General features: G+C 67.2%; 97 protein-coding genes, 1 tRNA gene and 3 pseudogenes. 44 read left to right on the top strand and 57 right to left on the bottom strand.

Features of this window, described 5'->3' with window-relative positions; genetic code table 11:
* The 12 genes and pseudogenes from ACFRAH_RS17540 to ACFRAH_RS17485 all read right to left on the bottom strand — a co-directional run.
* Positions 1 to 209: pseudogene (locus ACFRAH_RS17540) on the bottom strand (UDP-glucose 6-dehydrogenase); the annotation flags it as partial.
* A complete protein-coding gene (locus tag ACFRAH_RS17535) occupies positions 206 to 1378 on the bottom strand; it encodes a phosphotransferase (RefSeq protein WP_377992174.1) in 1173 nt (390 codons plus the stop codon). The pseudogene ACFRAH_RS17540 and the gene ACFRAH_RS17535, both read right to left, overlap by 4 nt.
* On the bottom strand, positions 1375 to 2625 hold the full coding sequence (locus tag ACFRAH_RS17530; RefSeq protein ID WP_377992173.1) for a phosphotransferase family protein: 1251 nt from the start codon (positions 2623 to 2625) through the stop codon (positions 1375 to 1377). The genes ACFRAH_RS17535 and ACFRAH_RS17530 overlap by 4 nt, the downstream gene beginning before the upstream one ends.
* Entirely contained in the window at positions 2622 to 4505 is a 1884-nt protein-coding gene (locus tag ACFRAH_RS17525; RefSeq protein WP_377992180.1) for an ABC transporter ATP-binding protein, read from the bottom strand. Before ACFRAH_RS17525 ends, ACFRAH_RS17530 begins: the two co-directional genes overlap by 4 nt.
* Complete coding sequence (locus ACFRAH_RS17520) at positions 4505 to 5698, bottom strand: glycosyltransferase family 4 protein (RefSeq protein ID WP_377992172.1); 1194 nt, start codon at positions 5696 to 5698, stop codon at positions 4505 to 4507. The genes ACFRAH_RS17525 and ACFRAH_RS17520 overlap by 1 nt, the downstream gene beginning before the upstream one ends.
* On the bottom strand, positions 5698 to 6915 hold the full coding sequence (locus ACFRAH_RS17515; protein ID WP_377992171.1) for a glycosyltransferase family 4 protein: 1218 nt from the start codon (positions 6913 to 6915) through the stop codon (positions 5698 to 5700). Before ACFRAH_RS17515 ends, ACFRAH_RS17520 begins: the two co-directional genes overlap by 1 nt.
* The gene (locus ACFRAH_RS17510; RefSeq protein ID WP_377992170.1) at positions 6902 to 8113 is read right to left on the bottom strand and encodes a glycosyltransferase family protein; all 1212 of its coding nucleotides are present in this window, start codon (positions 8111 to 8113) and stop codon (positions 6902 to 6904) included. Before ACFRAH_RS17510 ends, ACFRAH_RS17515 begins: the two co-directional genes overlap by 14 nt.
* A gap of 396 nt (positions 8114 to 8509) precedes the next feature.
* Positions 8510 to 9439, bottom strand: a complete 930-nt coding sequence (locus tag ACFRAH_RS17505) for an SRPBCC family protein (RefSeq protein WP_377992169.1) — start codon at positions 9437 to 9439, stop codon at positions 8510 to 8512.
* Positions 9440 to 9710: 271 nt separating this feature from the next.
* Positions 9711 to 10292, bottom strand: coding sequence for a thymidylate kinase (locus ACFRAH_RS17500; RefSeq protein WP_377992168.1), 582 nt, complete (start codon positions 10290 to 10292; stop codon positions 9711 to 9713).
* A gap of 409 nt (positions 10293 to 10701) precedes the next feature.
* Positions 10702 to 11546, bottom strand: a pseudogene (locus tag ACFRAH_RS17495) (PhzF family phenazine biosynthesis protein).
* Complete coding sequence (locus ACFRAH_RS17490) at positions 11546 to 12088, bottom strand: YbaK/EbsC family protein (protein WP_377992167.1); 543 nt, start codon at positions 12086 to 12088, stop codon at positions 11546 to 11548. The pseudogene ACFRAH_RS17495 and the gene ACFRAH_RS17490 overlap by 1 nt, the downstream one beginning before the upstream one ends.
* 27 nt (positions 12089 to 12115) lie before the next feature.
* Positions 12116 to 12592, bottom strand: coding sequence for a hypothetical protein (locus tag ACFRAH_RS17485; RefSeq protein WP_377992166.1), 477 nt, complete (start codon positions 12590 to 12592; stop codon positions 12116 to 12118).
* A gap of 147 nt (positions 12593 to 12739) precedes the next feature.
* Between ACFRAH_RS17485 and ACFRAH_RS17480 the strand changes: the two genes are divergently transcribed.
* The 3 genes from ACFRAH_RS17480 to ACFRAH_RS17470 all read left to right on the top strand — a co-directional run bounded on the left by ACFRAH_RS17480 (position 12740) and on the right by ACFRAH_RS17470 (position 16996).
* Positions 12740 to 14488: an ABC transporter ATP-binding protein gene (locus ACFRAH_RS17480; protein WP_377992165.1), complete on the top strand. Its 1749-nt coding sequence runs from the start codon at positions 12740 to 12742 to the stop codon at positions 14486 to 14488.
* A complete protein-coding gene (locus ACFRAH_RS17475) occupies positions 14485 to 16515 on the top strand; it encodes an ABC transporter ATP-binding protein (RefSeq protein ID WP_377992164.1) in 2031 nt (676 codons plus the stop codon). The genes ACFRAH_RS17480 and ACFRAH_RS17475 overlap by 4 nt, the downstream gene beginning before the upstream one ends.
* Before the next feature lie 94 nt (positions 16516 to 16609).
* Positions 16610 to 16996: a DUF4333 domain-containing protein gene (locus tag ACFRAH_RS17470; protein ID WP_377992163.1), complete on the top strand. Its 387-nt coding sequence runs from the start codon at positions 16610 to 16612 to the stop codon at positions 16994 to 16996.
* A 21-nt stretch (positions 16997 to 17017) separates the two neighbouring features.
* Here the strand turns inward: ACFRAH_RS17470 and ACFRAH_RS17465 are convergent, their stop codons facing one another.
* Together ACFRAH_RS17465 and ACFRAH_RS17460 are read right to left on the bottom strand one after the other, a co-directional pair.
* Positions 17018 to 17167, bottom strand: a complete 150-nt coding sequence (locus ACFRAH_RS17465) for a lmo0937 family membrane protein (RefSeq protein ID WP_307105367.1) — start codon at positions 17165 to 17167, stop codon at positions 17018 to 17020.
* A gap of 100 nt (positions 17168 to 17267) precedes the next feature.
* On the bottom strand, positions 17268 to 18191 hold the full coding sequence (locus ACFRAH_RS17460) for a LysR family transcriptional regulator (protein ID WP_377992162.1): 924 nt from the start codon (positions 18189 to 18191) through the stop codon (positions 17268 to 17270).
* A 254-nt stretch (positions 18192 to 18445) separates the two neighbouring features.
* Here ACFRAH_RS17460 and ACFRAH_RS17455 point away from each other — a divergent pair, with 254 nt between their 5' ends.
* Positions 18446 to 18844, top strand: coding sequence for a hypothetical protein (locus tag ACFRAH_RS17455; RefSeq protein WP_377992161.1), 399 nt, complete (start codon positions 18446 to 18448; stop codon positions 18842 to 18844).
* A 51-nt stretch (positions 18845 to 18895) separates the two neighbouring features.
* Here ACFRAH_RS17455 and ACFRAH_RS17450 read toward each other — a convergent pair.
* From ACFRAH_RS17450 to ACFRAH_RS17415, 8 genes and pseudogenes are all read right to left on the bottom strand, one after another.
* Positions 18896 to 19851, bottom strand: a pseudogene (locus ACFRAH_RS17450) (hypothetical protein).
* A gap of 41 nt (positions 19852 to 19892) precedes the next feature.
* On the bottom strand, positions 19893 to 20960 hold the full coding sequence (locus ACFRAH_RS17445; protein ID WP_377992160.1) for an LLM class flavin-dependent oxidoreductase: 1068 nt from the start codon (positions 20958 to 20960) through the stop codon (positions 19893 to 19895).
* Positions 20961 to 20977: 17 nt separating this feature from the next.
* Positions 20978 to 21181 (bottom strand): 4-oxalocrotonate tautomerase family protein, encoded by a 204-nt coding sequence (locus ACFRAH_RS17440; protein ID WP_377992159.1) that lies wholly within the window; start codon positions 21179 to 21181, stop codon positions 20978 to 20980.
* 3 nt (positions 21182 to 21184) lie between these two features.
* On the bottom strand, positions 21185 to 22672 hold the full coding sequence (locus ACFRAH_RS17435) for an aldehyde dehydrogenase (protein WP_377992158.1): 1488 nt from the start codon (positions 22670 to 22672) through the stop codon (positions 21185 to 21187).
* Positions 22662 to 23399: an alpha/beta fold hydrolase gene (locus ACFRAH_RS17430; RefSeq protein ID WP_377992157.1), complete on the bottom strand. Its 738-nt coding sequence runs from the start codon at positions 23397 to 23399 to the stop codon at positions 22662 to 22664. Before ACFRAH_RS17430 ends, ACFRAH_RS17435 begins: the two co-directional genes overlap by 11 nt.
* 12 nt (positions 23400 to 23411) lie before the next feature.
* Positions 23412 to 23966: an amino acid synthesis family protein gene (locus tag ACFRAH_RS17425; RefSeq protein ID WP_377952307.1), complete on the bottom strand. Its 555-nt coding sequence runs from the start codon at positions 23964 to 23966 to the stop codon at positions 23412 to 23414.
* Positions 23963 to 24574: an amino acid synthesis family protein gene (locus tag ACFRAH_RS17420; RefSeq protein WP_377992156.1), complete on the bottom strand. Its 612-nt coding sequence runs from the start codon at positions 24572 to 24574 to the stop codon at positions 23963 to 23965. The genes ACFRAH_RS17425 and ACFRAH_RS17420 overlap by 4 nt, the downstream gene beginning before the upstream one ends.
* A 54-nt stretch (positions 24575 to 24628) precedes the next feature.
* Entirely contained in the window at positions 24629 to 25309 is a 681-nt protein-coding gene (locus ACFRAH_RS17415) for a GntR family transcriptional regulator (RefSeq protein ID WP_377992155.1), read from the bottom strand.
* Between the two features lie 141 nt (positions 25310 to 25450).
* Here ACFRAH_RS17415 and ACFRAH_RS17410 point away from each other — a divergent pair, with 141 nt between their 5' ends.
* The 5 genes from ACFRAH_RS17410 (at position 25451) to ACFRAH_RS17390 (ending at position 30350) form a co-directional block, all read left to right on the top strand.
* Complete coding sequence (locus ACFRAH_RS17410; RefSeq protein ID WP_377992154.1) at positions 25451 to 26389, top strand: flavin reductase; 939 nt, start codon at positions 25451 to 25453, stop codon at positions 26387 to 26389.
* Positions 26390 to 26491: 102 nt separating this feature from the next.
* A complete protein-coding gene (locus ACFRAH_RS17405) occupies positions 26492 to 27922 on the top strand; it encodes a purine-cytosine permease family protein (protein ID WP_377992153.1) in 1431 nt (476 codons plus the stop codon).
* 11 nt (positions 27923 to 27933) lie between these two features.
* Positions 27934 to 28527 (top strand): cysteine hydrolase family protein, encoded by a 594-nt coding sequence (locus ACFRAH_RS17400; RefSeq protein ID WP_377992152.1) that lies wholly within the window; start codon positions 27934 to 27936, stop codon positions 28525 to 28527.
* 121 nt (positions 28528 to 28648) lie between these two features.
* Complete coding sequence (locus ACFRAH_RS17395) at positions 28649 to 28846, top strand: hypothetical protein (RefSeq protein ID WP_377992151.1); 198 nt, start codon at positions 28649 to 28651, stop codon at positions 28844 to 28846.
* Between the two features lie 13 nt (positions 28847 to 28859).
* Entirely contained in the window at positions 28860 to 30350 is a 1491-nt protein-coding gene (locus ACFRAH_RS17390; RefSeq protein ID WP_377992150.1) for an NAD-dependent succinate-semialdehyde dehydrogenase, read from the top strand.
* Positions 30351 to 30370: 20 nt separating this feature from the next.
* Here the strand turns inward: ACFRAH_RS17390 and ACFRAH_RS17385 are convergent, their stop codons facing one another.
* The 3 genes from ACFRAH_RS17385 to hisC all read right to left on the bottom strand — a co-directional run bounded on the left by ACFRAH_RS17385 (position 30371) and on the right by hisC (position 33793).
* Positions 30371 to 30850 (bottom strand): Lrp/AsnC family transcriptional regulator, encoded by a 480-nt coding sequence (locus ACFRAH_RS17385; RefSeq protein WP_377992149.1) that lies wholly within the window; start codon positions 30848 to 30850, stop codon positions 30371 to 30373.
* Positions 30851 to 30933: 83 nt separating this feature from the next.
* Entirely contained in the window at positions 30934 to 32664 is a 1731-nt protein-coding gene (locus ACFRAH_RS17380) for a thiamine pyrophosphate-binding protein (RefSeq protein WP_377992148.1), read from the bottom strand.
* 37 nt (positions 32665 to 32701) lie between these two features.
* Positions 32702 to 33793, bottom strand: coding sequence for a histidinol-phosphate transaminase (gene hisC, locus ACFRAH_RS17375; protein WP_377992147.1), 1092 nt, complete (start codon positions 33791 to 33793; stop codon positions 32702 to 32704).
* Positions 33794 to 34226: 433 nt separating this feature from the next.
* Between hisC and ACFRAH_RS17370 the strand changes: the two genes are divergently transcribed.
* Positions 34227 to 35528, top strand: coding sequence for an amino acid permease (locus ACFRAH_RS17370; protein WP_377992179.1), 1302 nt, complete (start codon positions 34227 to 34229; stop codon positions 35526 to 35528).
* Between the two features lie 9 nt (positions 35529 to 35537).
* Here ACFRAH_RS17370 and ACFRAH_RS17365 read toward each other — a convergent pair whose 3' ends face one another.
* The gene (locus tag ACFRAH_RS17365) at positions 35538 to 36239 is read right to left on the bottom strand and encodes an SCO1664 family protein (RefSeq protein ID WP_377992178.1); all 702 of its coding nucleotides are present in this window, start codon (positions 36237 to 36239) and stop codon (positions 35538 to 35540) included.
* A gap of 28 nt (positions 36240 to 36267) precedes the next feature.
* A complete protein-coding gene (locus ACFRAH_RS17360; protein WP_377992146.1) occupies positions 36268 to 36915 on the bottom strand; it encodes an MSMEG_4193 family putative phosphomutase in 648 nt (215 codons plus the stop codon).
* A gap of 57 nt (positions 36916 to 36972) precedes the next feature.
* On the opposite strand from ACFRAH_RS17360, the gene ACFRAH_RS17355 reads away from it, so the two are divergent.
* Positions 36973 to 38361, top strand: coding sequence for a sigma 54-interacting transcriptional regulator (locus tag ACFRAH_RS17355; RefSeq protein WP_377992145.1), 1389 nt, complete (start codon positions 36973 to 36975; stop codon positions 38359 to 38361).
* Positions 38362 to 38404: 43 nt separating this feature from the next.
* Positions 38405 to 40411, top strand: coding sequence for a VWA domain-containing protein (locus ACFRAH_RS17350; protein WP_377992177.1), 2007 nt, complete (start codon positions 38405 to 38407; stop codon positions 40409 to 40411).
* 4 nt (positions 40412 to 40415) lie between these two features.
* Here the strand turns inward: ACFRAH_RS17350 and ACFRAH_RS17345 are convergent, their stop codons facing one another.
* Positions 40416 to 40760 (bottom strand): hypothetical protein, encoded by a 345-nt coding sequence (locus ACFRAH_RS17345; protein WP_377992144.1) that lies wholly within the window; start codon positions 40758 to 40760, stop codon positions 40416 to 40418.
* Between the two features lie 144 nt (positions 40761 to 40904).
* Between ACFRAH_RS17345 and ACFRAH_RS17340 the strand changes: the two genes are divergently transcribed.
* On the top strand, positions 40905 to 41768 hold the full coding sequence (locus tag ACFRAH_RS17340; protein ID WP_377992143.1) for a helix-turn-helix transcriptional regulator: 864 nt from the start codon (positions 40905 to 40907) through the stop codon (positions 41766 to 41768).
* A 36-nt stretch (positions 41769 to 41804) separates the two neighbouring features.
* Here ACFRAH_RS17340 and ACFRAH_RS17335 read toward each other — a convergent pair whose 3' ends face one another.
* The 10 genes from ACFRAH_RS17335 to ACFRAH_RS17290 all read right to left on the bottom strand — a co-directional run bounded on the left by ACFRAH_RS17335 (position 41805) and on the right by ACFRAH_RS17290 (position 50332).
* Positions 41805 to 42149 carry a hypothetical protein gene (locus tag ACFRAH_RS17335; RefSeq protein ID WP_377992142.1) on the bottom strand — a complete coding sequence of 115 codons (345 nt, stop codon included), beginning with the start codon at positions 42147 to 42149 and terminating at the stop codon, positions 41805 to 41807.
* Positions 42150 to 42258: 109 nt separating this feature from the next.
* A complete protein-coding gene (locus ACFRAH_RS17330; RefSeq protein WP_377992141.1) occupies positions 42259 to 43032 on the bottom strand; it encodes an NYN domain-containing protein in 774 nt (257 codons plus the stop codon).
* A gap of 71 nt (positions 43033 to 43103) precedes the next feature.
* On the bottom strand, positions 43104 to 44093 hold the full coding sequence (locus ACFRAH_RS17325) for a cyclase family protein (RefSeq protein ID WP_377992140.1): 990 nt from the start codon (positions 44091 to 44093) through the stop codon (positions 43104 to 43106).
* Entirely contained in the window at positions 44090 to 44347 is a 258-nt protein-coding gene (locus ACFRAH_RS17320) for a hypothetical protein (protein WP_377992139.1), read from the bottom strand. The genes ACFRAH_RS17325 and ACFRAH_RS17320 overlap by 4 nt, the downstream gene beginning before the upstream one ends.
* An 11-nt stretch (positions 44348 to 44358) precedes the next feature.
* On the bottom strand, positions 44359 to 45705 hold the full coding sequence (locus ACFRAH_RS17315; RefSeq protein WP_377992138.1) for a TRAP transporter large permease subunit: 1347 nt from the start codon (positions 45703 to 45705) through the stop codon (positions 44359 to 44361).
* 79 nt (positions 45706 to 45784) lie between these two features.
* Positions 45785 to 46570: a DUF1932 domain-containing protein gene (locus tag ACFRAH_RS17310; RefSeq protein WP_377992137.1), complete on the bottom strand. Its 786-nt coding sequence runs from the start codon at positions 46568 to 46570 to the stop codon at positions 45785 to 45787.
* Between the two features lie 10 nt (positions 46571 to 46580).
* A complete protein-coding gene (locus ACFRAH_RS17305; protein ID WP_377992136.1) occupies positions 46581 to 47210 on the bottom strand; it encodes a methyltransferase in 630 nt (209 codons plus the stop codon).
* A gap of 54 nt (positions 47211 to 47264) precedes the next feature.
* On the bottom strand, positions 47265 to 48266 hold the full coding sequence (locus tag ACFRAH_RS17300) for a tripartite tricarboxylate transporter substrate binding protein (RefSeq protein WP_377992135.1): 1002 nt from the start codon (positions 48264 to 48266) through the stop codon (positions 47265 to 47267).
* A 57-nt stretch (positions 48267 to 48323) separates the two neighbouring features.
* Positions 48324 to 49826 (bottom strand): tripartite tricarboxylate transporter permease, encoded by a 1503-nt coding sequence (locus tag ACFRAH_RS17295; protein ID WP_377992134.1) that lies wholly within the window; start codon positions 49824 to 49826, stop codon positions 48324 to 48326.
* 2 nt (positions 49827 to 49828) lie between these two features.
* Positions 49829 to 50332 (bottom strand): tripartite tricarboxylate transporter TctB family protein, encoded by a 504-nt coding sequence (locus ACFRAH_RS17290; protein ID WP_377992133.1) that lies wholly within the window; start codon positions 50330 to 50332, stop codon positions 49829 to 49831.
* 122 nt (positions 50333 to 50454) lie between these two features.
* Between ACFRAH_RS17290 and ACFRAH_RS17285 the strand changes: the two genes are divergently transcribed.
* Entirely contained in the window at positions 50455 to 51252 is a 798-nt protein-coding gene (locus ACFRAH_RS17285) for an IclR family transcriptional regulator (protein ID WP_377992132.1), read from the top strand.
* Positions 51253 to 51320: 68 nt separating this feature from the next.
* On the opposite strand, the gene ACFRAH_RS17280 is transcribed toward ACFRAH_RS17285, so the two are convergent.
* The 3 genes from ACFRAH_RS17280 to ACFRAH_RS17270 all read right to left on the bottom strand — a co-directional run bounded on the left by ACFRAH_RS17280 (position 51321) and on the right by ACFRAH_RS17270 (position 54937).
* Entirely contained in the window at positions 51321 to 52673 is a 1353-nt protein-coding gene (locus ACFRAH_RS17280) for an adenylosuccinate lyase family protein (RefSeq protein ID WP_377992131.1), read from the bottom strand.
* Positions 52674 to 52684: 11 nt separating this feature from the next.
* Entirely contained in the window at positions 52685 to 54106 is a 1422-nt protein-coding gene (locus ACFRAH_RS17275; RefSeq protein WP_377992130.1) for a cation:dicarboxylate symporter family transporter, read from the bottom strand.
* 108 nt (positions 54107 to 54214) lie between these two features.
* Complete coding sequence (locus ACFRAH_RS17270; RefSeq protein ID WP_377992129.1) at positions 54215 to 54937, bottom strand: GntR family transcriptional regulator; 723 nt, start codon at positions 54935 to 54937, stop codon at positions 54215 to 54217.
* Between the two features lie 93 nt (positions 54938 to 55030).
* Between ACFRAH_RS17270 and ACFRAH_RS17265 the strand changes: the two genes are divergently transcribed.
* Together ACFRAH_RS17265 and ACFRAH_RS17260 are read left to right on the top strand one after the other, a co-directional pair.
* On the top strand, positions 55031 to 55915 hold the full coding sequence (locus ACFRAH_RS17265; protein ID WP_377992128.1) for an aminoglycoside phosphotransferase family protein: 885 nt from the start codon (positions 55031 to 55033) through the stop codon (positions 55913 to 55915).
* Positions 55916 to 55961: 46 nt separating this feature from the next.
* On the top strand, positions 55962 to 56357 hold the full coding sequence (locus tag ACFRAH_RS17260) for a VOC family protein (RefSeq protein WP_377992127.1): 396 nt from the start codon (positions 55962 to 55964) through the stop codon (positions 56355 to 56357).
* A gap of 1 nt (position 56358) precedes the next feature.
* Here the strand turns inward: ACFRAH_RS17260 and ACFRAH_RS17255 are convergent, their stop codons facing one another.
* On the bottom strand, positions 56359 to 57423 hold the full coding sequence (locus ACFRAH_RS17255; protein WP_377992126.1) for a glycerophosphodiester phosphodiesterase: 1065 nt from the start codon (positions 57421 to 57423) through the stop codon (positions 56359 to 56361).
* Positions 57424 to 57543: 120 nt separating this feature from the next.
* On the bottom strand, positions 57544 to 58545 hold the full coding sequence (locus tag ACFRAH_RS17250) for a LacI family DNA-binding transcriptional regulator (protein ID WP_377992125.1): 1002 nt from the start codon (positions 58543 to 58545) through the stop codon (positions 57544 to 57546).
* Positions 58546 to 58805: 260 nt separating this feature from the next.
* On the opposite strand from ACFRAH_RS17250, the gene ACFRAH_RS17245 reads away from it, so the two are divergent.
* From ACFRAH_RS17245 to ACFRAH_RS17220, 6 genes are all read left to right on the top strand, one after another.
* The gene (locus tag ACFRAH_RS17245) at positions 58806 to 60062 is read left to right on the top strand and encodes an ABC transporter substrate-binding protein (protein WP_377992124.1); all 1257 of its coding nucleotides are present in this window, start codon (positions 58806 to 58808) and stop codon (positions 60060 to 60062) included.
* Positions 60063 to 60073: 11 nt separating this feature from the next.
* Positions 60074 to 61042, top strand: coding sequence for a carbohydrate ABC transporter permease (locus tag ACFRAH_RS17240; RefSeq protein WP_377992123.1), 969 nt, complete (start codon positions 60074 to 60076; stop codon positions 61040 to 61042).
* Positions 61042 to 61926 carry a carbohydrate ABC transporter permease gene (locus ACFRAH_RS17235; RefSeq protein WP_377992122.1) on the top strand — a complete coding sequence of 295 codons (885 nt, stop codon included), beginning with the start codon at positions 61042 to 61044 and terminating at the stop codon, positions 61924 to 61926. The genes ACFRAH_RS17240 and ACFRAH_RS17235 overlap by 1 nt, the downstream gene beginning before the upstream one ends.
* 55 nt (positions 61927 to 61981) lie before the next feature.
* Positions 61982 to 63736, top strand: a complete 1755-nt coding sequence (locus tag ACFRAH_RS17230) for a DUF5605 domain-containing protein (protein WP_377992121.1) — start codon at positions 61982 to 61984, stop codon at positions 63734 to 63736.
* A gap of 71 nt (positions 63737 to 63807) precedes the next feature.
* Positions 63808 to 65547, top strand: a complete 1740-nt coding sequence (locus ACFRAH_RS17225; protein WP_377992120.1) for a hypothetical protein — start codon at positions 63808 to 63810, stop codon at positions 65545 to 65547.
* Positions 65548 to 65592: 45 nt separating this feature from the next.
* Positions 65593 to 66348, top strand: coding sequence for an SDR family NAD(P)-dependent oxidoreductase (locus ACFRAH_RS17220; protein ID WP_377992119.1), 756 nt, complete (start codon positions 65593 to 65595; stop codon positions 66346 to 66348).
* On the opposite strand, the gene ACFRAH_RS17215 is transcribed toward ACFRAH_RS17220, so the two are convergent.
* A complete protein-coding gene (locus tag ACFRAH_RS17215) occupies positions 66317 to 67255 on the bottom strand; it encodes an alpha/beta fold hydrolase (RefSeq protein WP_377992118.1) in 939 nt (312 codons plus the stop codon). The genes ACFRAH_RS17220 and ACFRAH_RS17215 overlap by 32 nt on opposite strands.
* Positions 67256 to 67327: 72 nt before the next feature.
* Entirely contained in the window at positions 67328 to 67561 is a 234-nt protein-coding gene (locus tag ACFRAH_RS17210; protein ID WP_377992117.1) for a hypothetical protein, read from the bottom strand.
* On the opposite strand from ACFRAH_RS17210, the gene ACFRAH_RS17205 reads away from it, so the two are divergent.
* Entirely contained in the window at positions 67560 to 67715 is a 156-nt protein-coding gene (locus ACFRAH_RS17205; protein ID WP_377992116.1) for a hypothetical protein, read from the top strand. The two genes, ACFRAH_RS17210 and ACFRAH_RS17205, sit on opposite strands and share 2 nt — an antisense overlap.
* A 22-nt stretch (positions 67716 to 67737) precedes the next feature.
* Here the strand turns inward: ACFRAH_RS17205 and ACFRAH_RS17200 are convergent, their stop codons facing one another.
* Positions 67738 to 68649 (bottom strand): SDR family oxidoreductase, encoded by a 912-nt coding sequence (locus ACFRAH_RS17200; protein WP_377992115.1) that lies wholly within the window; start codon positions 68647 to 68649, stop codon positions 67738 to 67740.
* Between the two features lie 171 nt (positions 68650 to 68820).
* Between ACFRAH_RS17200 and ACFRAH_RS17195 the strand changes: the two genes are divergently transcribed.
* The 9 genes from ACFRAH_RS17195 (at position 68821) to ACFRAH_RS17155 (ending at position 78566) form a co-directional block, all read left to right on the top strand.
* Positions 68821 to 70005, top strand: coding sequence for a DUF5074 domain-containing protein (locus tag ACFRAH_RS17195; protein ID WP_377992114.1), 1185 nt, complete (start codon positions 68821 to 68823; stop codon positions 70003 to 70005).
* Positions 70006 to 70047: 42 nt separating this feature from the next.
* On the top strand, positions 70048 to 71049 hold the full coding sequence (locus ACFRAH_RS17190) for a LacI family DNA-binding transcriptional regulator (protein WP_377992113.1): 1002 nt from the start codon (positions 70048 to 70050) through the stop codon (positions 71047 to 71049).
* A 182-nt stretch (positions 71050 to 71231) separates the two neighbouring features.
* Positions 71232 to 72581: an extracellular solute-binding protein gene (locus ACFRAH_RS17185; protein WP_377992112.1), complete on the top strand. Its 1350-nt coding sequence runs from the start codon at positions 71232 to 71234 to the stop codon at positions 72579 to 72581.
* 40 nt (positions 72582 to 72621) lie between these two features.
* Positions 72622 to 73617, top strand: a complete 996-nt coding sequence (locus tag ACFRAH_RS17180) for a carbohydrate ABC transporter permease (RefSeq protein ID WP_377992111.1) — start codon at positions 72622 to 72624, stop codon at positions 73615 to 73617.
* A 2-nt stretch (positions 73618 to 73619) separates the two neighbouring features.
* Positions 73620 to 74516 carry a carbohydrate ABC transporter permease gene (locus tag ACFRAH_RS17175; RefSeq protein WP_377992110.1) on the top strand — a complete coding sequence of 299 codons (897 nt, stop codon included), beginning with the start codon at positions 73620 to 73622 and terminating at the stop codon, positions 74514 to 74516.
* Positions 74517 to 74580: 64 nt separating this feature from the next.
* The gene (locus tag ACFRAH_RS17170; RefSeq protein ID WP_377992109.1) at positions 74581 to 76119 is read left to right on the top strand and encodes an alpha-N-arabinofuranosidase; all 1539 of its coding nucleotides are present in this window, start codon (positions 74581 to 74583) and stop codon (positions 76117 to 76119) included.
* A gap of 118 nt (positions 76120 to 76237) precedes the next feature.
* Positions 76238 to 76783, top strand: coding sequence for a sugar O-acetyltransferase (locus tag ACFRAH_RS17165; protein WP_377992176.1), 546 nt, complete (start codon positions 76238 to 76240; stop codon positions 76781 to 76783).
* Positions 76780 to 77325: a TetR/AcrR family transcriptional regulator gene (locus tag ACFRAH_RS17160; RefSeq protein ID WP_377992108.1), complete on the top strand. Its 546-nt coding sequence runs from the start codon at positions 76780 to 76782 to the stop codon at positions 77323 to 77325. The genes ACFRAH_RS17165 and ACFRAH_RS17160 overlap by 4 nt, the downstream gene beginning before the upstream one ends.
* On the top strand, positions 77322 to 78566 hold the full coding sequence (locus ACFRAH_RS17155) for an MFS transporter (protein ID WP_377992107.1): 1245 nt from the start codon (positions 77322 to 77324) through the stop codon (positions 78564 to 78566). The genes ACFRAH_RS17160 and ACFRAH_RS17155 overlap by 4 nt, the downstream gene beginning before the upstream one ends.
* Positions 78567 to 78579: 13 nt before the next feature.
* Here the strand turns inward: ACFRAH_RS17155 and ACFRAH_RS17150 are convergent, their stop codons facing one another.
* From ACFRAH_RS17150 to ACFRAH_RS17130, 5 genes are all read right to left on the bottom strand, one after another.
* Entirely contained in the window at positions 78580 to 79629 is a 1050-nt protein-coding gene (locus ACFRAH_RS17150) for a sulfate/molybdate ABC transporter ATP-binding protein (protein ID WP_377992106.1), read from the bottom strand.
* Positions 79626 to 80495 carry an ABC transporter permease gene (locus ACFRAH_RS17145; protein WP_377992105.1) on the bottom strand — a complete coding sequence of 290 codons (870 nt, stop codon included), beginning with the start codon at positions 80493 to 80495 and terminating at the stop codon, positions 79626 to 79628. Before ACFRAH_RS17145 ends, ACFRAH_RS17150 begins: the two co-directional genes overlap by 4 nt.
* The gene (modA, locus tag ACFRAH_RS17140; protein WP_377992104.1) at positions 80470 to 81285 is read right to left on the bottom strand and encodes a molybdate ABC transporter substrate-binding protein; all 816 of its coding nucleotides are present in this window, start codon (positions 81283 to 81285) and stop codon (positions 80470 to 80472) included. The genes ACFRAH_RS17145 and modA overlap by 26 nt, the downstream gene beginning before the upstream one ends.
* Positions 81282 to 81692 carry a molybdopterin-binding protein gene (locus tag ACFRAH_RS17135; RefSeq protein WP_377992103.1) on the bottom strand — a complete coding sequence of 137 codons (411 nt, stop codon included), beginning with the start codon at positions 81690 to 81692 and terminating at the stop codon, positions 81282 to 81284. The genes modA and ACFRAH_RS17135 overlap by 4 nt, the downstream gene beginning before the upstream one ends.
* Before the next feature lie 131 nt (positions 81693 to 81823).
* Positions 81824 to 81894: transfer RNA gene (locus ACFRAH_RS17130), tRNA-Cys, on the bottom strand.
* A gap of 214 nt (positions 81895 to 82108) precedes the next feature.
* On the opposite strand from ACFRAH_RS17130, the gene ACFRAH_RS17125 reads away from it, so the two are divergent.
* Positions 82109 to 82624, top strand: a complete 516-nt coding sequence (locus ACFRAH_RS17125; RefSeq protein WP_377992102.1) for a flavin reductase family protein — start codon at positions 82109 to 82111, stop codon at positions 82622 to 82624.
* 13 nt (positions 82625 to 82637) lie between these two features.
* Here ACFRAH_RS17125 and ACFRAH_RS17120 read toward each other — a convergent pair whose 3' ends face one another.
* Positions 82638 to 84815 carry a glycogen debranching N-terminal domain-containing protein gene (locus tag ACFRAH_RS17120; RefSeq protein ID WP_377992101.1) on the bottom strand — a complete coding sequence of 726 codons (2178 nt, stop codon included), beginning with the start codon at positions 84813 to 84815 and terminating at the stop codon, positions 82638 to 82640.
* 127 nt (positions 84816 to 84942) lie between these two features.
* Positions 84943 to 85464 carry a hypothetical protein gene (locus ACFRAH_RS17115; RefSeq protein ID WP_377992175.1) on the bottom strand — a complete coding sequence of 174 codons (522 nt, stop codon included), beginning with the start codon at positions 85462 to 85464 and terminating at the stop codon, positions 84943 to 84945.
* Between the two features lie 259 nt (positions 85465 to 85723).
* Between ACFRAH_RS17115 and ACFRAH_RS17110 the strand changes: the two genes are divergently transcribed.
* Together ACFRAH_RS17110 and ACFRAH_RS17105 are read left to right on the top strand one after the other, a co-directional pair.
* On the top strand, positions 85724 to 86932 hold the full coding sequence (locus tag ACFRAH_RS17110; RefSeq protein WP_377992100.1) for an aspartate transaminase: 1209 nt from the start codon (positions 85724 to 85726) through the stop codon (positions 86930 to 86932).
* Positions 86933 to 86958: 26 nt separating this feature from the next.
* On the top strand, positions 86959 to 87636 hold the full coding sequence (locus tag ACFRAH_RS17105) for a 4-carboxy-4-hydroxy-2-oxoadipate aldolase/oxaloacetate decarboxylase (protein ID WP_377964993.1): 678 nt from the start codon (positions 86959 to 86961) through the stop codon (positions 87634 to 87636).
* A gap of 70 nt (positions 87637 to 87706) precedes the next feature.
* On the opposite strand, the gene ACFRAH_RS17100 is transcribed toward ACFRAH_RS17105, so the two are convergent.
* From ACFRAH_RS17100 to nac, 3 genes are all read right to left on the bottom strand, one after another.
* Positions 87707 to 89527 carry an HNH endonuclease gene (locus ACFRAH_RS17100; protein ID WP_377992099.1) on the bottom strand — a complete coding sequence of 607 codons (1821 nt, stop codon included), beginning with the start codon at positions 89525 to 89527 and terminating at the stop codon, positions 87707 to 87709.
* Between the two features lie 227 nt (positions 89528 to 89754).
* On the bottom strand, positions 89755 to 89988 hold the full coding sequence (locus ACFRAH_RS17095) for a hypothetical protein (RefSeq protein ID WP_377992098.1): 234 nt from the start codon (positions 89986 to 89988) through the stop codon (positions 89755 to 89757).
* Between the two features lie 135 nt (positions 89989 to 90123).
* Positions 90124 to 91044 carry a nitrogen assimilation transcriptional regulator NAC gene (gene nac, locus ACFRAH_RS17090; protein ID WP_377992097.1) on the bottom strand — a complete coding sequence of 307 codons (921 nt, stop codon included), beginning with the start codon at positions 91042 to 91044 and terminating at the stop codon, positions 90124 to 90126.
* Positions 91045 to 91590: 546 nt separating this feature from the next.
* On the opposite strand from nac, the gene ACFRAH_RS17085 reads away from it, so the two are divergent.
* The 9 genes from ACFRAH_RS17085 to ACFRAH_RS17045 all read left to right on the top strand — a co-directional run bounded on the left by ACFRAH_RS17085 (position 91591) and on the right by ACFRAH_RS17045 (position 99746).
* Entirely contained in the window at positions 91591 to 92379 is a 789-nt protein-coding gene (locus ACFRAH_RS17085) for a LamB/YcsF family protein (protein ID WP_377992096.1), read from the top strand.
* Between the two features lies 1 nt (position 92380).
* Complete coding sequence (locus tag ACFRAH_RS17080) at positions 92381 to 93106, top strand: allophanate hydrolase subunit 1 (RefSeq protein ID WP_377992095.1); 726 nt, start codon at positions 92381 to 92383, stop codon at positions 93104 to 93106.
* On the top strand, positions 93103 to 94116 hold the full coding sequence (locus ACFRAH_RS17075; RefSeq protein ID WP_377992094.1) for a biotin-dependent carboxyltransferase family protein: 1014 nt from the start codon (positions 93103 to 93105) through the stop codon (positions 94114 to 94116). Before ACFRAH_RS17080 ends, ACFRAH_RS17075 begins: the two co-directional genes overlap by 4 nt.
* 48 nt (positions 94117 to 94164) lie before the next feature.
* Entirely contained in the window at positions 94165 to 95505 is a 1341-nt protein-coding gene (locus tag ACFRAH_RS17070) for an MFS transporter (RefSeq protein ID WP_377992093.1), read from the top strand.
* A gap of 31 nt (positions 95506 to 95536) precedes the next feature.
* Complete coding sequence (locus tag ACFRAH_RS17065) at positions 95537 to 96286, top strand: SDR family oxidoreductase (RefSeq protein WP_377992092.1); 750 nt, start codon at positions 95537 to 95539, stop codon at positions 96284 to 96286.
* A gap of 75 nt (positions 96287 to 96361) precedes the next feature.
* On the top strand, positions 96362 to 97303 hold the full coding sequence (locus tag ACFRAH_RS17060) for a 2-hydroxyacid dehydrogenase (RefSeq protein ID WP_377992091.1): 942 nt from the start codon (positions 96362 to 96364) through the stop codon (positions 97301 to 97303).
* An 81-nt stretch (positions 97304 to 97384) separates the two neighbouring features.
* A complete protein-coding gene (locus ACFRAH_RS17055) occupies positions 97385 to 98155 on the top strand; it encodes an SDR family oxidoreductase (RefSeq protein WP_377992090.1) in 771 nt (256 codons plus the stop codon).
* Positions 98155 to 99246, top strand: a complete 1092-nt coding sequence (locus ACFRAH_RS17050; RefSeq protein ID WP_377992089.1) for an L-idonate 5-dehydrogenase — start codon at positions 98155 to 98157, stop codon at positions 99244 to 99246. The genes ACFRAH_RS17055 and ACFRAH_RS17050 overlap by 1 nt, the downstream gene beginning before the upstream one ends.
* Positions 99243 to 99746, top strand: a complete 504-nt coding sequence (locus ACFRAH_RS17045) for a gluconokinase (RefSeq protein ID WP_377992088.1) — start codon at positions 99243 to 99245, stop codon at positions 99744 to 99746. Before ACFRAH_RS17050 ends, ACFRAH_RS17045 begins: the two co-directional genes overlap by 4 nt.
* Positions 99747 to 99755: 9 nt before the next feature.
* On the opposite strand, the gene ACFRAH_RS17040 is transcribed toward ACFRAH_RS17045, so the two are convergent.
* Complete coding sequence (locus tag ACFRAH_RS17040; RefSeq protein WP_377992087.1) at positions 99756 to 100208, bottom strand: hypothetical protein; 453 nt, start codon at positions 100206 to 100208, stop codon at positions 99756 to 99758.
* Between the last annotated feature and the right edge of the window lie 152 nt (positions 100209 to 100360).

Below are 100360 nucleotides of genomic sequence, written 5' to 3'. Positions count from 1 at the left end.
TCCAGCATCCGGCGGAGGAGTTCGTCGAGTCCGGGTTCGTAGAACGGCAGGGTGCCGGCGGAGAGTGAGCGGATCTTGCCGGCGTCGACGTCGATCCCCACCACGCGGTGGCCCAGCAGCGCCATGCAGACGGCATGCGACGTGCCAAGATAGCCGGTCCCGATCACGGAAAGCGAAAGGCCCGCGAGGCCTGTTGGGGACCTGCTCATGTCAGGCTCGGTTCTGGCCGCACCAGCGGGACAGTCGCGCCGGCTTCGGATGGCCGCCGCAGACCAGGCGAAACCAGGTCCATTGACGTCAGGTACCGCACCGCCCAGGATCCCCAGGGCGGGCGGAAGGAATACATGCAGGCCAGCCGGAGCCGGGCGGAGGCGGCATAGGCCTCGAACCGTTCCGGGCTGACGTGCAGGCGGGTGGCCGCGGACACGATGCACGCGTGGGCGATGGCAAACCGCCGCCCGCTCAGGAGGTTCTGCCGCCGTCGCAGTTCCAGATGCACGGCCAGGTTGGCCAGGTCCAGGGCGGCCTCGGCCCGGCACGCCTCATCGAAATCCAGCAGTCCCGGTGCGCCGGTGTTGTCGGTGCCCGGTATATGATCGCCGCCCAGTATCTGCTTGTCGTGCAGGTCCCCGTGCGCCCAGCCGAGGGGATCGTGGGGCAGGGCCAGAAGGCGGGCCGTGACGGCGTCGGCCTGTGCAAGGAGGGCAGCGCGTCCCCGCTCAGCCTCGGGGATCCCTTCGCTGTGGAGAAGCCAGTGGTCGATCCAGCGCTGCACCCTGACCAGTTCCTCCTCGGCATCGTGCAGCGGAAGCTGCTCCACGGTGGCGCGGGAAACCGGGCCGCTGGCGCGCACTACAGTCTCCGCCCACGCCCGGGACCAGTGAGCCCACATGCCGGCAAAGACGTCGTCCGGGACGGTGCTCCGGTCCTGGCCGAGCTCATAGTACGGCCGCCCGGCCACGCGGCTGAAGACCAGGACATCCGGCCGGGCCGCGGTCATCACCGGTGTCCTGAAGGGGCCGCCGGCCAGGACCGCGGTGGCCAGCACGTGGTTTGTGGCCGCTGCAGGCGCCTGTTCAGGCCGGAACACTTTGATGTAGGTGCCGCCGGCGCGCAGGACTGCCCGCTTGTGGGCGCGGTGGACCACTGTTTCGCCCTTGGGTGACTCGAGGGCGAGTGCGGGCAGCTTGGAGTCGTCCGCGTATACCGGGACAAACCGGCCGTCGCGGAAGATCCCGCCCAGCACGCCGGGATGGCCGGGCGACTGCACCTCCAGGACATACCGGCCCGCCGAGGTGCCGGGCCATGCCCGCTGGACGGACCACACGGATCCTGCGGGGTCGGTCACGCGGCGGGGGACAGGCGGGTGCCAGGTCATGGGATCAGCTCCTTGGCCCGGCGCAGATGCCAGGCCGTGTCCTCGGCCCAGTCCGGCGACCGGTCACGGAAGGGGTCAACGCTGCCGTTGAAGAGCCGGAACGCCGCCCAGGCATCCACCCCGGACTGTGTGAACCGCCCGCCGGCCCGGCGGTAGCCTTCAGTGAGCCCGACCGTTTTGGGGCCGCCGGCAGATGGGCCGCCGGAAGCCCGCAGCACCGTCTCTTCAGCCGCCGCGAACGATCCCAGATCGGCCTCGGCACTCCCGGCGCGCGCCCGGTCGAAGTCGATCAGACGCACCTCCGAGTCTCCCACCAGCACCTGGTCCGGGGAGAAGTCGCCGTGCACCAGGACCGGACCGGACCCTGAACCATCCGGCAGGAGGGAACCGAGTTCGGCCTCGATACGCCTGGCAGTGTCCTCCAATGCAGGCAGCAGGGAGGAGACCATATTGCGGGTGGCCTGCAGCTGGGCGGTGACGCCCGCAGCATGCCAGTCCGGCGCCGGAACGCCGTGCAGCCGGGCCAGGGCTTCCCCGGCAGTGAAGGCGCTGGAATCGTCGTCGAGACCTGCCAGGTCGCCGCCGCCCCAGGCGATGCAGGCGCTGATGCCGTGCTCCAGGCATTCGGCGTCGCCCAGCTGGGGGAGAAGCGGCACGCCGTGGCGCTGAAGCCGCTCCAGGAAGTGGGTCTGCTGCCCGGTACCGGCGGGCTTGGCGGCGGTTTTGATCACGACGGCGGTGCTCGCCTGGTGCGCCAAGAGGACCAGGCGCCGCTCGGGTTTGTAGCGCAGCACGCTGCTGCCGGCGAGCAGGCTGGCGGCCGCCCTGGGTTTGAGCCCCAGCCGTTCGGCGCCGTGCTCGCGCAGCCACACGAGGTTCGGGTGCAGGGCCCAGTCGTCCTCGACGCCGCCCACCGCCACCAGCATGTCTGCGTGCAGGGGATCTGGCCGGAGGACGCGCATGTTTCCGCCGCGGGACCGTGATTTGCTCTCTCGCCGGAGCAGCTTGGCGGCAGGTTCGGCCAGGGTATAGGCCCAGCCGTATTCAAAGTTTCCGTTGCGCAGGCGGCGGAAGGCCACCAGAAGCGAGGTGCCTGGCTTGTAGCGGACGCGGGTGACGCGGACGGTTTCGCCGAGCAGTTCGGACAGGCGGGCGTTGTCCAGCAGCCAGGGCAGGCCCGGCAGCGCGGCGTCGCGGCTGGCCAGCGAACGGTCCGGGTTGCTGAACCCGGATGGTGGGGCGTTCACGGCACCACCTGCTTCACGTCGCCGCTTTGGTCCTGTGCGCCGCGCGGTTCGTCCACGCCAAGGTCCTGGTCCTTCATCCATCCGGCGAACCGGGACCGGGGATCAAGGAGCAGTTCCTCCGGCCGCCCTGCTTCGACGATGCGGCCGCGCTCCAGCCAGACGATGCGGTCGCAGGAGCGGGCGGAGCGGACGTCGTGGGTGATCGTGATGGAGGTCCGCTCGCGGGTCAGGGCGGCAAGTGCCTGCAGGACGGAGTTCCGGGACACCGGGTCCAGCCCTGCGGTGGCTTCGTCGAGGATGACGATCGGTGCCCGCCGGAGGATGGCGCGGGCGATGGCGATCCGCTGGCGCTGGCCGCCGGAGAGGTCCTTGGCTGCTTCGCCGAGGACGGTGTCGTAGCCGTGGGGCAGTGCGCGGATGAAGCCGTCGGCCTGGGCCAGGGCGGCGGCCTCCTCGATCTCCCGGTCCGTGGCGTCGAGCCGGCCGAACCGGATGTTGTCCCGGACGCTGGTGCCGAAGAGGACGGAGTCCTGGAGCAGGATGGTCACGTGCGAGCGCACTGAGGCGATGGTGAGGTCGCGCAGGTCCTCGCCTCCCACCCGGACGGTTCCGGTGCTGGGGTCGACCATGCGCAGGATCAGGCCGGCGAGGGTGGATTTGCCGGCGCCGGAGGGGCCGAGGACGGCGAGGTGTTCACCGGCCGGGATGGTGAGGCTGATCCCGTGCAGCACGGTGCCCTCGCCGTGACCGGCTGAAACGTTGTCCACGACGATGTCCGGGGCGCTGGAACGGAGTGGCCGGGCGTGGGGCTTCTCGGGCAGGTCGGTCTGGGCTTCGAGGAGGTCCGCGACGCGTTCGCCGGAGGCGGTGGCCCGGGCGATCCGGCCAATCTGTTTCGCCACGTCCTTCAGCGGTTTCATGCCCGTTTTGAGGTACATCAGGAATATCACCAGGTCGCCGGGCGTGATGGCGTGTTCCAGGACGCGCCAGCCGCCGCCGGCCAGGACCACCGCCGTCGCGACGCCGATCAGCACGTCGGTGCGCCGCTCCAGGCCGGCGGCCAGCCGCAGCGCCGCAACGCCCGTTCCCAATGTTGCCTGGTTGCTGCTGCGGAAGCCGGAGCTGATGGTGTCCTCCAGCCCGTAGGCCTGGACCTCGCGGATGGCACCCAGAGTCTGCGCCGCCGTCGTTGCAAGGTACCCCTCCCCCTTGCGGGAGTTTCCGGCCGCCGCCGAGATGGGACCTGAGCTGGCGCGGGACAGCAGGACGAAGGCGCCGCCGGCCAGAACGACTACCAGCGAGAGCAGGGGGTCCAGCCAAAGCAGGATGCCGACCATTGCCACGAGGGTGGCCATGTTGCCCATGAGGGGCAGCCCGGCAGTGATGGCCGCGTCCTGCATGCGGGAGACGTCGCCCACCAGCCGCTGGACGGTGTCGCCGGTGGAGGCGCGCGTGTGGTGGCGCATGGACAGGCCCTGGACGTGCCGGAAGGCACTGGCCCGCAGGTCTGCGGCCACCCTCGAACCGATGAGGGCGAAGCAGACGGCGGACCAGTAGTTGGAGATGGCGCGCCCGATGCTGATGGCCACCACCGCCGCCCCGCACAGGATGAGCGTCTGCACACTGGCGTCCATGGTGGGGCCGGGCTTGCGGAGCGTCGCACCCAAAGCCCGGGAGACGGCGTCGACCACCAGCTTGAGGGGCCACGGTTCCACGAGCCGGAAAGCCACATCGAACACCAGCCCGACGAATCCGCCCGCCATGAGGAGGCGGTGGCCCTGGAGATGCGGGCGCACACACCGCAGCGTCCGGCGCAGCCCGGACTCCTGCTGTGGCGGCCGGGCAGGGTGGGCCGCGGAGTGGGCGGGGCGTGCGATCATCACGCCACCTCCTGGCGGAGCGGCAGCGCCGCAGTGATGCGGGACAGGACGCCGTCCCAGCTGTAGAGCCCGACGGCGGCCGCCCTCGCCAGCGTGCCCAGCCGCTCACGCAGCGCCGCGTCCGCACCGAGGCGCCGAAGAGCGGCGGCGAAGGCGGACGCGTCACCCGGCGGGACGAGCAGTCCGGTGCGTCCGTCCTCCACGATGGACGGTATCTGGCCTACCGCCGTGGCCACGACCGGCATGCCCGCGGCCAGGTACTCGTAGACCTTCAGCGGCGAAAAGTAGTTGTCCCGGCCGGGCACAGGTTGCGGGTACGGAGCGGCAGCGGCATCGCATCCGTGCAGCAGGCCGGGCACGGCGTCCGGGGGCACGGCGCCGGTGAACTCGGCCTCCACGCCGAGCCCGGCTGCCGCCCGCTCCAGGTCCTTCCTGCCGGGGCCGTCGCCAATGATCCTCACGGTCCAGGCTTCACCGGCACCGGCACCGGCACCGGTTTCGGCGTTGGCCAGGGCCACCGCCGTGAGCAGGGCGGGGACGCCGTGCCAGGGCTTCAACGTGCCCACGAAAGCCACCGTGAGCCGGTGCGCGTGGCGGCGGCTGCGTGGGCGGGGACCAATCCGCTCGGTGTTTACGCCGTTCGGGGCCAGGAGCGTCTTGGCCCCGGGCGCCCGGTGCTCCACCCACCGCACCACGGGGTCCGAGACAGCGGCCACGGCGTCCGCGGCCAGGGCGTTGCGGCGCAGCACAGCCTCGGCCAGGGAGACGTCGAACAGCTGCCGGTACCGCTGCTGCTCCTCGATCAGCGGCGCGTTGACCTCCAGCGCAGACGGGACCCGAAGGCGTTCAACGGCCACAGCAAGGGCATCGCTGAAGAGCGAGTAGCGCTCGTACACCACGTCGCAGCCGTCGCGGACCACCGCTTCGGCCAGGGCCGCGGCTGCCTCGCCGATGGCGCGCTCCCGCGCAACCCCGGAACCGGGCTTCTCCAGGTCAACAGGGCGGGGCGGAAGTTCGACGATGGCGAGATCCGCCAGGTCTGCCGGCCGCTCGGCACCGGCGCGGGTGCAGTAGACAGTGACGTAGGCCCCGGCCCGCCGCCAGGCGCGCACGATCTCCTGCACATGGACCGAGGAACCCTTGGTGCCGAAAACAGGGACGCCGGGGTCGGCGCAGACATAGGCGACGCGCATCAGGCAACCCTTCTTTCTCCCAGTGACAGGGCCCGGAGCGCCTCCGCCTGCCGACGCACGTCGTAGTCCTTCTCGATGAGGGCTCGGGCGTTGCGGGCCAGCGCCACCCGGTCCGTGGCGGGAGAGCTGATGCGCCGGATCGCCTGGGCCAGCAGATGGGGCTGGCCGGGCTTGGTCAGGATTCCCGTGTGCCCGTTCCGCACCGCCTCCGGTATGCCGGTGACGTAGGTGGAGATGCACGGAACACCGGCGGCCATGGCCTCCAGCAGGACCGTGGGCATGCCGTCGGCGTTGCCGTCCGAGGCCACGACGCAGGGTGCAATGAAGGCATCGGCCGAATCCAGCAGCTCGTGGACCTGGTCCTGGGTCTGCGGGCCGAGGAGCCGCACGTGCCGGTTCAGCCCGAGCTGTTCGATCGAGTCCTGCAGCTGCCCGGCCAGCACACCCGTGCCGGCGATCCTCAGGTCCAGCGGGAAACCCTCTGCCACCAACTCCGCAGCGGCCGGCAACAGGTGCTGGAACCCCTTCTTTTCCACCAGGCGCCCCACCGCGGCCACGCGCACGGTGGAGGCCACCGGACGGGGGTCCCGGTATGGGAAGCGGTCCAGCTCAAGGCCGTTCCGCACCAGATGGAGCCGGGACGTGACGTCCGGGAAGCGGCGCTGCAGGAAGCGCAGGTTGTACTCGCTGATGGTCACGGCGTGGTGGGCCTGGGCGAACTTGGTCCGGAGGTCGTCGTCGACCGTCTCGACGAAGATATCCACCGCGTGCGCGGTGAACGAATAGGGGATGCCGGTGATGGCCGAGGCCAGCCTCGCCACGCTGGTGGGCGTGGACGCGAAGTGGACGTGCAGATGCCGGATGTTGCGGTTCTGCAGGGCGACGGCGAGGTTGATGGCCTGAAGCGCATCGTTCGGGTCCGTTGTGGCCAGTTCCGCGAAAACCCGGGACACCGCCGGGGCGAGCCCGGCGGCTTCCGCTGCGCGGAAGGTCTCCCAGACGCGCTCAGCGCTTTTAGGGCGGCCGATAAGGGTTACGGGTGCTTGGACGCGCGCCAGCCCGGGATGGAACCGCTGGTCGGTGCAGGGGCGCAGGGAGAAGATTTCGATCCGGTCCCCGGCGGCCTCGCGCGCCAGGATTTCGGACACGATGAAGGTCTCGGAGAACCGCGGGTACATCTTCAGCACGTAGCCGGTGGCCGGTTCAGACTGCAGCATGTGCGGCACCTTCCCGTTCGCTGCCGGTCGCCGTGGAGGCTGCGGGCACCAGGGGCTGCAGCAGCTCCGCCGCGAGCTGCGGCACGCGGACCAGCCCGTCGAGCCGTGCCTTCCGCCGGTCCACCCTGGTGCCCAGCCGCGTGGCCAGCCAGCCGGAGAGAATGGCAGGGGTAAGCGTGCCGATCTCGTGGTACTCGAGGTACCCCGCGGAGGCCAGGGAAGCGGCCCTGATCCGCTGCTCGGACCGTGACTGTGTGCGCGGCACGATGAGGGCGGGGACGTGGGTGCTCATGATCTCGCAGACAGTGTTGTAGCCGCCCATCGACACAATGGCCCGCGCGGCGCGCAGGTGGAGCACCATGTCCTCGAGCCGCCCGACGATCCTGGCTCCCGGGACCGCGCTCCGCCGCAGGTCCGCGAGCTGGTCGGCAGGCATCTGGGGTCCGGCGACCACCAGGTGCCCCACGCCCGGCGGCAGTTCCGCAGCCGAGGCCAGGGCTGCCAGCGCGTGGCCGTCGGCGCCGCCGCCAACCGTCGTCAGGAAGTAGGGGGCGGGCATGGTGGGGTGTCCCGGTCCCGCCGGCCTGCCGGCCGCGAGGTACCCGGTGTAACGGACCAGCTTCTGCATGGCAGGGGGGATCTCGCCGGAGGCAACGGGGTCATGCACGGCAGGGTCGCCGTAGACCCAGATCGCGTCGAACAGGTCGTTGACCAGCGGCGCGCCGCCTTCCCGCTCCCACTCGGCGATGGCTGCCTCCGGCGCATCCAGGATTTCGCGCAGTCCCAGCACCGTGCGGACGGGTCCGGCGGCGCGGACGCGGCGCAGGGCCGTCTCGAGTTCGTGGTGGATTCCGGTGGCGTGGCGGTCCACCACCACCAGGTCGGGAAGGAATCCGCCCAGCACCGATTCGAGCAGGCCGGCCCGCAGCGACACGAGGTCCTGCATCGGAACCGTCAGGTTGCGGGGCTGGTAGCCGGCGGAACTCTTTTCCACTCCGGGGAGGATGAGCCAGTCCCAGCCGGCCGGAACATCAAAACCGGGGGCCAAAGCGGTACCGGAAATGAGGATGCCGGTTACGTCGCGGCCTGTCAGGTAGGGCAGCTGGTTGCTGAGGGCATGGGCCAGCGCCAGATTGCGCCGCACGTGACCGAGACCCAGCGAGTCGTGTGAATAAAGAACAATTCTTAAGTGGTCCATGTGGGCCCCCATAGCCTGCCGGTTCGCGGTGGGAATTTGTTTCGGCAAGCCTCAAATGAAGACTGAGTCGGAAATGGGGTTTATTAAGAAACTCTCATTATGTCCGGGCACGCGGCATTGCTGCCGCGGCTGTTGGGAAATTGAGTTGTGGTGGCGGGCGCAGGTGCCGGGCCAGATGATGTTCGCGCGTGCCCCCGACGCTGGGGGAATGAAGGTGAATCCCACGTTGCCACCGCGCACCGTGCAGGTCAATCCTCAAAATTAACCGGATAATTCCCCGGCTTTTACGGCACCACCAAATGGACAAAAACGACGGCGGGTTGTCCCGCCGTCGTTTTGCGTTTCTGCCGGGAGCCGCCGTCAAAATAACGGACGACGGCGGCCCTGGAGTTTGGACTAATGCTGGCCGCTGGTGCCGCCCAGGGGCGGGAGGGTGCCGGGACCGCGGTCCGTGCTTCCGGCCCGGTCCGCGGCGCTGCGCGTGTCGCTCGCCGCCGTCTCATCCGAGTCGCCTTCGTCGTCCACCAGTCCGTTGGTCTGGTCGAAGGGGTGGGCGATGCTCTCGTCCGTCAGTGCCGAGCCCGTGCCCGCCGAGCCCGTGCCCGCCGAGCCCGTGCCCGCCGTGCCGGTAACAGTCGTGTCGGCAACAACGGTCGCTTCGGTGTACTCCGGCACTACCGGGGTGACGGTCTCGTCCACAACGTATTCGGTGTCCGTATCCCTGTCCTTGCTCCCCGCGGCAACGGCCGCTGCGGCGCCTGCTGCCGCAGCCACTCCGGCCGCAGCGGCAGCCTTGCCGGAGATGCCTGCCTTGCCGCTGTCGCCGAGCGATCCGGCGGCATGCTCAACGCCCGGCGTGCCCACCGAGCCGCCATCGTTGACCGAACCGCGCCAGGCGCCGCTCGCGTAGCCTTCGTCCTCGATGAATTCCTTGAACCTCTTGAGGTCGGCCTCGGCCTGGTGCTCCACGACATGGAGCTTGTCGCCGATCTTCTCCACAAGTCCTTCGGGTTCGTAGTCGATGAACAACCTGATGGAGGTCTGGCCGCCGCCCACGTCTTCAAACTCCACGGACCCGGCGTTGGTGGCCCCCTCCGTCGCCGCCCAGGCAACCTTCTGGTCCGGCTTCTGTTCGAGGATCCGCGCCTCCCACTTGCGCTTCACTCCCGCGATCTCGGCCACCCATTCGAGGCGGTCGTCGCTGAGCTGGGTCACTTTCCTGACGCCGCCCATGAAGTGCGGAAATTCTTCGAACTGGGTCCACTGGTTGTATGCCGTGCTGACCGGCACGTTCACCAGAATGCGCTTCTCAATCCTCGTGCTCATAGTGTCTCCTTCGTCGAAGTGAACAGGTGATGGTCCGGCGGGCCGAAGTCATCAGCATGCTTACTATATCGTCAGCGGCGGGGCGTGGCCAGAGCGGGCAGTGCCGGACCATGGTGTTGGGGCGGGAACGTGAAGCCTCCGCGCGAATCAAAGGACTCAAGCGCGGAGGCTTCCAGCACTCCATTTTTGGGGGGAAAGAGGAGAGCTGGCACTAATGTACAGCCGGCGGGGGATCAGTAAAGCCGTATCGGGCCATTTCGGCAATTCTTGACTAAACCTTGAGTTGCCGGCGGGAATCGACGGCGTCAACCAGCCTGTCGAGCACCTCGGCCGGCGGGCCGCCGGCGTCGATCTTCACCATCTGCGCGTATTCGGGCAGCGCCCGGTAGGCGTTCCGCAGCGCGGTCAGGTCGGCCACGGATTCCTCGTCCGTGCCGCGCGCCAGGATCCGCCGGTGCGCGGTCTCAGGCGTTACGTCCAGGTGGAGGACCAGGTCCGGGGCGGGCAGGGCGCCAAGCAGCCAGGGAAGAAGCCGTCCCCGGCGCAGGCCCCGGGCCCCGCGCAGCGCCAGCTGGCAGTGGAGGTGCCGGTCCATGACAACAAGGCCCGGGAACCGGGACGCCCGGAAAGAGGACACCAGTACGTTGAACACCCGCAGGGTGGTTTCCGCGGCGTCGGCCAGGCGGGGTGGCAGCCCGACGCCGAATCTGGCGGCGAGCAGGGACATCCGCCGCCGGCCAGCGTAGTTGCTCAGTACAAGTGCGCTGCTGCCCGCGGCGCGGGCGCCGGCAACCAGGGAACGGCCCGCCGTCGTTTTTCCCGAACCGTCGATTCCTGTCAGGACAATAAGCATGTGGCCTCCTTCTGTCCCCTGTCCAAGGTCCTCTCGTCCAATGTCCTCCTGTCCGATGTCCTCCTGTCCAACGGCCGGGGGGCCGGGCAACGTTGCCGCTTTGAGGCGCACGTCACGTTTATCCGGCCCGCACACACCCCCAACGGTCGACGGCGACCCGCCGGATCCTGCAGCGATCTTTCCGTAAAGTTGCGCCATTCTTGAGCCGTGCGCGGGACAGTAGTGCGCAGGGGCCGTGCAGAAGCGCTGCGGCCCCGCAAGAGACTCATCAACGAAGTTCACCGACGCAGATCACCCTCACGGATCGCCCAGCAAGACCATGGACTGGGACGGGCAGGCGCAATGGGGCACCGGCCCGTCCCCGGCACGTCCGCCGGGCTGAGGGGCGGACGCCCGCCGCGGGGCCCGGTTACAGGAAGACGCTGCCCCGGATGACTGTGCGGCTGGTGCCGCCCACCCAGATGCTGTCCCCTTCGCTCGTGATGGTCAGCCGGCCGCCGCGGCCCAGGGCAGTGCCCTGGCTGACAGTGTAGTTTCCCTCCGCCACGCCCGAGCCGATGAGCCATTGGGCGAGGCCGGCGTTAAGGCTGCCGGTGACCGGGTCCTCGGGAATGTCGAGGCCGGGAACGAAGCCGCGCACCTCAAAGTCCGCGGGGCGCCGTCCCCGTAGGCGCCGATGACGCCCACGTTCAGCTGTCCCATGGCCACGAAGTCCGGCGTAAGGTCCAGCACCTGACGGGCCGAGGCCAGCCTGATTCCAAGCCAGCCCGGGCCGTTGTCCACCCAGTTGCTGTCCAGCACCTGCTCGGGCGTGATGCCCAGGCTCGCGATGGCCTGCTCCAGAACCTCAGGTTCCACGGGACCGGAACGGCGCAGCGGCGGGGCCTCGAAGAACTGTTCACCGGCGGTCTGGCTGATTTTGACGAGGCCCACCTCGCATTCCTGCACGAGTTCGCCCGGCCGCTGCGGCCGGCCGCCGTTCTCCAGCCACGCGTGCGCGGACCCCAGGGTGGGGTGGCCCGCGAAGGGAAGCTCGGACGCCGGAGTGAAGATCCGCAGCCGGTAGTCCGCCTCCGGCTGTGTTGGCTTCAGCAGGAACGTGGTTTCGGAGAGGTTGGTCCAGTTGGCAAAGCTCTGCATCTGCCCGGCCGAAAGGCCGTCGGCGTCATGGACGACGGCCACCGGGTTGCCGGGCTTGGGCCCCGGGGCGAACACATCGACCTGCGAAAACGGGTATTCGTTCACGGTGGCCATTATGCCTCCGCCGGTTCGCGCGGTTCGGATTCACGCAGTTCGGATTGGTTGGGAAGCGTGGCGAGCCCGTCCACCACTTCGACTCCCGGGAGTTTGAGGAGTTCGGCAGGGTCCAGGACGATCTTGCTGGACCTGTTGCCGCCGCCCATGACCACGCGGGCCACCCCCAGCACGGCCCGGTCCACGTACACGGGGAGACCGTCGATGCCGGGCACGGTGACGCCGCCCACCAGCATGCCGGTCAGCGCGGTGGTGGTCTCGGCGTCGGCAAAGGAGGCACGCTTGACGTCGAGCAGGGCCCGGACCGTACGGTTCACGTCCAGGCGGGTGGTGCCCAGGACCACGCACACCGCATACCGGGGCGGCTCCACCTTCTTGGAGGCGACCAGGATGGTGTTGGCTGCCTGCTCAATGGTGAAGCCGTAATGGGCGCAGAATTCCGCCGTGTCCGCCAGTTCCGGCAGGCATTCGAGGACCTCGTGTGCCACGCCATGGGCGGCCAGGGCCTCCGCGACGGCGGGCAGGAGGAGCGTGTCAGTCACAGGAGTTCTCCTTTAAGGGTGGCGTCTTTAAGGGCGGTTAAGGGTGGCGTCTTTAAGGGCGGTGTCCGCGCCGGAAGCTGCCGGCACGGGATAGGCGGGTGCGCCGCGGCGCAGCAGGAAGAACCGGTTGGACGCGGGAAGCCACATGAGCGTGGCCCCGGCCAGCGTAAGGACCAGGCCGGCAAGGATCAGGGCAGTCATGTCCACGGGTGCCCCGAGGGCCGACAGGGCCGCGGCGACAGTAAGGAGGATGCGGGCCCAGCGTGCGCCGTGCAGCAGATGCTGGGCGGCCAGTACCTGCAGGGCGGTCAGCGGAACGGCGAACGCCACCAGATAGGGCACGGCCCAGCCGGGGATCGACTGGCCGAAGTCGATTCCCGAGACCTCCAGGATGACAGGCATCATGCCCGCCACCACGGCGCTGGCCACCCAGCAGGCCGCCGAGAGCCGGACAGCGTGCGGTATGTTTCCGGGCTCGCCAAAGCCCAACTGCTGATCGCTCAATGAAGTCCCCATTCTTCAATTTGCGGTGCTTAAATTTGCCGTTTCCGGATTTTCCGGCGACGGCCCCAGCCTACAGGCTCTCATCAGCCGCCGGACGTACACTGGCCTTCCCATCACTTCGAGGACCTGCTGCGAGGTTGGACCTGCATGCTCTGGAAGCTTCTTGTCCGGTACCTGCGGCCGCAACGGCGGCTGCTGATCGCCGTCGTCGTTTTTCAGCTGGCGCAGTCCATTGCTTCCCTCTATCTCCCCACCCTGAACGCGGACATCATCGACCTGGGTGTGGCGAGGGGGGACACCGGCTACATCCTGCGCGTCGGCAGCCTGATGCTGTTCATCACCCTGCTGCAGATCGCCTGCGCGGTGACCGCGGTGTACTTCGGGGCCAAGGCGGCGATGGGGATGGGCCGGGACCTGCGCGGTGCGATCTTCACGCGGGTGGGCGGATTCTCCGAGCAGGAGGTCACCCGGTTCGGCCCGGCCAGCCTGATCACCCGGTCCACGAACGACGTCCAGCAGGTGCAGCAGCTGGTGCTGATGTCCGCCACCCTCATGGTGGCCGCGCCCATGCTCAGCATCGGCGGCGTGGTGATGGCGGTCAGGCAGGATGCCCAGCTGTCGTGGCTGATCGCGGTGAGCGTGCCGGTGCTGCTGGCCGGCGTCGGGGTGATCATCAGCCGGATGGTGCCGCTGTTCCGCCTGATGCAGCTGCGGATCGACGCCGTCAACAGGGTGCTCCGCGAGCAGCTGGCCGGTATCCGGGTTGTGCGGGCGTTCGTGCGCGAGGACCTGGAAACGGAGCGGTTCGCGGGCGCCAATGAGGACGTGACGGACACGGCGTTGCGGGCGGGGCGGCTGATGGCGCTCGCCTTTCCCGTGGTGATGCTGGTGCTCAACGTCTCCAGCGTGGCGGTGATCTGGTTCGGTTCGTTCCGGATCGAGGACGGCTCCATGCAGGTGGGCACGCTGGTGGCGTTCCTCAGCTACCTGCTGCAGATCCTGATGTCGGTCATGATGGCCACCTTCATGGCTGTGATGATCCCGCGCGCCGCGGTCTCTGCGGACCGGATCGGTGAGGTGCTGGAGACGGAGTCCTCGGTGCGGCCGCCGGCGCGTCCGGTGTATTTTGGCGATTCGTCCGGCGGCCCGGCCCGCGGCGAGCTGGAAATGCGTGACGTCGGGTTCGCCTACCCGGGTGCCGAGCGGCCGGTCCTCAGTGGCGTCAGCTTCACCGCCGCCGCGGGCAGGACGACGGCGGTCATCGGCAGCACGGGCTCGGGGAAAACCACCCTGGTGAACCTCATGCCGCGGCTCTTCGACGCCACCTCCGGGGCCGTGCTGATGGGCGGCGTGGACGTGCGGGAACTGCACCCGGACCTGCTGTGGGGGCACATCGGCCTGGTGCCGCAGCGGCCGTACCTGTTCTCCGGGACCGTGCGGAGCAACCTGCTCTACGGCAAGCCGGACGCCACCGAGGAGGAGCTGTGGCACGCGCTGGCCACGGCCCAGGCGGAGGACTTCGTGCGCGAGATGGAGGGCGGGCTGGACGCGCCCGTCTCGCAGGGCGGCACAAACGTCTCCGGCGGCCAGCGGCAGCGGCTGGCGATCGCCAGGGCGCTGGTGAAGCGGCCGGAGCTGTACATCTTTGACGACTCGTTTTCCTCGCTGGACACCGCCACGGATGCCCGGCTCCGGCAGGCGCTGCGCCGGGACACCGCCGGGGCCACGCTGGTGATCATCGCCCAGCGCGTCTCCAGCATCGTGGACGCGGACCAGATCCTGGTGCTCGACGGGGGCAGGATCGTCGGGCGCGGAACGCACAGTGAGCTTTTGGAGACCTCGGAGACGTACCGCGAGATCGTGTCCTCGCAGCTGGCGGCGGAGGAGGCGGCATGAGCACGGCCCGCGGCACCCAGCCCGCCCCCGGAACCGGAACGCCCGGAACCGGTGCTGCCTCCGGAACCCGGCAGGCCGACGTCGTCCGCATTCCCCGGCCCGCCGGCGGACCGGGGCGCGGCGGACCGTTTGCCGGGATGAATGTCCCGGCGGAGAAGGCGCTGAACTTCGGGGAGTCAGCCCGGCGGCTGCTGGGGGAGCTGCGCCCCGAGCGGGCCTGGCTGGCGCTGGTACTGGCGCTCGCCGTCGTCGGCGTCGCGTTCTCGGTGACCGGGCCGCGGCTGCTGGGCGAGGGCACCAACCTCATCTTCTCCGGCGTCGTGTCCAAAAACCTGCCGGCCGGGGCGAGCAAGGAGCAGGTGATTGCCGGGCTGCGGGCGGCCGGGCAGGACGCGCAGGCGGACATGCTGGGGGCCATGACGCTGACGCCGGGCGCGGGCATCGACTTCTCGGCGCTGGCAAACGTGCTGCTGTGGGCGCTGGCGCTGTATGTGCTGGCGTCGGCGTTCGGCTGGATCCAGGCGTACGTGCTCAACGGCGTGGTGCAGCGGACCGTGTACCGGCTGCGGGAACGGATCGAGGCGAAGATCCACCGGCTGCCGCTTCGGTACTTCGACTCCATCCAGCGCGGCGAGCTGCTCAGCCGGGTCACGAACGATGTGGACAACATCTCGCAGAGCCTGCAGCAGTCGATCAGCCAGGCGGTGACGTCGCTGCTCACGGTGCTGGGCGTGCTGGTGATGATGTTCCTGCTCTCGCCGGTGCTGGCGCTGATTGCGCTGGTGACGGTGCCGCTGACGCTGGTGACGACGGCGCTGATCGCCAAGCGCTCGCAGAAGCTGTTCGTGGCGCAGTGGAAGCACACGGGGGAGCTGAACGGGCAGATCGAAGAAACGTATACCGGGCACGCGCTGGTGAAGGTGTTCGGCCGGCAGCGGGAGGTGGAGGAGCTGTTCCGGGAGAAGAACGCGGAGCTGTTCGAGGCGAGCTTCGGGGCGCAGTTTATTTCCGGCCTCATCATGCCGGCGCTGACGTTCATCGGGAACCTGGTCTACGTGGGGATCGCAGTGGTGGGCGGCCTGCAGGTGGCGTCCGGGGCCATGCAGCTGGGCGACGTGCAGGCGTTCATCCAGTACTCACGGCAGTTCACCCAGCCGCTGGCGCAGCTGGGGTCGATGGCCAACCTGCTGCAGTCCGGGGTGGCGTCGGCGGAGCGGGTGTTCGAACTGCTGGACGAGGAGGAGCAGTCTTCGGATGCTGCCGGTGCCGCCGCTTCCGCGGGGCGTGGCCGGCTGGTGTTCGAAAACGTGTCGTTCTCCTACTCGCCGGACAAACCGCTGATCACTTCGCTTTCCCTGGTCGCGGAGCCGGGGCAGACGGTGGCGATCGTGGGCCCCACCGGGGCCGGGAAGACCACCCTGGTGAACCTGATGATGCGGTTCTACGAGCTGGATGCCGGGCGGATAACGCTCGACGGCGTGGACATCACTTCTGTCCCGCGGCGGGAGCTACGCTCGCGGATGGGCATGGTGCTGCAGGATACGTGGCTGTTCGGCGGGACCATCCGGGACAACATCGCGTACGGCCGGCCGTCGGCGTCGGAGGCCGAGATCGTGGAGGCGGCGCAGGCGACGTACGTTGACCGGTTCGTGCGCGCCCTGCCGGAGGGGTACGACACCGTGCTCGAGGACGAGGGCTCCAACGTGTCCGCCGGCGAGAAGCAGCTGCTGACCATTGCGCGGGCGTTCCTGTCCCGGCCATCGGTGCTGATCCTGGATGAGGCGACTTCTTCCGTGGACACCCGGACGGAGCTGATGGTGCAGAAGGCGATGAGCGCGCTGCGTTCGGACCGGACTTCGTTTGTCATTGCCCACCGCCTGTCCACGATCCGCGATGCCGACCTCATCCTGGTGATGGAGGCCGGGCAGATCGTGGAGCAGGGCACGCACGCGTCGTTGCTTGCCGCGGGCGGGGCGTATGCGCGCCTGTACGAGGCCCAGTTCGCGGCGCCGGCGGCGGAGGTTTAAGGGCGGTCCCCCCGCAGGCAACCTTTCCTCAAGGAATACGCTGCAGAGTTGTTATCGGCCGGAACGAGCTAAATTTCGGATCGAAAGGACGGCGATGAACATCAGGCGTATTACTCTGTCGGCAGCGGCACTGCTTGGGGCCCTAACTATTGCGGGCTGCGCTGCGCCGGCTCCCACTCCGGGGCCCGCCGCCTCTGCGACGCCGAGCCGGACCGCCGCGCCGGCCCCCTCGCCCGCAGCCAGGAGTTTCACGGCAGCGGCCAGCGGCAAGCTCCTTGCGGCCCGGCTCATGACCCGTGTCCACACCACGAGCGCAGGCCTCAAGGTCACAGGGGTGGAGTGCAAGAACTTCCCGAACATCAAGGTGGGCACTCACACCGATTGCCAGGCGCGGATCAACGGCGCCAAGCGCGGGTACCTCGTCACGTTCACCGAGCGCGACGGCCACTACATCGTCAAGCCGCAGAAGGTCACCTGGTAGCCGCGGGGACACGACGGCAAGCTACACGCGGGAGGACCTGCCGCGGATGAAGTGGAAGATCAGGACCACCACGGCTATGACCAGAAGCAGGTGAATCAGCCCGCCGCCGATGTTGCCGAGCAGGCCGAGAAGCCAGAGAACAGCGATGATGATGGCTATCCAAAGCAACATGAGAGTCTCCTTAGTTTGCATCCACGGCTGTGGTGCTATCACCCTATGCCTGGATTCCGTTGCCGGAAATAGTTTCCGGGACAGCCGCCGGACGTGCCGGTCAGGGAGTCGAGCGCGTGTCGAACGCCGCAGCCGATTCCCGCAGCAGGCGCGCCACCGTGTCCACCGGTGTGCTGCCCGAGCGACGCCGGTCGAAGCGCCGCAGCACGATGCGCCGTGTACCCAGTCCGGGGACGTCCAGGATGTCCACCCCGGCCTGGACGACGCCGCTCAGCGCCAGGGTGGGCACGATGGCGACGCCCTCGCCCGCCGCGACCAGCGCCAGGGCGGTCAGCGTGTCCTGGTACTGGTGAACAGTTTCCATCTGGGCACCCGTGGACTCGCGGAGCCGGCCCAGCACCGAAGCGTTCGCAGCTGAGGACTCGACGCCGAGCCAAGGAAGCGGCAGGCGGCCAAGGTCGATGTTCTCGGTAGAAAGCAGGGCACCCGCGGGAACCACCAGTTTCCAGGGCTCGTCCAGCAGGGGCTCTTCGGTCATCCCGGCGGACAGTGAACGCTGGCCGGTCGTCGTCGAGTCGAGTTCCACCACGACGGCGTCGAGCGCGCGCTGCCGGAGCAGCCGCATCAGGGCCGGGAAGTCGTCCTCGATCATCCGGATCTGCAGTTGCGGGTACTGGATGCGCCACCCTGGCAGGCGCGGAATCACCACCGTGCGGACAAAGCTGGTGAATCCGCCCACCCGCACCACACCTGAGATCTTGGCCCCGCCTTCAATCCGGGCGCGGGCGACGCTGAGTGCGCGTTCGATCTCTTCGCCGGCTTCTGCAACGGCCAGGCCGGCCGGTGTCAAAACGGAGCCTTTGGGTGTGCGCACCACCAAAGCGTGCCCCGTCTCTTCCTCTAATTTGTTGAGCTGCTGGGACACAGCCGAGGGCGTAATGCCCAGTTCGTCAGCCGCGGCGAGCACTCCGCCCGTTCGGGCAACCGCAAGAAGAACTCGCAGCCGGCGCGGATCGATATCCATGTTAAGTAGTTCTAAACCATGTCTTCAGAAGAATGCAATTGATCTAAAGTTCCGTCTTCCTCATAATTGCTGTTAAAAGTACAGGTAAGGGATACGGGCCCGGCCGTCCAGTGATCGTGGTCCCCCCAATAACACGCTGTTCCAGCGATGCGTGATCCCTGCGGCAACGGCGCCACTTTCTAACAAAACAAATCGCCCGTCATCTTCGTTCCGCACAGCGGATGGGAGCCGGGCATCAATCCTGAAAGGACATCATGGAACTGCTGTGGGAAATCTCCGGTTGGGCAGGCGCGGTCGCGATACTCAGTGCGTACCTGGCGGTGTCCATGGGTTGGCTTAAAGCCGGCAAGGGTTTCCAGACCGCCAATCTCCTGGGGTCCTGCGCCTTCATTATCAATGGCGCATTCCACGAAGCATGGCCGTCCGTGGTCACGAACGTTGCCTGGTTCCTCATTTCCGCGGTAGCGCTCCTTCGCATGCGCGCCACGCAGGAGTCGCCGGTGGCCGCCGCCGAAGCCCCGCCGGTGCAGTTCCCCGGTGTCCCCGAAACCGGCCCGTTGGCCATCATCGAGGCTCCGCAGGTGCAGTTCCCCGGTCTCCCCGAAACCGGCCAGCTGGCAATCATCGAGACGCCGCAAGCACGCTGCGCCTAAGCGTACGACGGCGGGACGTCCCGCCGTCGTCCGGCTAAGAACGCCGTTTACCTACACAGAGGCCGCGCCGGCGGCGTCTGCAGCCGCCCGCGCATACGACGCCGTGACCCGGCGGTAGACCGGTGTCAGGAAGGCGGCCACGGCCGCCAAAACCATGATGACGCCGGCCACCAGGAACACCAGGGCAATGCCGCGGGAGGTGCCCTCGCCCAGGAGCGGGGCCAGTTGGGCGGCGCCCTCGGCGGACCGCGCGTACGGGATGATCCAGAACTGGGCGATCGGGGCAATCAGGAATGCCGTGACCGGCGCCGCCGCGGACTCGAATGTCATGGCGAACCCGAACACCCGGCCCTGGCCATCACGGCCACGGCGATGAGCAGCGTGCGCAGCGGGTTGGCGCCGAGAGCGAAGACGGCACCCCACATCTCCACGGAGAACATCTCCAGCCCGTACGGATCCATCAGCGCCATGTAGACGCCGCCGATGAAGTTGTTGAACGTGGAAAACAGGATGAGCGCGAACAGTCCGGCGATGGCAAGCACGGCTGCGAGTGAACCGCGCAGATCGAATCCGCCCTGGGCATCCGTGGCGGCCGCGCGCACTTCCTCGGGCATGCGCAGGGTAAGCAGGTGCACAAACGCCAAAGCGGTGAGCACCAGGGCGACGACGATCGTCCACCCCATGCCCAGCAGCCCGACGGACAGCCCGGAGAGCAGGAGCATGACGCCGGACAGCATGAACATCACCAGGGTGAAGCCCGCGGCGAAGCGCATCACCGCCAGCTTGCGGTAGCGGTCCACGAAGGTGCCGAAGCTGATGCCGGACAGGGCGATCAGCAGCATGTAGGCGCCGCCGACCACCCCGGTGGCGATCACGTTGCGCGTTCCCAGGTACACCCAGAACGTCAGTGCGAACCAAAGGTAGCTGGTGGTGACGTTGGCAAGCGCGGTGTTCACCAGAAAACAGAGCGCGAACGTACAGTTGCGGCCCCAAAAGAACCCAGGAATGGGGCCACAAGTGTACGTTCGCGCCTGGGGAATGTCCTGGCTTAGCGGGCCGCGGAAACCGGCTGCTCCTGGAAGGCCGGCATGACCTGCTCGATGAAGAGCTCGAGGGAGCGCTTCTTCTCCTCATGGGTCAGGCTGTTGTCGGACCAGAGGCTGAACTCGGTGACGCCCAGTGCCTCGTAGTGGCGGAGCCGCTCGATGATTTCCTCGGGCGTGCCGATCATCGCCGTCCGGTGCAGGGATTCCGGCGTGAACTCCGGGCGGTCGGCGAACTTTTCCTCCGGGCTGGGCTCGAGGAAGCCGTTCTTCGGGGTGGTTTTGTTGCCGAACCACGCATCAAACGTCCGGTAGAACTTCTGGATGCCCTCGGCCGGGCGCCGCCAACCTTCGGGCTCGTCCGCGCCGTGGACGTGGGTGTGGCGGAGCACCATGAGGTCCGGGCGGGGGACGCCGGGGTTGTTCTCGACGGCGGTGTCGAACTTCCGCGCGAGGTCCTCCACCTCCTCGTCGCCCTTCATCAGCGGCGTCACCATCACGTTGCAGCCGTTGGCGACGGCGAACTCGTGCGAGGAGATGTCGCGGGCGGCGATCCACATGGGCGGCGTCGGCTTCTGCAGCGGCTTCGGGACGCTGGTGGACGTCGGGAACTGCCACACCTCGCCGTCGTGGGCGTAGTCGCCTTCCCAGAGCGCACGCACTGCCGGCACCATCTCGCGCAGGTGCTTGCCGCCGTCGACAGCGGACATGCCGCCCATCAGCCGGTCGAACTCGAACTGGTACGCGCCGCGGGCCAGGCCCACTTCCATCCGGCCGTTGCTGATGACGTCCAGCAGCGCCGTTTCGCCGGCGACGCGGAGCGGGTTCCAGAACGGCGCGATGATGGTCCCGGCACCCAGGCGGATGCGCGAGGTGCGCGCCGCCAGGTAGGCCAGCTGCGGCATGGGGCTGGGGGAGATGGTGTACTCCATCGAGTGGTGCTCACCGATCCAGACGGTGCTGAAGCCGCCGGCCTCGGCGATGAGGGCGAGTTCCGTCAGGTTCTCGAAGCACTCGCGGTGCGAGACGGACTCGTCCCACCGTTCCATGTGGACGAAGAGGGAAAAGCGCATTAGTGACTCCTTTGGTCTTACTTCGCGGCGGCCGCGTTGCGTTCGGCGATGGTCTGGTTGCCGCGGGACCAGTGTTCGGGTTCGATTTCGCGGATGATGACGGTGGTGTTTTCGGGTACCGCGCCCACGGCGTTCTCGGCGGCGCGGTGCAGCTCGGCGATGAGCGAGCGGAGCTGCTCGGGCGTCCGGCCCCGGGCGATGGAAACTTCGATCAGCGGCAAGGGTCAGCTCCTCATGATGAAGGGGTCGGCGATGGGGGACTCGTCCGTGTTGATCCAGACACTCTTGAGCCTGGTGTACTCGCGGATGCTCTCGATGCCGTGCTCGACGCCGACGCCGCTGGTCTTGAACCCCTCGCGGGGCGATGCGGGGGACATGGCACGGTAGGTGTTGACCCAGACGGTTCCCGCCTCCAGGCGGCTCGCCATCCGGTGTGCCCTGGCCAGGTTGGTGGTCCAGACGCCGGCGGCGAGGCCGTACGTGGTGTCGTTGGCGAGCCGGAGCACCTCCTCTTCGGTTTCGAAAGGCATGATGGCCGCCACCGGGCCGAAGATCTCTTCCCGCACCACGCGCATGGAATTGTCGACATCGGTCAGGACGGTGGGTTCGAAGAAGTAGCCGCCGAGCGGGATGTTGGGGCGGCCGCCGCCGGTCAGGACGGTGGCGCCTTCGGAGACGCCCAGGTCAACGTAGCTGGCCACCTTGTCGCGCTGGTCCTGGAAGGCCAGCGGGCCGAGCTCGGTGGCGTCGAGCAGCGGGTCTCCAATGACGATGCTGCGGGCACGGTTTGCGACGCGCTCCAGCAGTTCGTCGTAGACGGACTTGTGGGCGAAGACACGGCTGCCCGCGATGCAGGTCTGGCCTGCCGCGGCGAAAATGCCTGCCACAACACCCATGGACGCGTTCGTGATGTCGGCGTCACCGAAGACAATGTTCGGTGACTTGCCGCCCAGCTCCAGGGTGGAGCCGATGAACCGGGACGCCGTGGACGCGGCGATCCGCGCACCTGTGCCGGTGCTGCCGGTGAACGAGATCTTGGCCAGCCGCGCGTCGTCAACCAGGGCCGCACCGGCCTCTGCACCGAAGCCCGTGACCACGTTGATCACGCCGGCGGGGAACCCCGCCTCATCGGCCAGGGCGGCCAGGCGGAGGACGGTGGCCGAGGTGTATTCGGACGGCTTGATCACGATCGTGTTGCCGGCCGCGAGGGCGGGGGCGAGCTTGCTGGTGGTCAGCGTCAGCGGCGAGTTCCATGGCGTGATGGCACCCACCACGCCCAGCGGTTCGCGGAGCGTGTAGTTCAGGATGGCCGGGGTGGAGCCGGGGATGGTGTCGCCCTGGATCTTGTCGGCCAGCCCGGCGTAGTAGTAGTAATACTCCGGCATGGATGCCAGCTGCGCCCGCATCTCCCGCAGGAGCTTGCCGTTGTCCTGGCTTTCCATCCGTGCGAGCTCATCGGCGTGCTCACCCACCAGGTCGCCGAGGCGGCGGAGCAGGTGCCCGCGCCTGGTCTGGCTCAGGTTCCGCCAGCTGGGATTCTCGAAGGCCGCGGACGCCGCGGAGACAGCCTTTTCGACGTCGGCCGCGTTGCCCCGTGCGGCCTGGTACAGCACATCGAGGGTCGCCGGGTTGGTGCTGTCGAAGTATTCGCCGGATGACGGCGGGACAAATTCCCCGTTGATGAAGTGGTTGTAGCGGCGTTCAACGGACATGTGAATGCTCCTTGATGAAAGCGGTAAGCGTGTTGGCGAGCTCTTGGGGACGTTCCACCGGCATCATGTGGCGGGCGCCGCTGATGACGGAGTAGGTGCAGCCGGGGATGGCCGCGGCCAGCCGCGCGCTCATCCCGGGCGTCGACCCCGGGTCCAGCTCGCCGGTCACGGCGTGGGAAGGAACGGTGATCAGGGGCAGCTCGGCGGCGATTTCCGCGTCTGCCGTGGCGAACACGCGGTAGCAGGCCAGGAAGGACTTCGGATCGTTCTTCAGCAGGACTTCCCGCGTCGCTTCGACCGTCTCCGCCGGGACGGAGGACCCTTCCGGATACCAGCGGCGGATCGATGCCTCCACTGTTGCCGGGAAATCGGATCCGGCCGAGGCCAGCCGGACCATGACGGCGGCGTGCTCCTCGGAGGTGCGCGCGCAGACCGAGGCGACCGACACCAGGCTGGCAACCAGGTCAGGCCTGAACCTGGCCACGTGCTGGGCCACGAGGGCGCCCAGCGAGAAGCCCACCAGGTGCGTGTCCGGCTCGAGCCGTTCGGCGGCATCCGCCGCGAGCTCGGCCAGCGTTACCCCCTCGGGAGCCTTTGGCCGGCTCCCGTGTCCCAGCAGTTCCAGGATCTGGACGTCGTATTCCGGTTCAAGGAATTCGCGGAGGGGGCCCCACATCGACCCGTCAAGGCCGACGCCGTGGATGAGGGCTATGCGGTCGCGGCTCACGGCGGCTGGCACCTAGTTCGTTTCGGTGGCGAACGCTGCCAGTCGCTGCTGGGGCCGTCCCTGGGCAGCGGCGGCGAGGGCGATCACGATCTCGTCGGCGTGCGGTGCGTCGTTGATCCGCACCTCGATGCTCTGGTGGTGCGAGCGGATGGTGGCGTCGGTGATGTGCTTGAGCGGGATGTCGAAGACAACACCGGCCGGTCCGCGCTTTTCCACTGCGGGCAGGAGCGTGGTGGCGTTGGCGGCGTCGCGGAAGTGGTTTCCGAAGGCCAGCGTGTGGATGAGCCCGGAGCCGTGCTCGATTTCGCCGTTCAGCCCGACGATGGCGGCCTTGCCGTACGCCTCGGCGGGGGAGCCGAGGGCTTCGAGGACGCGGGGCGCAAGCAGCGCGCCGATGTCAGAGGCGTTGCCGTCGATGCCGGCGGAGAGGTCCTCCACGAAGCCCTGGCCTGCCCATGGGTTCTTGACGATGGCTGCGACGACGGCGACCCGTGCAGCGGGGCTGACCTCGCGGCCGCCTTCGATCAGGACGTCTTCGGTCAGGGTGACGATCTTACGGATGCTCATGAAACAAGTTCTCCTAGTGTGTCTGCTTTGACGATGGGGTCGGTGAGGCGGTCACCGATGCGGGAGTGGGGGCGGGGCCCGGTGGATGCACCGAGGACGACGACGATCTCACCCGGGCGGGGTGCGTCACTGACCCGTGTGGTGATGGTCTGGTAGTGGGTCCGGGTTGCTGCGGCGTTCTTGTGCCACAGGGGTACGACGAGGGAGGCGCCGGCGTCTCCCCGGTCATCGGCGAAGCAGATGATGGATTCACCTTCGAAGAACTCGCGGACGAGGTTGCCGAAGAACGGCGTGTGGATGAGCGCAGCGCCGTGCTCAATTTCACCGTCCGTGCCCACAATCGCGGCCTTGCCGAAGGCCTCGATGGCGTCCACGCCGCCGAGGTTGGCCGCGAGCAGCTCGGTGAGTTTGCGCGCCAGCACCGGGGCCAGCTGCACCACCTCGTCGTTGAGGTCGTCGGTCGGGTTGCCGCCCAGCCAGGGGTTGCTGACGACGGCTGCTGCCGTTGCGCGGACTGCGGGAACAGCGGGTGAGGCCCCGTTCTCGAGCAGGATTTCCTCGCTGTAGTACACGATCTTGCGGATGCCGAACCCGTGGTCGTTCGTCATTGGATCACTTCAATCATGGAGAAGCGCATGGCTTCCTTTCGTGGGTCGTTAGGTTCAGTTCCGGCGGTCTTGCGCCGGGTCGGTCAGGGCCTCCCGGGATGAGGCGTGAACGTGGTTCCTCATGGCGGATTCGGCCCCGAAGGGGTCTTTGTGTTCGATCATGTCCAGGACGGCGCGGTGTTCGCGGGTTGAGGCCTCGAGCCGGCCCGGATGTTCGACCGTGCGCAGGACCAGCCGCTGGTAGGCGAGCTGGTTCATGAGCCGCTCGTAGTGCTCAACAAGCTTGCGGTTGTCCGAGCCGCGGACGATCGTCCAGTGGAACTCATGCACCAGCCGGGCATAGGCGTCGGTGTCATGGGTGAGCGACGCCATTTCTGACTCCTCAAGGTTCCGGCGCAGGACGGCCAGCTCCTGGACCTCGCCGCGGCGGGCCAGCAGGGACGCGGCCAGTCCCTCAAGGGACTCCTTGAGCTGGAAGAGCTCGATGATCTCCCTGCGGGTGGGTTCCCGCACGAAGGTGCCAACCTTCGGGCGGATTTCCACCAGGCCCTCGTGCTGCAGCTGCTTAAGCGCTTCCCGGATCGGGGTCCGGCTGACGTCGAACTCCTGCGCGAGGAACGCTTCGGGAACGACTGCGCCCGGGGGGAAGTCGCCTCCCAGGACCAGCCGGCGGATCCGGTCCAGGAGCCCGTCCCGCTCAGCGGCTTCCCTGACTACTTCGAGATCATCTTGCATACATGAAAGCGTATGTTGCATGCATCAGCACCGTCAACAGGTTTGGCTAGGTTTTTCCAAAACTCGCGGTTTTGTAGGGAATGCGCGGATTTTTCGCCTCCCCCTTGACCTCGGGTTGTGAGCTGGATTACCGTCATTGGTATGCAACAGACCTTGGAACCGCTCATCACATCGGCTTGGCTCGCGGCCTGGGACAAGGGAGACCTTGATGCCCTCGATGGCCTCGTAGCCGCCGGCTACACGCGCACCAGCAAGGCGACGGGTGCAACTGTCGACCTCGCTGGCCTCAAGTCAGAGATCGCTGCGGTCCGGGAAGCTTTCCCCGACCTGCGCACCACGGTCGATGACGTCGTCGAAGGGGACGGCACCGTCGCCGTCTTCTGGACCTCCACCGGCACGCACACCAATGAATACCTTGGAGTTCCGGCAACGGGACTCACCGTCCAGACCCGGGGTTCGAACATCCTGGTCCTCGAGGAGGGCAGGATCGTCCGCGAATCAGTGACCTGGGACGGCAGCGAACTGCTCGCAGGCCTCGGCATCCGGCCCCTGCGCGGCATCGCGGCACCCGCCGTCACCGACGGCGACGGCTTCCCGGAACTCGACCCGGACCTGATGAAGGCCTTCAACCGGCAGTTCATCACCGGCGTTACAGTCGTGACCACCAAAGAAGGCGAAACCCCCAAGGGGCTGGCGGCCAACTCCTACTGCTCCGTCTCGCTCGAACCGCCGCTGGTGCTCGTATGCGTCCAGAAGACGTCCAGCACCTACTCTGCGCTCTTCTCCTCAAGCCACCTCGGCATCAACATCCTGGGGACTGAACAGCTGGACACGGTGAAGGTCTTTGCCTCGAAGGCCGCGGATAAGTTCGCCGAGCTCGACTGGCATGAAGGGCCCAAGGGAAGCCCCCTCCTGGACGGCTCTGCAGCTTCCCTGGAGGCCGAAATCCAGGAACGGTTCCAAGCCAAGACCCACACGGTCTTCATCTGCCGGGTCCGCCACGCGGAAACCAGCAGCACCGCCCCCATGGTCTACAAGGCCGGACGGTTCTTCGACGGCGCTGAACTCGCCCAACTCTAAAGTTCCGGCGCGGCTGACCACCCTCGCACAGGAAACCAGCCGCGCCGACCCAGTCTGCTCTCAAGCAGCGCACCTAGGTGCGCATCCCACAATAGGACAACAATGAGCCCAGAAACCATGAGCGCCGCCGAAAACAGCGTCGCCGAAGACCGCGGTTACCGCGACAGCCTCACCAAAATCGAGCCCTACGGCATCGAGCACATCCCCGACGTCGAACGCCACGGGAAGCCCCGCTCCCAGTTCTTCCTCTGGTTCGCCGCGGGAATGAACTTCCCCATCGTCGTCCTCGGCTTCAGCGCCACCTACTTCGGCCTTCCGTTCTGGGCCGCAGTCCTGGCGATCGTCCTCGCCGGCGTGACCTCCTCGGCAGGCATGGGATACCTGTCGGCCATGGGAGTCCGGCTGGGTGTTCCCCAGCAGATGCAGGGCCGCGGACCGCTTGGCTTCATCGGCAACCTGTTCCCGGTGGCCTACGTGAACGTGTTTGCCGGCATCGGCTGGGCCGCGGTGACCGTCATCCTCGGCGGCCAGGCCATCGCGCTGCTCACCGACATTCCGTTCTGGGTCTCCTCCCTGATCCTCATGGGCATCCAGCTCGGCGTGGCCGTCATCGGCTACAACCTGATCCACTTCCTGCAGCGCATCCTGTCGTTCGTCCTGGTGGTCGGCTTCGTCTTCATCACCATCGTGGCAGCGGCCAACGGCAAGGTGGTCAACACCGCCAACGAATCCGCCCCTGGCTTTGACGGCATCGGCGGCTGGATCATCTTCTTCGGCTGGTTCTTCTCCTTCATCGTCGCCTGGATGCCGTTCGCCTCGGACTACTCCCGCTACCTGCCCAACACTCCCGGCAACCGGCGCGGTGCCGGCTGGGCCACCATGTCCGGCAACTTCGTCACCCTCGTCTGGATGGGCATCCTCGGGACCCTGCTCGGATCGACCACCACCGCGTCCGACAGCATCGGCGCGCTCAAGGAACTCATGGGCCCCTGGGCCGCCGTCGGCCTCGGCGTCGTCGCATTGTCTTCCTTCACCCAGAACTTCCTCAACGTCTATGGCGGGGCTATCTCCATCCAGACCATGGGCGTGCCCGTCAAACGCCACACCGCCGTCGTCTTCATCTGCGTGGCCTCCTACCTGGTGGCACTGTGGGGCCAGACCGGATTCAACAGCGGCTTCACGGCCTTCCTCAACCTGACCGCCTACTGCATCGCCCCCTACGTCGCGGTCCTCGTGTGCGACTACCTGTTCGGGGGCCGGCGCACCGAGCGCGGGCTGCGGGAACTGTTCGACAAGAGCCGCAAGTTCGAATGGGGCTTCGTGGCCTGGGCTGCCGGCGTGGTGCTCTCCTCCCCGTTCTGGATGTCCTCGATCTACACCGGCCCCATTGCCGCGGCCTTCCCGCAGATCGGTGACCTCTCCTACTACGTCGGCGGGGCCGTGGCGGCCGGCGTCTACTTCGCCACCCACCGCCGCAAGCGCCTGTCCGGGCTGGAAATGCTCGACCGCAGCGCCGCAGCCCAGACCCTGTGAGCCCCGGCCCTGTGACACCAGACCCTGTGAAGCAGGCGGATGCCACGCTCGTGGTGATCGACATGCAGCGGGCCTTCCGCGACAAGGGCCAGTGGCAGGTGCCGCGGTACCAGGAGATCGTGCCGGTGATCAACCGGCTGCAGGAGGCGCTGGGCACCGGCACCGTGTTCACCCGGTTCATCCGGGACGAAGCGGAAACCGGCGCCTGGGCCGCCTACTACCGGCGCTGGCTAGGCATGAGGTTCCCGGCAGATTCGCCGGCCTGGGGCATCACCCTGGATGTCCCGGCCGACGCGCCCGTGATCGATGCCCCGACCTTCTCCAAGTGGGGGCCGGAGCTTGCCGCCCTGGTCCCCGAGGGAGCGGAGATGGTCCTCGCCGGCGTGGCCACGGACTGCTGCGTCCTGTCCACAGCCCTCGGGGCCGTCGACGCCGGGCGCTTCGTCACCGTCATTTCCGATGCCTGCGCCGCCGTCAGCGACGACGCCCAGAAGCAAACCCTGGCCCTGCTGGAACTGCTCTCGCCCATGTGCGAAGTGGTCACCAGCCAGGAATTCCTGGCCCGCGCCGCGTACGCCAAACCGGCCCTGACCGCAACGGACTAGCAACCAGGAGTGCCGGTGAGTACCGCAACGCTGCCAGGGACCGGCACGGACAAAGACCGCATCACAGCTTGCACTTTTCAAACGGAGCCGGTCGGTCGGACACGAGCCAGGGGAGCCGCTGTTGATTTCCGACGACGGCGGCAACCCCTGGCTGGTGCATGCGTTCACCGCCGTCAGCAGGCGGCGCCGGCTGGTGATCAACGACGAGCACGACGCCTACCGCTGGACCGTCCCGTCCAAGATCAGCCGGTTCTCCAACCGCGTTCCCTGGCTGGACACGGTCCTGAAAAACACCAAGACCACCATGAGCTACGCATAGTAAGGAGCCCGATGTGGCTGAAGGAAAGACCGTGACCACCGAACGCGAAACCGGGCTGCTGGCCTCAGTGCCCACCGGGCTGCTGATCAACGGCGAATGGCGGGATGCGTCCGGCGGCGGCACATTCGACGTCGAGGACCCGGCCACCGGCAAGGTCCTGGCGACGCTGGCCAGCGCCACCAGCGAAGACGCGCTGTCCGCGCTGGATGCGGCCGACGCCGTCCAGGCAGCCTGGGCGCGGACCGCACCGCGTGAGCGGGCAGAGATCCTGCGCCGGGCCTTCGAGCTGGTGACCGGGCGGGCGGAGGACTTCGCACTGCTCATGACCCTCGAGATGGGCAAGCCCCTGGCCGAGGCACGGGGCGAGGTGGCCTACGCGGCCGAGTTCCTGCGCTGGTTCTCCGAAGAGGCCGTGCGGGACTACGGCCGCTACCTGACCACCCCGGAGGGGAAGAACAAGATCCTGGTGCAGCACAAGCCGGTGGGGGCGTGCCTGCTTATTACGCCGTGGAACTTCCCGCTGGCGATGGCCACCCGCAAGGTGGCGCCTGCCGTGGCCGCGGGGTGCACCATGGTGCTCAAGCCGGCAAAGCTCACGCCGCTGACCTCGCAGCTTTTCGCGCAGGTGATGGTGGAGGCGGGCCTGCCGGCCGGCGTGCTGAACGTCGTGTCGTCGTCGTCGGCCTCGTCCATCTCAGGGCCCCTGCTGAAGGATTCCCGGCTGCGGAAGGTCTCCTTCACGGGCTCGACGCCGGTGGGCAGGCAGCTGATGGCGGAGGCGTCCCAAAACGTGCTGCGCACGTCGATGGAACTCGGCGGCAACGCCCCCTTCATCGTGTTTGAGGACGCCGACCTGGACAAGGCAGTGCAGGGCGCGATGGCGGCGAAGATGCGGAACATGGGAGAGGCGTGCACGGCCGCCAACCGGTTCCTCGTGCACGAGTCAGTGGCCCAGGAGTTCACGGCCAAGTTCGCCACGGCGATGAAGGCTCTCCGCCCCGGCCGCGGCACCGAGGCCGGTGTGACGGTGGGCCCGCTGATCGACGGCGGTGCCCGCAAGGATGTGCACGCCCTGGTGGAGGACGCCGTCGCTGCCGGTGCAACCGTCGTCACCGGCGGCGCGCCCGTGGACGGCCCCGGGTACTTCTACCAGCCCACCGTCCTGGCAGGCGTCTCCAATACCGCGGAGATCTTGGGCACCGAGATCTTCGGCCCGGTTGCCCCGGTCACCACGTTCAGTACCGAGGAACAGGCCATAATCATGGCCAACGCCACCGAATACGGCCTGGCCGCGTACCTCTACACCCGTGATTACGCGCGCATGTTCCGGGTGTCGGAGCAGATTGAATTCGGCATGGTCGGCTTCAACGCCGGCGTCATCTCCAATGCCGCGGCCCCCTTCGGCGGGGTGAAGCAGTCCGGGCTGGGGCGTGAAGGCGGCTCGGAAGGCATCGCCGAATACACCACCACGCAGTACATCGGCATCGCTGACCCCTACGCCTAGAGTCTCAACATCCAGAGAGGCTAACCGGCCTTCTGCGTGGCCTCGGCTTCCAGCAGCGGCAGGGTCCTGCCCTGGAAGTGGGTGTTGAGTACGATCACCGTGGTGGAGCGCAGCACCGTCTTGGTGGACATCATCGCGTCGAGCACCCGCTGCAGGTCCGGGTTGGAGCGGGCCGCGATGCGTGCCATGAGGTCCGAGCTGCCGGAGACCGTGTGGATCTCCGTCAGCTCAGGGATGGCGGTGAGGGCTGCCACGACGGCGTCATGCCCCAGGTCCTGGTTGATGGTCAGCGAGCAAAAGGCCACCACCGGGAATCCGAAATGGGCGGGATCGGGCTGGGGCACCCACGAACCGATCACGCCCCTGTCCGTCATGCGGTCCAGCCGGGCCTGGACGGTAGCCCTCGCGATTTTGAGCACCCGCGAGGCCTCCAGCACGGAGGCCCGCGGCGCGTCCGTGAAGAACCGGACAATTTTCGCATCCAATGCATCCACATTCATGGTGTGCTCCCGCTTCCTCCGGATCCGGCAGCACAAACTGCTGCCATCTGTGCCGATGCCCTAGGCAAACTGGCACCATGATCTCACGCCGAGGCGGCGGCGACCCCCGTGAGTTCGCGTTCCTGGTGGGCGTGGAACGCGTCGGCGAGGGCCTGGTCGGCGGCAAGAACCGGGGCCATGCTTTCCCGCATGTAGTCCGCCACCACACTCTGAGAAATCGCCACATCGAGGACGAAGAGGCCCCGGGCGCCGGCTGCCTGCCATTCCCGCAGGGCCGTGATGTCTGCCAGGGAGCGCATCTTCGTTCCGTGGGCGCCCATCGCCCTGGCCACGGCGCTGAAGTCCACTTCCTCAATCTGCATGGCAGTATCGTCGAGGCCCCGCACTGCATACTGGTGGATCTCGGCGCCGTACGCAGCATCGTTGAAGACCACCATGACGCCGCTGGCAATCTCCCGGACGGCGGTTTCAAGGTCCGCCAGGGCCATCAGTGCACCGCCATCGCCGGAAATAAGGACCGTCGTCCTGTCCGGCCGGGCCACTGCCGCCCCCACCGCCGCAGGCAGTCCCAGCCCGATGGTCTGGAAGGCGGTGCCCACCATCATCAGGCCCTGGGGATCCGGTACCTGACAGTACATGGGCATCCAGCCGCAGAAGTGTCCGCCGTCCTGGACGATCGTGCGTTCAGCCGGCAGGACCGAGTCCAGCAGCCGGGCGACGGCGTGCGGGTTCAGCCGGCCGTCAGGTGCGAACTCCGGCGTCGTCTGGTTGAGGCCGAGGGGACCGGCCAACAGCTCCTGATGCTCTGCGCGCCAGCCGCCGCCCGTTGCCGGAACCGCTGCGGCCAGTTGCCACGCAAAGGCTGCGGCGTCCGCCTGGACGAAGTCCGTCACCTGGTCACACGATGCCGCGGACTCCTCGTCCACCTGGATCACGGCAGCCCCAGGCGAAAACAGGGAGCCATACCGTGTCTGGAAGAGGTTCAGTCCGGCCCCGGCAACAAGCACGACGTCGGCCTGCCGCATGATGTCCACGGTCTCCGGCCGGGCGAAGCCGCCCGCAATGCCCAGGTCCCAGGGCGAATCAAAGTAGTTCCGCGCCCTGACGGACGTCGCGTACAGGGCGCCGAGCCTGTCGCCAAGTTCAAGGAGCGCAGCCCGGGCGTTGGACAGGACGGCTCCCCGCCCGGCGACGATCAGCGGACGCCTGGCGCTGCGGAGCACCGAGGCTATCCGCCGCACGTCGAGGCTGTCGGGGTGCAGGACCTTCCCGGCCGGCGGGGCTTCAACGGGCTGCTGCTCTACGGCTGCCCCGAACTCGGAGATACCGAGTGAGGAGATGTCATAAGGGAGGGCTATGACAACCGGCCTCCGCTCCCGGCGGGCAATCGTCCATGCTTCCTCGGTGGTCCGCGCGGCATTGTCTGAAGCAACGGTCAGAGTTTGCACGCCAAGCCCTTGGGCCACCATGACCTGATCGATGTCCCAGGGGCGGGGTCCCGCCGTCGGGGCATCACCCACAACCACCACCATCGGGATCCGTGCCTTTGCGGCCTCGGTGAGTGCGGTCAGGCTGTTGGTGAATCCGGCGCCATAGGTAACGGTGGCGACGGCCACCTTGCCGCTGGCCCGGTAGTAGGCGTCAGCCATCGCGACGGTTCCGGCCTCGTGGCGGGCGCTGATGTAGCGCATGCCCCGGCTGGTGAGGCTGCTGATGAAGAAGGCGTTGCCATTCCCCATCAGGCCAAAGATCACATCGGCATGGCGGGCGCAGACGTCGGCAACAACATCGGATACGGTTTGGCGGTTAGTCATCGGGGTGTTCCTCATGGTTAAAAGTTGGGGGAGCGGATCAGTGCTGGCGGAGCAGCAGACGGGCGGCCTGGCGGGCGATGGCCAGCACACGGCTGTTGGCTTCGGCTGTTCCCACGGAGACGCGGATGCCTTCGGCCGGGAAGACCCGCACCGAGATGGCGTTGTCCTCGAACAGCCTGGCCAGGTCCCCGGTGTGGATGCCCGAATCCAGCCACAGGAAGTTCGCGCCCGACGGCCGCACCGGAAGACCGGCGTCGAGCAGCCCGGAATAGACACGCTGGCGCTCGCGGATCAGCACGTCGATGCGCTCCTGAAGCTCCTTCTCGGCCTTCAGCGAGGCCAGCCCTGCCTCCTGCGCCAGGGCCGTCACCGCAAAGGGCACGGCCACCTTGCGCAGGGCGGAAACCAGCTCCGGCGCGCCGATGGCATAGCCGAGGCGCAGTCCCGCCAGGCCGTAGGCCTTGGAGAAGGTATGCAGGACCACCACGTTGGAATGCTTCCGGAAAAGGTCCACTCCCACGGCGGTTTCCGGATGGTCGTTGAAGTGCAGGTACGCCTCATCGATGACAACCAGCACATCCGACGGCACCGCCTCGAGGAACTGTTCGACGGCGGAGGCGCTGAGTACCGCTCCCGTCGGGTTGTTCGGGTTGCATACGAAGATGGCCCGCGTGCGCGGGGTGACCGCGTCCGCCATCGCCTGCAGGTCGTGGCCGCCGTCGGGGGCCAGGGGGACCGGCTGGGGTTCGGCTCCCGCGACTGTGGCCAGGATCGGGTAGGCCTCGAAGGACCGCCACGCGAACATCACCTGGTCGCCCGGGTTGGTCACGGCGTGGATGATCTGCGACGCAACCTCCACGGAGCCGGCTCCGAAAGCGATGTTCGCGGCGGTGATCCCCCAGCGCTCGGCGATGGCTGCGGCCAGGGAGTCCGCGGACATGGACGGATAGAGGTGGATGCCTGAAACGGCGCCGGCCACGGCCTCCACCACCGAGGGCAGGGGCGGATACGGGTTCTCGTTGGAAGACAGCTTGAACGGTGCAAGCCCGTCCACGGACTTGGGCGCTGCTCCCTGCCGGTAGGCCGGGATCGCGTCGAGGCCGGCCCGCTGCCCGATGGTGCTGGTCATGTTTTCCTCCGGATGTTGCTGCCCTGCGGCTCTGTTGTGGTCTGGGGCACACCGTAAGGAACGGCTGGAGGGCTAAACAAGTTAGCTACCAGCGACTGCACAATGTGCACAGCTTGCTCCCCAAAGCGGCAGGGATGGGTAGCAATTTGCGAGGCAAATTTCGGATTAGTTGCCACGTCCAGGGGGAGTGACTAGCGTCACTCCCGGACTCCCCAACGACGGAGCCGCGACCACTGGGCGGTCAAGGAAGACCTGCCCTTTTGGCTGTCCATGAACCTCCAGGCGGTCCACCCGCTTGTCACATCCCGATACGAGGCAATCTATGAACGAGGCAACCACCATCGTCCACCCGCCGGCGGCAGCTCCGCCCGCGCAGGGACCCACAACGCAGGGACCCACACTCGGCCGCTCACTGAAGTCCCGGCAACTGACCATGATGGGGCTGGGCAGCGCCATTGGGGCCGGCCTGTTCCTGGGTTCGGGCGTCGGTGTCAAGGCGGCCGGGCCGGCGGTCCTGATCTCCTACCTGGTGGCAGGGACCCTGGTCATCCTGGTCATGAGGGCGCTGGGGGAACTCGCGGCCGCCAACCCCAACATCGGGGCATTCTCTGTGTACGCCGAGAAGGCCTTCGGGAAGACGGCCGGCTCCACGCTGGGCTGGCTCTGGTGGTTCCAGCTGGTGGTGGTGATTGCCGCGGAAGCGGTCGGCGCGGCCGGGCTCCTGGCAACGGTGTTTCCGGAACTGCCGGTCTGGCTACTGTCGCTGGTTTTTGTCACTGCGTTCACTGCCGTGAACGTGGCCGGCGTCCGCAACTACGGCGAGTTTGAATTCTGGTTCGCGATCCTCAAGGTGGCAGCCATCGGAGCCTTCATCCTGATCGGCGCCGCCCTCATCTTTGGATGGCTGCCGGCCGTGGACTCACCGGGCCTGACCAACCTCTTCGGCCACGGCGGCTTCGCGCCGACCGGGCTGGCGGGCGTGGCCTCCGCCCTGCTCGTGGTGGTCTTCGCCTTTGGCGGCACGGAAATCGTCAGCGTTGCCGCCGCCGAGACCCAGGACCCGGTCCGGAGCGTCGGCAAGGCGATCCGCACCGTGGTGTGGCGGATCATGGTGTTCTACATCGGCTCGCTCCTCGTCATCGTCACCGTAGTTCCGTGGGACTCAGGACAGCTCGCCTCCCCGTTCGCGGCAGTGCTGCACGTTGCCGGCATCCCCGGCGCGGAGACCGCCATCACCCTTGTCGCCGTCGTCGCCCTGCTCTCGGCGCTCAACGCCAACCTCTACGGCGCATCCCGCATGGTGTTCTCGCTCGCGGAGCGCGGTGAGGCGCCCAAGGGACTGACCCGGCTCAACCAGGCGAAGGCGCCGGTCCGGGCAGTGCTGGCGTCAGTGGCCTTCGGCGTCGGATCGACCGTTCTGGAGCTCTTCTTCCCGGGCAAGGTCCTGCCGCTGCTGCTCGGCCTGGTGGGTTCCACCGTGCTGGTTGTCTGGGCCTCGGTGCTCCTTTCCCAGTTCGTCCTGCGGCGCCGCGCTGACCGGGAGGGACGTGCGCTTCCGCTGCGGATGTGGGCGTTTCCGTATCTGAGCTATGTGGCCATGGCCATCCTGGCCGCCATCCTTATCCTGGGCTTCCTCGATGCCGGAACCAGGATCCAGCTGCTCTCGACGTTCGCGCTCACCGCAGCCATCGCCGTCGCCTGCCGCATCGCGGACCGGGCACGCAGCCGGAGATAGGGAGCCTGCCTACACCAGCGGCCACGGGTAGCGCATGCCTGTGTGGTCCACCGGCAGCACCGGTTCGTGCAGCAGGCGGCGCACCCGGCGCTGGAGGGCAGTGACCTCGGACCCGTCGAGGAGTTCGGCAACCTCGGCGGGTACGGCGTCCGCGAGCGGGGCGATATCTTCGAGAAGCGCCTCGGGGATCGGGTCGCCGGCGAAGTCCCAAATGACGGTGCGCAGTTTGAAGACTGCCGAGAAGCACAGGCCGTGGTCGATGCCCCACACCCGCCCGTCGTCGCCGCGCAGCACGTGGCCGCTTTTGCGGTCCGTGTTGTTGGCGACGTAATCGAACAGGGCGATCCGCGCGAGGTCGCGGTGGGTCTCCGGGATGTCGGCGTACAGGGTGAAGTAATGCTCGCTGAAGTCGCAGTCGATGAACCACTGCAGCGACCCCACCCCAAGCGGCGCCTCCTCGCGGATCACCGTCGGGGGCACGAATCCCCAGCCCAGGGACTCGCTGAGCAGGTACGCCGCCCGTTCCCGCCGGTACAGCCCCGGCTCGAAATCGGACAGCGGCCGCTCCCCGGCCTCCGGCTTGTACACGGCAAAGGCGGAGTCGTCGCCGGCGAAGATCCGGACCAGGAACGTCTCGTTGCTGCTGCGCGGGATGCGCCCGATCAGCTCCACCTCGCCATCGGCCAGAAGGGTCAGCTCCCGTCCGGACACCGGCTGCCCCGTCACCGGCTGGCCTGTCTCACGCCCGCAGCCCGCTCAGCGGTTCTGACGTCGAATTCACCATGAGCACGGAAGGGCCTTCACCCTCCGAATAGGAGATGGCCGAGACCGACCCCGGGCTGATGACAATTCTCTGGAAGAGATCCAGGGGTGTGCCCAGGGCGTGGGCGACGGCGGCCTTGATTGGATCGGCATGGGAAAAGCAGACGACGACGCCCCCAGCGTGCGCTCTGCCCAGCACCCCCAGTGCCCCCACGATCCGCGCCTGCATCTGGATGAAGCTCTCGCCGCCGGGGAAGCAGAAGGCCGACGGGTTGTGCTGCACCGTCTGCCACTGGGGCAGCGCCGCCAGCTCGGAGAGGGCGGCGCCGGTCCACTCGCCGAAGTCGCATTCGATCAGGCCAGGCTCTTCGTGCACCTCCAGTCCGGTGCGGGCTGCGGTGGGTTCGGCCGTCTCGCAGGTGCGCTCCAGCGGCGAGGTGTAGAGGCCGGAAACCGGAAGGCCGGCGAGCCGTTCCGCCACGCGTCCGGCCTGCGCCCGGCCCCGCTCGGACAGGTGCAGCCCCGGTGCCCGCCCCGGCAGCACCATGCCCGTGGTGGGTGTCTCCCCGTGGCGCACCAGAAGAAGGAGTGTGCTCTCCGGTCTCGACGGCGGTGCTGCAGTCACGCAATAAGCGTAGCGGTAGGGGGTGCCATGGTCAGGGTCCGGGATTACCGTAGAGGGGTGAGTGATCGTCCCGATATCTTCACCGTTGGTGAACTGCGTGCATCCGGCCACGTCCACAAGGACCTGCGCCACGAGATCCGCGACAACCTGATCGCCGCGCTCGCGGCGGGCCGCGATCCGTGGCCGGGGCTGTTCGGGTTCAGCCGGACCGTCCTCCCCCAGCTTGAGCGTGCCCTGATCGCCGGGCACGATGTGGTCCTGCTCGGCGAACGCGGGCAGGGCAAGACGCGCCTGCTCCGCACCCTGGCCGGGCTGCTCGACGAGTGGTCCCCGGTGATCGAGGAATCGGAACTCAACGAGCACCCGTACGAACCGATCACCGAGCAGTCCCGCGCCCGCGCCCTCACCGAAGGGGACCGGATGCGGGTGGCATGGCGCCACCGCTCGGAACGGTACGTCGAAAAGCTCGCGACGCCGGACACCTCGGTGGCCGACCTCATCGGCGACGTCGACCCGATGCGGGTGGCCGAGGGGCGCCGGCTCGGTGACCCGGAAACCATCCACTACGGCCTCGTGCCGCGCTCCAACCGCGGGATCATCGCCATCAACGAACTGCCGGACCTCGCCGAACGGATCCAGGTGTCGATGCTGAACGTGATGGAGGAACGCGACATCCAGATCCGCGGCTACGTGCTGCGGCTGCCGCTTGACGTGCTCGTCGTGGCGTCCGCCAACCCGGAGGACTACACCAACCGCGGCCGGATCATCACGCCCCTGAAGGACCGCTTCGGCGCCGAAATCCGCACCCACTACCCGATCGAGCTGGACGACGAGGTCTCCGTCATCCGCCAGGAGGGGAAACTGGTGGCCGACGTTCCGCCCGTCCTCCTCGAGATCCTGGCCCGCTACACCCGGGCGCTGCGGGAGTCCCCGGCCATCAACCAGACCTCCGGGGTTTCCGCCCGCTTCGCCATCGCGGGCGCCGAAACCGTCGCCGCCGCAGCGCTGCGCCGGGCCAGCGTCCGCGGGGAGGAGCACGCCGTGGCACGGATCATCGACCTGGAGTCAGCGGTGGAAGTCCTTACCGGCAAGATCGAGTTCGAATCAGGTGAGGAGGGGCGCGAACAGGGCGTCCTGGACCACCTGCTCCGGACAGCCACCGCCGAAGCCGTTCGCGCGCACTTCAAGGGCCTCGACATGGGCCCGCTCGTGGCTGCCCTCGACGGCCACAAGACCGTCACCACCGGTGACCAGGTCACGGCGCGGGAGTTCCTGGCGAACCTTCCGGCCCTCAACGGATCAAGTCTCTACGACAAAATCAGTGAGCGCCTCGGCGCGGAAAACGACGGCCAGCGGGCCGCCGCCGTCGAACTTGCACTGGAGGGCCTCTACCTTGCCCGGCGGATCTCCAAGGAGTCCGACGACGAGGAAACGGTCTACGGCTAAGCACAGTTACTGCCGGTACAGATTAGCGAGTACAGGAGGCATGATGACCCTGCACAACCGGTCCAGGTACGGCCGGTACGCCGGAGGTCCGGATCCGCTTGCCCCGCCGGTGGATCTGGCCGAGGCGCTGGACGCCATCGCCGAGGACGTCATGGCGGGGTACTCGCCCCGGCACGCCCTCCAGGAGTACCTGCGGCGGGGCGGCCAGAACCGCGAAGGGCTCGACAACCTGGCCCGGCGAGTCCAGCAGCGGCGGCGCGAATTGCTGGGCCGGCACCGGCTGGACGGCACCCTCAACGAGGTCAGGAAGCTGCTGGACACGGCAGTGCTGGAGGAGCGCAAGCAACTGGCCCGCGACGCCATGATGGACAACACCGACCGTGCCTTCCGCGAGATGCAGCTGCAGAACCTGCCCGCGTCCACGGCAGCGGCGGTCAACGAACTCGCGTCCTATGACTGGCAGTCCAGCAGCGCCCGCGAGGCGTATGAGAGGATCAGGGACCTGCTGGGCCGCGAGGTTCTTGACCAGCGGTTTGCCGGCATGAAGCAGGCGCTCGAGAACGCCACGGATGAGGACCGCGAAGCCGTGGGCGCAATGCTGCGCGACCTCAACGACCTGCTCGGCAAGCACCGGCGCGGCGAGGACACCGACGCGGATTTCCGGGAGTTCATGGCCAAGCACGGCGACTTCTTCCCGGAGAACCCGCAGTCAGTCGAGGAGCTGGTGGACGCCCTCGCCAAGCGCGCGGCCGCGGCCCAGCGCCTCCTGCAGTCGATGTCCGCCGAGCAGCGCGATGAGCTGATGCGGCTGTCCGCCCAGGCGTTCGGCTCGCCCGAGCTGATGGCCCAGCTCAACCAGCTCGACGGCAGCCTGCGGGACCTGCGGCCCGGCGAGGACTGGAGCGGCTCCGAACGCTTCGGCGGCCAGGAAGGGCTCGGACTGGGTGACGGAACCGGTGTTCTGCAGGACATCGCCGAACTCGACGAGCTCTCCGAACAGCTCTCCCAGTCGTACAACGGGTCCTCCCTCGACGACCTGGACCTGGATGCCCTGGCGCGCCAGCTGGGGCAGAACGCCGCCGTGACGGCCCGCACGCTCGCCGAGATCGAGCGGGCGATGCAGGACGGCGGCTACCTGCGGCGCGGATCCGACGGCGACCTCAGGCTGTCGCCGCAGGCCATGCGGCGGCTCGGAAGGTCGCTGCTGCGGGACACCGCCAGGCAGCTGTCCGGACGCCAAGGCAGCCGGGACACGCGGGTCGCGGGGGCCGCCGGCGAGCAGACCGGCTCCAGCCGGCAGTGGGAGTTCGGCGATGCCGAGCCCTGGGACGTCACCCGCACCATGACCAACGCCATCCGCCGGACCATGGCCGGCGGCGGTGATCCGGCCAGCGGACTGCACCTCGCCGTCGGTGACATCGAGGTGACGGAGACGGAGGCGCGGACCCAGGCCGCCGTCGTCCTCCTTGCCGACGTGTCGTTTTCGATGGCGGCCGAGGGGCGGTGGGTTCCGATGAAGCGCACGGCTCTCGCCCTGCATCACCTGGTCTCAACGAAGTTCCGCGGGGACCGGCTGCAGCTGATCACGTTCGGCCGCTACGCCCAGGCGATGGACATCGGCGAGCTGACAGCGCTTCCGGCCCTGCGGGAGCAGGGGACCAACCTGCACCACGGTCTGCTGCTGGCCGGGCGGTTCTTCCGCAAGCACCCGTCGATGCAGCCCGTCCTCCTGGTGGTGACCGACGGCGAACCCACCGCGCACCTGCTGCCGGACGGCGAGTCGTGGTTCTGCTGGCCGCCGGACCCGGAGACCATCCGCGTGACGGTGGCCGAGCTGGAGCGGCTGGGGCGTGCCGGCACGCAGGCGACCTTCTTCCGGCTCGGCGACGACCCCGGCCTGGAACGCTTTACCCGGCGGCTGGCCCTCCGGATCGACGGAAAGGTGGTTGCGCCCGAGACCGGAGACCTGGGTGCCGCCGTCGTCGGGGCGTATCTCCGCACGCACTTCCGGGACGGGCTGTACGACGACGACTGGGCCGCCGGGATTTAGCCGGTCAGGCGGCTGCCAGCTCAGCAGGAACGGCCGGCAGAACTGCAAGCGTCGGCGCCGTGGGCTTGGGTGCCACGATGCTGAACCGGTAGTCGCGCTGGAGCGGATCGACCTGGACGGGCAGGTGGTGGGAGCGGGCGCAGCCGCGGAGCTCTTCGAGAGCCTGGGGTTCCACCTCGGCGAGGGTCATGTCCAGTTCCAGCGACAGCCCCGGGACGAGCGAGTCGGCGCGCTTCATGACGTCGTACAGGCCCTGAATGCTCTGGACGGTCACATGACCCTGGGTCTTGACCTGGGCCTTGGCGCCGTCAAGGTCAACGCTGACCAGCACCCGAAGCTTCTCGTTCACTAAGTTTCTCCCCGTTTTAGAAAGGGCCACCACGCTGTGGCCCCGAACAACGATAAACGAATGTGACGTGGCTAACAAGTCCGTGGGCTGGGGGGTCCTGCCCGGGCCTCCCAGAGCCTCTGGTTGCTGGGGTCTAATGGCAGCATGAGCAGGAAAGACGACATCCGCAAGTTCCTCGTCTCCCGGCGGGCGAACGTCAGCCTCGCGCAGGCCGGGCTGCCCGACTTCGGCGACGAGCGGCGCGTCCCCGGGCTCCGGCGCGAGGAGGTCGCCCAGCTGGCCGGCGTCAGCGTCGACTACTACACCCGGCTGGAACGCGGCAACCTCCACGGCGCGTCCGAGGGCGTGCTGAACGCGATCGCCCGCGCACTGCACCTGACCGACGTCGAACGCGAACACCTGCTGGACCTCGCCCGTCCCGCCTCGGCTGCAGCGAACGCTTCGGGGAGGACGACGGCGGCCGTCGCCGTCCGCGCGTCGGTCCAGCGGGTGCTCGACAACCTGGCTATGCCCGCCGTCGTCTACAACGCCCGCCACGACCTCGTCGCCTCGAACCTGCTGGGGCGGGCGCTGTTCTCGCCGCACTTCGACTCCGACCGGCCCAACATGGCCCGCTTCATCTTCCTGGACTCCCGCGCGAAGGACTACTACGCGGACTGGCCGCTCGCGTGCCGCCTGACCGCAGCGATGCTCCGCTACGAGGCCGGCCGCGACCCCCTCAACGCCGAGATCACGGAACTCATCGGCGAACTCGCCACCCGCAGCCCCCAGTTCCGGAAGGACTGGGCGGACCAGGACGTCCACGAGCACCGCACCGGCAGGAAGGTCTACGTCCACCCCGAGGTGGGCGCCATGGACCTGACCTACGACGTGTTCGAGATGCCCGGCGAACCGGGACTGTCCATCTCCACGTACACCCCCGATGAGGGCTCCGAATCAGCCGACAAGCTCATCCTGCTCGCCAGCTGGGCGGCGACCCAGGAGTTTGGCCCCGGCCCCGGGGCGTAGCAGCGTAACGGGCACGTGCCTCCGGCCCCGAGGCACTCAGGCGGCCACGAAGCCGCCGCTCGCCCAGCGACGCAGTTCCACCTTTTCGGTTTCATCAAATTCCATGAGGGCAACCCGGCACAGTTCCTCCACATTTTCCGTCCACGCCGCCGCCAGTTCGGCCGCAGTGGCCGTGTCGCTGAGCTGAAAGTCCACATAACCGAAGCCCTGGATGACAAAGTTGACCGCGTTCCGGGAGACGGGCTGGCCTGCAGTGACGCAGTCATCCCGGACAAGTCTCGCCAGTTCGCTGCGGGTGGCAGGGTTTTCCCGGAGGCGTGCCTCCAAAGCCAGGAACATCTGCCGGAACTGCGCCTGCGAGAGGGCTGGGACGTCAGTCACGCGCGCGACCTGTTCCTCAATGCCTGGCTGGACCGCGGCTTCGGTGGGCAGGTCCGCATTTGAAAACCGTTTCGTGTCCCAGACCCAGCCACCTTGCGCCGCCGTGTACTCACCCGTTGCCCAGTTGGGCGACCCATGTCCCGAATTTTCCGTAGCCGCCCCAGTCCGCCTTGAGTGACGGGTCCGCTGTCAATGCCCTGTGGGCCACCAGGGCGCCTGCCACCGGTCCGGGCGCGCTGCGGACAAACTCGCCGACCTCATTGACGGCGGGTGAAACGGCCTTGGTCCTTCCCGGGAGAACGCTGCCTTTGGTATCAACGGAACGGATCGCAGGCATGGGCTCAGATGTCGTGCCGTGGAGAATGGCCACGAAGTCGTGGGACTCGACGACGTTGTCTGCCATCTCGCGGTAGGCGAAGGCCACGGCGCCTGCCGCGATCACGGTGGTCATGCGGTCTGCGGCCCTGAACCGCTGTATCAGCGACGTGAAGTCGGCGTCAGCCGACGCGATGAAAAACTCCTCGATGCCCGCCGGGCCGGCCAGGGCGTCCATGGCGTCGAGCACGAGGTTGATGTCCGTGCTGCTCTTGCCCCGCTGGGTCAGGGAAGGGCAGTCGATGACGCGGAATCCCGCCCTGGTCCAGTACGTCCGGTACTTGGAGTACACCACGGGGTTGAGGTAGCAGTTGCGGATCAGGAAGCGGCGCGACTGCTCGCCGGCGCCACCCGCAGACAGCGCATCCGCCCAATGCTTTGGATCCTCGGCGAACCGCTTGGCTGCGAGTGGGTCCAGCCCATGCAGTCCGGTGTAGACATTGTCGAAGTCAACAAACATCGCGGCGCGGATGCCTGGCCGCCTGGACTGCGGATTCGCTTCCATCATTGGCTCAGTGTGCCAGCATGGTCGTGCTGCCACCAGATGACGTGGCCGGTCCGCCCCTACCTCACGGGAGGTTACGTCACCGCCGTCGCATTGGCCGGCGAGCCGGTGGCCCCCGTGATGTTCAGCGGCTTGATGGTGACCAACGCATCCCAGGTTCCGGCCGCCCTCAGGTGCCGGGTCAGCGGGCCAAGCTGCCAGAGTTCGCCCAGGGGCAGGCCGAGTTTGGCGAGGAGCTGCTGGTGCATCATGCCGTGGTCGTTCGGTGCCGTGTCCCGGAACGGGCTCGTGGCGACCGGCGGGAGACATTCGACGGCGAAGTTGTCCGCGGCGACGACGGCGAGCCGGTTGTCCCAGGCCCAGGCGACGAACTCAGCCGACTGTTCGATCCCGCTGGCCCTGCGGCTGTCGCGCAGGCTCTCCTTGTCCTGTGTCGGGAGCGCGAGGAACCATTCGCACCATCCCGTGTGCAGCATGAGGATGTCCCCGGGCCGGAGGGAAACGGACTGCGCTTCGGCGGCCGCCTGGACCAGGGGGAGGCCCAGTGGTTGCCCGGCCGCGTGGTCGATCGGCGTGCCCTGGTCCCGGCAGTAACCGTCGATGTCCACCAGGACGCCCCGGCCGACGATGGGCTGCTCGGCCCACGCCTGGATGCCGAGGGCGGCGGTCCCTTCCCGGATGTCGTCGTCGGGCGTGCCGTTGTAGAAGCCGGCGTCGTCGGCCCGGCGGTGCCGGAGGCCGTCGATCTGGCTGGAGCCCTGGAGGTAGTACCCGTCGAGGTAGTCGTCGCGGTGGGCCGGGTGCGCCGAGTAGATCGTGTGCCGGGGAGCCCGGCGCTTCAGGGACATGCCGGGGTCGAAGGCATCGGCGGGGTAGTCAAGGCCGAAGGCGGTGCCGGTGCGTATGCAGGCGGAGGCTTCGCGGACAGAATCGGGGCCGATAAAGGACGGGGTGCCCCGTCCGGCGTCGGGAAAAAGGCCCCAGGAGGTTCCCGAGAGGTGCCCTTCCCGTTCCAGCAGTGCCTCGTAGGAAGGGTAGGTTGTGCCGGATTCCGTGGAGGTCATGGGGTGCGGGCTTCCTGCTGCTGGTGGTTCTGCTTGGCGGGCTGCTTGTAGCTGAGCAGGAACCCGGCGATGGCGCACACGGAGGCCGCGATGCAGGCCGGGCCCTTGACGCCTTCGTTCAGGGCTGCCAGCCACCCGCCCTGGCCCGTGACCAGGGCGAGTGCCTGCCCTGCAACGAAAACTACGCCAGAGACGAGGAGCACGGCCAGGCTGGCCACGAAGACGGCGTTGATGGTGTGTCGAAGCTTCTGCATTTCCACGCTTCCTAGAGGGGGACGCCGATGGGGAGGGCGCCGACGGCGATCAGCACGCCGATGGCCAGCAGTGGCAGGGCGTAGAGGACGAACAGGCGGGCAAAGGTCTTGATCGGGTCGACGTCGGCGATGCCGCAGGCGACATACAGGGGTGCGCCTCCCGGCGGAACCGCTGCCTCGCAGGAGGAGAAGACCAGCACCGCGACAGCAGCCGTGGTGGCGGGCACGCCGGCGGCAACCAGCGTGGCCACGCCGACGGTTCCGACGGCGGCCATGGTCGCCGTTGCGGACAATGGAGCCGCGACCGCGATCACGATCAGCCCGATCAGGATGGCCAGCAGCCACAACGGCAGGTGGAGCTCGTTCAGCAGCGCCGTCATCTGCTTGGGCAGGCCGGTGGCGGCCAGGGCGTTGGCCCCCGCGAACGCGAACACCACCGTGACGCCGACGACGCCGAAGCGCGGGGCCGACTGCTGCAGGAAGTCCCAGTAGGCCTTCGGGCTGCGCGGCAGCCGTTTCCGCCCCAGGATGGTTCCGGTGATGATGAGGATCACGGGGATCCAGACGATGACGCTGACGGATTTGGTCACATCTGAACCGGCCCAGTCCGTCAGCGCCGCGGCGATGGCCCCGGAGGTGATGATCAGCGGGATGGCCACAACCACGAACAGGAGCAGGGTGGCCCAGCCCTGGATGAACGCCTGCCGGACGGGACTCCGGTGGGCTTGGTCCAGGGGCGACATGTCGCTCTTGCGGATCAGCACGTACGTGATGATCAGGCGGTGCAGGAAGCACCAGAGCCCGCCCAGCAGCAGGGGAAGGACAAGGTCGTTGATCTGCAGCAGCGGCCCGACCGTCGCGGATCCGACGAGGACGAACATGGAGGCGCTGAACGGAAAGGTGATGCCCATTCCGGCGTTCCCGGCCACGAGCGTGGCCGCGGACGGTTTGTCCAGCCGGGACTTTTCCATCCAGGGGATGGTCACCGAGCCCACGGTCGCGGCGATCGCCGCCTGGTTGTGGACCACCCCGCCCAGGCCCGCCGACGCGACCGTGGAGACCCAGGCCGGGCCGCCTTTGACGCCGCCGATCAGGGAGTTCAGCAGGTCGATGAGCCGGTCCAGCACGCCGGTCCGCTCCAGCAGGTATCCCATGAAGACGAACGCCATGGTGGCGTAGACGATCTCATCGGTGATCGCGTCGTAGAACGAGCTCCAGCCGACGTCGGCGGCGGCCCCGGTGAACGGAAGGACAACGAGGAACCCGAGGAGCATGGCTTCGCCGACGCTGCGCTTGATGACAGTCGTCCAGAGCAGGATGACGGCCAGGTAGGCTCCCAGCGCCCAGATGCCGGTCATCGGACTGCTCCCTTGGGGTTTTCGTTGGTTTCCGGATTCATCGTTGACTCCCTGTTCATTGATTCTGCCTCATGCGCGGTCAGCGCAGGGCTGCCTCCTGTGCGGGTACCGCGGCGATCCGCGCCAGGGCTGCCGCCGAGGCTTCGGTCATTTCCGCGGGGACGCCGAGTTCGCCAAGGTAGTTCGCGGTGTCCTGCATTTCCCGGGACCTGCGCACGGCGTGCTTGGCCGTTCCGGTGAGGAACCTGTCGATGACGGCCTGGCCGTCCCCGGCCAGCTGGCGTGCGATCTGCTCCCGGATCCAGTCTTCAAGCCCTGCTGCCCGGCCGGCCGTGACGGCTTCGACCACGATCGATGCCAGGCCCTTCATCAGGACGCTGCGCAGCAGCTTGTGGGACATTGCCGCCCCCGGCCCGCCGTTGGCGATTTCGACGTCGACGCCCAGCGGCGTCAGCAGCTCCGCCACCGCGTCGGAGCCGGGACCGCTGACCATAAGCGGGGTTTGGGCGCCGAGGGCGGACACCGGTCCAAGGATGGCGACGTCGGCAAAGCGCGCTTCGCCGGGCAGACGGCCGAGCTCCTCCATCACCACGGGGGAGGACGACGTGAAGTCCGCGTAGGTGCTTCCTGCCGCGAGCACGGGCAGGCATCCCTCGGCGACGCTGCGGGCAGCGGCTGCGCCGGTGAGGACCAGGACGATGTCCGCGTCCCGGCAGGCTTCGGCGGCGGTGGCGGCCCGCATTGTTCCCGCCGGGGTGGAGGGGGCCACGGGGTCGAACCCGGTGACCTTGTGGCCGGCTTCAGCCAGCGCTTCGGCGTAGGCCGCGCCCGCCTCGCCGAGGCCGATGATGGTGCACTTTGTCATGGTTTTTTCCTTACTGCTGGCCGCGGGCGGCGATGATCGAGGCACGGCGGTTGGTCTCGTCCGCGAAGACGGCTTCCGCGGCGTCCGCCACGGCCTCGGCCTGCTCACGGGGGATGACGACGACGCCGTCGGAGTCGCCGACGATGATGTCGCCCGGCAGGACCGGAACGCCGCCGAAGGCGACCGGGCCGCCGATCCGGTGCGGCCCGTTCTTGTACGGGCCTGCCGGGGTGACCGCCCGGGCGAACACTGGCATGCCGATCTCGCCGAGGGCCTCGGCGTCGCGGGCCGCGCCGTCAAGGGCGAAGCCTGCGATGCCGAGGCTGATGGCGCGCTCGCCGATCAGCTCGCCCAGCAGGGCCCGGGACTCGTCCGCGCCGCCTGAGACCACGATGACGTCGCCCGGCTTGGCCTGCCCCAGGGCCTCGTGGATGCCCTGGTTGTCGCCCGGGCGGGTCCAGACGGTGAAGGCGGGACCGGCGATTTTCGCCCCGGGCCAGATCGCCTGGATCGCTGAGTCGGCGACGCCCAGCCGGTCCATGGCGTCACCGATGTTCGCGGCGGGCAGCTTGGCCAGCCGCTCGACCAGTTCCTGGTCCGGGCGGGTGAAGGAGGTGTCCTGAAGGGCGGGGGTGGTCATGGCGGTGTCTTCCCTGGTGGTGTTGGTGTGAGCTTGGACGGGCGGGTAGTGAAGCTAGTCCTTCTTCTGCACGAGCGGCAGGACCTTCTTGAAGTCCGCTTCCTGCCCGGCCCAGAAGGTCTCGTAGTCCTTGCCGGAGAGGTAGCTGGTCTGCAGGCCGAGGTCGTTCATCTTCTTGACGACCTCCGGGTCCTCGATGGCCTTCTGGAACGCGGCTTCGAGCTTCTTGGCAACGGCGTCCGGCAGGCCGGCGGGGGCGGAGTAGCCGCGGGCGGTGCCGGCTTCGACGTCGTACCCGCTTTCCTTGAACGTGGGCACGTCCGGCAGCGACGGGGACCGCTCGGCGGTCATGATGCCCAGCACCCGGGCCTTGTTCTGCTTGGTCAGGTCGGTCACGTCACTGACGTTCGCCACCAGGATGTCCACGTGCTTGCCCAGGAATGCCGTGGTGGCCTGGGAGGCTCCTTCGGAGAAGTGGACCGGGGCGAACTCGGCGCCGGTGTTTTCCTGGATCTGGGCCAGCGCGAAGTGCTCGCCGGTCTGCAGGCCGGTGGTGCTTGCGGTGAGGGACTTGGGCTTGGCCTTGGCCGCGTCCAGCAGTTCCTTCAGCGTCTTGTACGGGCTGTCCGGCTGGACGGCGATGACGGCCGGGTCGATGACCTGGCGGCCCAGCGGCTGGAAGCTGCTTCGCGTGTACTTCGCACCGCGGGCCGGGTCAAGCGGGGACACGACGACGGACGGGGAACCGGTGGCGCCGATGGTGTAACCGTCGGGCTTGGCGCTGGTCAGCTGGGTGTAGCCGATCTGGCCGCCGGCGCCGGGCTTGTTGATGACCTCAACGTTGGTGCCGAGTTCCTTTTCCAGCACGGGCTGGACGAGGCGGGCGGCGGTGTCCACGGCGCCGCCGGAGGAGAAGGCGACAATGAGGTCAATGGTCTTGCCCTTCTTGGGGAAGTCGTCCCCGGAGGCTGAGTTCGCGCCGGCGTTGGCACCGCAGCCGGTGAGGGCGAGCAGGGCGGCTGCGGCAAGGGCCGCGGTTACTTTCTTGCGTGACATGTGTCTTCTCCTTCGAAGAGGTTGATTGGTTTGGTGGCGTTGGGGTGGAAATCGGGTTTAGGCTTCGGGGTCCTCAGTGAGGGCTTTGGGCTTGCGGAACTTCAGCAGCGGGCTGCAGATGATCAGTACGCCCAGGCCGATCAGTACCGCGGAGATGGGACGGTTGAGGAAGACGCTGAAGTCGCCCTGGGAGATCTCCAGCGACTCGCGCAGCGAGCGTTCCATCAGCGGCCCCAGGACCAGGGTCAGGACCATCGGGGCCAGCGGAATGTCCAGGTTCCGTAAGGCCAGGCCGAGGAGGCCGAAACCGATCATGACGAAGACATCGAAGACGCTGAAGTTGATGGTGTACGCACCGATGACCATGAACAGCAGGATCAAGGCCGTCAGGATGGGAGTGGGGACGCGGAGGATCGAGGTCCACAGGCCGACCAGGGGGACGTTGAGCAGCAGCAGGAGGACGTTGCCGATGAAGAGGCTCGCGATGATCGCCCACGCAATTTCAGAGTGTTCGGTGAACAGGCTGGGTCCGGGCGTGAGGCCCTGCTGGAGGAAGGCCCCCATGAGGACGGCGATGGTGGGCGAGGCGGGAATGCCGAGGGTGAAGAGCGGGATGAGCGCGGCGTTGGCGTGGGCGTTGTTTGCCGTTTCCGGTCCGGCAACACCTTCGACCGCTCCCTTGCCAAGTTCGTGGCGGAACCGGGAGAACTTCTTTTCCGATGCATAGGACAGCAGGGAGGACACAGACCCCGTCATTCCCGGGATCAGGCCCAGGCCGAAGCCGACGCCGGTGCCGCGGGCCATGGCCGGCGCGCTGCGGCGCCATTCGGTCCGTGAGGGGAACAGCGAACGGAAGCCGGGGGCGTGGACCAGGGGAGTCTCGGCGTTCTTGCGGTAGGAAAGGATTTCGGAGAGGCCGAAGACTCCGACGATGACGGCCACGAAGCTCACACCGTCCAGGAGCCGGTCCATGCCGAAGGTGAAGCGGGGCGCGCCGGCGACGGGGTCGATGCCGACCATGGAGATGAGAAGGCCCAGGGCCCCTGAGATCAATGCCTTGACCATTGATTTTCCTGCAAGTGCGACCAGCAGCGAGATGCCGACGACCATGAGCGCGAAGAACTCCGGCGGACCTACCAGCAGGCCGAGTTCGCCAAGGGGTTTGGCGGCGGCGACGAGTCCGATGGTGGCAATGGTTCCGCCGATGAAGGATCCGACGGCGGCCAGGGTCAGTGCGGCTCCGGCCCTGCCGAGCTTTGTCATGGCATAACCGTCGATGGTGGTGATCGCCGATGATGCCTCACCGGGCGTGTTCAGCAGGACACTGGTGATCGTGCCGCCGTACTGGGTGCCATAGAAAATCGCGCACAGCATGATGATCGACCCCGCGGGGTCAAGGTTCAGGGTGAGCGGGATCAGCAGGGCGACTCCGGCCACCGGGCCCACGCCGGGCAGGACGCCGATGATGGTGCCGAGGAGGCATCCAAGGAAGGCGAAAATCAGGTTCTGCCATGTCATGGCGGTGGCAAAGCCGCCCAGCAGTTCGTTGAGGGTGTCCATGTCTAGAGTCCGATCAGGTTCAGGACGGGAATGGATGAGACTGGCAGGGCCACGTTCAGGCCGTAGTTGAAGGCGTAGAAGGCTCCGACGCTCCCGGCCAGCGAGGTCAGCAGGGCGGTCAGCCAGCTCCTCTTCCCCCGGATCTTCAGGTGGAACATCAGGAAGAGGAACATGCTCAGCTGGAAGCCGAGCAGGTCCAGCACTGCTGCCAGCAGCACAAGGCTGACGACGACGGCGAGTACCAGGCCGCCGTCGGCCCCCTCACCGGCGGCGCTGGGTTTCTTCAGCTCCTGAAGCAGCCACAGAACCGACATCGACACGAGCACCGCGCCCATGGCGAACGGGAACAGCCCGGGGCCCGGCCCCAGGGAGGTCCACAGGCCCAGGCTTACCGAGCTAACAAGTACGTAGACGCCCAGTGCCGCGAAGGCGGCGATCCCTGCGAGAACGTTGCGCGCTGGCCTCGCCCGGGTAGGGGACTGGGTCACGGTCGACTCCGTTGTCATCAAAATTGCCTTCCAATTGCTTTCATAGAATGAAAGTCTCTTACGTCAGAAGAAATAGTGACACGGCCCACAGGTGCTGTCAAGCGGGCCGGGCAGGCGCAGAAGTTACATAGAATGAAAGAATGACGGTGATGAATGCGCAGCCCGGCACTGCGGCGGACGACGGCGGCAAGCCCTCCAACATGCGCTCGCTGTCGCGGGCGATGGAAGTCTTTGCCGAACTTCAGCGGGCCGACCGGCCCCAGCGGCTCAGCGACCTGGCGCGGAACTGCGGCATGAGCCTGCCGACGACGCTGCGGATCCTGCGGGTCCTGCAGGATTTCGGCATGGTCAGCCAGACGGACAAGACGTACCGGATCGGGCCGGCCGTGCTGCCGGCGGCGCGGAGTTATATCGAGAACGACCCCCTGGTGACCGCGTCCCGCCCGGTGCTCCAGCAGGTGGCGGCGCAGACCGGCATGACTGCGTCCCTTTATACGCGCCTGGGCTTCGAGCGCATCCTGGTGGCCCGCGTCGACGGCGACGCCCCGCTGCGGTATGACATGCCCCTGGGCAAGCGGCTGCCGCTTACGGTCGGCGCAGCGGGCAAGATCCTGCTGGCGGGCGCCCCGGACGAACACCTCCAGGAAGTGGTGCAGGGGGCGGTGGCGGCCGGGCATGAAATGCCGACCTTCAGCCTTGCCGAGCTCAAGGCCCGCCTGCCCGAACCCGGGACGGACTATGCGTACTCGGCCGACGAGCGCGCCACCGGAGTGCTTTCGATCGCGATCGCCATCAACAGGTCCGGGCTGCCCAGCGAGTCGATGGCGCTGACCAGCCCCGTGGAAGCAGCCACCGAGGACGGGCTGAAGGCTGGGGTGCCCGAACTGCGCCGCGCTGCTGCCCGGCTTGCCGAACTGCTCGAGGGAACCGTCTACTGAGATTTAACGGATACGACCGCCCCTGCCGCAGCGCTGGCAGGGGCGGTCGTGACGTTCTTGGGTAGCCGCTAACGGGTGCGGGCGGAGATGACCTGTTTGGTCATGGCGCCCGCACTGCCAAGGTAGCCTGCGGGATCGCAGAGCTGTGCGATGCGGTCTGCCCCGAGGTGCTGGACCAGTTCCGGGTGTTTGAGGAGTTCGGATTCCAGCGTGGTGCGGGTTTCGATGGCGGTCTTGCAGGCGTCGTAGATGACGTGGTGGGCTTCCTGGCGGCCGAGGACGGGGGCGACGGCCATCATGACGGCTTCGGCGACGATGAGCCCGCCGGTGATGGCGGTGTTTTCGCGCATCCGGTCGACGTCCACCTCGAGTCCGGAGAGCATGAATTCGGCCTGGGCGAGGGAGCTGGAGAGCAGCAGGAACGACTCCGGGATGGTGGCCCATTCCAGGTGCCAGGGCCCGGTGGCGCGTTCGAAGTCCTGCACCATGGCGTCGAGCATGGTGGAGGACTTGTCCCTGAGCATCTTTGCCGCTGCGAGCATCAGTTCACAGGAGATCGGGTTGCGCTTTTGCGGCATGGTGGAGCTCGCACCGCGGCCCATGACGAAGGGCTCGGCCATTTCGCCGTACTCGGAGGAGCACATCAGCATGACATCCAGGGCGATCTTGCCGAGGGAACCGCCGATGTTGGCCAGCAGGGACACCAGTTCGGCCAGGCCGTCGCGGGCGACGTGCCAGGTGATATCCGGGTCGGTCAGGCCGAGCTCCGCTGCCAGGGCGGCGCGTGTTTCCAGGCCTTCGGGCCCTTCGCCGAGGGAGGCGAGGGTGCCTGCCGCTCCGCCGAACTGGACCATGAGGTCGCGCTCGGCTGCCTGGGCGAGCCGATCGGCCTGCCGGTCGAGGGAGGAAAGCCAGACGGCGCAGCGGTAGCCGAAGGTTACGGGCAGGGCGTGCTGCAGGTGGGTGCGGCCGGCGGCCAGGGTGTTCACGTGGGTTTCGGCGAGCCGGGCCAGCGCTGCCCTGACTGCGTTGACCTGTTCGGTGAGGATGGCGACGCCTGCCTTGCACTGGAGCATCGTGGCGGTGTCCATGATGTCCTGGGTGGTGGCGCCCCAGTGGATGTAGCCGCCGTCGTCGCCGCACTGCTCCGAGAGCTGCTGCACGATGGGCAGGATGGGGTAGCCGACGATTTCGGTTTCGCGGCGGAGCCGTTCCTGGTCGAGTCCGGCGAAGTTGGCGGTTTGGGTGATGCGGGCCGCCGCGTCTGCCGGGATGAGGCCAACGCGGGCTTCGGCGCGGGCGAGGGCCGTTTCTGTGTCGATGATGCGGCTGACGTAGGCGTCGTCGCTGAAGACTTCGCGCATGCGGGTGGTGCCAAACATGTCGCGGAACAGCAGGGAGTCGTAAACGGTGGAGCTCATGGGTGGATCCTTTACTTCGTGGCGGCGGTCGAGAGGTTGGCGGATTCGTGGTTGCCTGCGGCAAATGCAGGGGTGTCATCGCCGGTGCCGGGCACAGTAGGGGATGTGGCTTCCCTGGCTTCCCGGCGTTCCATCTCGGCGAGGAAGCCAGCGGGGTCGGCCAGTGCGCGCCGGACCTTGGGGACGTCCATTTCCTTGGTCAGCTTGGAGACGACTATGGTGGCCACGACGTTGCCGAAGGTGTTGCAGAAGGCGGTGGCGATGGACATGAAGCGGTAGACGCCGAAGAGGATCGCGACGCCTTCGAGCGGAAGGTAGCCGGTGGCTGCGACGGTGGAGGCGAAGACGACGTAGGTGCCGCCGGAGACGGTGGCTGCGCCCTTGGACGTCAGCAGCATGATGGCCATCAGCCCCAGCTGTTCGCCCAGTCCCATGTGAACGCCAAATGCGTTGGCCAGGAAGATGGTGCAGATGGACATGTACAGCGACGTGCCGTCCAGGTTGAACGCGTAGCCGGTGGGGACCACCAGCCCGACGCTCTGCTTGGAGCAGCCTATGGCGGTGAGTTTCTTCAGCAGCCCGGGCAGCGCTGATTCGGAGGAGGCCGTGCCGAGCACGAGGGACATCTCGACCTTGACGAAGCGCAGGATCCGGAAGACGTTGAACCCCGCGATCAGGCAGACCAGGCCGAGGATGACGGTGATGAACAGCGCGACGACGGCCCAGTATTCGAGCACGAGCTGGGCCAGGGCCAGCAGCATGGCGCTGCCGTTGGTGCCGACCGAGTAGGCGATGGCTCCGAACGCTCCGATCGGCGCGAGCTTCATGATCACGTTGATGAAGCCGAAGAACGCCTCGGAGACGGTGTCCAGGCCGCCCTGGATCTTGCCGAGAACGGCAGGTTTGAGGGTAAGCAGACCCGCTCCGAAGATGACGGCAAGGATGACCACCTGCAGCAGCTGGCCGGACGTGAACGCGCCAAAGAAGTTGTCCGGGAAAATGCCGGTGAGGAAGCCGGCGAAGGAGTGGTCGCCGTCGGTGGCCGGAGGCTTGCCGCTGTTCGCGGTGAGGGCGCCGGCGCCCTCACCGACATGCAGCAGGTTCGCGGCGAGCAGGCCAAGCCCGAGGGCGAGCGTGGACACCACCTCGAAGTAGATGAGGGCGGAGAACCCGATCCGGCTCGCCTGCTTGAGGTTTCCGGCCGAGAGGATGCCGAGGACGACGGTCAGGAAGACCAGAGGGGCGATGCCCGTCTTGATCAGGGCCAGGAACAGGTCCCCCACGATCTTGAGCTGGGCCGAGAACTGCGGGAATGCGAAGCCCACCACGATGCCCAGGGCCATGGCGATCATGACCTGTGCGCCCAGGCCCCGGTACCAGGCTTTCTTCGGCCGGGGAGCGGCTGCTTCCAGGAGCTGTTCTTGCGACTTCATTGACGCCTCACTTGTCTAGACACATTTTCTGTCTAGACAAATGTGAGGCATGTCATCGGGTTCTGTCAAGGCCGCGTCACGACGGCGACGGACCGAAGGGGGTGTGGGTTAGCTGCGTTCCAGGACGGATTCGTAGACGAAGCGGGAGCCGGGGTGTGTGCTGACTGCCACGGCAAGGATTCCGCCATCCGTGTCGATGTAGCGGCGCGTCAGTTGGAGGGCAACGGATCCTGGCAATTCCCCCAGTACCTTGGCGGCATCCTCGTCGAGTGCTGTTGCCTTGATGTGCTGCAGCACGCGCTTTACCTGCCGGCCTGTGTGTTCGGCGACCAGGTCGGCCACGAGGCGGTCGCTGTCCTCCAACTCGTCGCTGATGAGCGAGGCGTGCTCGGGCGAGAGGTAGACCTGGGCCCACGACAGCGGGCGCCCGCCGTCGGCAGGCTCCTGCCGCGTGGACGTGATGCGGGTCCGGACCGTGCCCTCGGGTACGCCAAGATCGTCGGCGAGGCCGTCGTCGACGGTGACCTCGTCCGTTGACAGGATGCTGCGCACCGCAGTCCGTCCATACTGGGCCAGCTCCTCGATCGAGGAGAGTTTTGTGTGGAACTCGTGGGCCGGCTGCAGGCGGACAACCCGTGTGCCCTGGCCTTTGCGCCGCGCGATCAGTCCTGCCTCTTCGAGTTGGCGGAGTGCTGCGCGCAGCGTCTCCCGGGACACGCTGTACCTGGAGGCCAGCTCCGGCTCGGAGGGCAGGAAGGCGCCCACCTCCCACTGGCCGCCAGTGATCCGGCTCTGCAGATCCTCAGCGATCGCTATATACCTGGCAGCCACCGCTGGCCTTCCTCCCTTTGGTCTCGATACTCTTGCAGACAAGTCTAGACAGGTTGGAACCGCAGGGCGCGGACCTCACGTTAGGGAGTCTTCATGGCAGGGATGCCGCCGGCCACAGTGGAGGTGAGTGCCGCCGTCGTCCATGCCCTCCTCCTGGACCAAAGGCCGGACCTTGCCGGCCGCCCCGTGGTGCGGGTAGCCAACGGCTGGGACAACGCGACGTTCCGGCTCGGCGACGATCTCGCGGTCCGGCTACCGCGCCGGGACGAAGCCGTACCGCTGGTCCTGCATGAGCAGCGGTACCTTCCCGGCATCGCCGGCCGGTCCCCGGTTCCGGTTCCTGTGCCCGTCCTCGCCGGCCGCCCGACGTCGGACTTTCCCTGGCCGTGGAGCATCGTGCGGTGGGTCTCCGGCCTTCCTGCCGTCGACGCCGGGCCGGTGGACCGAGGAAGCGCCGTTGACGGCCTGGCCGCCTTTCTGCGGTCCCTCCACGTGCCTGCCGAGGCGGATGTCCCGGTGAATCCGGTCCGGGGGGTGCCGCTGGTGGACCGGAACGCGGTGGTGCTGGGAAGGCTCGCGGACCGGAGGCGCTACCCCCGCACGGCAGAATTGGAGGCGGCGTGGGCGGAGGCCTGCGCGGCTGCTGCGTGGGACGGCCCGGCAATGATGCTCCACGGGGATCTGCACCCGGCCAACATTCTGCTGGCGGCCGACGGGACCCTGTCCGGGGTGATCGATTTCGGTGATGTCGGGGCCGGGGACCCGGCTGTGGATCTTGCCGTCGGGTGGTTGATGTTCGACGCCGGCGCCCGCCAACGTTTCATCGGCGCCTTGGGTGCCGCGGTGGACGGGGATACATGGGCCCGGGCCCGCGGTTGGGCGCTCGTCCTGTCCACCGCCATGGTGAGCAACTCCGACGACAATCCGCGGATGTTCTCCGTGGGTGAGTTCGGGATCCGGCAGGTCCTGGACGGTTGATCCGGCGCGGTGCCCTGGCTGCCAAAGCGGCGGTAGGGTGGGGCGCATGGAGATGCGCCTTGAAGTTGTGCAAGTGCCGGTGGCCGACGTGGATGCGGCGAAGTCCTTCTACGTGGACAAGCTGGGTTTTGTCCTGGACCACGACGTGGAGCACATTCCCGGAATGCGGGTAGTGCAGCTGACACCGCCCGGTTCTGCCGCCTCGATCGTTATCGGCACGGGCATGACCAGCATGGCACCGGGGAGTTTGGAGGGGCTTCAGCTCGTCGTACCCGACATTGACGCGGTACGGGCTGAGCTGCTGGACCGCGGCGCCGGGATCAGTGAGGTCCAGGACATGGGCGGGGTGCAGTTCGCCTTCCTCAGCGACCCCGACGGCAACCGCTGGGTCATCCAGGGTGCAACGCCCCCGGAGGTCAGGGGCGCGCACCTGGATACGTAGGTTAAGGCTGCAGTGAGTACTGCTTGGGCAGCTTCAGCGACCGCTCCGACATGACCTCCCGCAGACGGTTCGGGTAGTCGGTGATGAGGCCGTCAACGCCGTCGTCCATGAGCTTGCGCATGGTCGGCTTGTCGTCGACGGTCCATGGAATGACCTGCATGCCCTTCGCGTGGGCACGGTTCACCATGTCAGCAGTCACGTACGGCACGTATCCGGGATCGGTGACGGTTCCGTCCTGCGGAGTGCCGTGGACCGGCGAGATGGCGTCGAAGCCAAGGGACGCAGCGGAGTCCACGAGGTCTCCGCCGAAGTCGTCGGAATCGATGCCGCCCAGCCAGGGTGAGGCACCGGGCTGGCCGGCCTGCAGGAAGTCCTTGTTGGTGAGCGCCACGGTGCGGATGCCGGGTTCGCGTTCCTTGACCAGGCGCAGTGAACCCCAGTCGAAGCTCTCGATGGAGACCCGCTGCTGCATGTCGGCCGCCTTGATTTCACGCAGGGCGACGTCGACGAACTCTTCCCGCGGGGCGGTCTGCTCCGGTGCGCCCGCCTCGACCTTGGTCTCGATGTTGAACTTGACCTGGCTGGCGCGGTAGCGCTTCGCCAGGTCAAAGACCTCGGCGAGGGTCGGCATCTTTGCCCCCGGGGACGCCTGCTGGCCGGGGAACTTGGCCAGGGTGAGTGAACCGCAGTCCAGGCTGCGGACCTGGGCGAAGGTGAGGTCCTTGATGTACTTGCCGACGTAGGGGAACAGCGGGTCGCCCGGGGTGACGGGGGCCGTGTCCTGGCACTTTTGACCGCTGATCTTGCGGTCGTGGGTGATGACTTCACGGCCGTCCTTGGTGATCTGCAAGTCAAGCTCGAGGGTGCTAACGCCGACCTCCAGCCCCTTGGCGAAGGAAGCGAGCGTGGACTCGACGGTCAGTCCGAGCCCGCCGCGGTGCGCCTGCAGGTCAAAGTGGTTGTCCACGCCGTTGGGGTTGGTGTCCGCGGCCTGGGCCGGGAGGGATGTTCCCAGGGCCAGTCCGGCGGTCAGTGCAGCCGCGGTCAGCAGCTTGGTGTAAGTCATAGTGGTTCTCCAGTTGATGTGTTGGGGATGGAGCCCGCCCAGTTTTTATGCGCGTGCCATACCCAAGGCAACGGAGAGCCGGAGAGAACATGACGACTGGATGAACGGCAGGCGTCGGCCCTACGCCTTTCCGATGCGCGCCGTCGAGTCCCGGATCACGAGCTCGGGCTCGACGACGTAGTGCTGCGCCGGTTCTCCGGTAAGGATCTGGTGGTGGAGCATCTTGAACGTTGCGATGCCCAGCGCCTGGAAGTCCAGCCGCATCGTGGTCAGCGGCGGCGAGAAATAGGCGGCGGCAGGCATGTCGTCCACCCCGACGATGGAAAAGTCCCGGGGCGCCCGGAGGCCGCGTTTCTCCATGGCGCTCATGAAGCCGAGGGCAATCTCGTCGTTGGCGGCGAAGGCGGCCGTGAACGTGCCGGAATCCGCGGCTTCGCCGGCCTGGTATCCGGCGTCGGAGGACCAGTCCTTGGCGACAACGAGCACCTGGGGCTCAAGCCCGGCGCTCTCCATGGCATCGCGGTAGCCGCGCTCGCGTTCGCGGGCTTCATTGCGGGTGGACGGACCGGCGATATGCAGGATGTCGCGGTGTCCCAGCCCGATGAGGTGGCGGGTCGCCTCCCAGCCGGCTGCGTGCGAATGCGTGCCTGCGGAGCCTTCGTCAGATGACGGAAGCTCAGAAACAGTGATCAGCGGCGTCGACCGGTCCCAGCCGGTGAGCAGCTTTTCGACGCCGGGCAGCGGTGTGGACACAACAACACCATCGACCTGTATGGACTTGAAATGCGCGAGTGCCCGCCGCGCCTCCGCCTCCCAGTTGTTTGCCTCAAAGTCGAGATTCAGCGCCGCAATTGTGAGGGTGAAATCGGCCTCGCGGGCCGCAAATCCCAATCCCGTGAGCACGCCTGCGCTCCCGTAGACGAAGGCGCCCATCGTCAGGACGCCCACCGAGTTCGTCCTGCTGGTGCGGAGCGTGCGCGCCGACTGGTTGGGCACGTACCCCAGTTCCTCGATGGCGGCGGTGATCCGCTCGCGCGTCTCGGCCCGCACGTAGCCAACGCCCGTGAAGTAGCGCGATACAGTCTGGGTCGAGACATTGGCCAGTCGAGCGACGTCGGCCATGCTGGGCCGCGCTCCCGTCCTTGCTTTCGCCACTGTCCGCCTTTCATCCGCAGCAGTCTGCACCTTACGCCGTTCCCAAGGTAAGTTTACGATCACCCACGCCTGAACTGGGGCAATCTGTCTTTTTCAACAAATATTGGTCAACCGGTTGACGTGGGTTATCGTAAACCCCCATACTCCTTTATGGGCTAGGTCACATCTTCGGCCGAGATAACAGTGACGAAAGCACCCTCAACTCAAACCTACGAAAGGACGCGACGATGCGTTTGCTTGCCAAAGGCGCTGTTGCCCTGACCGCCATTGCCGTTCTCGCTGGCTGCTCCGCCGGTGCCGGCTCCTCTGCCTCCGGCAAAACCCAGCTCAACTGGTGGGTGATCAACCCGGCTTCCCCGACCGCTGCTGCCGCCCAGGACAAGATCATCAAGGATTTCGAAGCGGCAAATCCGGACATCACCATCAAGAAGACCAACCGTGCCGTTGACGCGCACAAGGACGCACTGCGGACCTCCATCGGCACCTCCGCCGCACCCGACATCTACGACTTCTGGGCAGGTCCCGGGCTTGGCGGCGAGCTGGTCAAGAACGGCGCCAGCGCCGACCTGGCCAGCGAATACACGCAGTACAAATGGCCGGAGCGGTTCACCGAAGCCGCACTCGGGCCGGCGAAGCAGTACGGCGGCTACCACGGCGTCCCGTGGAAGCTCAACGGCGAAGCGCTGTACTACAACAAGGCCCTGTTCGAGAAGGCGGGCATCACCAAGCTGCCGACGACCATTGACGAGCTGAACGACGCCGCAGCCAAGCTCAAGGACGCAGGCATCACCCCGATCGAGTTCGGCGGCACCGTCAACTGGCACGTCATGCGCCTGCTGGACACCTTCCTCGAGGGCTACTGCGGCTCCGAAACGTTCGACAAGCTGGTCACCAACAAGGCCAACTGGGGCCAGGAGGAGTGCGTCACCAAGTCCTTCACCAACCTCCAGAAGTGGTCCAAGGACTACTTCAACACCGGCTTCATCGGCATCAACAACGACGAATCGTCCTCACTGTTCTTCAGCGGCAAGGCCGCCATGGCCCTCGAAGGCGACTGGTTCAACGCCCAGATCAAGGACAACGCCAAGGCAGAAGACTTCGGTGTGTTCCCCCTGCCCACCGGGACCGGCCGCATGTACGGCTTCGAGCAGGCCATGTACATCACCAAGGACAGCAAGCACAAGGACGCCGCCGCCAAGTTCCTTGACTTCATGATGTCCACGCCGGTCCAGAAGGAAACCCTGGGCCAGTTCTCCACCCAGTCGGTGAACAAGGCCGTCAAGCCCGCGGCGACTGACGAACTGAGCAAGTCCTGGAACGGCATCTTCGAGAACGCCAAGGGCCTGTACATGAACAACGACCAGAACCTCAGCCAGTCCCAGACCACCGAGTACTGGCGGATCCAGAACCTGGTTGCCACCGGCGGCCTGGACCCGGCCAACGCCGGTGCTGAGTTCCAGAAGTTCCTGGATTCGAGCAAGTAAGGCGACCTCTCTTGTCTAAGCTCACAGCCACGCGTCTGGAGACACCACCGGCCCCCGTTACGCGGCAACCATCAAAGAAGCCGCTTCTGAAGCGCATCGCCGGCGGCGGCTTCGTCGCAGCCCTGCCCTTCCTCGCTCCCGCCCTGGCGGCCTACGTTGTCTTCGTCATCGGCCCGATGGTCTCGGCAGTGCGCCTGAGCCTGTTTGAGTGGTCAGGCTTCAACGCGGACCCGCAGGTGTTCGTCGGCTTCAAGAACTACGTCCGGCTCTTCACGGCCGACCCCGTGTTCTGGACCGCCATGCAGAACACGATCGTATGGGTGCTGCTGTCCCTGGTGATTCCCACCAGCCTTGGCCTGGTGATGGCCCTGGCGCTGAACCGGCCGATTTTTGGCCGGAACCTGTTCCGTTCCGTCTTCTACATCCCCGGCGTCCTGGCGCCGATCGCCATCGCCAACATGTGGCGCTGGATGTACAACCCCAACTACGGCGTCTTCTCCGAGCTCGCCAAGGCCTGGCACATCGGCGACGGCTCGGGTGTCACCTTCCTGAGCGATCCCAAGGTGGCCATTTACGCGATCTTCGCCGCGTTCGTCTGGCAGATCGCGGGCCTGAACATGGTCCTCTTCCTTGCCGGACTGCAGAGCGTGTCCAAGGAACTGGTCGAATCGGCGCGCCTGGACGGCGCGAACAACTGGAAAGTCTTCCGGCACGTGACGTTCCCGGCCCTCCGGCCCACCGTCGTCGTGGTTCTGGTGCTGACCATTGTCCACTCCATCAAGGTCTTCGACCTGGTGGTCGGCATGACCGGCGGCGGCCCGGCCCAGTCCTCGCAGGTGCTCGCCCTCTGGTCCTACTCGCAGTCGTTCCTGCAGCACGACTTCGGCATGGGCAATGCGGTGGCCACGGTGCTGCTGGGCATCACCCTTGTCCTTGTCATCCCCTACCTGATCTGGTCCACCAAAGGAAACGAAGACTGATGAGCACCCTCACTCTCGGGCGCGCAAAGCACGCCGACGGGACCCCCCGTCCACGCCGCAACGTCGACTACGTCAGGGTGGGTCTGTGGCTCGCGCTGGCAGCGACCATGGTCATCTGGGCCATGCCCCTCATCTTCGTGATCTTCACGTCCCTGAAGTCAGAAGCCGCGATCTTCTCCACCTCATCCTTCTCGCTGCCCACCTCGGCGGAGTGGGGGAACTACGCCGAAGCCCTGGAAACCGGAAACCTCCTCATCGCCGGGGGCAACAGCCTGCTCATCGCAGCCATCAAGGTCCCCCTGGGCCTGCTCTTCTCGGCGGCTGCCGCCTTCGGCCTGTCCCGGATCCGCTTCAAGCACAGCAAAATCGTCCTCGGGGCCTTCGCGCTCGGCTCCATGGTCCCCATCCAGGTGGCCCTCGGCCCGCTCTTCAAGATCATCCTGGACCTCGGCCTGCTCAACAGCCCGGTCGGCGTGATCCTGCCCTACATCGGGTTCGGCCTGCCCATCCAGATCTTTATCCTGCACGGCTTCTTCAGCGCAATCCCGAAGGAAATCGACGAGAGCGTCCGCGTTGACGGCGGCGGCAACTGGCGGCTGTTCTGGCAGATCATCCTGCCGCTCTCCAAGCCCGCACTTGCCGCGCTGTTCATCCTGGACTTCGTGGCCACCTGGAACGAATACGCCATCGCCCTGGTCATCCTGCAGGACCAGAGCGCGCAGACCATCCCGCTGGCAATCCAGGGCTTCCAGTCCCAGTTCACCAGCTCCTACGGGCCGCTGAACGCCTTCACCATCATGTCCATCCTGCCCGTGATGATCGTCTACCTGCTGTTCCAGCGCTACTTCGTCGAGGGCATGTTCAGCGGCGCCGTCAAGGGCTGACCGGCTCCCCGGACCCACACCAATCTCCAATGACTTTCACCGCAGAAAGGCCACCATGGCGACCTTCACCGCACAGACCCCGCTCTTCGATGTCATGCGCGACCCTGCAGGGCACGAGATCCTGGCCAGCCACGTCCCCGACCTGGCAGCCAACCCCCTGCTCCACACGCTCTACCACTACCAGCTCGGCCTGATCCTCGGCACCGAGGAATCCCTCCGCAACGACCCGGCGAAGAAGGCCGAAATCCTCGCCAAGATCGAGGCGCTGGACCCGGTGCCGGCCGGCCAGGACCGCTCCGTGCGGGACATCGCACGGCCGTCCGGGTACGAACCGGACTCCGTGGAACCCGGCAGTGCCCGTGCCGACTATCCCGCCGAGGCGCGCAAATGGGAGCGCTTCGAGCTCACCCTGCAGGGACCGTCGCACGGAAACCCGTTCACGGACGTGGAACTCCACGCCAGCTTCAGCGGCGGCGGCCGGACCCTGCGGGTTCCGGGCTTCTACGACGGGAACGGCACCTACCGCGTCCGCCTGCTTGTGCCCGCCGAGGGCGAGTGGTCCTTCACCACGGCCAGCAACGCCCGCTCACTGGACCGGATCACCGGTTCGTTCACAGCGGCAGGCGCCGAACCGGCGTCGCGCGGCGTGGTCCGGGTAGCGGATACGTTCCACTTTGCTTACGACGACGGCACCCCCTACCTGCCGATCGGCACCACCTCCTACGTCTGGACCCACCAGGGCGACGACCTCGAGGAACAGACCCTGGCAGCCCTGAAATCGGGGCCTTTCAACAAGATGCGCATGTGCGTCTTCCCCAAGTCCTACCTGTTCAACGAGAACGAACCCGAGATCTACCCGTATGAGGGATCCCTCCAGGAGGGATTCGACTACACCCGGCCGAACCCCGTGTACTACCACCACCTGGAACGGCGCATCGGCCAGCTCGAAGACCTCGGCATCGAAGCGGACCTCATTCTCTTCCACGCCTACGACCGGTGGGGCTTCTCCACCATGAACGCCGCCGCCGACGACCTCTACGTCAAGTACGTCACCGCACGGCTGGCATCCCACCGGAACATCTGGTGGTCGCTGGCCAACGAATACGACCTTATGTTCGAGAAGACCACCGAGGACTGGGAGCGCTTCGCGGCCGTCGTGCAGCACAACGACCCGAACCAGCACCTGCTCTCCATCCACAACTGCCGGGAGTTCTACGACCATACCCGGCCGTGGATCACCCACTGCAGCATCCAGCGGCGGGACGTCTACAAGACCGCCGAGATGACCACGGAGTGGCGCGAGCAGTACGGCAAACCGATCGTCATCGATGAATGCGCCTATGAGGGCAACATCGACCAGGGCTGGGGCAACATCACCGGCGAGGAGATGACCCGCCGGTTCTGGGAGGGCGCCGTCCGCGGCGGCTACGTGGGGCACGGCGAAACCTACGTCCACCCCGAGGACATCCTGTGGTGGGCCAAGGGCGGCGAGCTGCGCGGAACCAGCCCGGACCGGATCGGCTTCCTCCACCGAATCCTCGAGGAAAGCCCCGGCGGGCACCTCGAACCGCTGGCCGGCCACTGGGACGCACCCAGCGCGGGCATCAAGGACCAGTACGAACTGATCTACTTCGGCTTCAACCAGCCGACGTACCGCCGGTTCGTCAAACCGCAGGACCAGGCGTTCGAGATCGATGTCATCGACACCTGGAACATGACCGTGGAAACCCTCCCCGGCACGTTCTCCGGGCGGTTTAGGATCGAGCTGCCAGGCAGGCAGTTCGTGGCCGTACGCCTGCGCGCCGTCTGACCAGCCCATCCCCGGCCGTCATTCCAGATTTGACCACCCTGATTTGAACCGTCCAGACCGAAAGCGCAGACGTGATCCCCGCCGAGAACGAATCCCGACTCCTTGCACCGGCCCGAACCATCGAAAGCGGCCTGTGGCGCCTGCAGCTGCGCGGGGACGAACTGGCCGACATCGAATACCGCGGCCGCCCCGTGCTCCGGGCCATCCGGCCCGTGGTCCGGGACCACGACTGGCGGACGCTGACTCCGGCGGTCGAGGCAGTGACGTTCGACGACGGCGGCACGTTTACTTTGCGGCTCACCGTCCGGTTCGCTGGATTTGGCGCCGAATACGCGGCAGAGCTGACAGTGCGCATTTCCGGCAATGACCTCAGGGTCGCCTTCGACGGCACCGCACCAAGTGATTTCCGCGGCAACCGGATCGGTCTTGTGGTCCTGCACAGGCCGGACGACGCCGGACGGTCCATCGCAGTCTGCGCTCCGGACGGGACCCGCACCGAGTCGGCATTTCCGGTCGACATCAGCCCGCACCAGCCCTTCGTTGACGTCGCCGCGATGGCCTGGGAGCGCGATGGCACTGCCTTCACTCTGGAGTTCAGCGGCGATGTCTTTGAAACCGAGGACCAGCGCAACTGGACCGATGCCTCCTTCAAGACCTACAGCACGCCGTTGTCCCGTCCCTTCCCGGTCACCGTGCACGCGGGGGACCGGGTGCGGCAGAGCATCCGCCTCACGGCCGTTTCCACGGAACAGCCGGCTGGATCAACCTGCGCGGAACCGGCCGACGGCGTGCTCGCAGTGCGCCGGCAGGTCCGGGGATTTGTCCCGGCGCTGGGAACGTCAGCGTCCCGCTCGGCGGCGAGGCTCGGCGTCGTTCCCGGGCTGGACGCCCTGATCGTCGAGTTGCCAGGCGGCGATCCCGAAGCACAGGAGACCCTGCAGCACGCAGTGCGGCAGACCGCCGAGCTGGGCGCACCGCTGGACGTGCGGATCACCGCGGCCAATGCCGCCGACGTCGGGCCCGTACTGGATCTGCTGCCCCTCGGAAACGTGACCAGGCTCGGCGTGTTCAGCGCCGGCGGCCATGTCACGGAGCCGGAACTGTGGGAGGAACTGCGTTCCGAAGCGCAACACCGCGGCTTCACCGGCACCCTGCTCGCCGGCGCCCGGTCCCATTTCACCGAGCTCAACCGCCGGCAGGACGTCCTTCCCGGCGACGCCGGTGCCCTCACTTACAGCATCACGCCGCAGATGCACGCGACAGAGGTGCCCCACGTCGTCGAAAGCCTCCCGATGCAGCGGCTCACGGCGCTCAACGCGCTCCGGATCGGGGCCGGGAAGCCGCTGCATGTTGGTCCGGTGACGCTCAAAGCCCGATTCAACGCCGTCTCCACGGACGGGGCCTACGATGCCCGGACCGTCGAGCCGATGACCACGGACCCGCTGCAGGGAGCGGACTTCACAGCCGCCTGGCTGCTGGGCAGCATCGCCGCCCTGACCCTGCCCGGCGTCGAGTCAGTCAGCTACTTCGAGGCCAGCGGACCCAGGGGCTTAATCGCCGACGACGGGACCCCGACGCCGGCCTTCCGCCTTTTCCGGGAACTGGCCGCTCTGCGCGCCGCCGAGGTGCTGGAAGTCGACGGCGGCGTCCCCGGGCTGGTGCTGTACCCGGTTTCGGCCGACGCCGGCGTGACGCTCTTTGCCGCGAACCTCACGGCAGAACCGCTGCACGCCGTGGTCCGGCTTGAAGACGGCGGCACGCACACCTTCGACCTTCCCGCGTGGTCGCACACATCGCTGCGGCTCGGCTGATCCATCCACTACACGCTGAAGATCCACTACGAATTGAGGAACACGATGTCCAACAGGCTTGCAGCAAAGACCGCCCTCGTCACCGGCGCCGGATCCGGAATCGGGCTGGCCGTGGCACAGCGCTTCACCGCCGAAGGCGCCCGCGTGTACTTCGCCGACATCAACGCCGAAGCCGCCGAAAAGGCGGCCGCGGCCACGGGCAGCGACCTTGCCAGGGCGCTGCCCGTGGACATCTCCGACGAAGGCAGCGTCGGGGCCGCCTACGCCGCCATCGCCGGCGACGGACCCCTGGACATCGTCGTGGCTAACGCCGGGGTCCAGCTCTTCGGGCAGGACGCCAGGGTGGGCGAGCTGTCCCTGGAGGTGTGGGAAAAGACCGTGGCCGTCAACCACCGCGGGGCGTTTCTGACGCTCAAGCATGCGGTGCGGGCGCTGCAGGGGAGGGGCGGGTCGATCATCTGCACGGGCAGCCCCACCGCCGTGGTGGCTTGCGGGCAGACGTTCACCGCCTACTCCAGCTCCAAGGCGGGCGTCCACGGCCTGGCGCGCGTCGTCGCCGCCGACTACGCCAAGGAGGGCATCCGCGTGAACACGGTGGTACCCGGCTACACCGAGACCCCGCTGGTGCAAACCATCGCGGACGATCCCGCCAGCCGCGCCGGCCTGGTGGACTCCACCATGCTCGGACGGGCCGGCACCGCCGCCGACGTCGAAGGCATCATGGTCTACCTCGCCAGCGATGAATCGGCGTACGCAACCGGTGGCCTCTTCACGGTCGACGGCGGCCTGACGGCACTCTGAGCTCATCGAGCAGCCGCAGCACCTGCTCAGGCTGCTCGATGTTGGCGAAATGGCCGCAGCGCGGAATCGTCACCAGGCGCACGTGCGGGACGAGAGCTGCCAACCGGGACAGGTCCGACGGCGGCGTGAACACATCCCTGTCACCGCGCGTCGCCAGCACCGGACAGCGGATGGCGCGCCATCGGCCAAAGTCGTAGTGCGCCGTAGCCCGCACCGCCGCGTCAAAGCTGGCAGGCCGGGCATCGCGCGCAAGCCGGCGGACCACGTGGCCGGGGACAGCCGACGGGTCGGCGAAGAGCGGGGAAAGCAATAGCCCCATCAGCGGCGTGGCGCCGATTGCCCGGATCAGTGCCGACCCTGACGCGCCGAGGGCTGCCATGGAGCGCATGGCCAGCAGCATCCCGACAAACCCGGGGAATCCGGACAGGCTGCGCAGCGGCCCGCGGGCCGCTGCGGATACCGCGAAGGTGGTGGCCGAGACCGCGGCAACGCTGGCTGTCCGCTCCGGCCACGTTGCCGCGATGTGCAACGCCAGGAAGCCGCCCATGGAATGGCCCACCAGGTTCCATTGCCGGTAGCCGAGCGAATCGAGTACTTCGACGACGGCGCGTCCTATCGTTTCGACGCTGAAGTCTTCCAGCCGGGCACCCGTTGTGGACTCACCCCAGCCCGGCAGGTCAATCAGCACGCGATCAGCGTCCGCCTCCGTGGACAGCAGGGTACTGAACGTGGTCCAGGTTCCCGCGGCACCGTGAAGATAGACCTCAGCTGCTGCGGTCGGCGGGTTCCCGCTTCCTGCGGCATGCTGAATCCGGACGGCGGCCGGCCCCAACTTCGTGGACACAACGCGCCGCTCCAACGCAATCGCTCCGGTGCGGGCGGTTTCCTGCTGAACGATCATGGTCATCTGCTGCTCCTGGGCTGTCCTGTGAAAGGTATTCGGACCCAGGAGCCGACCGGACGGCTTTTCTCAGCGAGGTCAACCGCCCCGTTGGTCGAGCAGATCACGCTGGGCTGTGATGATCTGTTCCTCGCCGCCGACGACGAGCTTCCGCACCTCGGCGGCGATGGCCTCCGGATCTCCTCCGTAGACAGTGTCCAGCATCTGACGGTGCCACTCCACGGAGACCGACCGCCGAGAACTCCGCCGGCTCATCGCCGCTTCCACCTTTTTCAGCCGGGACGCCGCGCCCGGCGAGTTCTGGGAGGGCATGAAATCCGCCACCCTGGACAACATGCCCGCCGCCTACCAGGACGCCGACCGCAGCCTGAACGGCGACTACCACGGCGAACTGGCCGCCAGCGACGGCGACCTTAGCGCCATGCACGCAGCCCTCCCGCAGTTGCTGCGTTTCCTCGACTCCTAAGTGTCTCGACGCCTAAGACGCGCTATTGCCGGACTGTGTGTCCGAGCTGGGTCAGGAACCGGGCGACGGCGTCCTCCGCAGTGGGCGGCGGCCCGAAGACCTCCCGCTGGCGGGCGGTGTCCGCGACGTAGTTGCCGGTCTGGAACCAGTCGATCATGGCGCTCATGTCGCGGGCCATCGGAACGGCAGATCCCAGCACCCTGCCCGCACCGCGCAGGAGGCCGGCCGGGACGGAGCGGACGCTGATCCGCTCGCCGAGGAGGCGGCCGGCAATGTCCGCGATTTCGTGCATTGAGACGGGACGGTCCCAGCCGATGTCGATGCGGGTTCCGGGGGCCACGTCGGCGTCGACGGCGGACGCGAGGTACCCTGCGAGGTCGGACGTCAGCACGAACGTCATGGGAACCTGGTCCGAGCCGAACCAGGCCAGGCGGCGCTTCGCGAACGGGTCGCCGCCAAAGCGGGCCACGGTGTCCAGGAAGGCGCCCGGACGGAGTGCCACGAAGGGGACCTGCAGGTCCTCCAGCCGGTCCTCGGCAAGCCTCTTGTGCCAGAAATGCGGGACGCCCGGCGTCTGGTCACACGTGAGGATGCTGGTGAGCACGAACCGCCGGACACCGGAGCGGGCCGCAGCTTCCGCCAGATTGGCGTTGCCGGTGATGTCGATCGCGGCGGTGTCGCCCTTGCTGTGCCGCGTGTAGCCGGCGGCCGAGGTGATGACGGCGTCCGCCCCGCCCATGGCGCGGAGCAGCGACTCCAGGTCCATCATGTCCCCGCGGACCACCTCCACGCCGGCGTCCTGCAGCCCGGTGGCGTCCGAACCCGGCCGCACCAGGGCGCGGACCGGCTTGCCCTTACCCTGCAGCGCTGCGACCACCTTGCCGCCCAGCAGGCCGGTTCCACCCACCACAAGTACAGGACCGCCATTGCTCATCGTGCTCTCCTCAACCCTGCGTCGGAAATCGCTGCTGCCATCCACCACTATTCGGAGTCCGAAGGCACGGGTCAATGGCCCCGTACTAGTAGGCTTCTTTCAGTTGGCGCCGCGTTTGAGTTGCAGAGCGCTGAAGCACTATTTGGGGAATCTGTGTTGGGGGAAAATGCCATGAAGTACCGCTGGGCCGCGTCCACTGCCGTAATCGGAGCAATCCTGGGCCTGGCGGCAGCGCCGGCTGCGGCGGCGCCCGACGAAGCAATCGACATCTACGGCACACCGGTGCGGGTGGCCATTGCCGCAGACGGCACGGCGTACCTCGGCAATTACGGCCAGGGCGGCGGAGTCTTCGTGGTTCCCTCCGGCGCCACGAGGGCGTCACGCACCATCAGTACCGGCGGACACATCACCACGGGGCTCGCGATCGGACCGGACGGCACACTCTACGTGGCCACGGCGGAAGGGGACCAGAGCGCCGTCGAGGTTGTTCCGGCCGGAGACGCCGCCACGGCACGGACCATACCCGTGTCCCCCGGTCGCCATCCGGTCGCCGCCGGACCGGACGGAACGGTCTATGTGGCCAACCCCGCGGGGGACACCGTCTCCGTCATTGCGCCGAACGGGACCGCGGTGGACCGGACCATCAAGGTCGGAGCGGGGCCTGCGGAAATAGCCGTGGCACAGAATGGAACCGCGTACGTGACCAGCCAGACCGCCGGCACCGTCTCCGTGATCCCGGCCGGGGCGGACACGGTCGCAAAGACCATCGAACTGGTCTCGGACACCGGGACGTCAGAGGAGCCGCACGGCATCGCTGCCGCCCCCGACGGAACCATCTATGTAGCCAACATCAAGTCCAGTGACATCGCCGTCATCAAACCCGGCGCCGGCACTGTGGCTGAGCGGATCTATGTTGAGGGCGGGCCGCAGGACGTAGCCATCGCACCGGACGGCTCGCTGTACGTGACCAGCCTGCTGACCCGGAAGCTGTCAGTCATCCGTCCGCACACCAAGGAAGTGGCGGGTGCCATCCCCACAGACGGCGGCCCGGGTCACCTGGCGGTGGCCCCGGACGGGTCCGTCATTGTGATCAGCCCGGGTACATCGCCACGCGGCGGCGCTGTGGTCCGGTACTCGACGGCGGCCCTGGCGGCGGCGTCGCAGGGTTCGACGGCGGCAGCACCCGCGGCGAGCCTGTCCAGTGAAGCGGCGGCACAGCCGGCCGCCGGTACCCCCAACGCCCTGCCTGCCGTGGCAGGCGGCGTGGCGGCAGCCTTCGTCGCCGCCGCCGTCGGGATCCTGGTCAAGGGCCGCCGCAGGAGGGCCCGGCTGGCCGGCGCCAGCCAGGCGGGGTAGCGCGCTGTAACATCGTTCACATCCGTCTTTGAAAGGGGAGCAGTGCGCGCAACGGTCAAGGACGTCGCGCGCCGTGCCGGGGTTTCACCCAAGACTGTTTCGAACGTGATGAACGGCGTGGTGCCGGTCAGCGGAGCCACCCGGATCAAGGTGGAACAGGCCATCCTCGAACTCGACTACGTGCCCAACCTCTCCGCCCGAGGGCTGCGCAACGGCAGGTCGGGAGTCATCGCCCTGGCACTTCCGGACCTGGCGACGCCTTACTCCGCCGAGATCGCGCACAACGTGGTGGAGGTGGCACACGAACAGGGCTGGAGCGTCCAGATCGAGGAAACCGGCTCCGATCCGCAGCGCGAATACGAGCTGATGTCCCGCGCGCGGTCCAACCTCATCGACGGGCTGATCCTCAACCCCGTTGTGCTGGACGAGAGCGCTGTCAAAGTGGGTGTCTCCCTGCCCCCGGTGGTCCTGCTGGGCGAAGTCTCCCAGCAGCTGGCCGACCGGGTGTGGGTGGACAGCGTCGCCGCCGCCCGCGACATGACACTGGCGCTGGCCCGGACCGGCCGGCGCCGCATCGCCGTGCTCGGCACCGCCGAAGGCCGGCATTCGGCCGCGGCGGTCCTGCGCACGCGCGGCTACCTGTCGGCGCTCGATGAACTTGGCATCGACCGGGACGATACTCTGCTGATCCCCTGCGAGAAGTGGACGCCTCAGACGGCGGCGGACGCACTCGCCTCCTGGCTGGACTCGCACCCGCTGCCGGAGGCATTGTTCTGCTTTACCGATTCCATGGCCATCGGCGCCCTCAGCGTGCTGTGGAAACGGGGAATCAGGGTTCCGGAGGACGTCGCCGTGGCAGGTTTTGACGACATCGCCGACGGGCAATATGCCGTTCCGTCGCTCACCACCGTTTCCTTCGACAAGCGACGTGTAGCCAGCGAGGCCCTGCGCCTCCTCACCGAGCGGATGGCCCACCGCGGCGGCGAACAGCGCGTGGTGACCGTCGACTACAGCATCGTGGAACGGGACAGCACCCGCAGCTAAACGAGACCGCCGCATCATCTTGTTGGCGCTAACAATTTTTCCTTGTGCCACGTTTTACAACGATGTAATGTGAGGCCTGCGTCACAAGCCAGCCTTTCCCGGACCCGGGATGCAGCGAACCGGAACGGCCGGCACGGCGCCATCAGGACTACTTTCAGCGGACCCATCCAAAGGAGTGACGGGTGAAGCAGTTTGATTTTTTCGCCGGCAGGCAGTTGTCCGGCAGGCAGGTGTCCCGGCGGCAGTTACTGGCAGGAACCGCGGCCCTGGGCAGCGTGCTTGCCGCCGCCGGCCTGACCGGCTGCGGCGGGACCGCGTCGGCGGCGGCTGTCCGGGACATTGCGTTCTGGCATCTGCTGTCCGGGGGTGACGGCATCAAGATGCAGGCCATGATCAGCGCGGCGAACGGGGCCAACCCGGCCTTCAGGGTCCATCCGACCGTCCTGGCCTGGGGCCCGCCCTACTACACCAAGCTGGCCATGGCGTCGGCCGGCGGCCGGCCGCCGGAACTGGCCATCATGCACGCCAGCCGGGTCCCCGGCTACGCGCCGGGCGGACTCATCGACCCCTGGGACCTGTCCCTGCTGGCAGAGCACGGCGTGACCGCCGAAAGCTTCGCCCCGAGGATCTGGGACAAGAGCCAGCACGACGGGAAGGTGTTCTCCATTGCCCTGGACTCCCACCCGTTCGTCATGTTCTACAACACCGATATTGCCGGCAAGGCGGGGCTGCTTGCCGCCAACGGCCAGCTGCAGGAGGTGACGTCACCCCAGGACTTCCTCGCCATGGCCCGCGAGATGCAGAAGGTGACGCAGGCGCACGGACTGTCCTTCGGCTACCTCGGCAGCGGATCGCAGATGTGGCGCCTGTTCTACACCCTCTACAAGCAGCACGGGGCGGACATGGAGCTCACCCCGGGCCAGCCGATGAAGGCGGACCGGGAGGCCGCCGTCGAATCCCTTGAGTTCATGGCCTCGCTGTTCGACGACACCGTCGCCGCGAAGAGCGGGGACATCGGTACCGGCATCGCCGAATTCGCCCGCGGCGGTTCCGGGATGCTGTTCAGCGGCGTCTGGGAACTCCCCACCTTCAAGAAAGCGGAACTGCCGGTCGACGCCGCCACCATCCCCACGCTCTACGGGACCCCGGCGTCCTATGCGGACTCGCATTCCTTCGTCCTGCCGCGCCAACTGAACGTCGACGACGAGAAGCGGCACGACGTGTACAAGTTCGTCAGCGACCTCCTCAAGGGTTCGCTGTCCTGGGCAGAGGCCGGCCACATTCCGGCCTACCAGCCCATAGTGCAGTCGCAGGCATACCGGGAACTCACGCCCCAGATCCACTACGCCAACGCGGCAGACATCATCGCCTACGACCCCGAGGCGTGGTTCAGCGGCTCGGGCTCGGACTGGCAGACGTACTTCGCGGAAAACGTGCAGAACGTACTCCTCGGCCGCGACAAGGCAGCCGACGGATGGGACGCCTTTGTGCGGCGCACCAACACCCTTCTTTCCCGGCCAAACCCGGTCTGAGGCCACTGAGCTTAAGCACTGAGCGACAAAGGAGTCACCCATGAGTTCCTTAGCAACATCCCGAAGCGCCGGACCAGAGACGCCGTCACGGCCGGGCCAAGTCCGCAACGGCCAGTCCCGCCGAAACCCGTCCCGGAAGAGCCCGGTCGGCGCCGCGCTGTCCAATCCCCGCCGGACCCGGGACAACCTCAACGGCTGGGGCTTTGCGGCCCCGTTCCTGGCGTTCTTCCTGGTGTTCCTCGTCTGGCCCCTGCTGTACGGCCTGTACATGAGCCTCACCGGCAAGTCGCTGACGGGGGCCAATGACAGCCTGATCGGCCTGGCCAACTACGCCGAAGCCCTCGCCGACGCCGACATGTGGCACTCCCTGGGCAACACGCTCTACTTCACCGTGATCAGCACGGTCCCGCTGGTGCTCGTGGCCCTCGTCATGGCCGCGCTGGTCAATGTCGAGTTGCCGGCTCAGTGGCTGTGGCGGCTGTCCTACTTCGCCCCGTACCTGCTCGCCTCAACAGTGGTCTCCCTCTTCTTCTCGTGGATGTACAACCCGCAGCTGGGCCTCATCAACGATTCGCTGACGAAGATCGGGCTGCCCAGGGTGGCTTGGCTGAACGATCCGAACGTGGCCATGTGGGCCATCGTCATCGCCACGCTGTGGTGGACCGTGGGCTTCAACTTCCTGCTGTACCTGGCGGCCATGCAGAACATTCCCGCCCAGCACTACGAGGCGGCCTCGCTGGACGGCGCCGGAGCCTGGCGGCAGTTCTTCTCCATCACCCTGCCGCAGCTGACTCCGACCACCGTGATGATCGTGCTCCTGCAGATCCTGGCCTCGCTCAAAATCTTCGATCAGGTGTACCAGATGACCGCCGGCGGCCCCGCCGGATCCACCCGGCCCGTGGTGCAGTACATCTTCGAAACCGGGTTCACCGGCTACCGGCTGGGCTACTCCGCAGCCATCTCCTACATCTTCTTCGGGCTGATCGTGGCCGTCTCGGCCATGCAGTTCTTCATCACTCGCCGCAGGAGTGCATAACCATGGCAACCCAGACCCTCACCCGCCCCGCCTCCCGCCCCCGGGCCGCCACAAACCTCCGTCGGCCGCGGAAGAAAATGACGGCCGGCCGGGCCGCCGTCCTGGCCGTCGCCGCGATCCTGGCCGTCCTTTGGCTCGTCCCCTTCGCCTGGGCCACCGTCACCGCTTTCAAGAGCGAAACGGACGCCGCAGCGCCGAACATAAGCTGGGTCCCGCCGTCGGGCTTTACCGCCGATGCCTTCATCAAGGTGTTCCAGGACGGCAACATCCCGCTGTGGACGTGGAACTCGCTGTACACCTCCGCGGCCATCACCGTGATCACGCTGGCCATCTCCGCGCTGGTGGCCTACGCCCTGTCCCGCATCGACTTCCGCGGCAAGAAGGTGCTGATGACGGTGATCATCGCCTCCATCATCATCCCGCCGCCGGTGCTGATCATCCCGCTGTTCTACCAAATGGTGGCGCTGCACATGATCGACACCTCGTGGGCCATCATCCTGCCGCAGGTCATCCACCCCGCCATGGTGTTCGTGCTCAAGAAATTCTTCGACCAGATCCCGCGTGAGCTGGAGGAGGCCGCGGTGATGGACGGTGCCAGCCGGATGCGGATCTTCACCCAGATCATCCTGCCGCTCTCGCGCCCCATCCTGGCCGCCGTCGCGATCTTCGTGTTCATCGGCGCCTGGAACAACTTCCTCTGGCCCTTCATCTCCACCAACGACGGCTCAATCCTGACCCTGCCGGTGGGGCTGCAGACCATCAAGAGCGCGTACGGCATCCAGTACGCACAGAACATGGCCTCCGCGCTGCTCGCGGCGCTGCCCCTCATCCTCGTCTTCCTCTTCTTCCAGCGCCAGATCATCAAGGGCGTTGCGACGACGGGACTCGCCGGCACCTGATCCGGCACCTTCGCTTTCACCTGATTTTCAACAGATTAGAACCACAACCAAGGAGATACCCCACATGTCCCGCGCAAGGATTACCCTCGACCGCGACTTCACCATCGGGGAAGTACCCCGCCGCCTTTTCGGCTCCTTCGTTGAGCATATGGGCCGCTGCGTCTACACCGGCATCTACGAGCCCGGCCACCCGGAGGCCGACGAGAACGGCTTCCGGCAGGACGTGCTCAAGCTGGTCAAGGAGCTCGGCGCCACGGTCGTCCGCTACCCGGGCGGCAATTTCGTGTCCGGGTACAACTGGGAGGACGGCATCGGCCCGCGGGAAACCCGTCCCCGCCGCCTCGACGGCGCCTGGCACACGCTGGAGACCAACGCCTTCGGCCTGCACGAGTTCGTCGACTGGTCCCGGCAGGCCGGCACCGAAATCATGGAAGCCATCAACCTGGGCACCAGGGGAGTGGACGCTGCCCGCGAGATCGTGGAGTACGCCAACCACCCGGGCGGCACCTACCTGTCCGATCTCCGCGCCAAAAACGGCCACAAGGACCCGTTCAACATCAAGCTGTGGTGCCTCGGCAACGAAATGGACGGGCCGTGGCAGATCGGCCACAAGACCGCCGAGGAGTACGGCCGGCTGGCGCAGGAGGCCGCCAAGGCCATGCGGTTCGTGGACCCGGACATCGAACTGGTGGCCTGCGGCAGCTCCAACTCCGGCATGCCCACCTTCGGGGCGTGGGAGCAGACGGTGCTGGCCCACGCCTACGACGAAGTGGACTACGTCTCGCTGCACGCCTACTACCAGGAGCACGACGGCGACGTCGGCAGCTTCCTTGCCAGCGCCGTCGACACCGACTACTTCATCGAGTCAGTGATCGCCACGGCCGACGCCGTCCGAGCCAAGGGCAAGCACCAGAAGCACATCAACCTCTCCTTTGACGAGTGGAACGTCTGGTACCAGCGCGGCCTCGACACGGAGGACCAGCCGCACAACGTCACCAAGGCCGGCTGGCGTGAGCACCCCCGGGTCATCGAGGACAAGTACAACGTCACGGACGCCGTCGTCGTCGGAACCCTGCTCAACTCGCTGCTCCGCCATGGCGACCGGGTGAAGATCGCCAACCAGGCCCAGCTGGTTAACGTGATCGCGCCCATCTTCAGCGAGGAAAACGGCCCGGCCTGGCGCCAGACCATCTTCCACCCCTTCGCCCGCATGGCCGAACTGGCGAAGGGCCAGATCCTGCGCCTGTCCGTCGACTCCGACAAGTACACGAACACCCGGTTCGGCGACACCGACCTCGTCGACGTCAGCGCCACGTGGAACGAGGAAGCGGGCCGGCTGGCGCTGTTCTTCGCGAACCGCGGCCTGGAGGAGGCGGCCGACGTCGAGGTGGCGCTGCGCGGCTTCGATGCCCGCCAGGTTCTCCGCGCCGAGGTCCTGGAGATCCCTGAGGGCGGCGACCGCTTCACCATCAACAGCCAGGGCAGCCCGGACCGCGTGGGCCTTAAGCCGCTCGAAGGGGCCAAGGCCAGCGGCTCCGAGCTCCGGCTGAGCCTGCCGGCGCTGTCCTGGGCCGTCGTCGAGCTGGACGTGGCCAAGAACTGATCCGGGCAGTCCAGCAAGGGCGTTATGTACATCCGTACGCAAACAGTGTACGTTTGTACATAACGCCCTTCTGGAAGGAATCACCGTGGAGCAGTACTTTGCCGGCGACAGCCGCACCATGCAGGAGCGGATGCTTGCCGGGGACCTCTACATCGCCGACGATCCGAACCTCGCCGCTGACAGCATCCGCGGCATGGAACTCGCCGACCGCTACGGCCGCACGTGGATGGCGGACCGCGCGGAGGCGAAGCAGATCCTCGAGGACCTCCTCGGATCCATCGGGAAGGACACCGAGATCCGGCCGCCGCTGTTTGTGGACTACGGCAAGTACATCCGGATCGGCGCGCGGACCTTCATTAACTTCAACTTCACCGCACTGGACGTCGCCGCCATCACCATCGGCGACGACGTCCAGATCGGTCCCAATGTCCAGCTGCTCACGCCCACCCACCCGGTGGAGCCCGGCCCTCGGCGCGACAAGCTTGAGGCGGCGCAGCCCATCACCATCGGCGACAACGTCTGGATTGGCGGCGGTGCGATCATCCTGCCCGGCGTGAGCGTGGGGGAGAACTCGGTGATCGGCGCCGGATCCGTGGTCACGAAGGACGTGCCACCCAACGTCGTCGCCGTCGGCAATCCTGCCCGCGTTATCCGCAGCATATGAGCGCGCGGCGGCACGACCCCAACCGCCGCCAGCGCCTCATCGAGGTGGCGCTCGACGTCATCGCCGAACACGGTGTCGCGGCCACCACGCACCGGAAGGTCGCCCAGGCCGCGGATGTACCCCTCGGGTCGCTGACCTACCATTTCACTGGCCTCGACGAGCTGCTCGCCGCCGCCTTCACGAAGCTCGCCGATGACACCGCCGACGTATTCGAGGCAGCACTGGCCGGCGCCGGGGACCGGGACGCCGCGCGGGAAGCGGTGGTGCAGCTCATCACCGGGGAGATGCTGGGGGAGCGCCGGAACATCCTGCTGACCTACGAGCTGTACGCCCTGGCCGCGCGCCGCCCGGACCTGCGCCGCGTGACCGACACCTGGATGGCGAGGAGCCGGGCCGCCCTGGCGAGGCACTTCGATCCGGACACAACAGTGATGCTCGACGCCCTGATCGAGGGCCTTTCCATCCACCGGGCACTGGCCCTGAACCCCATGTCCGCCCAGACCGTCCGCGACGCCGTGAACAGAATCGTGACCCCGCAGTGAACAGCCCATCGGCAACAGCCGCCACCCCCGTCGCACCGACCCGCAGCCCTGGCAAGGCCCGCGCCGCGGTGGCCCTGCTCTTCCTCACCAACGGCGCGCTGTTCGCCAACCTGCTGCCGCGCTACCCGGCCATCATGGAGGACCTGGGCCTGAGCAACGCGGCATTCGGCCTGGCCGTGGCGGCCTTCCCGCTGGGGGCGCTGATCGCCGGCCTCGCCTCCGGCGCCCTGATCCGCCGCTTCCGGTCCTCCCGGGTCGCGGTGGCGGGCACCATCCTGACCAGCGCCGGGATCCTGTGCGCGGGCATGGCCCCTTCCTGGGCCATGCTGGCCGCCGCGCTTTTCTTCGCCGGAGCCATGGACGCCGTCACCGACGTGGCACAGAATGCCCACGGTCTGCGCGTCCAGAGGCTCTACCGGCGCTCCATCATCAACTCCCTGCACGCGGTATGGAGCATCGGTGCCGTGCTGGGCGGCCTGATGGGTGCCGCGGCGGCGGGCCTGAAGCTCGCGCCCGGAATCCACCTCAGCATCTCCGCCGCCGTCTTCGCGGCGGTGACGCTGTGCTGCTACCGCTTCCTGCTTCCGGGACCGGAAACGGACGACGCCGGTGCTGCCGCCGCCGCTGCGGACGCGGCACCGGCCCCGGACGCACGAAACGCCGCCCGGGGAACAGCCGCCAAGTACGGCATCCTGGCCGCGCTGGTGCTCATCGCCACGGCCGGCGCCCTGGTGGAGGATGCCGGCAGTTCCTGGTCCGCCATCTACCTCAGCGACAGCCTGGGTGCTGCCACCACCATCGCCGGGCTCGGCTTCGTGGCGCTGACCGGCGCCCAGTTCATCGGCCGCCTGCTGGGTGACCGGCTGGTGGACCGCTTCGGCCAGCGGACGGTGGCGCGCGCCGGCGGAATGATTGCCGCCGTGGGGATGGGAACGGCCCTGCTTGTTCCCAGCATCCCCGGAACCGTCCTCGGCTTCGCGGCGGCAGGCCTCGGTGTGGCAACCCTTGTTCCCGCCGCAATGCATGCGGCGGATGAACTCCCCGGGCTGCGGCCCGGAACGGGACTCACCATGGTCAGCTGGCTGATGCGCGTCGGCTTCCTGGTATCGCCTCCGGTGGTGGGCGCCATCGCGGACGCCGCCAGCCTGCGTGCCGGCCTCTTTGTGGTGCCGCTGGCGGGCCTCCTGGTCCTGGCGCTGTCACCGGTCCTGGCCAGGCGTGCGGCTGTCCCCGCTCCCTAAAGGCGGTCCCAACCTACGCCGGATAAATGGCGATGGCCGTGGCCTTGACGACGAAGTAGACGGTCATCCCCGGTGTGAGCGCAAGGTCCGCCGACGCTGCCGGGGTGATGTCCGCGGACAGGCCGCCGGCGTGGACCCGGATCTGGCCGCCGTGGGGTTCCAAGTCGGTGATGGTGACGGCGAACGAGTTCCGCGGGCTGCCGTGCTCATCGCTCCGGAAGACCGAGACCGCCGTCGGCGAGAAGACGGCGACGCCGTCCTGGCCGGGGACGGCACCGTCCTCGGGGTGCGCGGTGATGTCCAGCCCGCCGTCGGAAATCAGTCCGTGCCCGGTGATGGTGCCGGTGAGGAGGTTCATGCCCGCCAGCCCGGCGGCGAACCTGCTGTGCGGTTTTTCCAGCACGGCGCGGGTGGGACCTTCCTCGGTGATCCGGCCGCCTTCGACCACGATGGCCCGGTCGGCCAGCATGAGGGCATCCAGGACATCGTGTGTGATGATGATGGCCCTGCGGTTGGCGAGGACACGTTTGAGGAGCCTGCGCAGCATGGGGGCGGCATGGATGTCGAGGGCGGCCATGGGCTCGTCGAGGAGCAGCAGTTCGGGGTCCGTGGCCAGCGCACGGGCGATGGCGACGCGCTGCGCCTGCCCGCCCGAGAGCTGCCCGGGACGCCGGTCCGCGAACTCCGCGGCCTCCACTTCGGCCAGCCAGTGCCGCGCCGTCTGCAGTGCGCCGGCCCGGCGGGCCCCGGCTGCGCGCGGCCCGAAGGCGACGTTCTCCAGTACGCTCATGTGCGGAAACAGCAGCGGTTCCTGGGCAAGCAGCGCTGTTCCCCGGGCGTGCGGCGGCAGGAATTGGCTGTTGCCGCCGTCGAGGTTGAAGAGTGTCTTCTGTCCGAGGACCGCGTGCCCGCTGTCGGGGCGGAGGAGCCCGGCGATGACCCCCAGCAGTGTCGACTTGCCGGCGCCGTTGGGCCCGAGCACCGCGACGGTTTCCGTCGGGCCCAGGCTGAGGGATACGTCGAAGTTCCTGGCACGCAGGGCGGCCGTGAATGTGAAGGTCATTCTGCCGGTCCTGCCTCTGCGGCCAGCTCCCGCGGGCGCCGGTAGGAAAGTCCGACGACGGCGACCGCCACCGCGACCAGGACCAGGGAAAGGGCGACGGCGGCATCGGCGTCAGTCTCCCGCTGCAGGTAGATCTCCAGCGGCAGCGTGCGGGTGATGCCCTGCAGGCTGCCCGCGAAGGTCAGCGTGGCGCCGAACTCACCGAGGCAGCGGGCGAAGGACAGCACGGCGCCGGAGGCGAGTCCGGGCAGCACCAGCGGGATGCTGACGCGGCGCAGCACCGTGGTGGGGCGGGCGCCGAGCGTTGCCGCCACCGCCTCGTACTTGGTGCCCGCGGTCCGCAGGGCGCCTTCGAGGCTGACCACCAGGAACGGCAGCGCCACGAACGTCTGGGCAAGAACGACGGCGGTGGTGGAGAAGGCGATCTGGATCCCCGCCAGCTCCAGACTCCGGCCGAGCAGGCCCTGCCGGCCGAACGTGTACAGGAGGGCAATGCCGCCGACGACGGGCGGCAGTACCAGCGGGAGCAGCACGAAGGCCCGCAGCAGGCGCTGGCCCGGGAAGCTGGCCCGGGCCAGGACGAGGGCCAGCGGCACACCGAGCAGGACGCACAGCACAGTGCTGGCGGCCGACGTCCGCAGGCTCAGGCCCAGCGCGGTGAGGGAGGATTCCGAGGTGATGAGCGGGATGAACTGCCCCCAGTTGACCCTGGCCACCATGGCGGCCAGCGGCAGCAGGACAAACAGGCTGCCTGCTGCCGCGAGGGCAAATACCCACGGCGGGACACCGGTGTAGCCCGTGTCCCGCCGGGTTGTTTTCCTGCTGCCGGCAGGCTTGGTGCTACGGGGTGCCGAAACCGGCGTCACTGAGGACCTTCCTGCCTTCGCTGCCGGTGACCATGGCGACGAAGGCCTTGGCCAGCTCCTTGTTCCTGCTGCTTCCCACGGTGGCGATCGGGTACGTGTTCACGGCCTGGTCCGCCTCGCCGAACGTAATGCCCTTGACCTTGTCGCCCGCGCCCTTGACGTCCGTGACGTACACCAGGCCGGCGTCGGCCTCCCCTGAAGTGACCTTGCCCAGGACGTCAGTGACGGAGGATTCCTCACTGACAGGTTTCAGGGTGGTTCCGGTGGCCTTTTCCACCTTCTCGGTGGCGGAGCCGCAGGGCACCTGCGGTGCGCAGACAACCACCTTGACGCCCGGTTTGGCCAGGTCGGCGAAGGAACTGATCGACGCCGGATTGGCCGGCGGGACCGCGATCTCCAGGACGTTCGTGGCAAAGTTGCTTGCCGTTCCGTCGATGAGCTTGGCGTCGGAGACCTTGTCCATGTTTTTGGTGTCCGCGGAGGCGAACACGTCGGCCGGTGCGCCCTGGCTGATCTGGGTGGCCAGGTCCGAGGACCCGGCGAAGTTCAGCGTGACCTTGGTGCCCGGGTTTGCGGCCTCAAACTCTGCGGCGATCTTGGTGAACGTGGCCTTCAGGGAAGCGGCAGCGTAAACGGTCACGGTGCCGGACTGACCGGCAGAGCTGCTGCCCGCCGTCGAACTTCCGCCCGCCGCTCCGGACCCTGTGGAGGACGCCGCGCAGCCTCCCAGTCCGATTGCGAGGACGCCGGCGGTCAAAAGCACGCCGAGGCGCACGCGGGTGATGCTCATATGATGCTCTTTCCTTGCGGTGTTTCGATGATGACCGTGGTGGCCTTGACCACGGCGGTGGCCACCGATCCGAGTTCCAGGCCGAGGTCCCTGACGGCTTCGCTGCTCATCAAGGAGACGACGCGGAATGGCCCGCACTGCAGCTCGACCTGCGCCATGACCTTGTCTGCGGTGATGCCGGTGACCAGGCCAACGAATCGGTTCCGGGCAGAGCTGCCCACGCGGGTGGGGTCATCGGGCAGCTGGGCCTGGTCGCGGGCGAGCTGTGCCAGCTCCAGTCCGTCGACGGCCAGCCTGCCGGAGGCGTCCTTGGCGGGCGTGAGGGTCCCGTTCTCGGTCCAGCGGCGGACGGTGTCGTCGCTGACGCCCAGAAAGCGCGCGGCTTCGGAGATGCGGATTTTCGGCATGACACCATGATTACTCATTTGCGGTGATCAGAAGGAGTTATTTCCGCAAATCAGGAATGTGACATGAGCAAGGAGGCGGCTGACCGCCGCCGCGGTACGTGGGTGCAGAGCCGGCGTCGGACATTTTCCTGACGTGATGGCGGGATTCGAACCCGCGTCAACGGTTTTGCAGACCGCTCCCTGTCCACTCGGGCACACCACGTACCGGAAGCCTAGGCACGCTCCGGCCCGGGTGTCCTGCATGTGTAGAACTCGGTCATTACATTGCGGCTGACGACGCGCACACCCTCTGTTTTGTTACGTCCCGCTGCGGGCGGTGAAGCTGGGTTTCGGCGCGCGTCCATAGATTTCAGCCCGGGTTGGGAACCGCGCAATGAGGTGCTTGATTGGGCTTACACGTATCGAAAGGACTCGCCATGACGGAACTCTCAGACCTCAGCCCGCGCCGGATCCGCAACGTGCTGGGCCACTTCGCAACCGGCCTGACCGTGATCACGGCGGCGACGGAGAACGGCCCCGCCGGGTTCACCTGCCAGTCCTTCGCGTCCCTTTCACTGGAGCCGGCCCTGGTCACCTTCAGCCCGGCACGGACCTCCAGCACCTGGCCGCTGCTGCGTGCTGCGGGCCGCTTTACCATCAACGTCCTCCCCGCCGAACACCAGCACCTGGCGGCGCAGTTCGCGCGGTCCGGGGCCGACAAGTTCGCCGGCGTCGATCACTCGCCGTCGCCACTCGGCAACCCCGTCCTGGATGGCGCCCTGGCTTGGGTGGACTGCGAGCTGCACCAGGAGTACGACGGCGGCGACCACACCATCGTGGTGGCGGCGGTCCGCGCCCTCAGCGCCCGTTCCGACGTCGATCCCCTCCTGTTCTTCAAGGGTGGCTACGTCTCCGTGCAGGAAAGTGCCAGGATCCTGGAGGGCGCCGCATGACACGCGGACGCCACTAGCGCCCCCAGCTTTCGGACTGTTCCCTGCGCCGTTGACCGGCCATCTCGACGAGTTCGATCATCCAGGGCCGGTGCCCCTGGTGGAACGTCATCCCGTCGGGAAGTCCCTGGACGGACGGGACGGAATCGGCAATGTCGATGGTGACGCGGCCGCCGCCCAGGGGAGCGTTGGTGATGTGCAGGTTCCCAAAGGCCGCTGGAAGGACGGGATCCATCCAGACGCCGCCGGCGGACACGACGGGGTCGTACCGCATCAGGCTGGTCACCAGCTGGATCGGTGCGGTCGCCGCCCAAGCCTGCGGAGAGCACGCCGTCGGATAGGGGACCGGCGCGGCCAGCTGCTCCCGGCTGAAACCGCAGAACAGCTCAGGGAGCCGGCCGTCGGAGTACTCGGCCGCATCCATCATGCCGGTGGCGATCCGCTGCGCCTCCTCCACGAAGCCGTAGCGGAGCAGTCCCGCGGCGACGATGGCGTTATCGTGAGGCCACACCGATCCGTTGTGGTAGCTGGCGGGGTTGTAGGCGCCCATGTCGCTGGCGAGGGTGCGCACGCCCCAGCCGCTGAACATTTCCGGGGACATCAGGTGTTCGGCCACCATGGGAGCCTTGTCCTGGTCGATGAGTCCCTGCAGCATGCAGTGCCCCATGTTCGACGCGCACGCGTCCACCTGTCTTTTCTTGCCGTCCAGGGCAATGGCGTAGTACCCGCGTTCGGGGATCCAGAACTGCTCGTTGAACTGTTTTTTCAGCCGGGCGGCACGGTCGGTGAGTTCATTCCCGAGAGCCGCATCACCGGCGTCGTACGCCAGCCAGGCGCGCGAAAGGTAGGCGACGTAGACATAGGCCTGGACCTCGCACAGTGCGATCGGCGGCTCGGCCAGCCTGCCGTTGGCGAAGTTGATCCCGTCCCAGGAATCCTTCCAGCCCTGGTTGATGAGCCCCTGGTCGTTGAGGCGCTCGTATTCGACGAAGCCGTCGCCGTCCCTGTCCCCGTACTTCGTGATCCACTCGAGGGCGCGGTCTGCATGTGGCAGCAGGGCGGCGATCGTGTCCGCGGCGAAACCCCAGCGGCTGACCGCCCCGAGCACCATCAGGAACAGGGGCGTGGCGTCGACGCTGCCGTAATAGTTGGACTTGCCGCCCAGCGACAGGCCGCTGGAGACGTCGAGCCGGACCTCGTGGAGGATCTTGCCGGGTTCCTCCTCGGTCATGGGGTCCACCATGGATCCCTGACGGTCCGCGAGTGTCTGCAGGGTGCCCAGCGCCAGTGACGGATCCACCGGCATGGCCATCACCGAGGCCCAGAGCGAGTCACGCCCGAACAGCGTCATGAACCACGGCGCCCCGGCGGCCACCACTACACGCTCAGGATGGTCGGGGTCCTCGATCCGCAGGGCGCCGAGGTCGTCGTAGCTGCGGCGCAGGGTCCGTTCAACCGACCGGTTGCCCATCTGCAGGAGCGGAATCTTCGCCACCCATTCCCGCCGGCGGAGGTCCCTGGGCGACAATCCATCCCCCTCGGCGTGGACGAAGGCCATGGCCGAGGTGGACCCGTCGGGGCTGGGCAGTACCGTCAGGACTGTGCTCCAGTGTCCGTGCGCCGGAACCGTGGCGCGGTACGTCACCGCGTCCGCCGAGACCTCCGCGCCCGGGGCCTGGACCACAACGCCCTTCCGGACGTCCTGCCACGCCGCACGGATGGTGAGTGCACCGCCGTCGGACTGCCGTGTTTCGTCCCAGCGCCGCAGGATCCGGGCCTCTTTCACCTCGAAGAGGTCCGCGAAGTCCGCGCCGATCGTCAGCGTGATGATGCAGTTGACCGGCTCCAGGGAGAAGTTCCGTACGGTGACCTGCTCCTGGATCCCGGCCCCCACTTCGCGGAGCCGCTCCACGATGAGCGGACTGTCGGCGTAACCGTCAGAGCGGGGTACCCGTCCGACGAACAGGGCCCGGTACGGTTCCTTCGTCTCTGCCGCCAGCGGCTCCAGCGCCTGGCCGTCGACCGTCAGGTTCCAGCCCGAGAGGATGCGGGCGTCCTGCACAAAAAGGCCGTGCGGATGATCGGCACTGATGTCCCCGTTCGGCAAGGAAATGCAGAAGGACGACCCCTCCACCAGGGTGACCGTCCCGGCCCCCAGAGGGCCCGCCGCCGTATCAGCATTCCATCCGGCCATCGCGGCCACCTCCGAGCAACTTAGCAACAGCGCAACTAGCAACAGCGTGCAGTTCGACGCTACGCCTGCTCGCCCAGCCTAGCTAGGCCTTGTTTTACGGGGTTGGATGACGACGGCGGGTGCAGACTCACGCCGGGATCGCGCCGGCTTCCGGCTGGATGCCCCAGGTCATCTTCCGGATGGTTTCGCGTTGCAGCCCGCTGAGGGCGGCGAGCTCGTAATCATCCAGGACTCCCCGCCGTCGTGCTGCCGCCAGAAGGTTGAGGCGGCAGTCTTCCAGCATGGTCCTGGACTCTTCAAGTTCAGCCAGCTCCGACTTGAGCCGGCTGATAACCGCAAGATGCTCCGCTTCCCGCGTGCCGGACGGCACCAGATCATCGGCCGACAGACCCACGGTGCGGACCGCCCAGCGGGAGAGCCCCGCGGCCGCGGCGAGCCGGGTGACCTTCATGCCGTCGCAGAGCGCCTGCGCGATCTGCTGGTTCAGGCGGACGGAGAGGGCACGGACGCTGGTGGCGTTGAAAGAAATCCGCTGCTTGTTGTCCTTGAGCAGCTTTCGGGTCTTCTCGGCCTGGGCGGCGGCCTGGTCCGGTTTAGCAGTTCCCCGGTAGCGGTAGTAGCCCTCGCGGCGGTCGTCGCCCTCCAGCACAGCCAAGAGCACTCCTCGGTTCGGATTCACATCGGGCTCACCAAGAAGGCTAGGCAGAACGGGCGGACGGGCGGAAATACCTATAGTGCGTGGAGCCATAACCAAAAAGTTTGGGTTGGATGCTTTTGCTGGAGCCCGACGGCGGGTCCATAAGAGACGCTTATCCGTCCACGCAGATTAGGTCTTATCCATACCGGCCGGGATTCCCTAGTGTCGAAGGAACGAGTATCGCTCCGTCCTGACTCCCTAGGAAGAGACCATGTCTGAATTTGAACCTGCATCTCGAGTGACCCGCATCAAGCAATCGGCCAGCGTGGCCGCAGCAGCCCGCGTACGTGAGCTCAAGGCAGAAGGGCGCCGGATCCTGGACCTGACGGTCGGTGAGCCGGACTTCGATACCCCTGAGCACATCAAGGCCGCCGCGGTTGGGGCAATCAGCAAGGGCGAGACGAAGTACACCTCTGTCACCGGTACGCCCGCGCTGCAGAAGGCAATCCTCCAGACCATCGAGCTGCGCAGCGGCATCCACTACACCCCTGCCGAGATCACCATCGGCGGCGGCGCGAAGCAGGTCATCTTCACCGCATTCATGGCTTCTCTCGACGCCGGCGACGAGGTTGTGGTTCCCGCGCCGTACTGGGTCTCCTACCCGGACATGGTGCTCGCCAACGAGGGCACACCGGTAATAGTCACCTGCGGCGAGGAGTCTGGCTTCAAGCTCACCCCCGAGGCCCTGGCCGGGGCCCTGAACGAGCGGACCAAGTGGGTCATCCTCAACACCCCGTCCAACCCCACGGGCGCCGTCTACTCCCGGTCCGAGCTCCGGGCGCTGGCGGATGTCCTCGCCAACTTCCCGCAGGTTTACGTCCTCACCGATGAGATCTACGACCAGATCTACTTCGGTTCGGGCCGGATCTCTAGCCTGGTCGAGGTTGCTCCGGAACTGAAGGACCGGATCCTTGCCGTCAACGGCGTTTCCAAGGCCTACGCCATGACCGGCTGGCGGCTGGGCTACGCCGCCGGACCCGCACCACTGATCGCGGCGATCAACAAGCTCCAGTCACAGATCTCCTCGTGCCCCTCGTCCGTGAGCCAGGCCGCCAGCGTCGCCGCGCTCACGGGCGACCAGACCTTCGTGCGGGAAAGCGTGGAGGTCTACCGCAGCCGGCGCGACGCGGCAGTCACCGCACTGAACGCCGTCGAGGGCCTTTCATGCGCGACGCCGGAAGGCGCCTTCTACGCGTACGTCAACTGCGGCGGTGCCATCGGCAAGACCACCCCGGAGGGGAAGGTCATCGCCAACGACGAGGACTTCACGCTCTACCTGCTCGAGGCAGCATCCGTCGCAGTGATCCAGGGATCGGCCTATGGACTGGGCCCGTACTTCCGCATCTCCTACGCCACCAGCCTCGACGTCATCGAAGAATCCATCGCGGCCATCGACAAGGCCGTCCGGGCCCTCAGCTAACCCCCCACCCAATCGAAGGAAAATCCGTGATCCACGTAAAGACCAACATCGAACGCCCTGACGCCGACGCCGTCCGCCGCCTGGCGCAGTTCTCCTCGGCCACGATCCACGAGGCCCAGGGCCGCAAGGGGGCGCTCAGCTCCAAGATCAAGCCGATCGACCGCAGCATGTCCTTCTGCGGCCCCGCCACCACCGTCCGTTGCGCACCGCGGGACAACCTCATGCTGCAGGTTGCCATCCACTACGCCGAGGCGGGGGACGTTGTCCTGGTTTCGGCGGGGGAGTACGAGGAAGCCGGCACCTTCGGCGACGTCCTCGGCAACGCCATGAAGGCCAAGGGACTCGCTGGCATGGTGACGGACTCCGGCGTCCGCGACACCCAGGACCTGATCGAGCTGGGTCTGCCCGTCTTCTCCGGAAGTGTCTCCATCAAGGGCACCGTTAAGGAAACCATCGGCCCCATCAACCACCCGGTGGTCTTCGGCGACGAGATCATCTACCCCGGCGACGTCCTGCGCGGCGACGCCGACGGTGTAGTTGTGGTCCGGAAGGACGAGATCGAGGAAGTCATCCGCCTTTCCCAGGAACGTGACGACGCCGAGCGCAATCTCATCGAGCTCTACAAGGCCGGCGGAACCACCATCGAGCTGTGCAACCTCACCGAGGTTCTCAAGGCCAAGGGTCTGCTCGTCGAGCACGCATAGCCGCTTATTCAAGTAGTCGCGTATTTCCATGGTGACGACGCCGGCCATCACCTCAGGCGGGGCAGTACTACTACTGTCCCGCCTGAAGCGCGTTAATGCTGCCGGGCTGTGCCGCGCCACTTACGCCGGTTGGTTCGCTTACCGAGGCTCCCGGCGGACCGGTTTCACCCAGCCCGGTTCCGGTCAGCCTGGTTCCGGGCAGCGGCGGTGCGGTTGAGCGGTAGGTGTGGCCGGTGGGGGTGGTGATTTCGAAGGTGTGTCTTGGTCCTGGTCTGGGTTGGGCTTTCCAGCCGGGGAGTTCTTTGGTGTGGTTGCAGGCTTCGCAGAGTCCGGCGCCGTTGGCGAGGGATGTTGGGCCGTCGTCGTGCCAGGGGATGATGTGGTCGTGGTGGCGGATGGGGGCGTCGCAGTAGGGGGTCCGGCACGTGTCGTCCCTGACCTGGATGAAGCGGCGCAGTGGTGGCGGGAAGAGCCTGCGCCGGGAGTCCATGGCGACGAGGTCGCCGGTGTCCGGGGCGGTGTAGAGCCGCCGGAGCCAGATTTTCAGGTCCTTGACCGCGTCTTTTGCGGCGTCTTCCTGGTGCGCGGTTTCCTGTGCCTGTTCGGGGTTGACGAGTTCGCGTGCCCATGCGGCGGGGACGATGCCGTAGCCGGTGAGTCTTGCTGGTTCGCTGTCGCCTCGGAGGAGGGCGCGGTCGGTCATGACCAGATTGACCTCGATGCCGGTGATGCCGCCGGGGGCGCCGGTGGTCCTTTCGACGAGGGTGTCGGCCATGGCCTGGTTCCGGGACCGCGGATCCCCCGCGGAGCGGAGGGCATCGGCCTTACTGGTCAGGGCCGTGTAGACGGCGACGCCCTGGTGGGCGGGCAGCAGTGCTGTCAGGTAGGTCATGCAGTCGGGGGCCGGGCGCAGGCTCACGCCCCGTTCGGAGGCGGCGTGGCTGGATCGTTGGGTGATGGAGCGCGGATCCCTGCGGACCGCGGCGGCTTTGACGGCGGCGATGACCCCGCGGGTCCCGACCCCGTCGAAGGTCCCCGTATCGGCGGCGAGTTCCTCATCGACCGCGGCCCGGTCTTCGACGGTCAGGCAGGCCGTTTCCTTCACGACATACATGGCCTTTTCTTCATTCAGCTGGCCGGTATCCAGTGCACCGAGGGCGTGGGGCATCTCGGTGACCAGGGCCTTGGCCATGCCAAGCAGCCGCCCGCCGCGGTGCGGGGACTCGCCCCGGGCCAGGGCGATCTGTTCGGCGACGCCGGTGGTGTGTTCTTGGGGGCGTTTCCTGCCAAGGTCCTCGGCCGAGAGGGTGCTGCGGTGGGCCTGCCCTGGGCTGGTCCCGGCTTCGAGTTCGGCTTGTTCCTGCCGCTGTCTTGCTTCGAGCGCGACGGCTAGCCGGGCCTGTTGCCCGGCGATCATGGCCTTGACGTTCTCGCCCGCCCGGATCTGGTCGATCAGCCCGGGACCGTCGGCGGTGAGATCGGCCCGCAAAAGGGTCTTTACCTCCCCGATCCGGTCGTCGAGACTCGGCCGGGGTGTGCCCGTGCAGGAGGCCCCGCTACCGGTGAACTGGGAATGGTAAAACAGCGCCTCGGGAAACGGGTCCTCCGGGAAATCGCCGTCGGCATACTCTCCTCCGGGGAACGGGTCCTCCGGATACACGGCGTCGGGATGATCGTCGAAGGGAACGCCGTCCTCCAGGAACCCGTCCCCGGGGAACCCAGCCCCGGCGAAGCCATCGAACGGGAAAACCTCGCCGGTGAGCCAACCGGCGGGCACCGCGTCAAAAGGGAAAACTGCGGCCGGAACAAGGGCTTCCGGAACCGCGGCAGCATGCAGGGCGGCGCCGCGCGGCGCCGCTCCTGCCAGTGCTGGATTCCCGATGACCTCCATGCCCACAGTCTGCCAAGGGGGTACGACAATTTAAGGCGGATCAGGCACCAGATGCGGGGGTGATCCAAAATTTTTTTGGATCCACTCGAGAACGAAAACTTGGTGGCAGATCAGTCCATTGGCACGCACGGAAGACGCGCGTTTCGGCAAGCTCAACCGGCGGCAGCACCGCCGTCGTACGCGGCTTCACTGCGCCCGGGCGGAACCGGCGGTTCCAGGGGGAGCCGCTAGACGCGGTGGGGGACCGGATAGGCCGGGGCGCCGAAGACGGCGTCCTCCAGGTACCAGACCGTCGAGCCGCCGCTGCTGACCGGCATGAGGCTGCCCTCGAATACGAAGATCGGAGCCGCGGACCGGTCCTCCGGCCGCCAGAAACCGTTGGTGGGGCAGTGGGACCCGGTTTTCGCCATAAGTCCCAGGCTCGGGTCGGTAGTTCTCCTGATGGTGCTGAGCTTCTTCATGGCAGACTCCCCGTTGATTCTGTTTGTGGAAAGTGCTTTTCCACAATTTCTTGGCTTGCTGCCAATATTAGAATCCCGGGGAGCGGGTTACTAAGACAAATGATGTGTGCCCTAATAAGCGGAACCTATGAACGCCTAGCGGCCATACTTATCGCTGAGCATTTCCTGCAGCATTTCCTTCAGCACGAGGAGCACCGCCGACGCCGCCTCCGAGAGGGGATCGTGGTCGGGAGTGCATAGCGCGATCTTGCACTGCAGAGCAGGGTCAACGATCCGCAGGACTTTGAAGTCCTCCTCATGGAACAGCGCGTCCGCCGCAGACTTGGGCAGGATGGTGGCTCCGAGGTCCGCACGCAGCAGCCGGGTGAGGGACGGCACCGACTCCACCTCGCCCACGAGCTGGAGCTTCAGGCCCTTGCTGTCGAAGCCGGCCTCGACCGCCTGGCGCAGGGTGTGGATCTTCTCAGGCAGGAAGAGCCCAAGGCGGGCCACCTCCTCCAGGGTGATCTCGCCATTGCTGGCGTTGACATCCGGCCTGGCGGCATTGACCACCAGGTGCAGGTCCTCGACGATCATCGTGGTGAACAGGACGCCGCGGATGGGGCCGGGCTCGTAAATGAGGGCCATGTCCAGCCGGCCGTTCTTGATGGCCTCGCTCAGGACGCCGCCGTAGATTTCGGTGACGTGCAGCACGATGTCCGGGTACCGGCGGGCCACTTCGCTGATGATCTGCGGGGTGAGGCTGGACGCCATGCTGTAGGGCGCAATGGCAATCGATACACGGCCCGACGGCGCGGCCCCCGACTTGGCAACGTCCGTCCGGGCCTGCGCGACAAGCCGCAGGATCGACTGGGCGTGCCGGTACAGCGTGTGCCCGGCCGCCGTGGGCTGCACTCCCTGCTTGCTGCGGATCAGCAGCCGCTGCTTGAGCTCGTTCTCCAGTGCCGAAACCTGCTGGCTCAGGGCCGGCTGGGCAACATGCAGAGCCGCCGCGGCCTTCGTGATGCTCCCCGAGTCCACGATCTGTACGAAGTACGCAAGTTTCCTGGTGTCCACGGCCGCCCTCTCTCTTTGCGTCGTCCTGAACCCACAGAAGGTCATAACGGGTAGCTATGAAGGGATACGCAATAGGTCTTTGTGTGATCCACATCGCTGACACTAGGTTGAACCCAGAACGCTATTTCACTAGGCGTACATTCTATCCCCTCCGGCGACATGCAAATTCCTGATGGGGGCAGATGCATTTTGCATGGTATTCGCTTTTACCGGAATTGCCGGTTTCTTTTACATTCCGGAAATAAACGCTCCATATGTTCAAAGGAACGAGGGCCGGCCGCCAGGGCCGAATCCTCCTTTGCGGAAGGAAACGGTCATGGACTCCACTGCAGCGGTGGTCATAACCAGCGCCTATCCCGTGACACCGATTACGTCTTTGTGTGAGCCAAACCCCAATGCCAGACTTTTTAGCAGAAGCCGGTAGCCCGGCACCGCCGAACCGGAGACCCTTACCGGGGCCCGTTCGGACAGACCTCATCACCAGCGCAGCTGATCCCGTTGCCCCTGCGGGCAGGGCTGCTGCTAACCACCCCAGGAAGGCAGATAATGGGACCCACAGTTGATCTCGTAGCAGATCTCGGAGAAGGCTTCGGCGCCTACTCGATGGGCGACGACGCGGCCCTGCTTGAGGTGGTTTCCAGTGCCAACATCGCCTGCGGCTTCCACGCCGGTGACCCGGATATCATGCATGCCACGGTCGCCGAATGTGTCCGCCGCGGCGTCAGCATCGGGGCGCACCCGAGCTTCCCGGACCTGCGGGGCTTTGGCCGGCGCGCCATGGACCTGACGGCGGACGAGGTCCGCAACGACGTCCTGTACCAGTTCGGTGCGCTGAGCGCCTTCGCCGCGTACCACGGCACCAGCGTCGTCCACATTGCGCCGCACGGCCGCCTGGGCAACCTCGTGGCCACCCGCCCGGATTATGCCGCTGCGGTTGCCGATGCCGCCGCCCGCCTGAATCCAGGCCTCATCGTCCTGGCGCAGGACGGCGAACTGGCCACCGCTGCCGCTGAACGGCAGCTTCCGGTCGGCATAGTGGGCATCGCCGACCGCGCCTACGAGGCCGACGGCACCCTGGTGCCCCGCAGCCGGCCCGGCGCCGTGATCCACGATCCGGCAGCCATCGTTGACCGCACCGTCCGCATGGTCTGCGAGGGGCTCATCGAGACCGTCGCCGGCACGGACCTGCCGATCGTTGCCGACACCGTCCTCCTCCACGGCGACACCCCCGGTGCGGTGCAGCTGGCCCGCCAGGTCCGCGCCGAACTGGAGAACGCCGGAGTGGCCATCGCCCCGCTTCCCCAGGTTCTGGCAGCCAAAGTGAAGGTCGCCTGACGTGGCTGCCACCCCAAATCCAACTCCCGTGGAGATCTTTGAATCGGGGGATTCCGCCCTCCGGGTGGTCGCCTCCTCCGCTGACACGGAGGCCAACTGGAGCACCGTCCACTCACTTGCGCAGTGGCTTGAGACTGCAGAGGCCGACGGCGTACACGGCGCCGTGCCGACGTACGACTCGCTGCTCGTGGAATTTGACCCCGGGGTCACCTCTGCGCGCCAGGTCCGGGCCTTTGTCCTCCTCGGCATGCGCCAGCTTGAGCACACCGGTGCACCCGCCCGCACGCCGCGGGAGTTCAGTGTCCCCGTGGTTTACGGCGGCGAGTACGGCCCCGACCTGGAACGCGTCGCCGAGCACGAACAGCTTTCCGTGGAGGAGATCATCGCGCTCCACACGGCCAAGTCCTACATCATCCGTTGCCTGGGTGCTCCGGCCGGTTCGCCCATGATGGACGGCCCCGATTTTCCGCTTCCGGTCCCGCGGCTGAAGGACCCCCGGCTGTCCGTTCCCGCGGGTGCCGTGGCCGTGGCCGGCCGGCAGGCTGTCATCGCTCCGGCGGTGGCTCCCGGCGGATGGTGCGTCATCGGCCAGACCCCGCTGACCGTCCTGGACGCCACCAGTGAACCGCTGGTTCCCTACCTTCCCGGCGACCGCCTGACGTTCCGCCAGATCCGGCCGGAAGAATTCGCAGACTACGCCGGCCGGAAGCTGGAGGCAGCACGATGAGCGGGTCACTGATCATCCAGCAGCCCGGAAACTCGGTGGTCACGGACCTGGGACGCTTCCGCGGACCCCGGTTCGGACTGCCCGTCAACGGGGCCCTCGACCAGTTCTCGGCGCGCGCCGCGAACGTCCTCGCCGCCAACGCTGACAACGCTCCGTTGCTGGAAATCACCGCCCTCGACTTCCGGATGCGGACCACCAGCGACATCCTCATCGCCGTCACGGGCGCACCGCTGACGCTCACCGTTGACGGGCGCGAATGCCCGCAGTGGGAGCCGGTGTCCGTCCGTGCCGGGGAAACCGTGGCGGTGCGCCGCATCACCGGCGGCCTCCGCGCCTATCTTGCCGTTCACGGTTCGGTCGAGGCGCCGGCCCTGCTGGGAAGCTGCGCCCCTGATACAGTCATCGGCTTTGGCCTTCGGCTCTCCGAGGGGACCGAGCTGAAGACCTCCCGGAGTGTCGGACCCATCCGGCAGCCATACTTTGACCTTCCGCTGTTCCGGCTGGGGCTGACCCGGCCCGAGTTCAGCAGCACGGCGGTCATTGACGTCACGGACGGTCCGGACGTCGACGAATTCGGTGACACAGCAGAGCTGCTGTACAACACCGAATACACCGTCAGCGCCCGGAGCAACCACATCGGGCTGCGCCTCGGCGGTGCCCTTCCCGAACGCCAATCGTCAGCCGAAGTTCTGTCCCGCGGCGTTCCCGTGGGGGCCATCGAGGTTCCGTCCAGGGAGGAGCTGCTGGTGCTGCACCGCGGACGCGGCGTCACCGCCGGCTATCCCGTCCTGGCAGTGGTCACCAGCCGCTCCCTGGACACCCTCGCCCAGGCCCGGCCCGGGCACACCGTCACCTTCCGCAAAACCACCGTCCCCGAAGCGACAGCAAAGCATCGGGCCGCATTACGGGAACTGGAGAACCTCCGCTCCCGCGTCAGCACAGTCTTCGCCCTCCTCGGCATCGGCAAAGAGCCCGGCTGGCCGCAGCTGGTACCGGCGGCCGGCAGCTAAGGATCACCGATGCCCTCCCCTCGAACCAAGTCCAAGTAAGGAATGAAGATGTCTACACCAACGCGTGCGAGTGCACCGCAGCACGACCGCCTCGATGCGAGGCAGACCCGGAAAGTCGTCACCGCCGGGTGCGTCGGGATTTTTGTTGAGCTTTACGACAACGGCATTTTCGCCTTCATGGCCGGAACGCTGGCGCTCGTGTTCCTGGCTCCCGGAAACCCGGACAACGCCTTGCTGTTCGTGTTCGCCGGCTATGCTGTGTCCTTCTTCGTCCGCCCCTTGGGCGCCGTCGTCTGCGGCATCCTGGGCGACAAGATTGGGCGCCAAAAACTTCTGGTCTTCGTCATCCTGCTGATCAGCATCGCCACAGCCGGCATCGGGATCCTGCCCACTTACTCGGCCATCGGCATCGCGGCTCCCGTGCTGCTTGTGCTGCTCCGCCTGCTGCAGGGCTTCTCCGTCGGCGGCGAAGCTGCCGGCGCCATGACCTTCCTCGCCGAGCACGCCCCTGAAGGCAAGCGCGGCATCATCACCTCCTACGCCCAGATCGCCTCCTTCGCTGCCCTGCTCACCGGCACCCTGGTCGCGTTCTCCATGTCGCCTTGGCTCACGCAGGCAGCGATCGACGGCGGCGGCTTCGGCTCGTTCGCATGGCGCATCCCGTTCCTCGTCGCCATCCCCATGGGCGTCATTGGCTGGTACATCCGCAAGGCCATCGCGGACACCCCCAACTTCGTGAAGCTGAAGGAAGAGGGCGGCCTGTCCAAGAACCCCCTCAAGGAAGCCTTCGCCTCCGCCGAACACCGCCGCGCCATGCTGCTGGCCCTGTTCATCCCGCTCATGAACGGCTCCGGCTACTACGTCCTGTTCTCCTACATGCCGACGTTCCTCAAGGGCAAGCAGCTCAACTTCACCATCGGTGAGGCACTCCTCGTCACCGCCTGCAGCCTCGTGGTCATCTGCATCGCCATCCCGTTCATGGGTGCCCTCTCCGACCGCATCGGCCGGAAGAAGGTTATTGCCGGCTCGGCAATCGCCATGGCTGTCCTCGGCATTCCCTCCTACGCACTGATCGCCACCGGCAACATGGCCCTGGCCATCCTGGGCGCCTGCATCATGGCCATCGTCTTCGCCGGGCACACCGCGGTGATCCACATCCTGATCGTGGAACTGTTCCCCACCCGCGTCCGGTACTCGGCCTACGGCCTGGGCTACAACATCTCCTCGGCACTCTTCGGCGGAACCGCCCCGCTGCTGATGACGTGGCTGATTTCCTCCACCGGCAACATCTACATGCCCGCCTTCTACGCCGTCATCACGGCGCTGGGCACGCTGGCAGCCGTCAGCACCGTCAAGGACCGGGCGCACCTGCCGCTCCGCGACGCATAACACTTACCACTGCACTAACCAGGAGACTTAAATGCCGTTTTCAGACTACTCAACCGCCCTCGTCACCGGCGCCTCAACAGGCATGGGTGCCGCGATCGCCGAGCGCCTCGCCAAGCGCGGACTCACCGTCCACGCCGTGGCCCGCAACGAGGAGCGACTGAACGACCTGGCCGACAAGACCGGCGCCATTCCCCACGTCGTCGACCTGACCGACACCGCGGCCCTCGCCGCCGCCGTCGGAGACCTGGAAATCGATGTCCTGGTGAACTGCGCCGGCGTGTCCCGGCCGGGCAACATTCTGGACTCCTCGGAGAGCGACATCGACGAACTCGTGGACGTCAACCTCCGCGGCCTGCTCCAGCTCACCCGCCTGGTCCTGCCGGGCATGGTGGAACGCGACCGCGGCCATGTCATCAACATCAGCTCCATCGCCGGTGTGTACAACTTCTACGGCCACACGGTCTACCACGCCACGAAGGCAGCCGTGCACCAGATCTCCCGGCAGCTGCGCAACGACACGGTCGGCAAGCGCATCCGCGTCACCGAGATCTGCCCCGGACGCGTGGAAACCGAGATCTTCGGCCGCAACATGGGCGGCACGCCCGAGGCCATGGAAGAGGCGTGGAAGACGTATTACGAAGGCTACGAGTCCCTGACGACGGACGATATCGTCAACGCCATGGACTACGCCATCGAAACGCCCCGCCACGTGAACGTGGGGATGCTGGAAATCATGCCCACCTTCCAGGTCCCCGGCGGGCTCACGTTCGACCGGCGCTAGCCGCCAGCGGGCCCGGCAACCAGTTGCCGGGCCCGTCCAGTACATCCCAGACCCCCAGAATCGATAGGTTTTCCGATGCAAACTGTCCGCACCGTCAGCTTCCCCGACGCCCAGCTGCTCGCCGATCTCTCACCCCTTCCCGAGGGGCTCAAGGCGGTGGTGTGGGACTTGAAGTCGGCTCCCGAAGGCGGGACGCTGGGTGAGATCGACGGCGTCATCCTCCCGTACATCAACGCCGGTGCGGTTCTGGGGGCCCTCTCCCAGGTCGAAAACCTGAAGTACGTCCAGACCCAGTCCACCGGATACGACGGCGTCATCGAGGCGGCCGGTCCGGCGGCCGGCGTCGCCAGCGCCTCCGGGGTGCACGCTGCGGCGACGGCGGAACTTGCGGTAGGCCTGATCCTGGCCAAACTGCGCGGCATCGACCAGGCCGTCCGCGACCAGCAGCACGGCCTCTGGCGGCCGGAGCGGCGCCAGTCCCTGGCGGACCGGCGCGTGCTGCTGCTGGGCGTCGGCGGGATCGGGCACGAGATCGCCCGCCGGCTGGAGCCCTTCGAGGTTACCGTTACCCGGGTGGGAAGCTCGGCCCGCACGGACGAGCACGGCGAGGTCCACGCCTCCAGCGAGCTGCCTGCCCTGGCTGCCACGCACGACATCCTCGTTTCGGTGCTGCCGTTGAACGAACAGACCCACCAGCTGATCGGTGAAGAGGTCCTCGCTGCGCTGCCCGACGGCGCCCTGGTGGTGAACGTGGGCCGCGGCCCGGTGGTGGACACGGCTGCCCTGACCAAGGAAGTCCTCTCCGGCCGCCTGAACTGCGCCCTCGACGTCGTCGATCCCGAGCCGCTGCCGCAGGACCACGCGCTGTGGACCGCGCCCAACGCCCTGATCACGCCCCACGTGGGCGGCAACGCGTCAGCCTTCGAGCCGCGGATCCTGAAGCTCCTGCGCAAGCAGCTCGAAGCCCTTGCCGCAGGGCAGGCCCCGGCCAACCTGGTCCAGCAGGGTCCCTTCTAAACCGCGCCCTGACCGGGCCCCGGCGACAACAACAACCATTTCGCGCACTGCGCAGACCGCGGCGAAGGAGCTGCTCTTTTCATGACTTCACTTTTTGATTTGACCGGGCGGGTTGCCTTGGTGACTGGTTCGAGCCGGGGGATTGGTAACGCGTTGGCGCGGGGTTTGGCTGATGCGGGGGCGACGGTGGTGTTGAACGGTGTTAATCCGGAGCGGTTGAAGGCGGCGGAGGCGGCGATGGCTGCTGATTACGCGCCGGGCCGGGTGCACAGTGTGGCGTTTGATGTCACCGATGATGCCGCGGCCGCTGCCGGTGTGGCGTGGGTGGAGGAGCATGTGGGTCCTTTGGAGGTCCTGGTGAACAATGCCGGGATCCAGCACCGGGTGCCGATGCTGGAGCTGGATGTCGCGGACTGGGAGCGGGTGATCTCCACGGACCTGACCAGCGCGTTCCTGGTGGGGCGGGCGGCGGCCCGGCACATGATTGGCCGCGGTCACGGGAAGATCATCAATATCTGTTCGGTGCAGACGGACCTGGCCCGGCCCACGATCGCCCCGTATGTGGCGGCGAAGGGCGGGTTGCGGAACCTGACCCGGGCGATGACCGCGGAGTGGGCGGGGTCGGGGCTGCAGATCAACGGGATCGCGCCGGGGTACATCCATACCGAGATGACGCAGAACCTGGTGGACGATGAGCAGTTCAATTCCTGGATCCTGGGCCGGACCCCGGCGGCGCGGTGGGGCACGGTGCAGGATTTGGCGGGCCCGGCGGTGTGGCTGGCCTCGGCGGGGTCTGATTTCGTGAACGGGCAGACGATCTTTATCGACGGCGGAATGACGGTGGTGGTCTGATGACACGCACAACAGAAACAGCAGCGGCAGCGGAAACGGCGCTTCCGGTGTCAGGTCCGGCGGTGGTCGCGCACGGCAAAGGGGACCTGCGGATCGATGAGCTCCCGGTCAGGGAGCCGGCCGCTGATGAGGCGGTGGTGGAGGTCCTGTACGGGGGGATTTGCGGGTCTGACCTACATTACTGGCTGCACGGCGCGGCGGGCGAGTCGATCCTGAAGGCCCCGCTGGTGCTGGGCCATGAGATTTCGGGCCGGGTCGTCAAGGCAGCGGCCAACGGGTCCGGGCCGGTGGCGGGGACGCCGGTGGCGGTGCACCCGGCCACCCCGGGACCCGGTGACGGGACGGTGAAGTACCCGCAGGAGCGGCCGAACCTGTCCCCGGGGTGCACGTACCTGGGCTCCGCGGCGCGGTTCCCGCACACGGACGGGGCGTTCAGCCGGTACGTGAACCTGCCGGTCCGGATGCTCCGTGCCCTGCCCGGAACCCTGGACCTGCGGACCGCGGCACTGATTGAACCGGCGTCTGTGGCGTGGCATGCGGTGTCCCGGGCCGGGGACGTGGCCGGCAAAACGGCCCTCGTGATCGGGTCCGGCCCGATCGGGGCGCTGACCGTCGCCGTGCTCAAGCGTGCCGGGGCGGGCCGGATCGTCGCGGTCGACATGCACGCCAAGCCGCTGGAGATCGCCACGGCGGTGGGCGCGGACGAGGTCCTCAACGCCGCCGACACCGACGCGATCGCCGCGGTGCAGGCCGACGTCGTGATCGAATCCTCCGGGAACCACCACGGCCTGGCCTCCGCCATCACCGGTGCGGGCCGGGGCGGGACCGTGGTCATGGTCGGGCTGCTGCCCACCGGGCCCCAGCCGGTCCTGATTTCCCTGGCCATCACCCGCGAACTGGACCTCAAGGGCTCGTTCCGGTTCAACGACGAAATCGACGAGGTCATCACCGCCCTCGCCGAGGGATCCCTCCACATCGGACCGGTCATCACCCACGACTACCCCGTCACCGACGCCCTCGAAGCGTTCGACACCGCCCGCAACTCCGCCCAATCCGGCAAAGTCCTCCTCAACTTCGGAGAAGCATCATGATCACGAACCTGCCGCCCCTGGTTGTCATGGGCGTTTCCGGCTGCGGAAAGTCGACTGTCGGCGCGCTGCTGGGTGAGCGCCTGGGCGTTCCCTTCTTCGACGGCGACGACTTCCATCCGCCGGCCAACAAGGCCAAGATGGCCAGCGGCACTCCGCTGAATGACGAGGACAGGGCACCCTGGCTCGCCGAAATCGGGGCCGCGCTGGCAACGCGCGGCGACGGCGAGGGCACGCGCATCATCGCCTGCTCGGCGCTCAAGCGCAGCTACCGCGACCTGCTCCGCAGCTTCGTCCCGGACCTGGTGTTCATCCACCTCTCCGGCGAGGAAGCCACCATTTCGGGCCGGATCAGCGGCAGGGCGCACGAGTACATGCCCAGCAGCCTCCTGGCGTCGCAGCTGGCAACGCTGGAGCCGCTCGGCGCCGATGAAGCGCATATTTCCGTGGATATCCTCGGCGATCCGGCATCGCTGGTGGACGGGATCGTCCGCGGGCTGTAGTTTTCCTGCCTACCGCTGGGGCACAATCCCACTGCCCGCGCCCTTGGCGAGCTCCACCTCGGTGTTGATGATTTCGGCCGAGCACTGGAACTGCACGGTGCAGCTTTGCAGCACCACCGTGGCCGCGGCCGTGCCCTCGTTGAACGCCATCACGTTGGGGATCACCCGGATGGTGACCGTCTGGGCTTTGTGGGTGCAGCTGAGCTCCGCGTTTCCGAGGCCGCCGGCGATCCGTCCGTCGCTGACCCGTTGATTCAGCTGGATGACGGGTACTGCTGTAACCAGGGTGGGGTCGGTGTCGCAGACGAACGTGACCGGAATATCGACGGCGGCGCCGTCGGCGACGAGGATTCCGGGCCCGGCGCTGACGAGCGTCGCGGGGGCTGCGTGGGCGGGGCCGGCGACGGCCATGAGGACGGCGGTGAGGGCGACGGTGGCGAGGCGGCTTCTGGAGCCTAACATCAGGTTTCTCCCTTGGGGCGGGGTGGATTGGGTCATTGCTGCCAAACGTCCGCGCGGCCGAAAGTCCGGCTGACCGCACAGTACTTCCGTACTCGTTACGGTGACAAGAACCAAAAACAAAGGGAAGCGGACGACGGCGGGAGGTCCCGCCG

The sequence above is a fragment of the Arthrobacter sp. NPDC056727 genome (assembly GCF_042790555.1).
Classification (GTDB): Bacteria; Actinomycetota; Actinomycetes; order Actinomycetales; family Micrococcaceae; genus Arthrobacter.
Note: the sequence above shows the minus strand (reverse complement) of the source record. Positions and strands in the feature narration are given on the sequence as shown.

Bases quoted from the DNA above. Each gene is read 5' to 3' on its own strand.
- ACFRAH_RS17535 (WP_377992174.1), bottom strand. From the start codon at position 1,378: ATGACCTGGCACCCGCCTGTCCCCCGCCGCGTGACCGACCCCGCAGGA.
- ACFRAH_RS17525 (WP_377992180.1), bottom strand. From the start codon at position 4,505: ATGATCGCACGCCCCGCCCACTCCGCGGCCCACCCTGCCCGGCCGCCA.
- ACFRAH_RS17520 (WP_377992172.1), bottom strand. From the start codon at position 5,698: ATGCGCGTCGCCTATGTCTGCGCCGACCCCGGCGTCCCTGTTTTCGGC.
- ACFRAH_RS17515 (WP_377992171.1), bottom strand. From the start codon at position 6,915: ATGCTGCAGTCTGAACCGGCCACCGGCTACGTGCTGAAGATGTACCCG.
- ACFRAH_RS17510 (WP_377992170.1), bottom strand. From the start codon at position 8,113: ATGGACCACTTAAGAATTGTTCTTTATTCACACGACTCGCTGGGTCTC.
- ACFRAH_RS17505 (WP_377992169.1), bottom strand. From the start codon at position 9,439: ATGAGCACGAGGATTGAGAAGCGCATTCTGGTGAACGTGCCGGTCAGC.
- ACFRAH_RS17500 (WP_377992168.1), bottom strand. From the start codon at position 10,292: ATGCTTATTGTCCTGACAGGAATCGACGGTTCGGGAAAAACGACGGCG.
- ACFRAH_RS17480 (WP_377992165.1), top strand. From the start codon at position 12,740: ATGCTCTGGAAGCTTCTTGTCCGGTACCTGCGGCCGCAACGGCGGCTG.
- ACFRAH_RS17475 (WP_377992164.1), top strand. From the start codon at position 14,485: ATGAGCACGGCCCGCGGCACCCAGCCCGCCCCCGGAACCGGAACGCCC.
- ACFRAH_RS17470 (WP_377992163.1), top strand. From the start codon at position 16,610: ATGAACATCAGGCGTATTACTCTGTCGGCAGCGGCACTGCTTGGGGCC.
- ACFRAH_RS17465 (WP_307105367.1), bottom strand. From the start codon at position 17,167: ATGTTGCTTTGGATAGCCATCATCATCGCTGTTCTCTGGCTTCTCGGC.
- ACFRAH_RS17460 (WP_377992162.1), bottom strand. From the start codon at position 18,191: ATGGATATCGATCCGCGCCGGCTGCGAGTTCTTCTTGCGGTTGCCCGA.
- ACFRAH_RS17455 (WP_377992161.1), top strand. From the start codon at position 18,446: ATGGAACTGCTGTGGGAAATCTCCGGTTGGGCAGGCGCGGTCGCGATA.
- ACFRAH_RS17445 (WP_377992160.1), bottom strand. From the start codon at position 20,960: ATGCGCTTTTCCCTCTTCGTCCACATGGAACGGTGGGACGAGTCCGTC.
- ACFRAH_RS17435 (WP_377992158.1), bottom strand. From the start codon at position 22,672: ATGTCCGTTGAACGCCGCTACAACCACTTCATCAACGGGGAATTTGTC.
- ACFRAH_RS17425 (WP_377952307.1), bottom strand. From the start codon at position 23,966: ATGAGCATCCGTAAGATCGTCACCCTGACCGAAGACGTCCTGATCGAA.
- ACFRAH_RS17420 (WP_377992156.1), bottom strand. From the start codon at position 24,574: ATGACGAACGACCACGGGTTCGGCATCCGCAAGATCGTGTACTACAGC.
- ACFRAH_RS17415 (WP_377992155.1), bottom strand. From the start codon at position 25,309: ATGCAAGATGATCTCGAAGTAGTCAGGGAAGCCGCTGAGCGGGACGGG.
- ACFRAH_RS17410 (WP_377992154.1), top strand. From the start codon at position 25,451: ATGCAACAGACCTTGGAACCGCTCATCACATCGGCTTGGCTCGCGGCC.
- ACFRAH_RS17405 (WP_377992153.1), top strand. From the start codon at position 26,492: ATGAGCCCAGAAACCATGAGCGCCGCCGAAAACAGCGTCGCCGAAGAC.
- ACFRAH_RS17385 (WP_377992149.1), bottom strand. From the start codon at position 30,850: ATGAATGTGGATGCATTGGATGCGAAAATTGTCCGGTTCTTCACGGAC.
- ACFRAH_RS17380 (WP_377992148.1), bottom strand. From the start codon at position 32,664: ATGACTAACCGCCAAACCGTATCCGATGTTGTTGCCGACGTCTGCGCC.
- hisC (WP_377992147.1), bottom strand. From the start codon at position 33,793: ATGACCAGCACCATCGGGCAGCGGGCCGGCCTCGACGCGATCCCGGCC.
- ACFRAH_RS17370 (WP_377992179.1), top strand. From the start codon at position 34,227: ATGATGGGGCTGGGCAGCGCCATTGGGGCCGGCCTGTTCCTGGGTTCG.
- ACFRAH_RS17350 (WP_377992177.1), top strand. From the start codon at position 38,405: ATGACCCTGCACAACCGGTCCAGGTACGGCCGGTACGCCGGAGGTCCG.
- ACFRAH_RS17340 (WP_377992143.1), top strand. From the start codon at position 40,905: ATGAGCAGGAAAGACGACATCCGCAAGTTCCTCGTCTCCCGGCGGGCG.
- ACFRAH_RS17330 (WP_377992141.1), bottom strand. From the start codon at position 43,032: ATGATGGAAGCGAATCCGCAGTCCAGGCGGCCAGGCATCCGCGCCGCG.
- ACFRAH_RS17325 (WP_377992140.1), bottom strand. From the start codon at position 44,093: ATGACCTCCACGGAATCCGGCACAACCTACCCTTCCTACGAGGCACTG.
- ACFRAH_RS17320 (WP_377992139.1), bottom strand. From the start codon at position 44,347: ATGCAGAAGCTTCGACACACCATCAACGCCGTCTTCGTGGCCAGCCTG.
- ACFRAH_RS17315 (WP_377992138.1), bottom strand. From the start codon at position 45,705: ATGACCGGCATCTGGGCGCTGGGAGCCTACCTGGCCGTCATCCTGCTC.
- ACFRAH_RS17310 (WP_377992137.1), bottom strand. From the start codon at position 46,570: ATGACAAAGTGCACCATCATCGGCCTCGGCGAGGCGGGCGCGGCCTAC.
- ACFRAH_RS17305 (WP_377992136.1), bottom strand. From the start codon at position 47,210: ATGACCACCCCCGCCCTTCAGGACACCTCCTTCACCCGCCCGGACCAG.
- ACFRAH_RS17300 (WP_377992135.1), bottom strand. From the start codon at position 48,266: ATGTCACGCAAGAAAGTAACCGCGGCCCTTGCCGCAGCCGCCCTGCTC.
- ACFRAH_RS17295 (WP_377992134.1), bottom strand. From the start codon at position 49,826: ATGGACACCCTCAACGAACTGCTGGGCGGCTTTGCCACCGCCATGACA.
- ACFRAH_RS17290 (WP_377992133.1), bottom strand. From the start codon at position 50,332: ATGACAACGGAGTCGACCGTGACCCAGTCCCCTACCCGGGCGAGGCCA.
- ACFRAH_RS17285 (WP_377992132.1), top strand. From the start codon at position 50,455: ATGACGGTGATGAATGCGCAGCCCGGCACTGCGGCGGACGACGGCGGC.
- ACFRAH_RS17280 (WP_377992131.1), bottom strand. From the start codon at position 52,673: ATGAGCTCCACCGTTTACGACTCCCTGCTGTTCCGCGACATGTTTGGC.
- ACFRAH_RS17275 (WP_377992130.1), bottom strand. From the start codon at position 54,106: ATGAAGTCGCAAGAACAGCTCCTGGAAGCAGCCGCTCCCCGGCCGAAG.
- ACFRAH_RS17265 (WP_377992128.1), top strand. From the start codon at position 55,031: ATGGCAGGGATGCCGCCGGCCACAGTGGAGGTGAGTGCCGCCGTCGTC.
- ACFRAH_RS17260 (WP_377992127.1), top strand. From the start codon at position 55,962: ATGGAGATGCGCCTTGAAGTTGTGCAAGTGCCGGTGGCCGACGTGGAT.
- ACFRAH_RS17255 (WP_377992126.1), bottom strand. From the start codon at position 57,423: ATGACTTACACCAAGCTGCTGACCGCGGCTGCACTGACCGCCGGACTG.
- ACFRAH_RS17250 (WP_377992125.1), bottom strand. From the start codon at position 58,545: ATGGCCGACGTCGCTCGACTGGCCAATGTCTCGACCCAGACTGTATCG.
- ACFRAH_RS17245 (WP_377992124.1), top strand. From the start codon at position 58,806: ATGCGTTTGCTTGCCAAAGGCGCTGTTGCCCTGACCGCCATTGCCGTT.
- ACFRAH_RS17235 (WP_377992122.1), top strand. From the start codon at position 61,042: ATGAGCACCCTCACTCTCGGGCGCGCAAAGCACGCCGACGGGACCCCC.
- ACFRAH_RS17230 (WP_377992121.1), top strand. From the start codon at position 61,982: ATGGCGACCTTCACCGCACAGACCCCGCTCTTCGATGTCATGCGCGAC.
- ACFRAH_RS17220 (WP_377992119.1), top strand. From the start codon at position 65,593: ATGTCCAACAGGCTTGCAGCAAAGACCGCCCTCGTCACCGGCGCCGGA.
- ACFRAH_RS17215 (WP_377992118.1), bottom strand. From the start codon at position 67,255: ATGACCATGATCGTTCAGCAGGAAACCGCCCGCACCGGAGCGATTGCG.
- ACFRAH_RS17205 (WP_377992116.1), top strand. From the start codon at position 67,560: ATGAAATCCGCCACCCTGGACAACATGCCCGCCGCCTACCAGGACGCC.
- ACFRAH_RS17210 (WP_377992117.1), bottom strand. From the start codon at position 67,561: ATGCCCTCCCAGAACTCGCCGGGCGCGGCGTCCCGGCTGAAAAAGGTG.
- ACFRAH_RS17200 (WP_377992115.1), bottom strand. From the start codon at position 68,649: ATGAGCAATGGCGGTCCTGTACTTGTGGTGGGTGGAACCGGCCTGCTG.
- ACFRAH_RS17195 (WP_377992114.1), top strand. From the start codon at position 68,821: ATGAAGTACCGCTGGGCCGCGTCCACTGCCGTAATCGGAGCAATCCTG.
- ACFRAH_RS17180 (WP_377992111.1), top strand. From the start codon at position 72,622: ATGAGTTCCTTAGCAACATCCCGAAGCGCCGGACCAGAGACGCCGTCA.
- ACFRAH_RS17175 (WP_377992110.1), top strand. From the start codon at position 73,620: ATGGCAACCCAGACCCTCACCCGCCCCGCCTCCCGCCCCCGGGCCGCC.
- ACFRAH_RS17170 (WP_377992109.1), top strand. From the start codon at position 74,581: ATGTCCCGCGCAAGGATTACCCTCGACCGCGACTTCACCATCGGGGAA.
- ACFRAH_RS17165 (WP_377992176.1), top strand. From the start codon at position 76,238: ATGCAGGAGCGGATGCTTGCCGGGGACCTCTACATCGCCGACGATCCG.
- ACFRAH_RS17160 (WP_377992108.1), top strand. From the start codon at position 76,780: ATGAGCGCGCGGCGGCACGACCCCAACCGCCGCCAGCGCCTCATCGAG.
- ACFRAH_RS17150 (WP_377992106.1), bottom strand. From the start codon at position 79,629: ATGACCTTCACATTCACGGCCGCCCTGCGTGCCAGGAACTTCGACGTA.
- modA (WP_377992104.1), bottom strand. From the start codon at position 81,285: ATGAGCATCACCCGCGTGCGCCTCGGCGTGCTTTTGACCGCCGGCGTC.
- ACFRAH_RS17135 (WP_377992103.1), bottom strand. From the start codon at position 81,692: ATGCCGAAAATCCGCATCTCCGAAGCCGCGCGCTTTCTGGGCGTCAGC.
- ACFRAH_RS17125 (WP_377992102.1), top strand. From the start codon at position 82,109: ATGACGGAACTCTCAGACCTCAGCCCGCGCCGGATCCGCAACGTGCTG.
- ACFRAH_RS17120 (WP_377992101.1), bottom strand. From the start codon at position 84,815: ATGGCCGGATGGAATGCTGATACGGCGGCGGGCCCTCTGGGGGCCGGG.
- ACFRAH_RS17110 (WP_377992100.1), top strand. From the start codon at position 85,724: ATGTCTGAATTTGAACCTGCATCTCGAGTGACCCGCATCAAGCAATCG.
- ACFRAH_RS17100 (WP_377992099.1), bottom strand. From the start codon at position 89,527: ATGGAGGTCATCGGGAATCCAGCACTGGCAGGAGCGGCGCCGCGCGGC.
- ACFRAH_RS17095 (WP_377992098.1), bottom strand. From the start codon at position 89,988: ATGAAGAAGCTCAGCACCATCAGGAGAACTACCGACCCGAGCCTGGGA.
- ACFRAH_RS17085 (WP_377992096.1), top strand. From the start codon at position 91,591: ATGGGACCCACAGTTGATCTCGTAGCAGATCTCGGAGAAGGCTTCGGC.
- ACFRAH_RS17075 (WP_377992094.1), top strand. From the start codon at position 93,103: ATGAGCGGGTCACTGATCATCCAGCAGCCCGGAAACTCGGTGGTCACG.
- ACFRAH_RS17070 (WP_377992093.1), top strand. From the start codon at position 94,165: ATGTCTACACCAACGCGTGCGAGTGCACCGCAGCACGACCGCCTCGAT.
- ACFRAH_RS17065 (WP_377992092.1), top strand. From the start codon at position 95,537: ATGCCGTTTTCAGACTACTCAACCGCCCTCGTCACCGGCGCCTCAACA.
- ACFRAH_RS17060 (WP_377992091.1), top strand. From the start codon at position 96,362: ATGCAAACTGTCCGCACCGTCAGCTTCCCCGACGCCCAGCTGCTCGCC.
- ACFRAH_RS17055 (WP_377992090.1), top strand. From the start codon at position 97,385: ATGACTTCACTTTTTGATTTGACCGGGCGGGTTGCCTTGGTGACTGGT.
- ACFRAH_RS17050 (WP_377992089.1), top strand. From the start codon at position 98,155: ATGACACGCACAACAGAAACAGCAGCGGCAGCGGAAACGGCGCTTCCG.
- ACFRAH_RS17045 (WP_377992088.1), top strand. From the start codon at position 99,243: ATGATCACGAACCTGCCGCCCCTGGTTGTCATGGGCGTTTCCGGCTGC.
- ACFRAH_RS17040 (WP_377992087.1), bottom strand. From the start codon at position 100,208: ATGTTAGGCTCCAGAAGCCGCCTCGCCACCGTCGCCCTCACCGCCGTC.